At 71.4% G+C, this 114,023-nt stretch carries 100 protein-coding genes, 2 tRNA genes and 1 riboswitch (1 of these 103 only partly in view); of the genes, 43 read left to right on the top strand and 59 right to left on the bottom strand.

Features of this window, described 5'->3' with window-relative positions:
• On the bottom strand, window positions 1-779 hold the 5' portion of the coding sequence (locus KI385_RS29990; RefSeq protein ID WP_281066921.1) for a LysR family transcriptional regulator. Its footprint begins 181 nt before the window's first position; 779 of the gene's 960 nt are visible here — the first part of the coding sequence; it begins with the start codon at window positions 777-779; its stop codon lies off the left edge, out of view.
• Window positions 780-998: 219 nt separating this feature from the next.
• Here KI385_RS29990 and snpA point away from each other — a divergent pair, with 219 nt between their 5' ends.
• The 3 genes from snpA to KI385_RS29975 all read left to right on the top strand — a co-directional run bounded on the left by snpA (window position 999) and on the right by KI385_RS29975 (window position 4,015).
• The gene (gene snpA / locus KI385_RS29985) at window positions 999-1,667 is read left to right on the top strand and encodes a snapalysin (protein WP_238575232.1); all 669 of its coding nucleotides are present in this window, start codon (window positions 999-1,001) and stop codon (window positions 1,665-1,667) included.
• A gap of 331 nt (window positions 1,668-1,998) precedes the next feature.
• Window positions 1,999-2,745, top strand: coding sequence for a FadR/GntR family transcriptional regulator (locus KI385_RS29980; RefSeq protein WP_238575231.1), 747 nt, complete (start codon window positions 1,999-2,001; stop codon window positions 2,743-2,745).
• Window positions 2,738-4,015, top strand: coding sequence for a CynX/NimT family MFS transporter (locus KI385_RS29975; protein WP_238575230.1), 1,278 nt, complete (start codon window positions 2,738-2,740; stop codon window positions 4,013-4,015). Before KI385_RS29980 ends, KI385_RS29975 begins: the two co-directional genes overlap by 8 nt.
• Before the next feature lie 9 nt (window positions 4,016-4,024).
• On the opposite strand, the gene KI385_RS29970 is transcribed toward KI385_RS29975, so the two are convergent.
• Window positions 4,025-5,050 (bottom strand): helix-turn-helix transcriptional regulator, encoded by a 1,026-nt coding sequence (locus KI385_RS29970; protein ID WP_238575229.1) that lies wholly within the window; start codon window positions 5,048-5,050, stop codon window positions 4,025-4,027.
• A gap of 64 nt (window positions 5,051-5,114) precedes the next feature.
• Between KI385_RS29970 and KI385_RS29965 the strand changes: the two genes are divergently transcribed.
• Entirely contained in the window at window positions 5,115-5,603 is a 489-nt protein-coding gene (locus KI385_RS29965; RefSeq protein WP_238575228.1) for a hypothetical protein, read from the top strand.
• 51 nt (window positions 5,604-5,654) lie between these two features.
• Here the strand turns inward: KI385_RS29965 and KI385_RS29960 are convergent, their stop codons facing one another.
• Both KI385_RS29960 and KI385_RS29955 read right to left on the bottom strand, forming a co-directional pair.
• Window positions 5,655-6,740: a magnesium and cobalt transport protein CorA gene (locus KI385_RS29960; protein WP_238577915.1), complete on the bottom strand. Its 1,086-nt coding sequence runs from the start codon at window positions 6,738-6,740 to the stop codon at window positions 5,655-5,657.
• Between the two features lie 267 nt (window positions 6,741-7,007).
• Window positions 7,008-8,549 (bottom strand): MFS transporter, encoded by a 1,542-nt coding sequence (locus KI385_RS29955; RefSeq protein WP_238575227.1) that lies wholly within the window; start codon window positions 8,547-8,549, stop codon window positions 7,008-7,010.
• 93 nt (window positions 8,550-8,642) lie between these two features.
• Between KI385_RS29955 and KI385_RS29950 the strand changes: the two genes are divergently transcribed.
• The 4 genes from KI385_RS29950 to KI385_RS29935 all read left to right on the top strand — a co-directional run bounded on the left by KI385_RS29950 (window position 8,643) and on the right by KI385_RS29935 (window position 13,701).
• Window positions 8,643-9,656, top strand: a complete 1,014-nt coding sequence (locus KI385_RS29950; RefSeq protein WP_238575226.1) for a helix-turn-helix transcriptional regulator — start codon at window positions 8,643-8,645, stop codon at window positions 9,654-9,656.
• A gap of 66 nt (window positions 9,657-9,722) precedes the next feature.
• The gene (locus tag KI385_RS29945) at window positions 9,723-12,005 is read left to right on the top strand and encodes a heavy metal translocating P-type ATPase (RefSeq protein WP_238575225.1); all 2,283 of its coding nucleotides are present in this window, start codon (window positions 9,723-9,725) and stop codon (window positions 12,003-12,005) included.
• A gap of 266 nt (window positions 12,006-12,271) precedes the next feature.
• A complete protein-coding gene (locus KI385_RS29940; RefSeq protein ID WP_238575224.1) occupies window positions 12,272-13,210 on the top strand; it encodes a beta-ketoacyl-ACP synthase III in 939 nt (312 codons plus the stop codon).
• A 62-nt stretch (window positions 13,211-13,272) separates the two neighbouring features.
• Entirely contained in the window at window positions 13,273-13,701 is a 429-nt protein-coding gene (locus KI385_RS29935) for a VOC family protein (RefSeq protein ID WP_238575223.1), read from the top strand.
• A gap of 85 nt (window positions 13,702-13,786) precedes the next feature.
• Here the strand turns inward: KI385_RS29935 and KI385_RS29930 are convergent, their stop codons facing one another.
• The 3 genes from KI385_RS29930 to KI385_RS29920 all read right to left on the bottom strand — a co-directional run bounded on the left by KI385_RS29930 (window position 13,787) and on the right by KI385_RS29920 (window position 15,806).
• The gene (locus KI385_RS29930) at window positions 13,787-14,014 is read right to left on the bottom strand and encodes a hypothetical protein (RefSeq protein ID WP_238575222.1); all 228 of its coding nucleotides are present in this window, start codon (window positions 14,012-14,014) and stop codon (window positions 13,787-13,789) included.
• Between the two features lie 78 nt (window positions 14,015-14,092).
• The gene (locus KI385_RS29925) at window positions 14,093-15,019 is read right to left on the bottom strand and encodes a glutaminase (RefSeq protein WP_238575221.1); all 927 of its coding nucleotides are present in this window, start codon (window positions 15,017-15,019) and stop codon (window positions 14,093-14,095) included.
• A 10-nt stretch (window positions 15,020-15,029) separates the two neighbouring features.
• The gene (locus KI385_RS29920) at window positions 15,030-15,806 is read right to left on the bottom strand and encodes a helix-turn-helix transcriptional regulator (RefSeq protein ID WP_425356975.1); all 777 of its coding nucleotides are present in this window, start codon (window positions 15,804-15,806) and stop codon (window positions 15,030-15,032) included.
• Window positions 15,807-15,885: 79 nt separating this feature from the next.
• Between KI385_RS29920 and KI385_RS29915 the strand changes: the two genes are divergently transcribed.
• The 3 genes from KI385_RS29915 (at window position 15,886) to KI385_RS29905 (ending at window position 17,922) form a co-directional block, all read left to right on the top strand.
• Window positions 15,886-16,119: a hypothetical protein gene (locus KI385_RS29915; RefSeq protein ID WP_238575220.1), complete on the top strand. Its 234-nt coding sequence runs from the start codon at window positions 15,886-15,888 to the stop codon at window positions 16,117-16,119.
• Between the two features lie 191 nt (window positions 16,120-16,310).
• Entirely contained in the window at window positions 16,311-16,901 is a 591-nt protein-coding gene (locus KI385_RS29910) for an N-acetylmuramoyl-L-alanine amidase (protein WP_238577913.1), read from the top strand.
• Window positions 16,902-16,977: 76 nt separating this feature from the next.
• Complete coding sequence (locus tag KI385_RS29905) at window positions 16,978-17,922, top strand: 1-aminocyclopropane-1-carboxylate deaminase/D-cysteine desulfhydrase (protein WP_238575219.1); 945 nt, start codon at window positions 16,978-16,980, stop codon at window positions 17,920-17,922.
• Window positions 17,923-17,944: 22 nt separating this feature from the next.
• Here the strand turns inward: KI385_RS29905 and KI385_RS29900 are convergent, their stop codons facing one another.
• Entirely contained in the window at window positions 17,945-19,546 is a 1,602-nt protein-coding gene (locus tag KI385_RS29900) for a Na+/H+ antiporter (RefSeq protein WP_238575218.1), read from the bottom strand.
• 58 nt (window positions 19,547-19,604) lie between these two features.
• Between KI385_RS29900 and KI385_RS29895 the strand changes: the two genes are divergently transcribed.
• The 4 genes from KI385_RS29895 to KI385_RS29880 all read left to right on the top strand — a co-directional run bounded on the left by KI385_RS29895 (window position 19,605) and on the right by KI385_RS29880 (window position 22,096).
• Window positions 19,605-19,865, top strand: coding sequence for a UBP-type zinc finger domain-containing protein (locus KI385_RS29895; RefSeq protein ID WP_238575217.1), 261 nt, complete (start codon window positions 19,605-19,607; stop codon window positions 19,863-19,865).
• 32 nt (window positions 19,866-19,897) lie between these two features.
• Window positions 19,898-20,386 (top strand): GNAT family N-acetyltransferase, encoded by a 489-nt coding sequence (locus tag KI385_RS29890; RefSeq protein WP_238575216.1) that lies wholly within the window; start codon window positions 19,898-19,900, stop codon window positions 20,384-20,386.
• A gap of 293 nt (window positions 20,387-20,679) precedes the next feature.
• Window positions 20,680-21,093: an ATP-binding protein gene (locus KI385_RS29885; protein ID WP_003985353.1), complete on the top strand. Its 414-nt coding sequence runs from the start codon at window positions 20,680-20,682 to the stop codon at window positions 21,091-21,093.
• A gap of 43 nt (window positions 21,094-21,136) precedes the next feature.
• Entirely contained in the window at window positions 21,137-22,096 is a 960-nt protein-coding gene (locus KI385_RS29880; protein ID WP_238577912.1) for an RNA polymerase sigma factor SigF, read from the top strand.
• Window positions 22,097-22,308: 212 nt separating this feature from the next.
• Here KI385_RS29880 and KI385_RS29875 read toward each other — a convergent pair whose 3' ends face one another.
• Window positions 22,309-22,770 (bottom strand): hypothetical protein, encoded by a 462-nt coding sequence (locus KI385_RS29875; RefSeq protein ID WP_238575215.1) that lies wholly within the window; start codon window positions 22,768-22,770, stop codon window positions 22,309-22,311.
• A 96-nt stretch (window positions 22,771-22,866) separates the two neighbouring features.
• Here KI385_RS29875 and KI385_RS29870 point away from each other — a divergent pair, with 96 nt between their 5' ends.
• Window positions 22,867-23,850 carry a diacylglycerol/lipid kinase family protein gene (locus KI385_RS29870; protein ID WP_238575214.1) on the top strand — a complete coding sequence of 328 codons (984 nt, stop codon included), beginning with the start codon at window positions 22,867-22,869 and terminating at the stop codon, window positions 23,848-23,850.
• Window positions 23,851-24,170: 320 nt separating this feature from the next.
• Entirely contained in the window at window positions 24,171-24,428 is a 258-nt protein-coding gene (locus KI385_RS29865) for a WhiB family transcriptional regulator (protein WP_003983230.1), read from the top strand.
• A gap of 264 nt (window positions 24,429-24,692) precedes the next feature.
• Here KI385_RS29865 and KI385_RS29860 read toward each other — a convergent pair whose 3' ends face one another.
• Together KI385_RS29860 and KI385_RS29855 are read right to left on the bottom strand one after the other, a co-directional pair.
• Window positions 24,693-26,165 (bottom strand): sensor histidine kinase, encoded by a 1,473-nt coding sequence (locus KI385_RS29860; protein ID WP_128511510.1) that lies wholly within the window; start codon window positions 26,163-26,165, stop codon window positions 24,693-24,695.
• Window positions 26,166-26,495: 330 nt separating this feature from the next.
• Window positions 26,496-27,149: a TetR/AcrR family transcriptional regulator gene (locus KI385_RS29855; protein WP_238575213.1), complete on the bottom strand. Its 654-nt coding sequence runs from the start codon at window positions 27,147-27,149 to the stop codon at window positions 26,496-26,498.
• A gap of 118 nt (window positions 27,150-27,267) precedes the next feature.
• On the opposite strand from KI385_RS29855, the gene KI385_RS29850 reads away from it, so the two are divergent.
• Together KI385_RS29850 and nagB are read left to right on the top strand one after the other, a co-directional pair.
• Entirely contained in the window at window positions 27,268-28,041 is a 774-nt protein-coding gene (locus tag KI385_RS29850; protein ID WP_238575212.1) for an SDR family oxidoreductase, read from the top strand.
• 156 nt (window positions 28,042-28,197) lie between these two features.
• Window positions 28,198-28,980: a glucosamine-6-phosphate deaminase gene (nagB, locus tag KI385_RS29845; RefSeq protein ID WP_128511500.1), complete on the top strand. Its 783-nt coding sequence runs from the start codon at window positions 28,198-28,200 to the stop codon at window positions 28,978-28,980.
• A gap of 174 nt (window positions 28,981-29,154) precedes the next feature.
• On the opposite strand, the gene KI385_RS29840 is transcribed toward nagB, so the two are convergent.
• From KI385_RS29840 to KI385_RS29825, 4 genes are all read right to left on the bottom strand, one after another.
• Complete coding sequence (locus KI385_RS29840; RefSeq protein WP_238575211.1) at window positions 29,155-30,717, bottom strand: glycoside hydrolase family 3 protein; 1,563 nt, start codon at window positions 30,715-30,717, stop codon at window positions 29,155-29,157.
• Window positions 30,718-30,725: 8 nt separating this feature from the next.
• The gene (locus KI385_RS29835; RefSeq protein WP_238575210.1) at window positions 30,726-31,556 is read right to left on the bottom strand and encodes a carbohydrate ABC transporter permease; all 831 of its coding nucleotides are present in this window, start codon (window positions 31,554-31,556) and stop codon (window positions 30,726-30,728) included.
• Window positions 31,553-32,611, bottom strand: a complete 1,059-nt coding sequence (locus KI385_RS29830) for a carbohydrate ABC transporter permease (RefSeq protein WP_238575209.1) — start codon at window positions 32,609-32,611, stop codon at window positions 31,553-31,555. The genes KI385_RS29835 and KI385_RS29830 overlap by 4 nt, the downstream gene beginning before the upstream one ends.
• Before the next feature lie 125 nt (window positions 32,612-32,736).
• Window positions 32,737-34,005, bottom strand: a complete 1,269-nt coding sequence (locus KI385_RS29825; RefSeq protein ID WP_238575208.1) for an extracellular solute-binding protein — start codon at window positions 34,003-34,005, stop codon at window positions 32,737-32,739.
• A 241-nt stretch (window positions 34,006-34,246) separates the two neighbouring features.
• On the opposite strand from KI385_RS29825, the gene KI385_RS29820 reads away from it, so the two are divergent.
• From KI385_RS29820 to KI385_RS29795, 6 genes are all read left to right on the top strand, one after another.
• Complete coding sequence (locus KI385_RS29820; protein WP_238577911.1) at window positions 34,247-35,005, top strand: GntR family transcriptional regulator; 759 nt, start codon at window positions 34,247-34,249, stop codon at window positions 35,003-35,005.
• Window positions 35,006-35,161: 156 nt separating this feature from the next.
• Window positions 35,162-35,422, top strand: coding sequence for a DUF3311 domain-containing protein (locus KI385_RS29815; protein ID WP_128507753.1), 261 nt, complete (start codon window positions 35,162-35,164; stop codon window positions 35,420-35,422).
• A 35-nt stretch (window positions 35,423-35,457) separates the two neighbouring features.
• Window positions 35,458-37,107: a monocarboxylate uptake permease MctP gene (gene mctP / locus KI385_RS29810; RefSeq protein WP_425357105.1), complete on the top strand. Its 1,650-nt coding sequence runs from the start codon at window positions 35,458-35,460 to the stop codon at window positions 37,105-37,107.
• A 295-nt stretch (window positions 37,108-37,402) separates the two neighbouring features.
• Window positions 37,403-37,551, top strand: a riboswitch (cobalamin riboswitch).
• A 162-nt stretch (window positions 37,552-37,713) separates the two neighbouring features.
• On the top strand, window positions 37,714-40,146 hold the full coding sequence (locus KI385_RS29805; protein ID WP_238575207.1) for a ribonucleoside-diphosphate reductase subunit alpha: 2,433 nt from the start codon (window positions 37,714-37,716) through the stop codon (window positions 40,144-40,146).
• Complete coding sequence (locus tag KI385_RS29800) at window positions 40,146-41,201, top strand: ribonucleotide-diphosphate reductase subunit beta (protein WP_238575206.1); 1,056 nt, start codon at window positions 40,146-40,148, stop codon at window positions 41,199-41,201. Before KI385_RS29805 ends, KI385_RS29800 begins: the two co-directional genes overlap by 1 nt.
• Window positions 41,202-41,304: 103 nt before the next feature.
• Entirely contained in the window at window positions 41,305-43,293 is a 1,989-nt protein-coding gene (locus KI385_RS29795; RefSeq protein ID WP_238575205.1) for a transglycosylase domain-containing protein, read from the top strand.
• A 45-nt stretch (window positions 43,294-43,338) separates the two neighbouring features.
• Here KI385_RS29795 and def read toward each other — a convergent pair whose 3' ends face one another.
• The 6 genes from def to KI385_RS29765 all read right to left on the bottom strand — a co-directional run bounded on the left by def (window position 43,339) and on the right by KI385_RS29765 (window position 49,595).
• Window positions 43,339-43,983 (bottom strand): peptide deformylase, encoded by a 645-nt coding sequence (def, locus tag KI385_RS29790; protein ID WP_128507757.1) that lies wholly within the window; start codon window positions 43,981-43,983, stop codon window positions 43,339-43,341.
• Window positions 43,984-44,051: 68 nt separating this feature from the next.
• Complete coding sequence (locus KI385_RS29785) at window positions 44,052-45,038, bottom strand: tetratricopeptide repeat protein (RefSeq protein ID WP_128507759.1); 987 nt, start codon at window positions 45,036-45,038, stop codon at window positions 44,052-44,054.
• 419 nt (window positions 45,039-45,457) lie between these two features.
• Window positions 45,458-46,687, bottom strand: a complete 1,230-nt coding sequence (locus tag KI385_RS29780) for an HD-GYP domain-containing protein (RefSeq protein ID WP_425357104.1) — start codon at window positions 46,685-46,687, stop codon at window positions 45,458-45,460.
• A gap of 113 nt (window positions 46,688-46,800) precedes the next feature.
• On the bottom strand, window positions 46,801-48,270 hold the full coding sequence (locus KI385_RS29775) for an HD-GYP domain-containing protein (RefSeq protein ID WP_238575204.1): 1,470 nt from the start codon (window positions 48,268-48,270) through the stop codon (window positions 46,801-46,803).
• A 189-nt stretch (window positions 48,271-48,459) separates the two neighbouring features.
• A complete protein-coding gene (gene rsrA, locus KI385_RS29770) occupies window positions 48,460-48,894 on the bottom strand; it encodes a mycothiol system anti-sigma-R factor (RefSeq protein ID WP_238575203.1) in 435 nt (144 codons plus the stop codon).
• Window positions 48,891-49,595, bottom strand: a complete 705-nt coding sequence (locus tag KI385_RS29765; RefSeq protein WP_238577908.1) for a sigma-70 family RNA polymerase sigma factor — start codon at window positions 49,593-49,595, stop codon at window positions 48,891-48,893. The genes rsrA and KI385_RS29765 overlap by 4 nt, the downstream gene beginning before the upstream one ends.
• Window positions 49,596-49,919: 324 nt before the next feature.
• Between KI385_RS29765 and KI385_RS29760 the strand changes: the two genes are divergently transcribed.
• A complete protein-coding gene (locus KI385_RS29760) occupies window positions 49,920-50,507 on the top strand; it encodes a helix-turn-helix domain-containing protein (protein WP_238575202.1) in 588 nt (195 codons plus the stop codon).
• 33 nt (window positions 50,508-50,540) lie between these two features.
• On the opposite strand, the gene KI385_RS29755 is transcribed toward KI385_RS29760, so the two are convergent.
• The gene (locus KI385_RS29755; RefSeq protein ID WP_238577907.1) at window positions 50,541-51,173 is read right to left on the bottom strand and encodes an alpha/beta hydrolase family protein; all 633 of its coding nucleotides are present in this window, start codon (window positions 51,171-51,173) and stop codon (window positions 50,541-50,543) included.
• 263 nt (window positions 51,174-51,436) lie between these two features.
• A complete protein-coding gene (locus KI385_RS29750) occupies window positions 51,437-52,267 on the bottom strand; it encodes an SOS response-associated peptidase (protein ID WP_238575201.1) in 831 nt (276 codons plus the stop codon).
• Between the two features lie 35 nt (window positions 52,268-52,302).
• Here KI385_RS29750 and KI385_RS29745 point away from each other — a divergent pair, with 35 nt between their 5' ends.
• From KI385_RS29745 to KI385_RS29730, 4 genes are all read left to right on the top strand, one after another.
• Window positions 52,303-53,016: a M50 family metallopeptidase gene (locus KI385_RS29745; RefSeq protein ID WP_238575200.1), complete on the top strand. Its 714-nt coding sequence runs from the start codon at window positions 52,303-52,305 to the stop codon at window positions 53,014-53,016.
• A 154-nt stretch (window positions 53,017-53,170) separates the two neighbouring features.
• Window positions 53,171-54,544, top strand: a complete 1,374-nt coding sequence (gene aroA, locus KI385_RS29740; protein ID WP_238575199.1) for a 3-phosphoshikimate 1-carboxyvinyltransferase — start codon at window positions 53,171-53,173, stop codon at window positions 54,542-54,544.
• 14 nt (window positions 54,545-54,558) lie between these two features.
• On the top strand, window positions 54,559-55,566 hold the full coding sequence (gene rsgA, locus KI385_RS29735; protein WP_238575198.1) for a ribosome small subunit-dependent GTPase A: 1,008 nt from the start codon (window positions 54,559-54,561) through the stop codon (window positions 55,564-55,566).
• Window positions 55,567-55,718: 152 nt separating this feature from the next.
• A complete protein-coding gene (locus tag KI385_RS29730) occupies window positions 55,719-56,042 on the top strand; it encodes a DMT family transporter (RefSeq protein ID WP_238575197.1) in 324 nt (107 codons plus the stop codon).
• Window positions 56,043-56,097: 55 nt separating this feature from the next.
• Here the strand turns inward: KI385_RS29730 and KI385_RS29725 are convergent, their stop codons facing one another.
• Entirely contained in the window at window positions 56,098-56,832 is a 735-nt protein-coding gene (locus KI385_RS29725) for a TetR/AcrR family transcriptional regulator (RefSeq protein WP_238575196.1), read from the bottom strand.
• Between the two features lie 174 nt (window positions 56,833-57,006).
• Between KI385_RS29725 and hisN the strand changes: the two genes are divergently transcribed.
• Both hisN and KI385_RS29715 read left to right on the top strand, forming a co-directional pair.
• Window positions 57,007-57,810, top strand: coding sequence for a histidinol-phosphatase (gene hisN, locus KI385_RS29720; RefSeq protein ID WP_128511527.1), 804 nt, complete (start codon window positions 57,007-57,009; stop codon window positions 57,808-57,810).
• Between the two features lie 151 nt (window positions 57,811-57,961).
• Window positions 57,962-58,363 (top strand): CBS domain-containing protein, encoded by a 402-nt coding sequence (locus KI385_RS29715; protein ID WP_238577906.1) that lies wholly within the window; start codon window positions 57,962-57,964, stop codon window positions 58,361-58,363.
• A 181-nt stretch (window positions 58,364-58,544) separates the two neighbouring features.
• Here the strand turns inward: KI385_RS29715 and KI385_RS29710 are convergent, their stop codons facing one another.
• Window positions 58,545-60,008 (bottom strand): catalase, encoded by a 1,464-nt coding sequence (locus KI385_RS29710; RefSeq protein ID WP_238575195.1) that lies wholly within the window; start codon window positions 60,006-60,008, stop codon window positions 58,545-58,547.
• A 160-nt stretch (window positions 60,009-60,168) separates the two neighbouring features.
• On the opposite strand from KI385_RS29710, the gene KI385_RS29705 reads away from it, so the two are divergent.
• The 4 genes from KI385_RS29705 (at window position 60,169) to KI385_RS29690 (ending at window position 63,958) form a co-directional block, all read left to right on the top strand.
• The gene (locus KI385_RS29705) at window positions 60,169-60,588 is read left to right on the top strand and encodes a Fur family transcriptional regulator (protein WP_128511525.1); all 420 of its coding nucleotides are present in this window, start codon (window positions 60,169-60,171) and stop codon (window positions 60,586-60,588) included.
• A 505-nt stretch (window positions 60,589-61,093) separates the two neighbouring features.
• Window positions 61,094-61,888, top strand: a complete 795-nt coding sequence (locus tag KI385_RS29700) for an ABC transporter ATP-binding protein (protein WP_238577905.1) — start codon at window positions 61,094-61,096, stop codon at window positions 61,886-61,888.
• Window positions 61,885-62,781, top strand: coding sequence for an ABC transporter permease (locus KI385_RS29695; protein ID WP_238575194.1), 897 nt, complete (start codon window positions 61,885-61,887; stop codon window positions 62,779-62,781). The genes KI385_RS29700 and KI385_RS29695 overlap by 4 nt, the downstream gene beginning before the upstream one ends.
• A gap of 49 nt (window positions 62,782-62,830) precedes the next feature.
• Window positions 62,831-63,958, top strand: a complete 1,128-nt coding sequence (locus tag KI385_RS29690; RefSeq protein WP_238575193.1) for an ABC transporter substrate-binding protein — start codon at window positions 62,831-62,833, stop codon at window positions 63,956-63,958.
• Window positions 63,959-64,016: 58 nt separating this feature from the next.
• On the opposite strand, the gene KI385_RS29685 is transcribed toward KI385_RS29690, so the two are convergent.
• The 4 genes from KI385_RS29685 to KI385_RS29670 form a co-directional block, all read right to left on the bottom strand.
• Window positions 64,017-64,090: transfer RNA gene (locus KI385_RS29685), tRNA-Met, on the bottom strand.
• A gap of 115 nt (window positions 64,091-64,205) precedes the next feature.
• Window positions 64,206-66,050 carry a tetratricopeptide repeat protein gene (locus KI385_RS29680; protein ID WP_238575192.1) on the bottom strand — a complete coding sequence of 615 codons (1,845 nt, stop codon included), beginning with the start codon at window positions 66,048-66,050 and terminating at the stop codon, window positions 64,206-64,208.
• A 208-nt stretch (window positions 66,051-66,258) separates the two neighbouring features.
• Window positions 66,259-66,332, bottom strand: a tRNA-Met gene (locus tag KI385_RS29675).
• Between the two features lie 111 nt (window positions 66,333-66,443).
• A complete protein-coding gene (locus tag KI385_RS29670) occupies window positions 66,444-69,332 on the bottom strand; it encodes a UPF0182 family membrane protein (protein WP_238577904.1) in 2,889 nt (962 codons plus the stop codon).
• A 136-nt stretch (window positions 69,333-69,468) separates the two neighbouring features.
• Here KI385_RS29670 and KI385_RS29665 point away from each other — a divergent pair, with 136 nt between their 5' ends.
• Complete coding sequence (locus KI385_RS29665; protein WP_238575191.1) at window positions 69,469-70,023, top strand: PPA1309 family protein; 555 nt, start codon at window positions 69,469-69,471, stop codon at window positions 70,021-70,023.
• Between the two features lie 89 nt (window positions 70,024-70,112).
• Here the strand turns inward: KI385_RS29665 and KI385_RS29660 are convergent, their stop codons facing one another.
• The 4 genes from KI385_RS29660 to KI385_RS29645 form a co-directional block, all read right to left on the bottom strand.
• The gene (locus KI385_RS29660) at window positions 70,113-71,210 is read right to left on the bottom strand and encodes a YlbL family protein (RefSeq protein WP_238575190.1); all 1,098 of its coding nucleotides are present in this window, start codon (window positions 71,208-71,210) and stop codon (window positions 70,113-70,115) included.
• Window positions 71,211-71,336: 126 nt separating this feature from the next.
• Window positions 71,337-71,519, bottom strand: coding sequence for a hypothetical protein (locus KI385_RS29655; protein ID WP_128507010.1), 183 nt, complete (start codon window positions 71,517-71,519; stop codon window positions 71,337-71,339).
• Between the two features lie 170 nt (window positions 71,520-71,689).
• On the bottom strand, window positions 71,690-72,172 hold the full coding sequence (locus tag KI385_RS29650; protein ID WP_238575189.1) for a molybdenum cofactor biosynthesis protein MoaE: 483 nt from the start codon (window positions 72,170-72,172) through the stop codon (window positions 71,690-71,692).
• 103 nt (window positions 72,173-72,275) lie between these two features.
• Window positions 72,276-73,427, bottom strand: coding sequence for an SDR family oxidoreductase (locus tag KI385_RS29645; RefSeq protein ID WP_238575188.1), 1,152 nt, complete (start codon window positions 73,425-73,427; stop codon window positions 72,276-72,278).
• Window positions 73,428-73,619: 192 nt separating this feature from the next.
• On the opposite strand from KI385_RS29645, the gene KI385_RS29640 reads away from it, so the two are divergent.
• Together KI385_RS29640 and KI385_RS29635 are read left to right on the top strand one after the other, a co-directional pair.
• A complete protein-coding gene (locus KI385_RS29640; protein WP_238575187.1) occupies window positions 73,620-75,083 on the top strand; it encodes a zinc-dependent metalloprotease in 1,464 nt (487 codons plus the stop codon).
• Window positions 75,080-75,610, top strand: coding sequence for an NUDIX hydrolase (locus KI385_RS29635; protein ID WP_238575186.1), 531 nt, complete (start codon window positions 75,080-75,082; stop codon window positions 75,608-75,610). Before KI385_RS29640 ends, KI385_RS29635 begins: the two co-directional genes overlap by 4 nt.
• A gap of 77 nt (window positions 75,611-75,687) precedes the next feature.
• On the opposite strand, the gene KI385_RS29630 is transcribed toward KI385_RS29635, so the two are convergent.
• The 4 genes from KI385_RS29630 to KI385_RS29615 form a co-directional block, all read right to left on the bottom strand.
• Entirely contained in the window at window positions 75,688-76,446 is a 759-nt protein-coding gene (locus KI385_RS29630) for an AIM24 family protein (RefSeq protein ID WP_238575185.1), read from the bottom strand.
• Window positions 76,447-76,466: 20 nt separating this feature from the next.
• Window positions 76,467-77,150, bottom strand: coding sequence for an AIM24 family protein (locus KI385_RS29625; RefSeq protein ID WP_238575184.1), 684 nt, complete (start codon window positions 77,148-77,150; stop codon window positions 76,467-76,469).
• A gap of 15 nt (window positions 77,151-77,165) precedes the next feature.
• Window positions 77,166-78,911 carry a TerD family protein gene (locus KI385_RS29620; protein WP_238575183.1) on the bottom strand — a complete coding sequence of 582 codons (1,746 nt, stop codon included), beginning with the start codon at window positions 78,909-78,911 and terminating at the stop codon, window positions 77,166-77,168.
• A gap of 111 nt (window positions 78,912-79,022) precedes the next feature.
• Window positions 79,023-79,649, bottom strand: a complete 627-nt coding sequence (locus KI385_RS29615; protein ID WP_238575182.1) for a M48 metallopeptidase family protein — start codon at window positions 79,647-79,649, stop codon at window positions 79,023-79,025.
• A 191-nt stretch (window positions 79,650-79,840) separates the two neighbouring features.
• Between KI385_RS29615 and KI385_RS29610 the strand changes: the two genes are divergently transcribed.
• Together KI385_RS29610 and KI385_RS29605 are read left to right on the top strand one after the other, a co-directional pair.
• Window positions 79,841-80,956, top strand: a complete 1,116-nt coding sequence (locus KI385_RS29610) for a ThiF family adenylyltransferase (RefSeq protein WP_238577903.1) — start codon at window positions 79,841-79,843, stop codon at window positions 80,954-80,956.
• 56 nt (window positions 80,957-81,012) lie between these two features.
• Window positions 81,013-82,452, top strand: coding sequence for an ABC1 kinase family protein (locus tag KI385_RS29605; RefSeq protein WP_238575181.1), 1,440 nt, complete (start codon window positions 81,013-81,015; stop codon window positions 82,450-82,452).
• A gap of 38 nt (window positions 82,453-82,490) precedes the next feature.
• Here KI385_RS29605 and KI385_RS29600 read toward each other — a convergent pair whose 3' ends face one another.
• The 5 genes from KI385_RS29600 to KI385_RS29580 form a co-directional block, all read right to left on the bottom strand.
• A complete protein-coding gene (locus KI385_RS29600; RefSeq protein WP_238575180.1) occupies window positions 82,491-82,691 on the bottom strand; it encodes a hypothetical protein in 201 nt (66 codons plus the stop codon).
• Window positions 82,692-82,785: 94 nt separating this feature from the next.
• Window positions 82,786-83,103, bottom strand: coding sequence for a hypothetical protein (locus KI385_RS29595; RefSeq protein ID WP_238575179.1), 318 nt, complete (start codon window positions 83,101-83,103; stop codon window positions 82,786-82,788).
• Complete coding sequence (locus KI385_RS29590; protein WP_128511195.1) at window positions 83,100-83,453, bottom strand: WhiB family transcriptional regulator; 354 nt, start codon at window positions 83,451-83,453, stop codon at window positions 83,100-83,102. The genes KI385_RS29595 and KI385_RS29590 overlap by 4 nt, the downstream gene beginning before the upstream one ends.
• A gap of 119 nt (window positions 83,454-83,572) precedes the next feature.
• Entirely contained in the window at window positions 83,573-83,899 is a 327-nt protein-coding gene (locus tag KI385_RS29585) for a hypothetical protein (RefSeq protein WP_238575178.1), read from the bottom strand.
• Window positions 83,900-84,043: 144 nt separating this feature from the next.
• Window positions 84,044-86,272, bottom strand: coding sequence for an ATP-dependent DNA helicase UvrD2 (locus KI385_RS29580; RefSeq protein WP_238575177.1), 2,229 nt, complete (start codon window positions 86,270-86,272; stop codon window positions 84,044-84,046).
• 318 nt (window positions 86,273-86,590) lie between these two features.
• Between KI385_RS29580 and KI385_RS29575 the strand changes: the two genes are divergently transcribed.
• A complete protein-coding gene (locus tag KI385_RS29575; RefSeq protein WP_238575176.1) occupies window positions 86,591-86,833 on the top strand; it encodes a mycoredoxin in 243 nt (80 codons plus the stop codon).
• Window positions 86,834-86,991: 158 nt separating this feature from the next.
• Here the strand turns inward: KI385_RS29575 and nudC are convergent, their stop codons facing one another.
• The 5 genes from nudC to KI385_RS29550 all read right to left on the bottom strand — a co-directional run bounded on the left by nudC (window position 86,992) and on the right by KI385_RS29550 (window position 97,231).
• A complete protein-coding gene (gene nudC / locus KI385_RS29570; protein WP_238575175.1) occupies window positions 86,992-87,927 on the bottom strand; it encodes an NAD(+) diphosphatase in 936 nt (311 codons plus the stop codon).
• 135 nt (window positions 87,928-88,062) lie between these two features.
• A complete protein-coding gene (locus tag KI385_RS29565; protein WP_238575174.1) occupies window positions 88,063-89,463 on the bottom strand; it encodes a dipeptidase in 1,401 nt (466 codons plus the stop codon).
• Window positions 89,464-89,473: 10 nt separating this feature from the next.
• Window positions 89,474-93,127, bottom strand: coding sequence for an ATP-dependent DNA helicase (locus KI385_RS29560; protein ID WP_238575173.1), 3,654 nt, complete (start codon window positions 93,125-93,127; stop codon window positions 89,474-89,476).
• A 133-nt stretch (window positions 93,128-93,260) separates the two neighbouring features.
• A complete protein-coding gene (locus tag KI385_RS29555; RefSeq protein ID WP_425356974.1) occupies window positions 93,261-96,608 on the bottom strand; it encodes an ATP-dependent helicase in 3,348 nt (1,115 codons plus the stop codon).
• A gap of 212 nt (window positions 96,609-96,820) precedes the next feature.
• Window positions 96,821-97,231: an MGMT family protein gene (locus KI385_RS29550; protein ID WP_238575172.1), complete on the bottom strand. Its 411-nt coding sequence runs from the start codon at window positions 97,229-97,231 to the stop codon at window positions 96,821-96,823.
• Window positions 97,232-97,420: 189 nt separating this feature from the next.
• Between KI385_RS29550 and KI385_RS29545 the strand changes: the two genes are divergently transcribed.
• The gene (locus tag KI385_RS29545; protein ID WP_238575171.1) at window positions 97,421-100,444 is read left to right on the top strand and encodes a lysylphosphatidylglycerol synthase transmembrane domain-containing protein; all 3,024 of its coding nucleotides are present in this window, start codon (window positions 97,421-97,423) and stop codon (window positions 100,442-100,444) included.
• A 100-nt stretch (window positions 100,445-100,544) separates the two neighbouring features.
• Here KI385_RS29545 and moeZ read toward each other — a convergent pair whose 3' ends face one another.
• The 12 genes from moeZ to KI385_RS29490 form a co-directional block, all read right to left on the bottom strand.
• Window positions 100,545-101,723 carry an adenylyltransferase/sulfurtransferase MoeZ gene (gene moeZ, locus KI385_RS29540; RefSeq protein WP_238575170.1) on the bottom strand — a complete coding sequence of 393 codons (1,179 nt, stop codon included), beginning with the start codon at window positions 101,721-101,723 and terminating at the stop codon, window positions 100,545-100,547.
• A gap of 73 nt (window positions 101,724-101,796) precedes the next feature.
• Window positions 101,797-102,054 carry a hypothetical protein gene (locus KI385_RS29535; RefSeq protein ID WP_425356973.1) on the bottom strand — a complete coding sequence of 86 codons (258 nt, stop codon included), beginning with the start codon at window positions 102,052-102,054 and terminating at the stop codon, window positions 101,797-101,799.
• The gene (locus KI385_RS29530) at window positions 102,042-102,998 is read right to left on the bottom strand and encodes an NAD-dependent epimerase/dehydratase family protein (protein ID WP_128511796.1); all 957 of its coding nucleotides are present in this window, start codon (window positions 102,996-102,998) and stop codon (window positions 102,042-102,044) included. Before KI385_RS29530 ends, KI385_RS29535 begins: the two co-directional genes overlap by 13 nt.
• Before the next feature lie 253 nt (window positions 102,999-103,251).
• Window positions 103,252-104,463, bottom strand: coding sequence for a hypothetical protein (locus KI385_RS29525; protein ID WP_238575169.1), 1,212 nt, complete (start codon window positions 104,461-104,463; stop codon window positions 103,252-103,254).
• The gene (locus KI385_RS29520) at window positions 104,460-104,723 is read right to left on the bottom strand and encodes a hypothetical protein (RefSeq protein ID WP_238575168.1); all 264 of its coding nucleotides are present in this window, start codon (window positions 104,721-104,723) and stop codon (window positions 104,460-104,462) included. Before KI385_RS29520 ends, KI385_RS29525 begins: the two co-directional genes overlap by 4 nt.
• A gap of 11 nt (window positions 104,724-104,734) precedes the next feature.
• Window positions 104,735-106,630, bottom strand: a complete 1,896-nt coding sequence (locus tag KI385_RS29515; protein ID WP_238575167.1) for a DUF3492 domain-containing protein — start codon at window positions 106,628-106,630, stop codon at window positions 104,735-104,737.
• Between the two features lie 182 nt (window positions 106,631-106,812).
• On the bottom strand, window positions 106,813-108,504 hold the full coding sequence (locus KI385_RS29510) for a dipeptide ABC transporter ATP-binding protein (protein ID WP_238575166.1): 1,692 nt from the start codon (window positions 108,502-108,504) through the stop codon (window positions 106,813-106,815).
• The gene (locus tag KI385_RS29505; RefSeq protein ID WP_238575165.1) at window positions 108,501-109,490 is read right to left on the bottom strand and encodes an ABC transporter permease; all 990 of its coding nucleotides are present in this window, start codon (window positions 109,488-109,490) and stop codon (window positions 108,501-108,503) included. The genes KI385_RS29510 and KI385_RS29505 overlap by 4 nt, the downstream gene beginning before the upstream one ends.
• A complete protein-coding gene (locus KI385_RS29500) occupies window positions 109,487-110,455 on the bottom strand; it encodes an ABC transporter permease (RefSeq protein WP_238575164.1) in 969 nt (322 codons plus the stop codon). The genes KI385_RS29505 and KI385_RS29500 overlap by 4 nt, the downstream gene beginning before the upstream one ends.
• A 15-nt stretch (window positions 110,456-110,470) precedes the next feature.
• Window positions 110,471-112,210 carry an ABC transporter substrate-binding protein gene (locus KI385_RS29495; RefSeq protein ID WP_238575163.1) on the bottom strand — a complete coding sequence of 580 codons (1,740 nt, stop codon included), beginning with the start codon at window positions 112,208-112,210 and terminating at the stop codon, window positions 110,471-110,473.
• Window positions 112,211-112,411: 201 nt separating this feature from the next.
• The gene (locus KI385_RS44255; protein WP_342354255.1) at window positions 112,412-112,504 is read right to left on the bottom strand and encodes an Ms4533A family Cys-rich leader peptide; all 93 of its coding nucleotides are present in this window, start codon (window positions 112,502-112,504) and stop codon (window positions 112,412-112,414) included.
• A gap of 121 nt (window positions 112,505-112,625) precedes the next feature.
• Entirely contained in the window at window positions 112,626-113,915 is a 1,290-nt protein-coding gene (locus KI385_RS29490; RefSeq protein ID WP_425356972.1) for a DUF3152 domain-containing protein, read from the bottom strand.
• Window positions 113,916-114,023: the final 108 nt, after the last annotated feature.

Raw genomic sequence — 114,023 nt, 5'->3', positions numbered from 1 at the left:
AGCGGGCGGATGGCCATGCCGTGCCGGGAGCGGGCGGTCGGCTGGCAGGGGGTGACCACCTCACCGGCCGTGACGAGGTCCACGGTGGTGAGGTAATCACCGTGGACGACGCGGGGTTTGATGCCGGCCGCGGCCCAGATACGGCGCAGGCCCGCCCACTCGCCGTCCACGGTCGGATCGACCATCCACTGGTCGTCGGCGAGGTCCGCCACCCGGACGATCTCCTGGGCGGCCGCGGGGTGGGTATCCGCCAGGGCGATGAACTGCGGTTCCCTGGCGATGAGTTCATGCGCGACCAGGCCGTCGGGGATCCGTAGCGGCGCGCCCTCGACCTCATGGACGAAGGCGGCGTCGAGCTGCCCCATCGCGACCATGTGCAGCAGCGCATTGGCGGACACATCGGTCCTTATCGTGGTGTCCGTCTCCGGCAGCCGCACCCGCAGCCGACGCAGCCAGCCGGCGACCGCGGGGCTGTTGGTGCTGCCGATGTTCAACCGGGCGCCCTGCTCGCGGAGCGAGGCCGAGGCGACCTCATCGACAAGCGCCCGCATTTCGGCCACTATCGGCCGGGCCCGGCACAGCACGGAATGCCCCAGGGGGGTGGGCCGGCTGCCGGTCGGTTCACGGAAGAAGAGCTGGCCACCGAGGGCCTTTTCGATGCGGTGCAACTGAGTCGTCAAGGAAGGCTGGCTCATGCCGAGTTGCCGCGCCGCCTTGCGTACGCTGCCTGAGTCGGCGATGGCGCACAATGCGCGAAGATGCCTTACCTCGAGCTCCACGTCGGGAGCATAACGACGTCGGCATCCGTCACACCAGACTCTTAAACCTGTCCGAACTTGTTCTTTTTCCCGGGGTATTGGCTGAAGCTATCGCCACCTGGCATCTCCGTCTCACGGGTGAACTCCGTCCAGACTCAACGGCACCAAGAAATCCGCAGGGCCCCGGTCGCCGCCCCACACGGCGACCGTACGGCCTTCGGAGACTAAGGAGCCCCCCACATGAGAACTCCCAAGACGGCGCTGTCGGCAGCGCTCGGCCTGGGCCTCGCCGCCGCGCTCGCAGTCGCGGCGCCGGTTTCGGCAGCTTCCCCCTCCTCCCACGCCAACTCCTCCCACAGCACCCGCGCCTCGATCGCGGCGTACAACGGATCGGCGGCCGAGAAGGCAGACACCAAGGCGTTCTTCGAGGCCGTGATGAAGTCGGCCAAGGCCAAGATGAAGGCCCACCCGAACGCGGCCTCGGTCACCGTCACCTATGACGCCAGCGCGGCCCCGACGTTCGCGAACCAGATATCCGAGAGCGCCTCGATCTGGAACAGCGCCGTTTCGAACGTGAAGCTGCAGGAAGGCAGCGGCGGCGACTTCCAGTACCGCGAGGGCAACGACGCGCGTGGTTCGTACGCCAGCACCGACGGTCACGGCAAGGGCTTCGTCTTCCTGGACTACCAGCAGAACCAGGAGTACAACTCCACCCGCGTGACCGCGCACGAGACCGGCCATGTGCTGGGTCTGCCGGACCACTACGAGGGTCCGTGCAGCGAGCTGATGTCCGGCGGCGGCCCCGGCACGTCCTGCCAGAACACCAAGCCGGACGCGAACGAGAGCGCCCAGGTGGACCAGCTCTGGGCGAACGGTCTGGCCGGCGTCCACTTCGGCAAGGCCTCCTGACGTCGGGCGAAGGTCCCTGACGCACGAAGCAGGCCCGATGAAGTAACGAAGTTCGGCGGTGGCCCGCGGTCCTGACCGTGCTGACGGCGGTCGGGCCCGCGAACGGCCTGGGACTGACGAGTGCCGGAACCTGGCGGCCGGCCCTCGTATCCCCACCGGTCCTCGCATCTCTTGCGCCGTCCACGCGGTGGGGCTCCTCTCCGAGCCCCACCGCTTTCGTTTGACACCACTAAACATGGGATGTTCCCATCACCGGTGGAATAAGACGGCAGGGCAGGGCTTCAGCGCTCCGCGCTTCCGCGAAGAAGCGCGAAGAAGGAGGACGGCGCCGATGCCGCTGCGCAGCACCGCCCGCACCAGCCTGGTCGACCTGGTCATCGAGCAGATGGAGCGGCTGATCACCGAGGGCGAATGGGAGGTCGGGGCGAAGATCCCGGCCGAGCCCGTACTGGTCGAGCAGCTCGACGTCGGGCGGAACACCGTCCGCGAGGCGGTCCGCGCGCTGGTGCACACCGGAATGCTGGAGCCGCGGCAGGGCGACGGGACCTACGTCCGCGCCAGCAGCGACTTCGGCGCGGCCGTGCAGCGGCGGCTGCGGCGGGCCGAGCACCTGGAGGCGTACGAGGTGCGCGCCAGCCTGGAGCGCGATGCCGCGCGCTATGCCGCCGAGCGCCGCACCGACGAGGATCTCGCCGCGCTGCGCGGCGCGCTGGCCGAGCGCGGCCGGGCCTGGGACCGCGGCGATGTGGCCGCCTTCATCGACGCGGACATGCGCTTTCACCGCGCGGTCGCGGCCGCCGCCCACAACAGCGTGCTGGCCGAGCTGTACGAGCACCTCAGCGACGCCTTGCGCGCAACGCTGCAGGCGGTGGTCGGCACGCCGCTGCCCGACGCGGTACGCCACCAGCTCGATGCGCACACCGCCATCGTCGACGCCATCGAGGCGGGGGACGCCGAGGCCGCCGAGCGGGCCGCGCTGGCGCACCTCACGGAGGCGATGAACGCCCTGCGCGAGCCGCCGGCGGAGCACCGGGCCGGCACCCACCACACCCACCCCGAAGGCGACGCGCATGCCTGAGGCAGGAGGACCGGCGGTCACGGCGGAACGGCCCGCCACCGCCACACCAGAGGGGCCGGTCGCCGCACCGGCCGAGGCGCCGCCCGGCGTCACCGGGCGCCGCGCCCTGTACCTCGGTATCGGCGTCGTCCTGCTGGCGCTGAATCTGCGCCCCGCGCTGGTCGCCGTCTCCCCGCTCGCCGGCACCATCCGCGACGACAGCGGGATGTCGGCCGCCGCCACAAGTCTGCTCACCGCGCTGCCGCTGCTCTGCTTCGGTCTGCTGGCGCCGCTCGCACCGCGGCTGGGGCGGCGGTGGGGCATGGAGCGCTCGCTGCTCGGCACGATGGCGCTGATCTGTGCGGGCACCGCGCTGCGGATGCTGGACCCGGTCGTGGCGCTGTTCGCCGGGACGGTGGTGATCGGCGCCGGGATAGCCGTCGCCAACGTCCTGCTGCCCGGCCTGATCAAGCGGGACTTCCCGGCCAGGGCCGGGCTGATGACCGGTCTGTACTCCATGTCGCTGTTCGGCGGCGCCGCGCTCGCGGCCGGCATCACGGTGCCCGTCCAGCAGGCCGCCGGCCTGAGCTGGCAGACCACGCTGGCCTGCTGGGGATCACTGGCGGTCCTGGCACTGCTGGTCTGGCTGCCGCGGATCCGCAGCCGTAAGCGGATGCCTGCGGCCGCGGCCCGGCAGGCGGCGCACCCGGTGCGCGGCCTGTGGCGCGATCCGCTGGCCTGGCAGGTCACCGGCTACATGGGCCTGCAGTCGCTGAGCTACTACGCGGCCGCCGCCTGGCTGCCGACGATGCTCACGGACGCCGGAATGAGCCCGGGCGACGCCGGCTGGATGCTCTCCTTCTCCTCGCTGCTGGGCATCACGGGGTCGTTCCTCGCACCGGTCGTCGTCGGCCGCCGGATACGGGCCGGAGTGCCGGCCACCGTCGGCGCGCTGCTGTGCGCGGTGGGCTTCGTGGGCCTGCTGCTCGCGCCGGCCGATGGCGCCTACCTCTGGATGGTGCTGCTGGGCCTCGGCCAGGGCGCGGCGATCAGCCTGGCGCTGCTCTTCATCGTCCAGCGCGCGCCGGACGCCCGGCACACCGCCCAACTCTCCAGCATGGCCCAGTGCTTCGGCTACATCCTCGCCGCCACCGGCCCGGCCGTCCTGGGCGCGGTGCACGACGCCTCCGGCAGCTGGACGGTTCCGCTGGCGGTCCTTCTGGCACTGCTGCTCCCGCAGATCGCCATGGGCCGACTGGCCGCGCGGCCACGGCACGTCGCGGGGCGGTAGCGGCTCAGGTCAAGGGTGGGGCTGCTCAGGCCGGTAGCGACGCGCCATCGCCGTCAGCGTCCGGGCCAGTTGGGCGCGGAGTCCGGCCGGGGCGAGGACCTCGGCGTCGGCGCCCAGCTTGAGGAGTTCGGGCAGTGCCTGCGCCACGGACTCGATCGGGACCGTCACCCGTATCCAGCCCTCGGCGTCCGGGCGCGCGGCGGTGCGCCGGGCGGCCTCGGTCATCGCGGGGTTCCACAGGTGGGGCAGCCGGTCGAGGGTGCCCGGGGCGAGCCGCACGGTCGCCTCGTCCTGATGACGACGCGTCTCGAACGACTCCAGATAGCGCTTCCAGTGACCGGCGAGATCGAACCCGTCCGGCCGCTCGAACCGCTCGTCGAGGACGTGCAGCTCCATGATCCGCGCGATGCGGTACGTACGGGGGCCGGCGGGGTCGTCCGTACCGCCCGCGCGGACCCGCTCGCCGGCGCCGGCCGCCACCAGGTACCAATGACCCGCCTTGAGCACCAGCCCGTACGGCCACACCGTGCGGCTGACCTCGTGCGGCTCGGCCCAGCGCAGATAGCGCATCCGCACGGCGCGCTGGTGCCAGACCGCGTCCGCCACCGCGGTCAGATGCGGGGTGCGCTCGCCGTCGCGGTACCACCCCGGGGCATCGAGGTGGAACCGCTCGGTGATCCGGCCGGCCCGGTCGCGCAACTCGGCGGGGAGCGCGGCCATCAGCTTGAGCTGTGCGGCGGTCACCACCGCGCCCAGCCCGAGGTCGGCGGCGGCCGCGGGCAGCCCGGTCAGGAACAGCGCATCGGCCTCGTCCCCGGTGAGCCCGGTCAGCCGGGTGCGGAACCCGCCCAGCAGCCGGTACCCGCCGTCGTGCCCCGGCTCGCCGTACAGCGGCACACCGGCCGCGCCCAGGGATTCCATATCGCGGTAGACCGTACGCACGGACACCTCCAGGGCATCCGCCAGCTCCTGCGCGGTCATGCGCTCCCGGGTCTGCAGCAGCAACAGGATGGACAGCAATCGGCTCGCGCGCATACGGGAAAGTCTCCGGCACACCACTGACAGAAGGTGTCAGTGGACCGTCGTTACCGTCCGCGCCATGAACACCGACGTGAACACCAACGTGAACAGCCACGTGAACTCCAACACGCACTCCAACACGCACACCAACGCGATCGGCGCCGGGGACATCGGCAGAGAAATCGCCGTCGATGTCGATCAGTTCGTGGACCGCTACATCGCCGTCTGGAACGAGACCGACCCCGTGGCCCGCCGCCGCCGTATCGCCGAAGTGTGGGCCGCCGACGCCGTCGAACTCACCCCGGAGGCGCGCTACCAGGGCCTGGAAGCGCTGGAGGAGCGGGTCACCTCGGCCCACAACCAGTTGGTGCGGGACGGCGGTTACCTCTTCCACTCCGCGGGGGACGCGACCGCCCACCACGGCGCCGTCAGCTTCACCACCCACATGATTCCCTCGGCCGGCGGCGATATCGCCTGGACCGGCCGCACCTTCGCCGCTCTCGACGAGGACCGCCGCATCCGGTACGAGTACCAGTTCACCGTGGACCTCACGAAGGCCCCGGCCTAGGGCCGTACCGCCCAGAGCCGCCCAGAGCCGGCCAGAGCCGGCCAGAGCCGCCTAGAGCCAGCCGTTCCGCTTGAAGCCGCGGTGGATCACCCAGCAGACGACCACGATCAGCACCATCACCAGCGGATAGCCGAACGTCCAGTGCCTTTCCGGCATATGGTCGAAATTCATGCCGTACACGCCGCAGACCATGGTCGGTACGGCCAGGATCGCGACCCAGGCACTGATCCGGCGCATGTCCTCGTTCTGGGCGACGGTGACCTGGGCCAGATGCGCCTGGAGTATGGAGTTGAGCAGTTCGTCGAACGCGGTGATCTGCTCGGTGACCCGGTCGAGGTGGTCGGCGACGTCCCGGAAGTACGTCTTGATCCGGGGGTCGAGCTGCGCCATCGGCTGGGTCGCCAGCTGCTGCATCGGCCGGTCCAAGGGGGCCACCGCGCGCCTGAGTTCCAGCAGCTCGCGCTTGAGCTGGTAGATCTGGCCGGCCCCGCCGCTGCCGCGTACGGAGAAGACCTCGCTCTCGACGTCGTCGATGTCGTCCTGGACGGCGGCGGTGACATCGAGGTAGTCGTCCACGACGAGGTCGGCGACGGCGTGGAGCACGGCGGACGGGCCGAGCGCCAACTGCTCGGGCGCACGCTCCAGTTGCTCGCGGAGCGGGCCCAGCGAGCCGTGCCCTCCGTGCCGGACCGTGATCACGAAGTCGGCGCCGGTGAAGACCATGATCTCGCCGGTCTCCACCACTTCACTGGTGTCGGTGAGCCGGTCGTGCTCGACATAGCAGACCGTCTTGAAGACGGTGAACAGCGAGTCGTCGTAGCGCTCCAGCTTGGGCCGCTGGTGGCCGTAGACCGCGTCCTCGACGGCGAGCGGATGCAGCCCGAACAGCTCGACAATTCCGGCGAATTCCGCCTCGGACGGCTCATGCAGACCAATCCACACAAATCCGCTTTTCGATTGACGAACCCGCCGTATCGCCACATCTGCCGGTTGGTTGCCGTCCTGCCGCACCCCGTCCACGTACACCGCGCAGTTCACCACGGCGGTGCCGAGCGGCGAGCGTGCCGGGTGGCTGAGGTCGACCCCCCGGGTGCGCGGCTGCGGCAGCCGGACGGCCTTGCGGAGGTTGCTGATCATCGACACCGGGCCAGTATGGCCCGCGAGAGGCCGCGAACGGTACGGCAAAGGGGCTGTTTTTACCCGGCGGAGCGGGGCGGCGACGCTCGGTCGAACGGCTCCGCCCGGGCCGTTCCCCGCCGTGCCGGCCCGACGTGCGGCCCCGCCGCGACCGTGCCGATCATCAACTCCGCGGTGCCATCGAGGGTTTCGCCGGCCCGCTGGTGGCGGGCACGGCCATGACTCCTTGGCCCGTGGAGCGCCGGGCGGGCTGCGGGCGGCGGTCGCTCAGGAGACCAGGACGGGCTGCTGTCGTTCCGTCCCCGCGCCGGTCTCGGGTGCCTCGTGCTCCACCGGGTGCTGCGTACGGACCCGCCGCGGCAGCAGGAACAGCAGGCCGAAGACGAGGACCAGACCGCCCGAGACCCACCACAGGGCGTGGGTGGTGGCGTCGATGAACGAGGCACCGAGCGCGGCGCCGCCCGCCTCGCCCGTATCGCCGACGACTCCGAAGAAGGCCACCGACGACAGGGCCAGGCCCAGCGCCATGCCCAGCTGGCCGGTGGTGTTGAAGATGCCTGACGCCGAACCGGAGTGCTCGGCCGGTACCTCGGAGATCGCCGAGTCGGTGATCGGGGCGACGATCAGGCCCATACCGGCGCCCATCAGGAGCATCGCCGGCGCCATCTGCCAGGACTGCATGGCGGTGCCGTAGTGCCCGGCCTCCCAGATGTAGAGCAGCGCACCCGAGAGCATGATCAGCGCGCCGGCTTGCAGGACCTTACGGCCGAAGCGCGGCACCAGCTTCTGGACGGAGATCCCGGCCGCGGCCGAGCAGGCGAGCGAGAACGGCACTCCGGTCAGTCCGGCGTGCAGCGCGCCCCAGCCCAGACCCAGCTGCATATAGAGCGTCCAGATCAGGAAGAAGAGGCCGCTGACGGCGCCGAAGGTCAGCTGGACGCCGACGCCCGCCGCGAAGGTCTTGACCTTGAAGAGGGAGAGTTCGACGAGCGGTGAGCCGTCCTTGCGGGCCTTGGCGCGCTCGTACCGTACGAAGACCGCCAGCACGAGCGGGCTCGCGGCCATCGAGACAAAGCCCCACAGCGGCCAGCCGGACTCCCGTCCCTGGGTGAGCGGGTAGAGCAGCATCAGCAGGCCCACGGTGGCCAGTGCGGTGCCGACGAGGTCGAGGCGCAGTGCGCGCGGGGCCTTGGACTCGGTGATGAAGCGGCGGCCGAGCAGGATGCCGGCGATCCCGACCGGCAGGTTGATCAGGAAGATCGGGCGCCATTGCAGGCCGAGGAGATCGCCCTCGGTGAGCAGCGCGCCGATCAGCGGACCACAGACCGCGCCGAGGCCGATCACCGCGCCGAACATCCCGAAGACCTTGCCGCGCTCATGGGCGGGAAAGCTGACGTGGATGATCGCCAGCACCTGCGGCACCATCAGCGCGGCCATCGCGCCCTGCAGCACCCGCGCGCCGACCAACATCCCCGGCGTCGCGGCGAGGCCGCACAGCGCGGAGGCGAGGGTGAAGCCCGCCATGCCGAGCAGGAACAGCTTCTTGCGGCCGTAGATGTCACCGAGCCGGCCGCCGGTGATCAGGCCGATGGCGAAGGCGAGGGCGTAGCCGGCGGTGACCCACTGCAGGGCGCTGAAGGTCGCGCCGGTGTCCCGCTGGATGCTCGGGATGGCGATGTTGACGATGGTCGCGTCGACCAGGTCCATGAAGCTGGCGGTCAGGACGACGGCGAGCGCGGTCCAGCGTCTGCGGTCGGCCGCCGGGGCCGGTTCGGCCGCCTCGTGGGCCGCGGGCACGGTCGTGGTCATGGGGTTCTCCAGGGATCGGCGCTTTCGACGTCTTCGACACTAGAAGCCATATAGGACAGCCCCGGTCCTACTGGGACGGGCATCATCGACCCCATGAGCGAGACATCGGCACGACTGCTGAATCTGCTGTCCCTGCTGCAGACCCCGCGCGAATGGCCCGGCAGCGAGCTGGCCGGGCGGCTGGGGGTCACCTCCCGGACGATCCGCCGCGATATCGAGCGGCTGCGCGATCTGGGCTATCCCGTGCACGCCACGATGGGCGCGGAGGGCGGCTACCGGCTGGCCGCGGGTACCGCGATGCCACCGCTGCTGCTGGACGACGAGGAGGCGGTGGCCATCGCGGTGGGCCTGCGCTCGGCCGCCGGCCACACGATCGAGGGCATCGAGGAGGCGTCCGTACGGGCGCTCGCCAAGCTCGAACAGGTGCTGCCGGCCCGGCTGCGGCGCCGGGTGGGCACGCTCGGCACGGCCACCGTCCCGATGCCGTCCGGTGACGGCCCGACCGTCGACCCGGAGCATCTGACGGTGCTGGCCGCGGCCATCACCAACCATGAGCGGCTGCGCTTCGGCTACCGGGCGGGCGCCGGCGCCCGCAGCAAGCGCCTGGTGGAGCCGCACCGGCTGGTCGCGTCGGGCCGGCGCTGGTATCTCGTGGCGTACGACAACGACCGCGAGGACTGGCGGATCTTCCGGGTGGACCGGCTGAGCGAGCCGTTCCCCACCGGCGTACGGACCCCACCGCGCGAGCTGCCCGCCGCCGACGCGGGCGCCTATGTCCGGGAGCGGATGCAGGGGACGGCTCCCACCCACCGGGCGGTGGCGACGGTGTACGCACCGGCCGCGGAGGTGGCCGCCCGGCTGGGCGGGCCGGCGGCGGGCGAGGTCGAACCGCTCGACGAGGCGTCCTGCCGCTGGCGCAGCGCGCCCGATTCGCTGGAGTGGCTGGCGATGCGGCTGGCCATGCTGGGGCGCGAGTTCACGGTGCACGAGCCGCCGGAGCTGGCCGGGTATCTGCGGGCGATGGGCGGCCGGGTGACCCGCGCGGCGGGGGCGGAGGGGACGGCAACGGATGCGGCGGCGGAGGACGCCGCGGAGACACCCTCGTGACGGAATACCCCTAGGGGGTATATGGTTCCGGAGGAACACGCACTCGCCGCACACCGAGGAGCAGTCATGACCACCGCGATCGGAGAGCACCGGGTCGAGCTGGAGATCGGCGGGATGACCTGCGCCTCGTGCGCCGCCCGTATCGAGAAGAAGCTCAACCGGATGGAGGGGGTCACCGCCACCGTCAACTACGCCACCGAGAAGGCACAGGTGGCGGTCGCGGACGGCAGCGGGGTCGAGACCGCCGACCTGATCGCCACCGTGGAGAAGACCGGCTACACCGCCGCGCTCCCCGAGCCGCCGGTCAGCGCGCCGGCCACCGCCGAGACGCCCGGCGGCGAGGGCCTGGACGGACCGGACGACCGGGCCCCCGACGCACTGGCCCCGCTCCGGCAGCGCCTGCTGATCGCCCTGGTCCTCACCGTCCCGGTGGTCCTGATGGCGATGGTCCCGCCGCTGCAGTTCACCAACTGGCAGTGGCTGTCGCTGACCCTGGCCGCCCCGGTGGTGGCGTGGGGCGCCTGGCCGTTCCACAAGGCCGCCTGGACCAATCTGCGGCACGGCGCCGCCACGATGGACACCCTCATCTCGATGGGCACCCTCGCGGCGCTCGGCTGGTCGCTGTGGGCGCTGTTCTTCGGCACCGCCGGCATGCCCGGTATGACGCACCCCTTCGAGCTGACCATCGCCCGCACCGACGGCAGCGGGTCCATCTATCTGGAGGCCGCGGCCGGCGTCACCACCTTCATCCTGGCCGGCCGCTACTTCGAGGCCCGCTCGAAGCGGAAGGCGGGCGCGGCGCTGCGGGCACTGTTCGAACTGGGCGCCAAGGATGTCGCCGTGCTCCGCGAAGGACGCGAAGTCCGCATCCCCACCGCCGAACTCGGCGTCGGCGACCGTTTCGTCGTACGGCCCGGGGAGAAGATCGCCACCGACGGGAAGGTGGTGGAGGGCGCCTCCGCCGTGGATGCGTCGATGCTCACCGGCGAGTCCGTCCCGGTCGAGGTCTCCCCCGGCGACACCGTCACCGGCGCCACCGTCAACGCGGGCGGCCGGCTGATCGTCGAGGCCACCCGGATCGGCGCGGACACCCAGCTCGCCCGGATGGCGCGACTGGTCGAGGACGCCCAGAACGGGAAGGCCGCGGCGCAGCGGCTGGCCGACCGGATCTCCGCGGTGTTCGTCCCGGTCGTGATCGCGCTCGCCCTCGCCACCCTCGGCTACTGGCTCGGCACCGGCGAGGGCGCGGTGGCCGCCTTCACCGCCGCCGTCGCCGTCCTGATCATCGCCTGCCCGTGCGCCCTGGGGCTGGCCACCCCGACCGCGCTGATGGTCGGCACCGGCCGCGGCGCCCAGCTCGGCATCCTGCTCAAGGGGCCCGAGGTGCTGGAGTCGACCCGCCGGGTGGACACCATCGTCCTGGACAAGACCGGTACGGTCACCACCGGCGTGATGACGCTGACCGAGGTCCATCTCGCCGAGGGCGTCGAGGAGGCGCAGGTGCTGCGGCTGGCCGGCGCGCTGGAGCACGCCTCCGAGCACCCCATCGCCCGCGCCATCGCGGCCGGCGCCGAGTCCCGTACCGGGAACCTGCCCACCCCCGAGGACTTCGTGAACGTCCCGGGCCTGGGCGTCCAGGGAGTCGTCGAGGGGCACGCCGTCCTGGTGGGCCGCGAGCAGCTGCTGAACGAGTGGACCCAGTTCCTGTCGCCCGAGCTGGCCGCCGCAAAGGCAGCGGCCGAGGCCGAGGGCCGTACCGCGGTCACCGTCGGCTGGGACGGCGCGGCGCGTGCGGTGCTTGTCGTGTCGGACGCGGTCAAGCCCACCAGCGCCGAGGCCGTGCGCCGGCTGCGCGCACTCGGACTCACGCCCGTGCTGCTGACCGGCGACAACAAGGCCGTCGCCGAGGCGGTCGCGGCCGAGGTCGGCATCGACGAGGTGATCGCCGAGGTCCTCCCCGAGGACAAGGTCACCGTCGTCGCACGACTCCAGTCCGAAGGACGCACGGTCGCCATGGTCGGCGACGGCGTCAACGACGCCGCCGCACTGGCCACCGCCGACCTGGGGCTCGCGATGGGCACCGGCACCGACGCCGCCATCGAAGCCGGCGACCTCACCCTCGTACGGGGCGATCTGCGCGCCGCGGCCGACGCCATCCGGCTGGCCCGCGCCACCCTCGGCACCATCCGCACCAATCTGTTCTGGGCGTTCGGCTACAACGTCGCCGCCCTGCCGCTGGCCGCCGCCGGCCTCCTCAACCCGATGATCGCCGGCGCCGCGATGGCCTTCTCGTCGGTCTTCGTCGTCGGCAACAGCCTGCGGCTGCGGCGCTTCCGGGCGCTGGCCTAGGTACCGGGGGCGCGTACGGGACGCGCCCGTGACCGGAGCAATACCGCAGGGAAGCCGTACATCTGCCGTTGGATCGGGCGGGCTGCTGCCTCTGCGCGCGCCCGCCCCGCCGCCCTCGCGCGGCGGGGCGGGCCCGTCACGCCCGTCCCCGGTTCTGACGACTGTCTCCAGTTCTGACGACGGAACATTGGCGGATCGCTCACCCGTCCTCCGGAGCCGACGGGTGAGACTGGAGGGGTCTCGCCCATCCACGTACAGGGGAACTCATGACCGGGTCACGCGTCCTGGCTCTCGGCCATTACCAGCCCTCCGGCGTGCTCACCAACGACGACCTGGCCAAGCTCGTCGACACCGACGACGCCTGGATCCGCAGCCGGGTCGGCATCCGCACCCGCCATGTCGCGGCAGCGGACGAGACCGTGGACGCGATGGCGTCCGCCGCCGCGGCCAAGGCCCTGGCCACCAGCGGCCTCGCCCCGCACGACATCGATCTGGTGCTGGTCGCCACGTGCACCGCGAGCGACCGCAGCCCCAACACCGCGGCCCGGGTCGCCGCCCAGCTCGGCCTGGACGCACCCGCCACCATGGACATCAACGTCGTCTGCTCCGGCTTCACCCATGCGCTGGCCACCGCCGACCACGCCATCCGGGCCGGTTCCGCGACGAATGCGCTGGTCATCGGCGCGGAGAAGTTCACCGACGTGGTCGACTGGACGGACCGTTCGACCTGCGTCCTGGTCGGCGACGGGGCGGGCGCCGCGGTGGTCACCGTCTCGCCGGAGCCGCAGATCGGTCCGGTGCTGTGGGGTTCGGTGCCGCAGATGGGCGGCGCGGTACGGATCGAGGGCGAGCCGGCCCGGTTCTCCCAGGAGGGCCAGACCGTCTACCGCTGGGCCACCACACAGCTGCCGGCCATCGCCCGCAAGGTGTGCGAACGCTCCGGTATCGCGCCCGCGGATCTCGCGGGTGTGGTGCTGCACCAGGCCAATCTGCGGATCATCGAGCCGGTCGCGGAGCGGATCGGCGCGGTCAACGCGGTGGTCGCCAAGGACGTCGTCGACTCCGGGAACACCTCCGCCGCCTCGGTGCCGCTGGCCCTGTCCAAGCTGGTCGAGCGCCGCGAGATCGCCTCCGGCGACCCGGTGCTGCTGTTCGCCTTCGGCGGCAATCTCTCCTACGCGGGGCAGGTCATCCGCTGCCCGTAAGGGCCCGGACCACGTCCGATTCGTTCAAGACCGCGATGGGGCGGGCTGCCTACGCTCGCCCCATGACGACCTCTCCTTCCCCGGCCACACCCTCCACCGCCACCCCGCGCTTCGCGGCCATCGGCATGGTGGTCGCCGACATGGCCGCCGCGCTCGCCTTCTACCGCCGCCTCGGCCTGGACATCCCCGCCGACGCGGACACCGCCCCGCACGCCGAGGCACAGCTGCCCGGCGGCCTGCGGCTGATGTGGGACTCGTACGCGACCGCCCGCGCCATCGACCCTGACTGGACGCCGCCGCAGGCCGGTGCCCCGACGGGGCTGGCGTTCGAATGCGACGGTCCCACCGGCGTCGACAAGGTCTACGCGGAGCTCACGGGCGACGGCTATACAGGCGAGAAGGCTCCGTGGGACGCCTTCTGGGGGCAGCGCTACGCCGTCGTACAGGACCCGGACGGCCATGGGGTGGACCTGTTCGCACCGCTTCCCTAGGGGCGGGCCCCAGGGCACGTCTCCCTAGGGCCTGTCCGGCGGATCAGGGCTGCCGCGGACCCGGCCATGATCCGCCGGACAGGCCCTAGCTCGCGGGATGCTCACCCATGTACATCACGCCACATTGGCGGCAGAACGGCTTGGCGCTGGCTTCACCCCAGGCGTCGGCCGACTGGGTGGCGGCGGCCGGGGCCAGGTCCCGCCCGCACATCGCCGTGGTGGTGCCCACCCGCGTCATGTGCCAGATCTTGACCGGCGTGTCCTCGTGCGGCAGGACGCCTTCCTCGTACTCAGCGCGAATCTCGTGCTCCATGGCGGTGCACCTCCTACCCATACGATGCGCCTGCCGGTCAGGGGCCACAACGTCAGCTCGTCCCGGCCGGCCAGGGGCTCAGAACACCGACCATCCCGTCAGCGTCGTGAACTGGTCCAGGGCCGCGGCGCCCGCGACGGAGTTGCCGCGGGCGTCGAGCCCGGGGCTCCATACGCACAGCGTGCAGCGGCCGGGGATGACGGCGATGATGCCGCCGCCGACGCCGCTCTTCGCGGGCAGCCCGACGCGGTAGGCGAACTCCCCGGCCGCGTCGTACGTCCCGCAGGTCAGCATCACCGCGTTGATCCGCTTGGCCTCGCGGGCCTCCAGCAGCCGGCTGCCGTCGGCGCGCAGCCCGTGGCGGGCCAGGAAGCCGCCCGCGACGGCCAGATCGCGGCAGCTCATCTCGATCGAGCACTGCCAGAAGTAGTGCTCGATGACGCTGGGAACGGGGTTCTCCAGATTGCCGAAGGACGCCATGAAGTGCGCCAGCGCGGCATTGCGGTCGCCGTGCTCGGCCTCGGAGTCGGCCACCGCCTGGTCGAAGGCGAGGTCCGGGTTGCCGCTCTCCTCGCGCAGGAAGTGCAGCATCGAGGTGCTGGCGTCGCCGGTGAGGGTCTGCAACCGGTCGGTGACCACCAGCGCGCCCGCGTTGATGAACGGGTTGCGCGGAATGCCGTTCTCCGCCTCCAGCTGGACCAGCGAGTTGAACGGCGTACCGGACGGCTCGCGGCCGACCCGCTTCCAGATGTCGCCGTCGCCCTGATTGCCGGGGCTCTGGGCCATCACCAGCGCCAGCGAGAAGGTTTTGGAGATGGACTGGACGGAGAACGGCACCTCCCAGTCGCCGACCCCGTACACCGCGCCGTGGATGTCGGCCACCGCGATCCCGAAACGGTCCGCGGACACCCGCTCCAGCGCCGGTATGTAGTCGGCGACCTGTCCCTGTCGCACGAACGGCCTGGCGTAGGCCGCTACCTCTTCGAGAACGGCCTGGTAGTCCATGACGGACACGCTAACCCGGGCCGAGCAGCACCCCCATAGGAGCCCCCGCCAGTGACTTCACCTCGCGGGCGAGATGGGCCTGATCCGCGTATCCGGCGCGCAGGGCGACCTGTGCGTACGGCATACCGGAACGGGCCAGATCGAGCGCCCGCACGAGCCGGAGCACCCGGGCCAGGATCTTGGGGCCGTAGCCGAACGCGTCCAGGCTGAGCCGGTGCAGCTGGCGTTCGCTCAGCGCGACGGCGCGGGCGACCTCGGCGACGGGGCGGCCGCGGGCGAGCGCCGCGGCGACGGTGGCGGTCCGGCCGGTGCCCGTGCCGGCTTCCCGGAGGCGGGCCGCGGCGGTCTCCTCCAGGAGCCGGCCCACTGCGGCAGCGCCGTCCGGCGCCCCGGCCGCCGCCATCCGCTCGGTCAGCTCCCGTACCCGGTGCGCGGGCCACAGGTCCGCCAACGGGACCCGCCGGTCGCGCAGTTCATGGGCCGGTACGCCGAAGACGCACGGGCCCTGGCCCGGCGCGAAGCGCAGCCCGACGATGGGGGCGCCTCCCCTGCCGTCAGGGCTGGTGCCGGGCGGCAGAGCGCCGGGGAAGTGCGGCCCGGTGTCCGGGCCCGCCACCAGCAGCCGGCCCTGGCTCCAGATCAGATCCGTACAGCCGTCGGGCAGCACAGGCCGCGTCGAGGGCGGCGTGCGGCGGGTCCACACCATCGCGCCGGCCAGCGAGGACGCCCGCTCCCGGTACCCGCCGGATACGCCGAATGGCTCACTTGTGTCGCGCACTTCGCCCACATCCCCCACCCTGGCACGGGAACCCCACGGCCGTCCGCGCCGTTGATCCCTTACGACACGGAGCTCACGGAGGTGGCACATGTCAGGGTTTCTCGACCGCGCGAAGGAGCAGGCGCAGAGTGCGCTCAACCAAGGCAAGCAGAAGGTCGACGAGGTGCAGCAGCACCGGGCCGGCAATGAACTGCTGAAGAAGCTGGGCGCCGCGTACTTCGCCGAACGGCGGGGCAGCGGTTCGGCCGCGGCGACGCAGGACGCGCTCAACGCACTGGAGGCACACGTCAACGCGCACGGCGACGCCTTCCTGCACGGGTGACGCCGACGGACCGCGGGTAGCACGGACGGACACCGGGCCGGGCTCCGGGGGCGGCCGAAAGCACTCGTACAGCCCCCGAACGGCCGATCCGTTTAATGGCATTCCCGTCTCCCGGTGCGGGCCCGTCCCGTACAAGCGTGAGCGGAGGCGGTGCGCGGTCGGCGGCCGCCGCGTACGCATCGGAGTGGGCCATGTCCGTACCGCTGTCCGCCACCCGGTTCCTCGACGCGCTCACGTCCGAAGGGCTGCGCGTCGTGCAGGTCGACGGCTGGAAGACGCACAACCGCGACGCCCAGGGGCTGTGGGGGCCGGTGCACGGCGTGATGGTGCACCACACCGGCACCTCCGGCGCCGCGCGCACCGTCCGGCTCTGCTACGACGGCCGCCCCGACCTGCCCGGTCCGCTGTGCCATGGCGTGATCACCAAGGACGGCACGGTGCATCTGGTGGGCTGCGGCCGCGCCAATCACGCGGGCCGCGGTGACGGCGACGTGCTGCGCGCGGTGATCGCCGAAAAGCGGCTGCCGCCGGACAACGAGGCCGACACCGACGGCAACCGCGTCTTCTACGGCTTCGAGTGCGAGAACCTCGGCGACGGGCACGACCCGTGGCCCGAGGCTCAGCTGGAGGCGCTGGAGAAGGCCACGGCGGCGCTGTGCCGGGCGCACGGCTGGACCGAACGCTCGGTGATCGGGCATCTGGAGTGGCAGCCGGGCAAGGTCGATCCGCGCGGCTTCACGATGGACCAGCTGCGCCGGCGGATCGGCGAGCGGCTGAAATGAGCGGCCGGTGGTGAGCACGGCGGCACGGCACCCGGCGGGACGAGCCGGTCCGCCGCCGCTCCGGGCGCGCGGGACAATGGACCGCGTGACCCGCACCGCCCCCGAGCCGCTCCCCGACCCCCGCGCCCTGCGCCCCCGCCTGCCCTCCCCCCTCCAGGAGATCGACGACGAGCCGTTCGCGCGCCGCGGCATACGGCTGCTGCTCAAGCGGGACGATCTGATCCACCCGGATCTGCCCGGCAACAAGTGGCGCAAGCTGGAGCCGAATCTGCGGGCCGCGGCCACGGCGGGCGAGCGGGCGCTGCTGACCTTCGGCGGCGCGTACTCCAACCATCTGCGGGCCACGGCCGCGGCCGGGCGGCTGCTCGGCTTCGCCACCATCGGCGTGGTCCGCGGCGACGAACTGGCCGGCGCACCGCTCAATCCGTCGCTGGCCCGCTGCGCCGCCGACGGGATGCGGCTGCACTTCATCGACCGGTCCCGCTACCGCCGCAAGTCCGACCCGGACGTGCTCGCCGCTCTGCACGACCGCTTCGGCGCGTTCCGCGTCATACCGGAGGGCGGCAGCAACTCCCTTGCCGCACAAGGCTGTACGGAGCTGGGCCGGGAGCTCCGCGAGACCCCGGACACGCTCGTGGACACGGTCGCGGTGGCCTGTGGCACCGGCGGCACCCTGGCCGGTCTCGCCGCGGGGCTGGGGCCGCGGCAGCGCGCGCTGGGCCTGCCCGTCCTGAAGGGCGGCCGCCCGCACTTCCTCCAGGAGACGGTCGAAGAGCTGCAGCGCGCGGCGTTCGGCGGACCGCGCGGCGACTGGCGGCTGGACGACCGCTTCCACTGCGGCGGCTATGCCCGCCGCACCCCGGAACTGGACGCGTTCGCGGACACCTTCGAGGACCGGCACGGTCTGCCGCTGGAGCGGATCTACGTGGCCAAGCTGCTCTACGGGCTGACGACGCTGGCCGAGGAGGGCGCCTTCGCCCCCGGCAGCACCGTCGCCGCCGTGATCACCGGCACGCCCTGAGCCGCGGCCCCGCGCCGCCGGTCTACGAGGCGCCCTCCCGGTAGGCCGCCGCCTCCTCCAGGTCCAGCCGGCGCAGCAGCGTCCGCAGCATCTCGTCGTCGATCTGCCGGGCGTCCCGCAGCTGGACGAACACCCGCCGCTCGGCGTCGATCATCTCCCTCGCCAGCCGCCGGTAGGTCTCGTCGGCGGACTCCCCGGTCACCTCGTTGACCGCGCCGAGCCGCTCCCACACGGCATTGCGGCGCCGCTCCATGACGGTGCGCAGCCGGTCGGAGAGGGGCCCCGGCAGCGCGTTCCGCTCGTCCTGGAGCAACTCGTCCAGATACTCCTCGGCGGCCCGCGAGGCCTCGTTCTGTGCCTGCGCCTCGGCGAGCGTCTCGGCCTGGGCGTCCCGGCCGGGGAGCCGCAGGACGCGGATCAGCACCGGCAGCGTCAGGCCCTGGATGACGAGGGTGGCGATGACGGTGGTGAAGGTCAGGAAGAGCACGAGGTTGCGGGCCGGGAAGGGTCCGCCGTCGGGCACGGTGGCCGGGATGGAGAACGCGATGGCCAGCGACACCACCCCGCGCATCCCGGCCCAGCCGACGATGACCGGCGCGGTCCAGTTCGTACCGGGCTCGCGGGTGCGGATCCGGGCCGACAGGAAGCGCGGCAGATACGTCGCGGGAAAGACCCATACGAAGCGCGCCAGCACCACCACGGCGAACACCACGGCGGCGTACCCCAGGGCCTGCGGTCCGCTGAACTCCCCCAGGCCGCGCAGCACGACCGGCAGCTGCAGTCCGATCAGCGCGAAGACCGCCGACTCCAGGAGGAAGGAGATCACCTTCCAGACGGCGTCCTCCTGGAGCCGGGTCTCGAAGTCGACCTGCCAGGAGCGGTGCCCCAGGTAGAGGCCGACCACGACGACGGCGAGCACCCCGGAGGCCCCGACCTGCTCGGCCGCCGCGTACGCGACGAACGGGATGAGCAGCGAGAGGGTGTTCTCCAGCAGCGCCGACTCCCGCAGCCGCACCCGCAGCCAGTGCAGCGGCACCATCAGGACGACACCGATGCCGATGCCGCCGATGGACGCGAGGGCGAACTCCTTGAGCCCGTCGCCCCAGGTGGCGGCGGTGCCGACGGCCGCGGCCAGCGCCACCTTGTAGGCGGTGATCGCGGTGGCGTCGTTGACCAGCGATTCGCCCTGCAGGATCGTCGTGATCCGGTGCGGCAGGCCGAGCCTGCGGGCGATGGCGGTGGCCGCGACGGCGTCCGGCGGGGCAACCACGGCGCCCAGGACGAGCGCGGCGGTCAGCGGCAGGTCCGGGATGACGAGGTAGGCCGCGTAGCCGACCACGAGCGTCGCGAACAGGACATAGCCCACCGACAGCAGCGCCACCGGCCGCAGATTGGCCCGCAGGTCCAGATACGAGCTGTCCAGGGCCGCGGTGTGCAGCAGAGGGGGCAGCACCAGCGGCAGCACGATGTGCGGATCGAGGGTGTAGTCCGGGACGCCGGGGACGGCGGACGCCGCGAGCCCGGCGGCGACCAGCAGCAGCGGCGCGGGAACGGGCGTACGGCGCGCCATACCGGCGACCGCCGCGCTCCCGGCGACCAGCAAAAACAGCGGCATCACAGCCATCGGCCCGTCCCGTCCCCGTACTCTTCGCCGGCCGTCCCGGCGATCTAACCTGGCCATCATGAGCGAGTGCACACACGTTGCCGAACTGCCGCGCGCCGAACCGGCCCCGCTGAGCGCCACCTGCCCGGAGTGCCTGGCCGTCGGCAGCCATCCCGTACAGCTGCGGCTGTGCCTGGTCTGCGGCCATGTCGGCTGCTGTGACTCCTCGCCGTTCCGGCATGCGACCGGGCACTTCGAGGAGACCGGCCACGCCGTGATGCGGACGTTCGAACCGGGCGACTCCTGGCGCTGGTGCTTCGTCCATCAAATACTGGTGTGAATCGATCACAGGTGTCCGTTTAGCCTTCAGGAATGATCCGCGAAGCGACCCCCGACGATGTCCCCGTCATCCTGGCCATGATCGGCGAGCTGGCCGCGTACGAACGGGCCCCCGAGGCCGCGCAGGCCACCGAGCCGCAGCTGAAGGAGGCCCTCTTCGGCCCGCAGCCGGCCGCCTTCGCGCTGATCGCCGAGGCGGACGGCGACCCGGTGGGCTTTGCCCTGTGGTTCCGGAACTTCTCGACATGGACGGGCACGCACGGTGTCTACCTGGAAGACCTGTACGTCCGCCCCGAGGCGCGCGGCGGCGGCCACGGCAAGGCGCTGCTCGCGGCCCTCGCGGAGATCTGCGTGGCCCGCGGCTACGAGCGTTTCGAGTGGTCGGTCCTGGATTGGAATGAACCGTCCATCGGTTTTTACCGGTCCATCGGCGCCCACCCCATGGACGAATGGACGGTCTTCCGGCTCACTGGAAAGGCGCTGCACAACCTTGCGGGCACCACGCGCGTCAACGGAGCGTAATCAGCCTCGATTTGGCGGTGCATACCCCTAGCCACTGTCCGTACCCGTGGCTTTACAATCAGTGACAGCGATGACGCCCGGGTGCCCCGGGCCGGATCGTCGTCCGGACGACGGTCGTGCTCCTTCCGGGCGACATCGGCCCGCAGATCGCGATAGCGTCACAGCCGAACCATGTGTCGCGCCGAATCGTTCTCCTTTCATCCGAGGGGAGAAAGGACCGGCGCGAATATCCCGTACCACGCGAATATCGCGCATTTCCAGCTCAACCAGCTTGTGCCACCTTGGAGGTGAGGGTGTCCCAGATCGCAGGCGAGCCCGGGACTCAGGACTTCGTGGAAGTCCGTCTGCCCGCTGCGGGTGCCTACCTGTCCGTGCTGCGTACGGCCACGGCCGGGCTCGCAGCCCGCTTGGACTTCACCCTCGACGAGATCGAGGATCTGCGCATCGCGGTCGACGAGGCCTGCGCGATCCTGTTGCAACAGGCCGTCCCCGGCAGTGTGCTGAGCTGCGTCTTCCGCCTGATCGACGACGCACTGCAGGTCACCGTGTCGGCCCCGACGACCGACGGCCGCGCCCCGGAGCGCGACACCTTCGCCTGGACGGTGCTCTCCGCACTTGCCGGCAAGGTCGACTCCACCGTTGCCGAGGACCGTACGGTCACCATCAGTCTGTACAAGGAGCGCGGCGCCGGTCCCGGACCGTCATGACCGAACAGGGGGCCCCGTGAAGGATCTCGAACGCGGCGGGCGGATGGCGTCCAGTGCGACCATCCCCGAGCAGCAGGCCCGGCCGCATCCGGTGGGCGTAGATGACCACGGCGGCCGGTTGGATGCGGCGGAGCAGGTAGAGCGGGCGGACCAGATGGACCAGAGCGAGCAGCAGGGGCAGCAGGCGCAGCAGCACGATGCGCCGGAGCCCGAGCACAAGCTGCAGGATCAACAGCATTCCCAGGAGCCGCAGGACCGCAGCGGCGCCCGGGCGATGTTCTATGAGCTGCGCAAGCTGCCCGACGGCTCCCCGGAGCGCGCGGAGCTGCGCAACACCCTCGTCCGCATGCACCTGCCGCTCGTCGAGCATCTGGCCCGCCGGTTCCGCAACCGCGGCGAGCCGTTGGACGACCTCACCCAGGTCGCCACCATCGGCCTGATCAAGTCGGTGGACCGCTTCGACCCGGAGCGCGGCGTGGAGTTCTCCACGTACGCCACCCCCACCGTCGTCGGCGAGATCAAGCGGCACTTCCGCGACAAGGGCTGGGCGGTCCGCGTCCCGCGTCGCCTCCAGGAGCTGCGGCTGTCGCTGACCACGGCGACCGCCGAGCTCTCCCAGCGGCACGGCCGCGCCCCCACCGTCCATGAGCTGGCCGAGCATCTGGCGATCTCCGAGGAGGAGGTCCTGGAGGGCCTGGAGTCCGCCAACGCCTACAGCACGCTCTCCCTGGACGTCCCCGACACGGACGACGAGTCGCCGGCCGTCGCCGACACCCTCGGCGCCGAGGACGAGGCCCTGGAGGGCGTGGAGTACCGCGAGTCCCTCAAGCCGCTGCTGGAGGATCTCCCGCCGCGCGAGAAGAAGATCCTGCTGCTGCGCTTCTTCGGCAACATGACCCAGTCGCAGATCGCCCAGGAGGTCGGCATCTCCCAGATGCATGTCTCGCGCCTGCTGGCCCGCACCCTCGCCCAGCTGCGCGACAAGCTGCTCGTCGAGGAGTGAGGAACGGCGGATGACCGAGGTGGGCGGTGCTCTTACGGGCGCCGCCCCCTACGCGTTCAGGGGCCGGTCCCCTACGCGTTCCGGGGTGCGTCCCCTACGCGCTCCAGGGCCGGTCACCACGCGCTCCAGGGCCGGTCCACCACGCATCCGGGGTCCGTCCGCCCGTGATCGTCCGCCTCCGACCCGCCGGAGCGCCCCGGACCGGGCAGCCCCTAAGAGGTCTCCCGCGGCCCGATCCCCAGCGCTTCGGTGGCCGTCGGATTGACCAGCAGGACGAGCACGACCAGCGCGGCCACGGCCAGCCCGACGCCGGCCGCGATCAGCGCACCGCCGCCGTTGACCAGCGTCCAGGCCACCGGCAACGCCACGATCTGCGTGATCAGCGAGGGGCCGCGGCTCCAGCGGCGGCGCAGCCACAGACCCCGCGCGGCCACCAGCGGCAGCACCGCGAGCGCGAGGACGGTCAGCCCGCCCATCTCCGCCTGCTGCGCGCTGTCCGGCGACCCGGCCAGCCCCATGATCAGCATGTACGTACCGAGGGCGGCCATCGCGAGCCCTTCAACCGCGGTGAGCGCCGCTGCGGCGCTCAGCCGGGCGGGCCGCGGGCCGGTCGGCTCGGGCACGGCGGGGGTGCCGGCGGCTCGGGTCGCGGACTGCTTCTGCTGGCTGCTCACCCCAGCAGGGTAGCGCCGGCGCTCCGGGACCTTGGGGATGCCCCGGAGCCGGACTGGGCGTGAGACCGGTACCCGCAGGTAGGTACGCTGCTGCATATGCGCGCACTTCTCGTGGTCAATCCCGCAGCAACCACCACCAGTGCCCGCACCCGTGAAGTACTGACCCACGCACTCGCCAGCGACCTCAAGCTGGAGGTCGCGGAGACGCAGTACCGCGGGCACGCCCGTGATCTGGCCCGGCAGGCCACCGAGGGCGGGGAGACCGAACTGGTCGTGGCGCTCGGCGGCGACGGCACCGTCAACGAGGTCGTCAACGGTCTGCTGGCCAACGGCCCCGATCCCGAGTCGCATCCCCGGCTGGCCGTCGTCCCCGGGGGCTCCACCAATGTCTTCGCCCGCGCGCTCGGGCTGCCCAATGACGTCGTGGAGGCGACCGGCGCCCTGCTGGACGCGCTGCGCGACGGCAGCGAGCGCACCATCGGCCTGGGCCTCGCCTCGGGCACACCGGGCAGCGAGGACGAGGGCGTACCGGGGCGCTGGTTCACCTTCTGTGCGGGCTTCGGCTTCGACGCCGGCGTCGTCGGCCGGGTCGAGCAGCAGCGCGAACGCGGCAAGCGTTCGACCCACGCCCTGTACGTGCGACAGGTCGTACGCCAGTTCCTGGGCGAGGCGAACCGCGGGCGGGGCGTCATCACCCTCGAACGCCCGGGCGGGACCGAGGGCACCACGGAGCGCGTCGAGAACCTCGCGCTGGCCATAATCTGCAACACCGCCCCGTGGTCCTACCTGGGCAATCGGCCGATCTACCCGTCACCGGACGCCTCGTTCGACACGGGCCTCGATCTGTTCGCACTGAGCAAGCTCTCGTCCGGCGCGGTGGCTCGGTACGCCACCCAGCTACTGGCGTCAACACCGCAGCGCGGGCCCCATGGCCGGCACGCACTCTCACTTCACGACCTCACGAACTTCACCTTGCATTCGCAGGTTCCACTGCCGTTCCAGATGGACGGCGACCACCTGGGACTGCGTACGAGTGTGACGTTCACAGGCGTACGCCGTGCACTGCGTGTGATTGTGTGAGCAGTAGGGCCCAAAGTCCTTTCACTCGAACGTTTAGACTGGTTTCCACCCCCTGGAATGACGGCTGTGAGCTAGGCGACACCAAGGAATCAAAAAAAAGTTTCCGGAAGGGGTTGTATCCGTCGCCGAGGTTTGCGAGTCTCTTCATGGCGATCGGGACGGCCGCTTTACCGGCCCCCTTGAGAGCCCGAATCCTCCTCCTCATTCCACAGGACCGCACCAGTTCACAGCTGGAGATCGGGCCTTCCCTTGTGGAGGGATTCGTGAAAGCGTTCACATTCACAAGCAACGATCCCGTCACACGAGGAGATGGAGCAGCCATGGACTGGCGTCACCGCGCCGTTTGCCGCGAAGAAGACCCCGAACTCTTCTTCCCTATCGGCAACACCGGTCCTGCGCTGCTGCAGATCGAGGAAGCCAAGGCCGTCTGCCGCCGCTGCCCCGTCATGGAGCAGTGCCTGCAGTGGGCGCTCGAGTCCGGCCAGGACTCCGGCGTCTGGGGTGGTCTGAGCGAGGACGAGCGCCGCGCGATGAAGCGCCGTGCAGCTCGCAACCGGGCGCGCAACGCCAGCGCCTGAGCCAGCAGCCCCGTGGCCCCCGAGCCGCAGCGCGCAGTACCCCCGATGCACCCTCGGCGCTGAAAAGCCCGGTTGTTATCGCATCGCAATAGCTTTGAGCCCCGGACCGATTCGGTCCGGGGCTTGCTGCTGTTTCCGGGACGTTCCGCTGTTCGGGTCGGGGCCGGACCGGCGGGTTTCCCTCCGGCGGCCCGGGACGCGGCGCCGTCCCAGCGCCGCCCCGGCCTGGTCTCGACCCTGTCTCGGCGCGGCCTCGATGCGGTTTCAGTGCTGTTTCTCGGGGCGCACGGGGACGTCGAGGATGACCTGCGTGCCGCGCCCGGGCGCGCGCACCATGTCGAACTTTCCGCCCAACTCCCCTTCCACCAGGGTCCGCACGATCTGCAGCCCCAGGTTTCCGGCGCGCTGCGGATCGAAGTCCTCCGGCAGGCCGCGGCCGTCGTCCTGGACGGTGACCAGCAGCCGCGGCTCCTTACGGCTGCCGCCGCGCACCGCGCCGACCTCGACCGTGCCCTGCTCCCCCTGGTCGAAGGCGTGCTCCAGGGCGTTCTGCAGCACCTCGGTGAGCACCATCGACAGCGGCGTGGCCACCTCGGCGTCCAGGATGCCGAAGCGCCCGGTGCGGCGGGTGGTCACCCGGCCCGGGGAGATCTCCGCGACCATGGCCAGCACCCGGTCCGCGATCTCGTCGAACTCGACCCGTTCGTCGAGGTTCTGGGACAGCGTCTCGTGCACGATCGCGATCGAACCGACCCTGCGTACGGCCTCGTTGAGCGCCTCGCGCCCCTGTTCGGAATCCATCCGGCGGGACTGTAGCCGCAGCAGCGCGGCGACCGTCTGCAAATTGTTCTTCACCCGGTGGTGGATTTCCCGGATGGTGGCGTCCTTGGTGATCAGTTCCCGCTCGCGACGTCGCAGTTCGGTCACATCGCGCAGCAGCACCAGCGAACCGATGTGTGTGCCCTTGGGCTTGAGCGGAATAGCGCGCAATTGGATCACGCCTTCATCGCCCTCGACCTCGAATTCCCTGGGGGCCCAGCCGCTGGCGAGCTTGACCAGGGCCTCGTCCACCGGACCACGGGCGGGCGCCAGTTCGGCGGTGGCCTGGCCCAGGTGGTGGCCCACCAGGTCGGCGGCGAGACCGAGCCGGTGGTAGGCGGAGAGCGCGTTGGGGCTGGCGTACTGGACGACACCGTCCGCGTCGAGCCGGATCAGCCCGTCGCCGGCGCGCGGCGAGGCATCCATATCGACCTGCTGGCCGGGGAAGGGAAACGTTCCGGCAGCGATCATCTGGGCGAGGTCGGAGGCGCTCTGGAGGTAGGTGAGCTCCAGCCGGCTGGGGGTGCGTACGGTCAGCAGATTGGTGTTGCGGGCGATCACCCCGAGCACCCGGCCCTCGCGGCGCACCGGGATGGACTCGACGCGGACCGGAACTTCCTCTCGCCACTCAGGGTCGCCCTCGCGTACGATGCGGCCCTCGTCCAGGGCGGAGTCCAGCATCGGCCGGCGGCCGCGGGGAACGAGATGGCCGACCATGTCGTCCTGGTAGGAGGTGGGGCCCGTATTGGGCCGCATCTGGGCGACCGAGACATAGCGGGTGCCGTCGAGGGTAGGCACCCACAGCACAAGATCGGCGAAGGACAGGTCGGAGAGCAGCTGCCACTCCGAGACCAGCAGATGGAGCCACTCGAGGTCGGAGTCGCTCAGAGCGGTGTGCTGGCGTACGAGATCGTTCATGGAGGGCACGCTTTGGAGCCTACCGGCGTACGGTGTATGTGTTGTGCCTGCACGGGCATGGACAAGTGAGAATGGTCTAGTCCACAATTCCACACAAGCCTCCGTTCTCCCCGCACAGGAGAGCGGAACGAGGCCGAAGGCGCTCTCTGCCCTGACTGCGCCGAGGCCTCCGATCGACCGGTCCCAGGACGGGACCGTGCCCCTACCGCACACAGGGACACATCTCCCGCCCGCAAGGCGGGACCGGCCGATGTCAGCTCCGGGCTGCGGTGCCGGACAGGTTGAGGGTCCTGTCCCGGCGCCGCGGCCCGCGGGTGTTTTCCGGGGGTGTTACGAGGCGGGGCGTGCGGCCGTTCCGGCCTCCGGCTCCGTCGCCTGCCGCGGCCAGGCCCGCATCGCCAGCTCGGCGATCGCCTCCAGGGCCGTTCGCTCCGCACCGTCCCGCGCCTGCTGGGACATGCCCTGGACGACCGCCCCCACATAAGCGGCCAGCGCACCGGCGTCCGTATCGGCGGGGAGTTCGCCGGCCGCGATGTCCGCGCGGACGGCGCTCTCGATCTCCCGGACGTTCGACAGGCGCATCTCCCGCAGGGAGTCCGCGACTTCGGCGGACGCGGGCGAGATGTTCAGGGCGGCGCTGATGACCAGGCAGCCGCGGGGGCGGCCGGGCAGGGTGTATTCGGCCGCGGCCTCGCGCAGCGCGCGTTCGACGCCGCGGCGGGCGGTCGGCTCCTCCGCCACGGCGCGGGAGAGGAACCCTCCGTAGAGCCGCCCGTACTCGGCCACGACCTCGTCGAACAGCGCCCGCTTGTCGCCGAAGGCGGCGTAGAGGCTGGGGGCGCTGATGCCCATGGCGCGGGTGAGGTCGGAGATGGACGTGGCCTCGTAGCCCTGCTCCCAGAAGGACCGAACCGCCTGCTCCAGGGCCGTCTCCCGGTCGAAGGACCGGGGCCGGCCGCGCTGTTTCGTCTCCTTGGTCGCCATGGCGGGAATTCTATAGCGGTCGGTACGGAACGCATGCTACGGTTTTTCTGTAGCGAGCGATACAGAAAGCGCTCGGTGCAACGACATGTCCATAGACGAATCGGGGAGGGGCACTGCCATGGGTGCGCTCAGCGGCAAGACGGCACTGGTGACAGGCGGCAGCAGGGGGATCGGGCGGGCGATCTCACAGCGGCTGGGGAGGGACGGCGCGCGGGTCGGCGTGCATTACGGGCGCGACGAGACGGCGGCCAAGGAGACGGTCTCGGAGATCGAGGCCGCGGGGGGCCAGGCCTTCGCGGTCCGGGCCGAGCTGGGGGTGCCGGGAGACGCCGAAGCACTGTGGTCCGCGTTCGACAAGCAGTCCGAGGGACTGGACATCCTCGTCAACAACGCCGGGATCAACAAGGCGGTCGACGGGACGCTCAAGTCGATCGGCGAGGTGACGGCGGAGGACTTCGACCACCTCTTCGCGGTCAACACCAAAGCGCCGTTCTTCATCGTCCAGCAGGGGCTCACCCGCCTGCGGGACGGCGGGCGGATCATCAACACCTCGACGGGGCTGACGCGTGGCGCGGCCAAGCCCGAGTTGATCACCTACGCCATGACCAAGGGCGCGATCGATGTCTTCACCTCGACGCTCGCCAAGGACCTGGGCCGGCGCGGGATCACGGTGAATGCGGTGGCGCCCGGGGCGGTGGACACGGATATGAACGCCAAGTGGCTGCGGGGCGAGACCAATACCGAGGCGCAGCAGCGGGTCAGGGCGATATCCCCGTTGGGCCGGATCGCGGACGCCACCGACATCGGCGACATCGTGGCCTTCCTGGCCTCGGACGACAGTCGCTGGGTGACGGGCCAGTGGATCGACGCGACGGGAGGCGCACTGCTCTGACGAGGCGTCGGCCGCCCGGCGAGCCGGCGGCCCCTTGGTCACCGAACCTCGGAAAAACATGCCCCGCCGTTCGGCAGCGCCACCGGGACCGTGGGCCCGCCCTCTGATAGATTGGTCTATACCACATGGATCATTCTCCAGAACGGCAGGCCAAGCGTGGAAGTTGTCATCGTTCCGGATGCCACGGCAGGCGGCGAGCTGATCGCGGAGGCCATCGCCACCCTGGTGCGCCGTAAGCCCGACGCGCTGCTCGGTGTGGCCACCGGGTCTACCCCGTTGCCCATTTACGAGGCGCTGGCGGCAAAGGTCCGGGCGGGTGCGGTGGATGCCTCGCGGGCGCGTATCTGCCAGCTCGACGAATATGTCGGCCTGCCGGCCGGGCACCCCGAGTCCTACCGTTCGGTGGTCCTGCGCGAGGTGGTCGAGCCGCTCGGTCTCAGCGAGGACTCCTTCATGGGGCCCGATGGTTCGGCCGAGGATGTCCAGGCCGCCTGCGAGGCGTACGACCGTGCGCTGAGCGAGGCCGGCGGGGTGGACCTCCAGCTGCTCGGTATCGGCACCGACGGGCACATCGGCTTCAATGAGCCCTGCTCATCGCTCGCCTCCCGTACCCGTATCAAGACGCTGACCCAGCAGACCCGGGAGGACAACGCCCGGTTCTTCGACAGTCCCGACGAGGTCCCGCACCACGTCATCACCCAGGGCATCGGCACGATCCTGGAGGCGCGCCACCTGGTGCTGCTCGCCACCGGCGAGGGCAAGGCCGACGCCGTGGCCCATGCCGTCGAGGGCCCGGTCGCCGCGCTGATCCCGGCCTCGGCGCTGCAGCTCCACCCGCACGCGACGGTCGTCGTCGACGAGGCCGCGGCCGCCAAGCTGAAGCTCGCCGACTACTTCCGCGCCACCTACGCCGCGAAGCCGGACTGGCAGGGCATCTAGTCAGCCTCCGGCGGGGCGTCCCGCCGGCTTAACGGCCGGGGTGGTCCTGCGGGATGCCCCGGCCGCGTCGTACCGGGGCGTCCCGTGTCGCGACCGGGCGGCTGGGCGTGCGACCGGGCGTGCGGGCCGTCCCGGCACGGGGCCGAGGGCGGCGGGCGGCGGGCGGCGGGCGGTCTATTCCGCGCTCGCCGGCCCCCGGCCCGTGAGGAGTTCGGCCGCGGCCCGGCCGCAGACGCGGGCGGCGCCGTGGGTGGCGATGTGCAGGGCGCCCTGGGGCGGGGACTGGGGGACGCCCATTTCGACGACCGCGGTGTCGGGGCGGGCGGCGAGGAGGGCGGCCAGTGCGTCGGCCATCCAGGGGTGGCGGTGCACATCCCGGACGACGGCGACGATACGGCGGTCGGCGGCCGCCCTGAGCAGCCCGTCGATCAGGGCGGGGGTGCCCTCGGCCGCGGCGGACTCGCCGGTGCAGGTGGCGGTTTCGGTGCCGGGGACGAGACGGGCCAGTTCGGCGGCGACGCCCCAGGGGGTGTCGTCACCCACGGCGATATTGGCGAGGGGGGTGAAGGCGGCGACGTACGCGGGGGTGGTCAGCGGCTCGTAGGGGCGGCCGCCGGCGGTGCTGCGCAGGGCGCGGCGGGCCGCGGTGAGTCCGATCCCGGGTGCGGGCACGGCCCCCTCCCCCGCGCCCGCACCCCGGGTCCAGCGCGCCAGGGCACGCACCCGTGCTGCGGCGTCGGCGAGCCGCTTCTCCGACAGCTCGCCGTCGCGCACCGCTCTCACCAGGGCGTCGCGCAGCCGCAGCACGGTGTCCTCGTCGGCCAGTCCGCCGCCGACACAGATGGCGTCGGCGCCGGCCGCGATGGCCAGCACGCTGCCGCGCTCGATGCCGTAGGTGGCGGAGATGGCCTGCATCTCCATCCCGTCGGTGACGATCAGTCCGTCGAAGCCGAGGCCGCCCTCGGCGACGGGGGCGCGCAGCAGGCCGCGCAGCGCGGCCGGGCTGAGCGTGGCGGGGTGCTCGGCGTCCAGGGCGGGCAGCAGGATGTGCGCGCTCATCACGGCCCGGGTGCCGGCGGCGACGGCGGCGCGGAAGGGCACCAGTTCGCGTTCCTGGAGGGTGGTCAGGTCGGCGGTGATACGCGGCAGGTCGTGGTGGGAGTCGACGGCGGTGTCGCCATGGCCGGGGAAGTGTTTGGTGCAGGCGGCGACGCCGGCGGACTGCAGACCGTCGACGTAGGCGGCGGTGTGCCGGGCGACCAGCTGCGGGTCGGCGCCGAAGGAGCGGACGCCGATGACGGGGTTGTCGGGGTTGGAGTTGACATCGGCGGAGGGCGCCCAGTTGAGGTTGATACCGCAGTCGGCCAGCCGGCGGCCGAGTTCACGGGCGACCTCGCGGGTCAGCGCGGTGTCGTCGACGGCGCCGAGCGCATGGTTGCCGGGGAAGGAGGAGCCGCCGCGCACTTCGAGGCGGGTGACATCGCCGCCCTCCTCGTCGATGGCGACGAGGATGTCCTCGCGCTCCCGGCGCAACCGTTCGGTGAGCGCGGCGAGTTGGGCGGGGTCCGCGACATTGCGGCCGAAGAGGCCGACCGATGCCAGGCCCTCGCCGACCCGGCGCAGCAGCCAGTCGGGGGCGGTGGTGCCGGTGAAGCCGGGCTGGAGGACGGCGAGTGCGTCGCGGGTGAGGGTGTCGGTGGAGCGTACGGAGTGTGCAGAGCCTGCGAAAGGAGTCATGGACTGCGTTATCCCTTCACTGCGCCGGAGGTGAGACCGCCGACGGCCTTGCGTTGCAGGAACAGGAAGAGGACCAGGATCGGGACGGCGAAGATCGAGGCGGCGGCCATGGTGGCGCCCCAGTCGTCCCCGAACTGGCTCTGGAACTGTGAGAGCCACAGCGGCAGGGTGCCCATGGCCGGCTCCTTGTTGAGGACCAGCACCAGCGGGAATTCGTTCCAGGCGGTGATGAAGCCGAAGAGCGAGGTGGCCATCAGGCCGGGTGCCAGCAGCGGGAAGACGACCTTGAGGAAGGCCTGCCGGCGGGAGCAGCCGTCGACCATCGCGGACTCCTCCAGTTCCTTGGGCACCGCGGCGACATAGCCGCGCAGCGTCAGGAGGGTGAAGGGCAGCACCATCAGCATGTAGAAGAAGGTGAGCGGCAGCAGGCTGTTCAGCAGGTCCGCGTCCCGGACGATCAGGTAGATCGAGATCACCATCACCTCCCAGGGCGCCATCTGGGCGACCATGAAGGTCAACAGGATGCCCTTGCGGCCCTTGAAGCGCATCCGGGTGAGGGCGAACGCCCCGCACAGCGCGATCACCAGCGACAGACCGACGGCGAGCACGGTCACCAGGACCGAGTTCCCGGCCAGGGTCCAGAAGTTCGGGGCGTTCACGGCCGTCGCGAAGTGCTCGAAGGTGCCGTGGAGCGGGAACCACACGGGGTCTTCGGTGACGATGTCCTGGGTCGGCTTGAAGGCCGTGTTGAACATCCAGTAGACCGGGAAGACAAAGCCCAGGGCGAGCACGACCGCCGTCGCGTTGGGCCAGATGCGGCCGGCGAGAGAGCGCTTCACAGCTCGTTCTCCTCTTGCTGTTCCTGCCTGATCGTCAGACGCAGGTAGTAGGCGGTCATGGCCAGCAGCACCACGATCGTCAGCAGCGAGATCGCGGCACCCATACCGAAGTGGAGATTGCCGACGCCCTCGGTGAAGGCGTAGATCGGCAGCGTCTCGGTGAGCCGGTCGGGGCCGCCTTCGTTGATCGCGAAGATCTGCGGGAACGCCTTGAAGACCCAGATGATTTCCAGGAACGTCGTGGCGAGGAAGAAGGGCTTGAGGAAGGGGAAGGTGACACAGGTGAAGACCTTCCAGGTGCCGGCGCCGTCCATCCGGGCCGCCTCGTAGAGCTCCTTGGGGATCGTCGTGGTGGCGGCGTAGAGGTTGAGCGCCACGAAGGGCAGCGACTGCCAGACGATCAGTACGGTGATGACGAAGAAGGTCGACAGCTGAGTGCCGACCCAGTCGTAGTGGGCCATCGCATGCCAGCCGAGCCTGTCCAGCAGCCAGTTGACGACGCCGTAGCGGGAGTCGAAGAGCCACTGGAAGACGGTGGTGGCGGCGATCACCGGCATCGCCCAGGCCAGCACCAGCGCCAGGGACAGCGTCAGCCGCATCTTCTTGCCGAGCCGGGCCAGCAGCAGTCCGATCAGCACACCGAGAACCATGATCAGGACCACATTGACCGTGGTGAAGACGATGGTGCGGAGGGTGACCCGCCAGAACTGCTCGCTGCCCAGGATCTCCTGGTAGTTGCCCGTCCCGCGCCAGTCGGTGAGGTGCTGGATCAGCTCCTTCATATTGAGGTTCTGGAAGGAGAGCAGGATGTTGCGGACCATGGGCCAGCCCAGGAGGACCGCGGTCGCGAGCAGCGCCGGCAGCAGCAGGAGATACGGGGCGCGGCGGGCGGGAGAACGAGGAGTGCGGCGGGCGGGAGAACGAGGAGTGCGGCGGGCGGGAGGATGAGGAGTTCGGCCGGCGGGACGATGAGGAGAGCGGCGGGCGGGCGGTGCGCCCCCCTTGCCGGTCCGCGGCGCGGTCTTGTCCACCGCGTCGTCGAGCTGCGCTGCCATGAGCCTCTGCTCCCCTTCTCGCCGTCACACCTCGGTGCCTCTGCCGGAGTGCGTACGGGCCGGGGACGGCCGGCCCGTACGCATCCGGTGGTGCGGCCTGATCGCTCAGGACCGCCGGATCCGCCCTACTGCTTGGCGAGCCGCGCGTTGATCTCGGATTCGATGTCCTTGGCGGCGTCGGCCGGGGACTTACCGCTCAGAACGGCCGTCATATAGCTCTTGATCGGGTTCGGTACGTTCTCCACCGCGGCCCACTGCGGAATCAGCGGAGTGGTGCCACCGGACTTCTCCGCCGCGGGTGCTGCGGCCGCCGCGGCCGGATTCTCCTTGGCGGCGCCGGCCAGGTCCGGGGACTTCGGGGTCCAGCCGACCTCCTTGACCATCTGTCCGTCGTTCTGCTTCGACAGGGCCACCTTCAGGAATTCCTTGGCGAGTTCCTGGTTCTTGCCCATGCCGGCGACGGCGAAGTTGGAGCCGCCGAGGAATACACCCTCGGGCTTGTCCGCGGTCTCACCGGGGATGGTGAAGAAGCCGATGTCGTTCTTGATTTTCGGATTGGCCTTGATGGCGGTGGCGGCCTCGTAGCCCATGGCGATGACAGCGCCGGTCTTCCCCTTGGCGAAGACCTCGGCCTGCTGCGGGGTGGCCTCGTCCTTGTTCTTCGGGGCGGTGCTGAAGGCCTGGTACGACTTGTAGATGTCCATGGCCTTGGCGACCTTGGGGTCACCGAGGTTGGAGACCCACTTGCCGCCCTGCTTCTTCACCAGGTCGGCACCGGTGCCGAGGGTCAGGCCGTCGAAGAAGTACCAGTTCTGGCCGGGGAGATACAGCGGTTCGGCGTCGGTCTTCTTCTTGATGGTGTCAAAGGCCTTGAAGAGCTCGTTGCGGGTCTTGGGGGTGCCCTTGAGACCTGCCTCGGCCCAGATCTTCTTGTTGTACATCACCACGCGGTTACCGGCGTACCAGGGCAGCGCGTACTGCTTCCCGTCCACCAGCGATGCCTTGTTGAAGGCGTCGTTCCAGTCGGCGCCGATCTCCTTCTTCAGATCGCCGAGGTCGGCCAGGGCGCCCGCATTGGCGTATGCGGCGGTCTGCGTGTTGCCGATTTCGACGACGTCCGGCGGGGTGTCCTCGGAAAGGGCGGTGCTCAGCTTCTGCTGAATGCCGTTCCACTGCTGGACCTTGAATTCGACGGTGGCGCCGGTCTTCTTCCTGAACTGCTCGGAGACCTGCCGGGTCCACTGCGCCGGATTCGAACCACTCATCACCCAAACGGTCAGCTTCTGGCCCTTGAAGCCATCCGCGCCCGCCTTGTCGCCGCCGCTGGACCCACAGGCAGCGACACCCACCAGCATTCCCGCGACCGCCGTCGCCGCTATGAGCCCACGCTTCATTGCGCTCTCCCCTAAAGGCCGGGTGTGGTCTTTAATGGTTTAGACCAGTGCCCGCAGCTTGGCCTAGACCTTTTGGGGTGTCAAGGGTGTATAAGAGTCGCTGTCAGGTCCGTTACCGGACCGACATCTGGCGGGCCGGGACCTGCAAGGGAGCGCGGACAACCCGCCCGTGCCACGATGTGAGCCGCTACGTACGGAGGAGCCGGTGACGGCAGCACGACAGGAGTCGGAGAGGCGGGGCATGGAGACCGACGGGGGCAGTGCCGAGAGCGGCGGCGGCGCGCGGACCGCGCGGGTGCCCAAGTACTACCGCCTCAAGCGGCACTTGCTGGAGATCACCGAGACCCTGCCGCCCGGCACCCCGGTCCCGCCCGAGCGCACCCTGGCCGCGGAGTTCGACACGTCCCGTACGACGGTGCGTCAGGCCCTGCAGGAGCTGGTCGTCGAGGGCCGGCTGGAGCGCATCCAGGGCAAGGGCACCTTTGTCGCCAAGCCCAAGGTCTCCCAGGCGCTGCAACTGACCTCCTACACGGAGGACATGCGGGCCCAGGGCCTGGAGCCGACCTCCCAGCTGCTGGACATCGGCTATGTCACCGCCGACGACCGGCTGGCCGGCCTGCTGGACATCGCCACCGGCGGCCGGGTGCTGCGCATCGAACGGCTGCGGCTGGCCAGCGGCGAGCCGATGGCCATCGAGATCACCCATCTGTCGGCGAAACGCTTCCCCGCGCTGCGCCGCAACCTCGTCAAGTACACCTCCCTGTACACCGCGCTGGCCGAGGTCTACGACGTCCGTCTCGCGGAGGCCGAGGAGACCATCGAGACCTCGCTCGCCACCCCGCGCGAGGCCGGCCTGCTGGGCACCGACGTCGGCCTGCCGATGCTGATGCTCTCCCGGCACTCCCTCGACGCCCAGGGCCAACCGGTGGAATGGGTGCGCTCGGTCTACCGCGGCGACCGCTACAAATTCGTCGCCCGACTGCGCCGCCCGACAGACTGATTCCGAGGCGCTGCGCCGCCGCTGACCGTGGACGACGCCTGCTCTCTGCCGCGGATTCTTCATACCGATATGCGGACAGCTAGTGACGCGCGCCACGGCCCTGCCATAGATTTCCAGCCGATTGCACAGGAGTTCGCCAGGGACGGAGCCACGCTCATGCCAGAGCCAGCCGCATCACCGACCAACAGACCGGTCATCACGCCGACACGTGTGGTGGCGGGGCTGTGCCTGCTCGCTCCGTTCGTGGCGATGCTGTGGGTGAGTTCGTACGCCAAGATCGAGCCGACGCTCATCGGGATCCCGTTCTTCTACTGGTACCAGATGCTGTGGGTGCTGATCTCGACCGTCCTGACGATGGTCGCGTACAAGCTCGTGCAGCGTGAGCAGCGCGCACGCAAGGGCGGTGCGGCCCAGTGACTCTCGCAACGACGGCGACGACGGCGACCACGCCACTGGCCGCCTCCTCGACCCAAGGCGTCAACGGCGTCGCGCTCGCCGTCTTCGTCTTCTTCTTCCTGGCCGTGACGGTCATGGGATTCCTGGCCGCCCGCTGGCGCAAGGCCGAGGAGTCCGCCAACCTGGACGAATGGGGCCTGGGCGGCCGCAGTTTCGGCACCTGGGTGACGTGGTTCCTGCTCGGCGGGGACCTCTACACCGCGTACACCTTCGTGGCCGTCCCGGCGGCGATCTACGCAGCGGGCGCGGCCGGCTTCTTCGCCGTGCCGTACACCATCCTCGTCTACCCCCTCATCTTCACCTTCCTCCCCCGGCTGTGGTCGGTCTCGCACAAGCACGGCTACGTCACCACCTCCGACTTCGTCCGCGGCCGCTTCGGCTCCAAGGGCCTGTCGCTGGCCGTGGCGCTCACCGGCATCCTCGCCACAATGCCGTACATCGCCCTCCAACTGGTCGGCATCCAGGCCGTCCTGGACGTGATGGGCATCGGCGGCGGCGAGAACACCAACTGGTTCGTCAAGGACCTGCCGCTGCTGATCGCCTTCGCCGTCCTCGCCGCGTACACCTACTCCTCGGGCCTGCGGGCGCCCGCCCTGATCGCCTTCGTCAAGGACGGCCTGATCTATCTCGTCATCGCGGTGGCGATCATCTACATCCCGATCAAGCTGGGCGGCTTCGACGCGATCTTCGACGCGGCCGGCAAGGCGTTCGCCGAGCCCGGCGCCGTACCCGGCAAGCCGCGCGGCGCGCTGACCACCGGCCCCAACGCCCAATGGGCGTATGCGACCTTGGCGCTCGGCTCCGCGCTGGCGCTCTTCATGTATCCGCACTCGATCACCGCCACGCTGTCCTCGCGCAGCCGCAATGTGATCCGCCGCAACACCACGATCCTGCCGCTGTACTCCCTCATGCTGGGCCTGCTCGCGCTGCTCGGCTTCATGGCGATCAAGGCCGGCACGGACATCCAGGGCAACCCGCAGCTGGCCATCCCGCAGCTGTTCGAGGACATGTTCCCCAGCTGGTTCTCCGGCGTCGCGTTCGCCGCGATCGGCATCGGCGCGCTGGTGCCCGCGGCCATCATGTCGATCGCCGCCGCCAACCTGTTCACCCGCAACGTCTACAAGGACTTCCTCAAGCAGGACGCCACACCGGAGCAGGAGCACAAGGTCGCCAAGCTCGTCTCGCTGCTGGTGAAGGTCGGCGCGCTGGTCTTTGTCCTCACCATGGACAAGACCGTCGCGATCAACTTCCAGCTGCTGGGCGGGATCTGGATCCTGCAGACCATGCCGTCGCTGGTCGGCGGTCTGTTCACCCGCTGGTTCCACCGCTGGGCGCTGCTCACCGGCTGGGCGGTCGGCATGCTCTACGGCACACTCGCGGCATACGGCGTGGCCAGCCCGACCCAGGCCCACTTCGGCGGCTCCAGCAAGGAGATCCCCGGCATCGGTGAGATCGGCTACATCGGCCTGACCGCCTTCGTCCTGAACGTCGTGGTGACCGTCGTCCTGACCTTCGCCCTGAAGGCCGCCAAGGTCCCTGACGGCGTCGACGAGACCAGCCCCGCCGACTACACCGCGGACGCCGGCGACGCGGGCGTCACGGCGGACCTGCCGCCCGCCACGGCGGGAGCTCCGGCCGGCCACTGAGCCACCGGCACCGCACCGGCGGATCACGGGCCGTCGCGTCCCTTCGGGGGCGCGGCGGCCCGTCGTCGTCCCGGCCGCCGAGCTCTGGAACGTGCGCGGGACCGGGAGCCGATACCGGGATTACGCTCCGGGCGTTCACCCGTGAGATGGCCTGAAGGACCCGCCCGGCCCGGCCCGCATGGCGTTTCCGGGCGCGTTGCCGACTCTGCCGGGCCCCATGGCCGTTCGCACACCAGTAGGAGTGGTATGAGGTGGCGACACAAGATGTGGGGGTGCATGCGGGGAGCAGCACAAGATGTATGCTCGTCCTCGCTGTCGCCGCAGGGGAATCCGGTGGGAATCCGGAACTGTCCCGCAACGGTGTGGGAGCGCGCTCAGTGGCCTGATGACGGCCCTGTCGCGCGTCCGTGAAGTCCGAAGACCTGCCGACGGTACGTCCTCACCGCCATCGGTGCGGACGTCGATACGTCCGGGCCCCGAGGGTTGGGCCGGTGGGCGCCGCGCGGTGTGCCCGCGCACCCCTGACCGTAACGGGGTGCCGCATGCGCGCGTGCGACCGTCGCGCCCCGCCCCTCCTGGCCCCCGCCGAGTGAGGGAGAGCATCACGTGACCATCGCGCCAACGGAGTCCGCGTCAGACGCCGAGGTAGTTCAGCCTGCGGTGGCCACGCCTCCTGCCCCCGCCGACGGGCCGGGCGTCGCGCTGCTGCGCACCCTGACCGAACTGACCGAGGATCTGGCCGCGACCGACCCCGGCAAGGTGGCCGCCGCCGCGCTGCGCGGCCGGCACGCGGGTTCCGACGAGGCCGAGCTGCGGTCGCTGGCCATCGACGCCGCGGCCGGTCTGATCGGCGACGAGCCGCAGTACTCCAAGCTCGCCGCGCGCCTGCTCACCCTCGCAATCTCGGAGGAGGCGGCCGAACAGGGGGCGGTCGCCTTCTCCGCCTCCGTCGAGGTCGGCCACCGCGAGGGCCTGATCGCCGACGAGACAGCCCGGTTCGTCCGCGCCCACGCGGCCCGGCTGGACGCGCTGGTCGACAAGGCACTCGCCGAAGGCGCCGACGACCGCTTCGGCTACTTCGGTCTGCGTACCCTGCACTCGCGCTATCTGCTGCGCCACCCCACCACCCGTCAGGTCATCGAGACGCCGCAGCACTTCCTGCTGCGGGTGGCCTGCGGCCTCGCGGAGAACGAGTCCGCGGCGGCGCTGGAGGACGTCGCCGAGCTGTACCGCCTCACCAGCTCGCTGTCCTACCTCCCCTCCTCCCCCACCCTCTTCAACTCCGGCACCCGCCACCCGCAGATGTCCTCGTGCTATCTGCTGGACTCCCCGCTGGACGAGCTCGACTCGATCTACGACCGGTACCACCAGGTCGCCCGGCTCTCCAAGCACGCCGGCGGTATCGGCCTCTCCTACTCCCGGATCCGCGCACGGGGGTCGCTGATCCGGGGCACCAACGGTCACTCCAACGGCATCGTGCCGTTCCTGCGCACCCTGGACGCCTCGGTCGCGGCCGTGAACCAGGGTGGCCGGCGCAAGGGCGCCGCCTGTGTCTACCTGGAGACCTGGCACGCCGACATCGAGGAGTTCCTGGAGCTGCGCGACAACACCGGTGAGGAGGCGCGCCGTACGCACAACCTGAACATCGCGCACTGGATCCCGGACGAGTTCATGCGCCGGGTGGAGGCGGACGGCGACTGGTCGCTGTTCTCGCCCTCCGACGTGCCGGAGCTGGTGGACCTGTGGGGCGACGAGTTCGACGCCGCCTACCGCAAGGCCGAGGCCGAGGGCCGGGCGCTCAAGCAGATCCCCGCCCGGGTGCTGTACTCCCGCATGATGCGCACCCTGGCGCAGACCGGCAACGGCTGGATGACGTTCAAGGACGCCGCCAACCGCACCGCCAACCAGACCGCGGAGCCCGGCCAGGTCGTGCACTCCTCCAACCTGTGCACGGAGATCCTGGAGGTGACGAACGACGGGGAGACCGCCGTCTGCAACCTCGGGTCGGTCAACCTCGCCGCGCACCTGGGCAACGAGGCCGCCGGCTGGGAGGAGGCGATGGACTGGGAGCGGCTGGACGCCACGGTCCGTACCGCCGTCACCTTCCTCGACCGCGTCGTGGACATCAACTTCTACCCGACCGAGCAGGCCGGGACCTCCAACTCCCGCTGGCGCCCGGTCGGTCTGGGCCTGATGGGCCTCCAGGACGTCTTCTTCCGGCTGCGGCTGCCGTTCGACTCGGCCGAGGCACAGGCGCTGTCGACCCGGATCTCCGAGCGCATCATGCTCGCGGCGTACGAGGCGTCCGCCGACCTCGCCGAGCGGCACGGCCCGCACCCGGCCTGGTCCGCGACCCGCACCGCCCGCGGTGTGCTGCACCCGGACCACTACCCGAACGCCGAGCCCCGCTGGGCGGACCGCTGGGCGGCGCTGCGCACCCGTATCGCGGCGACCGGAATGCGTAACTCCCTTCTGCTGGCGATCGCGCCGACCGCGACCATCGCCTCCATCGCGGGCGTGTACGAGTGCATCGAGCCGCAGGTCTCCAACCTCTTCAAGCGCGAGACGCTGTCCGGAGAGTTCCTCCAGGTCAACGCCTATCTGATCGAGGAGCTCAAGGCGCTGGGGATGTGGGACGCACGGACCCGTGACGCGCTGCGCGAGGCCAACGGCTCGGTGCAGGACGTCAGTTGGATCCCCGAGGAGATCCGGGCGCTGTACCGCACCGCCTGGGAGATCCCGCAGCGCGCCCTGATCGACATGGCCGCGGCCCGTACGCCCTACCTCGACCAGAGCCAGTCGCTGAACCTCTTCATGGCCTCGCCCACCATCGGCAAGCTCAGCTCGATGTACGCCTACGCCTGGAAGCGCGGCATCAAGACGACGTACTACCTGCGCTCCCGCCCGGCGACCCGGATCGCCCAGTCGGCCCGTGGCGGCGCCGCCGCCACCCCCGTCCCCGTACCGCAGCAGGCCACCGACCCCGAGGCCGTCGCCTGCTCCCTGGAAAACCCCGAGTCCTGCGAGGCCTGCCAGTAATGACCACCGCGCCTGAAACCAACGCCGCAACGGCGCACACCGCCACCTCCGGCACGAAGAACCTCCTCGACCCGGGCTTCGAGCTGACCCTGCGTCCGATGCGGTACCCGGACTTCTACGACCGCTACCGGGACGCCATCAAGAACACCTGGACCGTGGAGGAGGTCGACCTCCACTCCGACGTCGCCGACCTCGCCAAGCTCTCCCCGGGCGAGCAGCACATGATCGGCCGGCTGGTGGCGTTCTTCGCGACCGGCGACTCGATCGTCGCCAACAACCTCGTGCTGACGCTCTACAAGCACATCAACTCCCCCGAGGCGCGGCTGTACCTGAGCCGTCAGCTCTTCGAGGAGGCGGTGCACGTCCAGTTCTATCTGACGCTGCTGGACACCTACCTCCCCGACCCGGAAGACCGCTCCGCCGCCTTCGCGGCCGTGGAGAACATCCCGTCCATCCGGGAGAAGGCCGAGTTCTGCTTCAAGTGGATGGACTCGGTCGAGAAGATCGACCGGCTGGAGTCGAAGGCCGACCGCCGCCGGTTCCTGCTCAACCTGATCTGCTTCGCGGCCTGCATCGAGGGGCTGTTCTTCTACGGCGCCTTCGCCTACGTCTACTGGTTCCGCTCGCGCGGTCTGCTGCACGGGCTGGCCACCGGCACCAACTGGGTCTTCCGCGACGAGTCCATGCACATGGAGTTCGCGTTCTCCGTGGTGGACACCGTCCGCGAGGAGGAGCCCGAGCTCTTCGACGACAAGCTGGAGCAGCAGGTCACCGACATGCTCAGGGAGGCCGTCGAGGCGGAGCTGCAGTTCGGCCGCGACCTGTGCGGTGACGGCCTGCCGGGCATGAACACCGAGTCGATGCGCGAGTACCTCCAGTGCGTCGCCGACCAGCGGCTGCAGCGCCTGGGCTTTGCCCCGGTGTACGGCTCGGAGAACCCGTTCTCCTTCATGGAGCTGCAGAACGTCCAGGAGCTGACCAACTTCTTCGAGCGCCGGGCCTCCGCCTACCAGGTCGCGGTCGAGGGCTCGGTCTCCTTCGACGACGACTTCTAGACGGCTCCCGCACCCGCGACGCCCCTTCGGCCGGGCCACCCGCCCTTTATGAGCATTCGGTGACCTCGGCAACCGGAGCCATGGCCACCACATCTATCCGGATATGAAGGCCACGAAGGGGCGTCGCCGGTTCAAGGCCACGAACGGGCGTCGCCGGTTCATCGACTATCCACGTCAGGGACGGGAGGGTCCGCGCCGCTGGCTGCCGTCATGGCGGCAGTGGCTCGGCACCTTCTCGCTCGGCATCATCTGCCTGGCGGGACTGTTCGCCATTGTCTACGCAAACGTCGACGTCCCGAACGAGAACGAGCTCGCCGGCCAGGAAGCCACCGTCTATTACTGGGCGGACGGCAGTCAGATGGTGAGCGTGGGCGCCGTCAACCGACAGAACGTCACGCTCGACAAGGTGCCCGACTCCGTCGAGAACTCCGTGATCGCCGCGGAGAACGCCACCTTCTACAGCGACGCCGGGGTCTCCATCCAGGGCATCGGCCGTGCCGTGGTGAACATGATCTCCGGCGAGGACACCCAGGGCGGCTCCACCATCACCCAGCAGTATGTGAAGAACACCTATCTCTCGCAGGACCAGACGGTCACCCGCAAGCTGAAGGAATTCATCATCTCGCTGAAGGTGAGCAACCAGAAGTCCAAGCGGGAGATTCTGCGCGGATATCTCAACACGAGCTGGTTCGGCCGTGGTTCGTACGGCATCCAGGCGGCCGCCCATGCGTATTACGGAATCGACGCCGACAAGCTGAACCCCAGCCAGGGCGCCATGCTGGCCGCCGTGCTGAAGGGCTCGGAGCAGTACGACCCGGGGCTGAGCAAGGCCAATCACGAACGGGCCGTGGAGCGCTGGAGCTGGATTCTCGACCGGCAGGTCACCACCGGGAAGATGACCGAGCAGGAGCGGGCGAAGTACCGCGAATTCCCGGAGCCCCGCGCACTGTCGAAGCCCACCAGCCAGGCCGGCCAGATCGGCTATCTCATCGATATCGCCAATAAATTCATCAAGGCCGGCACCGGCCTGACCGACAAGGACCTGGCGCGCGGCGGCTACCGCATCCACACCACCTTCGACAAACAGCGCACCCGCCGCCTGGAAAAGGCCGTCAATGACGTCCGCCGGCAGAACCTCGACCCCAAGAAGCGCGCGGCCGACACCTTTGTGGAGGTCGGCGCGGCCTCCGTGCGCCCCAAGGACGGGGCGATCGTCGCGCTCTATGGCGGCACGGACGCCACCCGGCACTTCAGCAACAACGCGGACACCACGGCGGTTCCGGCCGGCTCCACGTTCAAGCCGTTCGTGCTCGCGGCCGCGCTCCAGCAGCAGGTCGACCGGCCCGAAGTCGACGACGAGGCGGGCCCGGTGGACTGGCAGAAGCGGTTCGGGGATCTGACCGGCGCCTTGATGAACGCCGAGAACCCGCCGTTCGTACAGGCCGGGCAGCGTATCGGGCTGGAGCGGATCCGGGATGTCGCGGTGGCGGCGGGCCTGCGCGAGGAGAGCATGGCGCGCCTGGAGCAGACCTTCCCGCTGGGCACCTCGGCGCCCAGCGCGATCCGGATGGCGAGCGCCTACACCACCTTCACCAACGGCGGGCTGCACGCCGACCCGTACGCGGTGACCAAAATGACGTACGACGGCAAGAAGCTCCCCGGCTTCGACCGGACCGGGCCCGAGCAGGTCCTCGACGCCGGGGTCGCCCAGCAGGTGTCCGGGACCCTGGAGGGGCTGGGCTGGCGCGCGCTGGGGATCCCGGGCGGCAAGCCGGCCCGGCAGCCGGTCGCGGCCGGCCTCACGGAGCCGGGCGACCGGATGAAGTCTGCGTGGTTCATCGGCAGCGCACCCGCTGCCGGCCTGCTCCCGGGCTCCGGCCCCGGTACCGGCTCGGGAAGCTGGGACGGCACCCGCCCCGGCCAGGCGCCCGGCGCCGGTGACGGCAGCGAGCCGACCACCGCCGTGACCATGTTCCGCAACAAGCCGGGAGCGCCCGAGCTGCTGCCGATGAACGGCGTCGGCGGCCCCAAGACCGGGCTGGGTACGACCCTCCCGCCGAAGATCTGGTCCGCCTACCAGGAGGCGTCGTAACGGACGCGGGCGCCCGGCCGCCGGCCGGGCGCCACGGCGCCGCGCTCAGTCGTTGGCGACGACGGGGTAGCGCGGCTCGCGCTCGGCCATCTGCTTGAGCGCGTCCTTGCGGTCCCGCTTGCTGAGCCGGTCGATGTAGAGGTAGCCGTAGAGGTGATCGGTCTCGTGCTGCAGGCAGCGCGAGAAGTAGCCGGTGCCCTCGATCGCGATCGGCTCGCCCTTGGCGTTCTGGCCACGGACGACGGCGTAGTCGGGGCGGGCCAGCGAGGCGTACGCGCCGGGCACGGACAGGCAGCCCTCGTTGGAGTCGTCCAGGATCCGGCGCTCGGCGGGCAGCTCGTCCAGCACGGGGTTGCAGACCGCCCCGACGTGCCGGACGCCCTCGTCGTCCAAGCAGTCGTAGACGAAGACCTTCAGGTCCACGCCGATCTGGTTGGCGGCCAGTCCCACGCCCTCGGCGGTGCGCTGGCTGGCGAACATGTCGTCGATGAGCTGGGCGAGCTCGTCGTCGAACTCCGTGACGTCCTTGCACTCCGTGTGGAGCACCGGATTGCCGACGACCGTGATCGGCCGCGAGGTACCGCGCTCACGGTGGGCGGCCTCCCGCTCCGCGGCGTCGGTGACGTCATCGACGAACGCCTCGTCCACGCGCTGGTCATCGTCTTGATCAAACACAGGCTGCTGGGCCATCTCCGCCGTACGCCTTCCTGAAAACCCTGATTAGTCGCCCTACAGCCTACGGGGGCGCGGACCGGCGCTCAGCAGACCTCTTCAAGATCGCGCCATTCCCGGGTGTCCGGGCTGTCCGCGACCCAGCCGTCCAGCAGCCCGCGCACCAGGGCGGACGGCGCCGCGATACCGCACTCGCGCTCGGGCACCCACAGGGAACCCGAGCCCGCGGTGCGGTGCCCGAGCGGCCCGGGGTGGCCCGGCTCACTGTGGTCGTGCGGGTCCAGATGCTCGCCCTCGCCCTCGTCGCTGGGCATCCGGCTCTCCGAGCACGTACGGCACAGCAGCCGTACGGAGGACGACCAGTCCTCGGCCGCGAAGCCGGCATCGGCCGCCAGCCGCTCCAGGGCGTCCCGGTCGGCCTCCGTGGCGGCCTCCAGCAGCACCACCCAGGTGGGGACCGGGGAGGGCGCCCACAGCTCGATCTCGTCGAAGACCGGGTAGGAGGGGCCCGCGGCGGTGGTCCGCTCGCCGTGCGGGACGCCGTCGTGCAGCACCACCTCGCCCCAGCGCCGCCCGGAGGACGGCAGCGGGATCGACAGCACCTCGATACGGGCCGGGTCCAACCGGCGGCCCCAGACCACCTCGGCCTCGCCCTCCGGGGAGAGCCGCACGGCGGCGCTGCCCAGGGCCATACCGAGCGGTTCGCCGGACGGTGAGCCCTCGCCGCGGACCTTGAGGCCGTACGCCTGCCAGGCTCGGCGGGCCAGCGGCCAGTCCTGCAGGGCGGTGGCGGCGATGCCCACGTTCCACCAGTCGGGCGCCCCGGTCTCGCGGTCCAGCAGCGCGACGGCGCGCAGGCCGGCGGCGCGGGCCTGTTCCCAGTCGTGCCGGAACTTGTGCAGCAGGGCGAGGTTGAACCAGGACTCCGACAGCCACGGCTCCATGTCCGCGGCGCGGGTCAGCAGCGCCCCCGCGTCCTCGTAACGGCCGTCGCCGATCAGCGTGAAAGCGCGGTCGGTCGCCTGCCGCCACGAGGCGGAGGGCCGGTGCCGTACCTTGCCGAAGATCCTCACGATTCCCGCCTGCTGGTTGCTCTTGATGCCGCTCCGGAGGTGACCCGAGCGGCGCCCGGGGCCTTCTGGGGGCCCACTCGACAACCTGCCACAGATTGCCGTCGGGCTCAGCCTGGTTTGCTGTGCCCCCTGCGGCTCCTTGCCCTTCGCCGACCCCCTGAACCCCCCGAGAGGGGCTTCCTTCGCATCCAACCATGCCCATCTCGAAGGGCGCTCATTACCCATGGGTTCCACGACATAGGGCACCCTGTGCAGGCTCAACCGCGGGGGGACACGTCCGGCGCCGGCAACGGCTGTTTCCGGCCTCACCGGCGCATACGCACCCGGGAAGGCGATCCGCAAGCCGGAAGACCGGGCATGGCCGGTTCCGCGCCCCCGGGACCCTCGGCCGTCTCACCCCGTGCGGTCACACCGCCCGCTCACACCGCCCGGCCGCCGCGCGCCAGGACCCGGGCGAGCGCCTCGACGACCCCGGGATCGTGGTCCTGCGCGGTGGCCAGCCGCAGCCGCTCCAGGGCCCGCAGCGCACCGCCGGGGCCGGCCGACTCCCCCGACAGATCGTCGTAGGCGTTGACCGTACGGACGATACGGGCCGTGACCGGCTGGTCCCGGTACGGATCCGCCTGCCGCTCGACGATCACCGCGACCTCCGCCGGGACCCCGGTCTGGCGGACAACGGCGCCGCCCAGCAGGGCGATCCGGCGCTGCTCGGCGGGCGGCAGCGGGGCGGTCGCGCCGTCCGGCACCGGGTCCAGGAGCGAGAGCTGGCCGATGTCGTGCATCAGGGCGGCGTGTTCGAGAACGTCCAGATCCGGTGCGTTCAGGCCGAGTTCGCGGCCCACCGCGCGGCTGAGCGCGGCGACCCGGCGGGCGTGGCCGTGCGGGGTGTAGCCGGCGATCTCGGTGGAGCGGGCCAGCGAGGCGATGGTCTGGCGGTAGGTGGCCCGTACGGCCGCGAACCGGCGGAAGGCGAACTGGGTCAGCAGCAGCGGCAGACAGAACACCGGCAGCGCCCACAGCCCGGCGACCGCGGTGGCGAGCGAGATCACCACTCCGGTGGCACAGATGGCCGAGCCGATGCCGGGCAGCGCCCGCAATGCGTCGCGCAGCAGCGGCCCGTACGGCCAGCCCGTGCGGGCGCGGGCGAGGGCGGCGGCCAGCACCGCGTCGCACAGCGCGGTCAGCGCCAGCAGGCCGATCAGAAAGAGCGGGTAGACCGGCCCCGAGGCCACCCAGGTGCCCAACGTCCCCGTGTTGTAGAGGGGTTGGAAGCAGGTGGCGGCGAAGCCGACGGTCAGCACCCGGCGCGCGAGCGGGTCGAGCGCCGGCCCCCGGCCGCGCGCGACATGCGGGACGATTCCGACCAGACCGGCCGCCAGGACGACCGCCACGGTCTGCGGGACACCGTGTGTGGTCGGCCGTCCGCCGGCCTCACCGAGCAGGGCGTACGCGAGTGCGCCGGCCACACCGAGCGGTGCGGCCTCCCGTCCCGCGCCGGTCGCCGGGTCGGGGCCCCGGCCCACCAGCTCGCCGACGGCTATCAGCACCCAGAAGGCCAGCGCGATCCCCGGCTCGGCCAGGCCGTTCCACAGCGTCCACCCGAGCGCCCAGCAGGCCAGCGCGCCGGCCGTGGCGTAGACCGCGGCGATGACGGCGCTTCCGGACGCGGTCGGTACCCGGGCGCGCGGGGCGCCGGCGGCCAGGTCGTCCACCGTCCGGCTCCCGGGCGGCCGGGTGTACGGGGGCCGCTCCGCGGCGCCGCTCACCGCGCACCGTCCCGCCCGGCGCCTTCGGACCGCGGCACCGGCTCCACTACCGGGCGCTCCGCGCCGCTGCCGGGCGCTTCCGCCCTCTGAGGCGTGACGTTTCCTCTACGGCCCCGCACCACCCCCGGCTCCGCATCCGCGGCCGTCACCAGCTCCGGTTGCCAGCCGTACCGGTCGAGCGACGCCGCCAGCGCCCGGACCATCCGCGGATCGAACTGCGCGCCGGCGCACTTGCGCAGCTCCGCGACCGCCACCGGCACCGGCCGGGCCCGGCTGTAGGAGCGCGTCGAGGTCATCGCGTCGAAGGCATCGGCGACCGCCACCACCCGGGCGAACTCCGGGATGTGGTGTCCCGCAAGCCCGTAGGGGTAGCCGCGGCCGTCCAGCCGCTCGTGGTGGTGCAGGATCGCCGCCCGTGCCTCCCCCAGGAAGCCGATGCCGCGCACGATCTCGTGGCCGTACTCGGGGTGCAGCTCGATGACCCGGCGCTCCTCCGGCGTCAGCGGCCCGTCCTTGCGCAACAGCCGGGTGGGCACGCCGAGTTTGCCGACGTCGTGCAGGATGCCGGCGAACCGCAGCACCTCCATCCGGTCCTCCGCCATGCCCAACTCCCGGGCGATCATCACCGAGGCCCGCCCGACCCGTTCACTGTGCCCGCGGGTGTAGCGGTCCTTGATGTCCACGGCCTGGACGAGGGCGCGGATGGTGGCCTGATGGGCGGCGCGTTCGCGGTGGTACCGGTCGAAGACCCAGCAGGAGAGGTACATCGGCAGCAGCACCAGCAGCGCGGCCGGCGGCCCGTACGAGCTGCGCCACAGGACCGCCATCATCAGCCCGGCGAGTCCGTGCACGAGGTGTGGTGCCAGCGAGCGGGTCAGCAGCCCGCGCCAGGCGGTGCGTACGGGGTGCCGCTCGGCGGCGACCAGCACCCCGCCCTCCAGCGCCGCGAGCAGCGCGCAGAAGGTGCCGGCGGCGGCCGCGGCCGGCAGCAGCAGAACGGGGAACTGCGGCGCGGACAGCGGGTGGTGGCCGAGGGCCCGGAAGATCTCGGCGGCGGCCCGGCAGGCCAGCGCCAGTTCGGCGGCGTGCCAGAGCCTGCGGGCGCCGGCCGAGCGCGCCCGGGCCGGTGCGATCAGCGCCCCGGGAACGGCGGCCAGCGCGGCCAGCGGCGGCGGGAGCAGAAAGGCCCCGGCCAGCAGCACGGGGCTGGCCCATCCGGCGGGGAATCCGGGCGCTCCGTCGGCGCCCGTAGCGGCCGTAGCGGCCGTACCGCCGGTGTACGGTGCCCGGCTGCCCGGCGGCGGGCAGCGGCGGACCTGTTCGCACAGTCCGTAGAGGGTGGCCAGGGCCAGGGTGCCGGTCCACGGGGCGCCGGCGCCGAGCCGTAAGGCGGGGGCGGCACACAGCGCCGCGGCCAAGGCGGCGCAGCCGATATACCCTCGCGCGGCCGCCGGAAGTCCCCGCATCGCGCCCTCCTCACCATGCCCACTGCGCTCCCCCGGGCCCTGAAGGAGCAGGGGGAAGCCCAGGGCGCCGCATCCGCAATGCGCCTGGGTTCGGTGAGAATAGAGGGGCCGCGGCGCCGGGGTGGGCGCATCAGCGGATCGGGCGGGACGAACCGCCCCGCCCCTCACCCCTTAGGGTGATCTGCCGCCTTATTCGGTCCGCGCGGCCTCGGCACGTGCATCGGCGGAGCCGGTCGTCTCGGACGGGCCGGCCGCCGCCTCGGACGGGCCGGTCGCCTCCTGGGAGCCGGCCGCGGCGGCGTCCGACTGCTCCCGCTGTGCCTGTTCCTGCTTGGCCTGTTCGAGCACGCTCACCTCGGGCACGGTCTCCCCCGCCCGGATGAGGTCGATCCGGCCCATGACCTTGGACCGCAGATCGGTGGGGACGTCGTCATGGCCGCAGCAGCGCTTGACGAGCTTCTTCACGGCCTGCTCCAGGCCGTACTTCTCCAGGCACGGCGAGCATTCGTCGAGATGTACCTGGAAGTCTGCGCACTCCCCGGCGGGCATCTCCCGGTCGAGATACTCATAGAGGTGATCAAGGACCTCTGAGCAGTCCTTCTCGTGCGGCTCTCCGCAGCTCATGATCCTGAGCCTTTCCGGTCGTGCGACTCCGACGTGCGCGCGGCCTGCGGGTCCGCGGCCGCTGCCCCCGCCGGGACCAGCCCGCGCTCACGGGCGTAATCCTCCAGCATGCCGCGCAGTTGGCGACGGCCGCGGTGCAGACGGGACATCACCGTGCCGATGGGTGTCCCCATGATGTCCGCGATCTCCTTGTACGCAAAGCCCTCGACATCCGCCAGGTAGACCGCAATACGGAATTCCTCGGGGATCGCCTGGAGCGCGGCCTTCACGTCCGAGTCGGGAAGGTGGTCGAGCGCCTGCGACTCGGCGGAACGCAGCCCCGTCGACATGTGCGACTCGGCGCGCGCCAGCTGCCAGTCCTCGATCTCCTCTGCGGCACTGCGCTGGGGTTCGCGCTGCTTCTTGCGGTAGGAGTTGATGAAGGTGTTCGTGAGGATGCGGTACAGCCACGCCTTGAGGTTGGTGCCTTCCCGGAACTGATGGAAGGACGCATACGCCTTCGCATACATCTCCTGCACCAGGTCCTCCGCGTCGGCCGGGTTGCGCGTCATGCGCAGCGCGGCGGAGTACATCTGGTCCAGGAAGGTGAGCGCGTCCCGCTCGAAGCGCGCATTGCGCTCGGTCGCACTCTCCTGCCGGCCCTCGGACATCTCCTCAGCCGTGCCGTCGGTCCCTGCGTCGGTACCGGTGACCGGACCCACCTCCTCCAACAGCGTCACGGATCCGGAAACGGACCCACTCGAATCGGAGAATAGACGACGATCCGGTGCCGCCGCCGCTCCAGCCAGGGCGGGCTGCGTCACCTGCATCTGCGACCACGGCAGGTCAGCGGCCGGGCGGGCCATGCAAGCGATTCCCATGCGGCGGACTCCCATTCCTCATGCTTCGCTGGACGTACTCGACTACCTACGACAGCCTCAACAGCCGCACCCGCCGCGTCATTCCCGGCCCGACCCCCGAATCTCTCCGGCGCACTATCCGGCGTACCGCTTGACAAACCCGCTTGCCGCTTCGGCAATGGAGGGGTGAACGACAACGCGTACGCACGGGTGCTCGCGGAGGTGGGCCCGCGGCTGCGGCGGCTGCGCCAGGAGCGCGGGGTGACGCTCACCACGCTGTCCGGGGCGACCGGTATCTCGGTGAGCACGCTGTCACGGCTGGAGTCCGGCGGCCGCAAGGCCACCCTCGAACTGCTGCTGCCGCTGGCGCATGCGCATCAGGTGCCGCTGGACGAGCTGGTGGGGGCGCCGGAGGTCGGCGATCCACGGGTGCGCACGGTGCCGGTGCGCAACGGGCCCATGACCGTGCTGCCGCTGACCCGCCAGCCGGCCGCGCTCCAGGCGTTCAAGCTGGTCCTGGACCCGGTCGGCGGCCCGCCGGAGCAGCGTACGCACGAGGGCTACGAGTGGCTGTACGTCCTGTCCGGGCGGCTGCGGCTGCTGCTCGCCGACCGCGATGTGGAGCTGCGGGCCGGTGAGGCGGCGGAGTTCGACACCCGGCTGCCGCACTGGTTCGGGCCCGCGGGCGACGAGCCGGTGGAGGTGCTGAGCCTCTTCGGCCGGCAGGGCGAGCGGATGCATGTGCGCGCCCGTCCGCGCGGGCAGGCCGGCTGACCGTGCCGGCCGCTGCCGCGCCCCGGTCGGTGCTCAGCCGAACATCTCGTCCAGCCAGGCCACCACCGCGTCCGTGATCACGGCCATCGACTCCGGCTCGCCGACGCCCGCCTTCTTCGGCACCGCGAAGCCGTGGTCACCGTGTGCCACCTCGGTGATCCGGGTCCCCGGCGGGAACTCCCCGGGCCGCCCGAACGGGTCCCGGCCGCCCTGGACGACCAGCGTCGGCACCCCGGCGCCGGTCAGCTCGTCCACCCGGGACTTCTCCGGCCTGCCCGGCGGGTGCAGCGGGAAGCTGAGCGCGAGTACGGCATGTGCGCCCAGTTCGCGCGCCGTACGGCAGGCCACCCGGGCGCCCGCGCTGCGGCCGCCGGCGACCACCGGCAGCCCCGGCTTCTCCAGCGCCGGCCACAGCGCGGTCCATCCGGAATCCAGGGTTTTCGGCGCGGGCGCCAGCTTCTTGCCCGCCACCCGCCACGGCTGCTCGACCAGCGCCACGGTGTAACCGCGGGCCGGCAGCGCGGCCGCCAGGGCCCGCAGATCGCGCGCCTCGATCCCACCACCGGCGCCATGGCTCACGGCCACCACGGCCCGCGCCGGCTTCGCATCGCGGTACCAGGTGATCCGGGCGTCGCCCGCCGGCGTCCCGACCGTCTCGGTCTCCATCGCCCCTGTGCTCATGCCGAAACCTCGCTTCGCTCGGCCTCGCATTCGCAAGGCGCGCACCTTTGAATGACTCGCTCGCCGCGCTCGCTCATGCCGAAACCTCGCTCCACCCGGCCTCGCATCCGCAAGGCGCGCACCTTTGAATGACTCGCTCGCCGCGCTCGCTCATGCCGAAACCTCGCTTCATGCGCCCATCCTGCCCACGCCGGGCCGAGAAGGGCGTCGCAGCACGCCAGAGCCCGGGGTGGGCCGTGACCTCCAGGTCAGAACAGCGTGCCGACCTCGGGGCCGTCGAGCTCGGCGACCAGCTCGGGCCCGTTGTTGCGGACGTTGCTGACGTCGGTCGGAACGGGATAGGCGCGCATCAGCCCGGTCGGCGGCGGCGTCAGCAGCGCGGTCAGCTCGTCGGGGTCGTTGCGGGCCGGGTCGAGCCAGGCGTCCCAGCGGTCCGGCGTCAGCACCAGCGGCATCCGGGGGTGGATGTCGGCCAGCGACTGCGGGCCCTCGCCACCGGTGGCCCCGGCCAGCGGTGTGGTCTCGGCCTCGGTGGTCACGACCGTGCAGGTCACCCACCAGGCCAGGGGGTGGTCGCCGGGCAGCGTCCGGTCCCGCCAGAACTCGTACAGCCCGGCCATCGCCATCACCGAGCCGTCCGCGGGCGTCACGAAGTACGGCTGCTTGCGGGGCCGCTTCTTCCTGCCCTGCTCCTCCAGCTGCCGCTCCGCGGCGTCGGTGACCCACTCGAAGTAGCCGTCGCCGGGGAGCAGACAGCGGCGGGCCGCGAAGGCCTGCCGGAAGGACGGCTTCTCATGCACCGTCTCGGCCCGCGCATTGATCATCTTCGCCGCGGCCTCGGGTGATTTCGACCACGACGGGACCAGGCCCCACTTCAGCGTTCGCAGCTGGCGCACCGGGCCCGGCGGGAAACCGGCCGCCGCCTCGCCCTTGAGGGGACGTTCGAGCACCGCGTGCACGGTGTCCGTCGGAGCGACGTTCCAACTGGGCGCCAAGGTCTCCTTCGGCTCCCACTGCTCAACGCCGAACAGCCCCACCAGGTCCTCGGGGCGTCGGCTCGCTGCATACCTACCGCACATGCATGCCACACTGCCATGCCACACGAAGGGGAGACATGGACACCGACCACCTCACCGACATATGGGGCCGAGTCTTCGGGACCCAGCCCGCCCCGTCGATCTGGCTGGTGATCGTCACAGCGGTGCTCGCGCTGGGCGCCGTCGTCCCGCACACCGCCTGGCGGCTGTCGCGGAACGCCGTCACCATCGCGCACGAGGGCGGGCACGGGCTGATCGCACTGGTCACCGGCCGCCGCCTGGACGGCATCCGGCTGCACTCGGACACCTCGGGTCTGACCGTTTCGCGTGGCAAGCCGACCGGTCTCGGCATGGTGCTGACCGCCGCGGCCGGCTATATCGCGCCGTCCCTGCTGGGCCTGGCGGGCGCCGCGCTGCTCGCCGCGGGGCACATCACGGCGCTGCTGTGGGGCGCCACCGCGCTGCTCCTGGCGATGCTGATCATGATCCGTAACGCCTATGGCGTACTCACCGTCGTGCTGTCCGGCGCCGCGTTCCTGCTGGTCTCCTGGCTGACGACGGCGGATGTGCAGGCGGCGTTCGCGTATGCGGTGGTGTGGTTCCTGCTGCTGGGCGGGGTACGGCCGCCGTTCGAGGTGCAGGGCAAGCGGCGCCGGGGCGGAGCGGTGGATTCCGATCCGGACCAGCTGGCCCGCCTGACCCATGTCCCGGCGGCCGTGTGGCTCGGCCTCTTCCATGTGGTGACGCTGTGCTCCCTGATAGGCGGCGGGCGCTGGATGCTCGGCCTCTGACGCCGACCGCGTCCGGTTCCGGTACTCCGGTGCCCGGTATTTCCGCCGCATTTGCGCTACTAGCACGCGAGCGCGTTACCAGTGCCGTGTTTCGCATAGGTTGCGCCACTTTTGATCAAGATCGGCACCCTTGCCCAGCCATTAAAGTAAGGGCATGACCGAGAGCCCCGCACACCCCGCCCTGTGGCCCGCCCCCCTCGCCTCCGGGGCGGTCGATGCAACCGTCACCGTGCCCGGCTCCAAATCGGTCACCAACCGCGGCCTGGTACTGGCCGCCCTGTCCTCCGAGCCCGGCTGGCTGCGCCGCCCGCTGCGCTCCCGCGACACGCTCCTGATGGCCGAGGCCCTGCGCACCATGGGCGTCGGCATCGAGGAGACCGCCTCCTCCAGCTCCGCCGGCTCCGCGGACGCCGCCGATCAGCCCGGTGGCGGTGAGGCCTGGCGGATCATCCCGGCAGGGCTGCACGGCCCGGCCACCATCGACGTCGGCAATGCCGGAACGGTCATGCGCTTCCTGCCGCCGGTCGCCGCGCTCGCCGACGGCCCGATCCGCTTCGACGGCGACCCGCGCTCCTACGAGCGCCCGCTCGGCGGCGTCATCGACGCACTGCGCACCCTGGGCGCCCGGATCGACGACGACAACCGCGGTGCGCTGCCGATGACGGTCTTCGGCGGCGGTGCCCTGGACGGCGGCCCGGTCGAGATCGACGCGTCCTCGTCCTCCCAGTTCGTCAGCGCCCTGCTGCTGTCCGCCCCGCGCTTCAACCAGGGCGTCGAGGTACGGCACGTCGGCGCGGCACTGCCCTCCATGCCGCACATCCGGATGACCGTCGACATGCTGCGCAGCGTCGGCGCGCAGGTGGACACCCCGGAGGCGGGCGGTGAGCCGAATGTCTGGCGGGTCACGCCGGGCGCGCTGCTCGGCCGCGATCTGGTCGTCGAGCCGGATCTGTCCAACGCCCAGCCGTTCCTGGCCGCCGCGCTGGTCACCGGCGGCCGGGTCACCATCCCGGACTGGCCCGAGCACACCACCCAGCCCGGTGACGCGCTGCGCGAGATCTTCACGACCATGGGCGGCAGCTGCGAGCTGAACGACCACGGCCTGACCTTCACCGGCAGCGGCCGCATCCACGGCATCGACGTCGACCTGAGCGAGGTCGGCGAGCTGACCCCGGGCATCGCCGCGGTCGCCGCGCTGGCCGACTCCCCCTCCACCCTGCGCGGGGTGGCGCACCTGCGGCTGCACGAAACCGACCGGCTGGCCGCGCTCACCAAGGAGCTCAACGAGCTCGGCGGCGATGTCACCGAGACCGCGGACGGTCTGCACATCAGGCCGCGCCCGCTGCACGGCGGGATCTTCCACACCTACGAGGACCACCGGCTGGCCACCGCGGCCGCCGTCATCGGCCTGGCCGTCGAGGGCGTGGAGGTGGAGAACGTCGCCACCACCGCCAAGACCCTGCCCGACTTCCCCGCGATGTGGACGGACATGCTCGATCCGGCAGCCGTCCCCACCCGGAGAGCCTGAGGGGTATCGCCGCCATGCGCCGCTACGGCAAGAACCCCGATGAGGACGACATCCGTGTCCGCCCCAACCCCAAGGGCAACCGCCCCCGTACGAACATCCGCCCCAAGCACGAGGACGCCGGCGAGGGCCTGGTCCTGACCGTCGACCGCGGCCGGCTGACCTGCCTCATCGAGGGACGTACGGTCACCGCGATGAAGGCCCGCGAACTGGGCCGCAAGAGCGCGGTGGTCGGCGACCGGGTCGCCGTCGTCGGCGATCTGACCGGCACCAAGGACACCCTCGCCCGGATCGTCCGGGTCGAGCCGCGCAGCTCGACACTGCGCCGTACGGCCGATGACGACGACCCGTACGAGCGGGTCGTGGTCGCCAACGCCGACCAGCTCGCGATCGTCACCGCGCTCGCCGACCCCGAACCGCGCCCCCGGCTCATCGACCGCTGTCTGGTCGCCGCCTACGACGCGGGCCTCGACCCGCTGCTGGTGCTGACCAAGTCCGATCTGGCGTCCGCGGACGCCCTGTTGGAGTCCTACGGCGCGCTCGGTGTCCCCTACCTCGTCACCAACCGCGACGAACTCGCCGACGGCAGCGCCGCCGAGCGGGTCAGGGCGACGCTGACGGGCCGTATGACGGCGTTCGTCGGGCACTCCGGTGTGGGAAAGACGACGCTGGTCAACGCGCTGGTCCCGGAGCGCCGTCGGGCCACCGGACATGTCAATGCGGTCACCGGCCGCGGCCGTCACACCACCACCTCCGCGCTGGCGCTGCCGCTGCCCGGCGACTCGGGCTGGGTGATCGACACCCCGGGAGTCCGCTCCTTCGGGCTGCACCACGTCGACCCGTCCCGGGTCATCCTCGCCTTCCCCGACCTCGTCCCGGGCACCGCCGAATGCCCGCGCGCATGCAGCCACGACGAACCGGACTGTGCGCTGGACGCATGGGTCACCGACGGCCACGCCGATCCGGCCCGCCTCTATTCGCTGCGCCGTCTGCTGGCCACCCGCGAACGACGCGAGGGCGACTGATCGCCGACGTTTGCTGCCGCCCGTCCGAGGTAAATGCATAATCACACCAAGGCTGGCGAACTGGTCACCAGGCCCTGATCGCCCGGACGGGGCCCCAGATGAGTGACACGAAGTCCCGTCGTCACTCATCCAGCTGACGGAGGCAATGGGTCATGGCGTGGCTGCTGGTCGTGGTGGCGGGGATCCTGGAGACCGGCTTCGCGGTCTGCCTCAAGCTCTCGCACGGCTTCACCCGCCTCTTCCCGACCATCGCCTTCGCGGCCTTCGCCCTCGGCAGCTTCGGCCTGCTGACGCTGGCGCTGCGCAAGCTCGACGTCGGCCCGGCGTACGCGGTGTGGACCGGCATCGGCGCGGCCGGTACGGCGATCTACGGCATGATCTTCCTCGGTGACCTGGTCTCCACCCTGAAGATCGTCTCCATCACGATGGTCATCGTGGGCGTGATCGGGCTGCAGCTGTCCGGCTCGGCGCACTGAGGACCGACCCCGTCCTCCGCTGCCTCCGTACGGCCTTCGCCGCCATGACGGTCCGTCAGCCCCCGTCGCCCGGCTCCGTACCGCCCGGCAGCTGCGCGAAGGCACCCCGTACGAGCCGGGACACCGCCTCCGTCTCCGCCTCCGGGCGCGTGCGCTGTGCCGGTACGCGTCCCGGTTCCGGCGCCGCCGTGGCCACCGGGGCGACCACACAGGACAGCGTCAGCCGCGCCGCGGTCTCGCAGACGCTGCCCAGCGCGGGCAGCTCTTCCTTGGGCCAGCCGGGCTCCAGCGCGGCGACCGCCTGATCACAGAACCGGCCGACGAGCTCGGCGGGCCCCGGCAGCGGCCCCTCGCCCGACGACGCGGCACGCTGCGCGGGTACCCCGGACCGGGCGGCCCGTAGGGGCGCGCGGTCCGCCGACGCCCCCGACGGGGTCGGCAGCCGGTCGCCCCAGCAGCCGGTCAGCGCTGCCCTGACCAGGGGGTTGGCACGTGCGGTACGCAGTGTCCAGGCGGCCGCCGCCACCACCCGGGCCGCCGCATCACCCCGCGTCCCGGCGGCCGGAGCGCCGCCCCGGGCCAGCGCCCTGGCGACCCCGGCGAGGTAGTTGTCGGTCTCCCGGCGGACCAGGGCCCGGGCCAGCCCCTCCTTGCTGCCGAACTCGTTGTAGAGCGTCTGCCGGGAGACCCCGGCCGCGGCCGCGACATCGACCATCCGTACGGCCGCCCAGGCCCGGTTCGCGAGCGCCGTATAAGCGGCATCCAGCAAGGATTCACGCGCTGCGGGCATCCATCGCCTCCCCTGCCGCCGGCCCAGGTGGCCGGTGTGCGCACAGAATTGACGCGGTATCAGGCACTGTCAAGGGTCGTCGCAGCAAGGCTCACCCGCCGGACGGGGGTCGCCACACGCCGGGCCGGGCATGGCCATGTGGCTCCTGCGTATACCAATGGATACTGTTCGCACATGCCCGACTATCACGATGATCTTCGCCTCGGCCATGTTCTCGCGGACGCCGCGGACGCCGCCACCATGGAGCGGTTCAAGGCGCTCGACCTCAAGGTCGAGACCAAACCGGACATGACTCCGGTGAGCGAGGCGGACAAGGCCGCCGAGGAGCTGATCCGCGGCCAGCTCCAGCGGGCCCGGCCACGGGACGCGGTGCTCGGCGAGGAGTTCGGCAGCGAGGGGGCGGGGCCGCGCCGCTGGATCATCGACCCGATCGACGGCACGAAGAACTACGTCCGCGGGGTGCCGGTCTGGGCGACACTGATCGCGCTGATGGAGCGCGGCGAGGGCGGCGACCGCCCGGTGGTGGGCATCGTCTCCGCACCGGCGCTGAACCGCCGCTGGTGGGCCGCGGAGGGCCTGGGGGCCTTCACCGGCCGCAGTCTGACCTCCGCCAGCCGGCTGCAGGTCTCGAAGGTCGGCCGCATCCAGGACGCCTCGTTCGCGTACTCCTCGCTGACCGGCTGGGAGGAGCGCGGCAAGCTGCCCGGCTTCCTCGATCTGTCCCGGGACTGCTGGCGCACCCGGGCCTACGGCGACTTCTGGCCGTACATGTTGGTCGCCGAGGGTGCGGTGGACATCTGCGCGGAGCCGGAGCTCTCGCTGTGGGACATGGCGGCCTGTGCGGTGGTCGTGAAGGAGGCGGGCGGGCAGTTCTCCGGTCTGGACGGCAAGCCGGGCCCGCACAGCGGCAACGCGGCGGCCTCCAACGGTCTGCTGCACGAGGATCTGCTGAGCTATCTCGGCGACGCCAAGCACTGACCTGCGACGGGGCGAGCATTCGGACAACCGTCCAACACTTGCCCCTTGTTGCATCCACCGAGGCATGTGAACATGAGAACCCCCCACTTTGTGAACTTGTGAATTCCTTCGCAAGGCACATTCACCAAGGAGGTGGCTCCACTCCATGCCCATGCACGTCAAAGACGCCATGAGCACGGTGGTCCTCACCATCGGGCCCGCTCACACCCTCCGCCAGGCGGCACAGCTGATGGCGGCCCGCCGCATCGGCGCGGCCGTGGTCCTCGACAACGACAACAGCGGCATCGGCATCCTCACCGAGCGCGACATCCTCAATTCGCTCGGCGCGGGCGAGAACCCCGACCGGGAGACGGCCCAGACCCACACCACCTCGGACGTGGTTTTCGCCGCTCCGGACTGGACCCTGGACGATGCCGCGGACGCCATGGTGCGCGGCGGTTTCCGCCATCTGATCGTGCTGAACGACCACGAACCGGTCGGCGTCGTGTCCGTACGCGACATCATCCGCTGCTGGTCGACCGCCGCGGAGCGGGCCCGCGCCGTACCCGCCTGAGCCGCGAACGCCCCAGAGGCCGGACGCACGAAGAGGCCGGAGCCCCTTGGCATCCGGCCTCTTCGGTTGTTACGGCAAGCGACAATTGAGCAACCCCCACGGCACGCAACCACTTCCGCGAGAGCGGATGGGGGCACCTCCCAGCGTTAGCTGGGGGAGGTTTAGCCGCAAAGGGGGCGCGTCAGCCGCGCAGGGCCTGGACCGCGGCTTCCAGCCGCTTGCCGTAGTCCGCATCCGCCTTGCGGAAGTTCTCGATCGCCCGCTGGGCGATGTCGTCGCGGGAGACCTGGGAGATGAAGCCCGCCAGGTTGTTGATCAGGCGCTCCTTCTCCTCCTCCGACATCAGGCGGTAGAGGTTGCCGGCCTGCACGAAGTCGTCGTCCTCGGCGTGCGAGGGCGCCACGTGATCGCCGGTCGCGCCGGTCACGGGAGCCGCCTGCCACAGCGGCCGGCCGGTCTCGACAGGGCCGCCGAAGCTGTTGGGCTCGTAGTTCTTCTGCCCGCCGTGGCGGCCGTCGTAGAGCGCGCCGTCGCGGCCGTGGCTGCGCGCCTCGGTGGCGTGCGGGCGGTTGACCGGCAGGTGGTCGGCGTTGATGCCGACGCGGTAGCGGTGCGCGTCGCCGTAGGCGAAGAGGCGGCCCTGGAGCATCTTGTCGGGGGACGGCCCGATACCCGGCACGAAGTGGTGCGGGGAGAAGATCGACTGCTCGACCTCCGCGAAGATGTTCTGGGGGTTGCGGTTGAGCTCCAGCTTGCCGATCTCGATCGGCGGGTAGTCCTCGTGCGGCCAGACCTTGGTCAGGTCGAACGGGTTGAAGCGGTAGTTCGCCGCCTCCTCGGCAGGCATGATCTGCACCTGCACGGTCCAGGTCGGGAAGTCGCCCCGCTCGATGGCCGTGCGCAGGTCACGCTGGTGGCTGTCCGGGTCCTGGCCGGCCAGCACCGCGGCCTCTTCCGAGGTCAGGTTCTTGATGCCCTGGTCGGTCTTGAAGTGGTACTTGACCCAGAAGACCTCGCCGGCGTCGTTGTTCCACTGGAAGGTGTGCGAGCCGTAGCCATTGAGGTGGCGGTACGAGGCGGGGATGCCACGGTCGCCGAACAGCCAGGTGACCTGGTGGGTGGACTCGGGCGAGAGGCCCCAGAAGTCCCAGACGTTGTCCGCCTCCTGCGAGCCGGTGTACGGGTCGCGCTTCTGGGTGTGGATGAAGTCGGGGAACTTGATGGCGTCCTTGATGAAGAACACCGGGGTGTTGTTGCCGACGAGGTCGTAATTGCCCTCTTCGGTGTAGAACTTCAGCGCGAAGCCGCGGGGGTCACGCACCGCGTCGGCCGCACCGAGGTTGCCCGCGACGGTGGAGAAGCGCAGGAAGGTCTCGGTCTGCTTGCCGACCTCGGAGAGGAACTTGGCGCGGGTGTACTTGGTCACGTCCGCGGTCACCGTGAACGTGCCGTACGCGCCGGCGCCGCGGGCGTGCACGATGCGCTCCGGGATGCGCTCACGGTTGAAGTGCGCGAGCTTCTCTATCAGGAGCTGGTCCTGGATGAGGCCGGGGCCGCCGATGCCCGCCGTCTCGCTGTTCTGGTTGTCCCCGACCGGAGCCCCGGACTCCGTGGTCAGCGGTCCGGTGGTGCTCTCTACCGACACGTGCGCCTCCTGAAAGTCTTCTACACCTGCCCTTGGCCTGCGCCGATCACGATCCTACATTGGACAATGTCTAAGTCAAGAAGCACCCGAAACTCGTACACGATCCGGTGATGGACCGGCCACTGCTACCCTGGCTCTATCTGACTGATAGGTGATTGGCATGAGTGACCTGCTGGAACGGCTCCGTGGACGCGGCTGGCGGCTGACCGCGCAGCGACGCGTTGTCGCGGAGGTCCTCGACGGGGACCACGTCCACTACACCGCCGATGAAGTGCACGCGCTGGCGTCCGACCGGCTTCCCGAGATCTCCCGCGCCACGGTCTACAACACCCTGGGCGAGCTGGTCTCGCTCGGCGAGGTGATCGAGGTGAGCACGGACGGCCGGGCCAAGCGCTACGACCCCAACGCCCACCACGACCACCAGCACCTCGTCTGCTCGCAGTGCGGCACGATCCGCGATGTGCACGTCCAGGGCGACCCGCTCTCCGCCCTGCCCGAGCCGGAGCGCTACGGCTTCCAGGTCTCCGAGGTCACCGTGACCTACCGGGGCATCTGCCCCCACTGCAACTCCACCTCCTGACGCACCCGGGCACCGGCCCCCGTCCGGGCCACCCCCCACAGCGCCACCCGCCCGGCCCCGCACTCCGCACACCAGCCCGCGTCCACCCGGCCGCGGGCTCCTCCGTGTGCCCTGAGAGCACCGGCCGACGCCCTCCCGGCGACCGGCTCCCTCTCGCGCCCGTACGGCCGCCCGCATCTCCCGCCCGTACGGCCGCCCGCCCGGAACCCCGCCCCCGCGAAGCGACCCACACCCCCGGGACCCCCGCCCCACACCAGTCACCCACACCCGCACACCCCCTTGCCCGTATCTGACGACCCGTCATATCGTCTTGCGCGCCGCGCTTTTCGGCCATGGGTTCCGACCGGGCCCGGGCCCGCACCCCGGCGGCACCCTGTCCGCACTCCGCAAGGAGCACCCCGTGGGAGAGCCGCACCCTTCCCCCGCAGCGCCCAGCCCGCCCGACGACCCACCCGCCGATGCGTCCGCCGACCCGTCCGCCGAACCGTCCACCCGCCCACCGGCTGTGCGCGCCCGCGCCCTGGCCCGGTCGTTCGGCCGCGGCAGCAAGGCGCTGGCCGCGCTCGGCCCCGTCGACGTCGATATCGCGCCCGGCGAATTCGTCTGCGTCGTCGGCCCGTCCGGCTGCGGCAAGTCGACCCTGCTGCGCATCGCCGCCGGCCTGCTGCGCCCCAGTGCGGGCGAGCTGGAACTGCGGGCGAGCGCCGACCGCCCGGCCGCGATGATCTTCCAGGACTACGGCATCTACGACTGGAAGACCGTGCTGGCCAACGTCCGCTTCGGCCTCGACATCCAGCGCGTGCCCCGCAAGGAGGCCGACGAACGGGCCCGCTCCTGGCTCGCCCGGATGGGGCTGGCCGATTTCGCCGGCGCCTATCCGGCCGCCCTCTCGGGCGGGATGCGCCAGCGCGTCGCCATCGCCCGCGCGCTCGCCGTGGAGCCCGAGATCCTGCTGATGGACGAGCCGTTCGCGGCGCTGGACGCCCAGCTGCGCACCATCCTCCAGGACGAGCTGCTCGACCTCACCCAAACCACCCGCACCACCACCCTCTTCATCACCCACAGCCTCGAAGAGGCCCTGGTGCTCGGCGACCGGGTCCTGGTGATGTCCGCCCGGCCCGGCCGGATCATCGCCGAACGCCGCCCGCCCTTCGGCCGCCCCCGCACCGGCGAGGTCCGCGCCACCCCCGAATTCACCGCCCTGAAGGCCGAGTTGTGGCAGCTGCTGCGCGGCGAGGTCGACGGCCGCGCCGACACCGGCCCGTCGCACCCGACCACCAAGGGGGCCGTACCCGCATGACCACCACCCTTCACCGGCCCGGACCCGGCCACGAGGACGGCCGGCCCACCGCGGCCGACCGCCTCCTGGTCCGCCGCCCCGGCCCCCAGGAGCTCCGCCCCGAACGCACCCACCGCCGCCGGCGCACCCTGGAGATCTCGCTCGCCGTCGCCGTCCCGCTCCTGCTCGTCCTGCTGTGGCAGCTCGCCGCCGACCGGTCCTGGATCGACGACCGCATCTACCCCGCCCCGTCCACGATCCTGGCCGACGGCTGGGACCGCGCACTGGCCGGCGAGCTGTGGCCGGATGTGTGGGCCACCCTCCAGCGGGTGCTGGCCGGCTATGCCATCGGGACCGTCACCGGCTATCTCCTGGGCCTGCTGATGGGCTCCCTGCACCTCGTACGGGCCGCCCTCGAACCGCTCCTGGACGCCCTGTACGTCGTCCCCAAGCTGGCCCTCCTACCGGTCTTCCTCAACATGTTCGGGCTCGGCGAGGGCCCGCAGGTCGCACTCGTCGCCGCCACCGTGTTCTTCTTCGTCTGGATCTCGACCATGGCGGCCGTACTGGCGATCCCCTCGGGGCACCGCGACGCCGGCCAGGTCTTCGGCGCGAGCCCCTGGCAGATGTTCCGGCACGTTCTGCTGCCCGCCTCGCTGCCCGCCGTCCTGGTGGGCGCCCGGATCGCCGCGGGCGTGGCCGTCCTGGTGATCGTCGCCTCGGAGCAGATCGCCGCCACCGACGGCCTGGGCCATCTGATCTTCGACTCCCGTGCCCTGTTCCAGAACGACGTGATGTTCGTCGGCATCGTCTGTGTCGCCGTCCTCGGCGTGCTCTTCTCCGAGCTGGTGCGGCTGGCCGGGCGCTACCTCACCCCCTGGGCACCCCGCGACCGCGGCCGCGCCCAGAGCTGACCCACCGCCCCCTGCGTCCCGTCAGGACGCCGCCTTGCACGGAGGTCCCATGCGCCCCCGCACCACCACCGTCGCCGTGATCGTCGCAGCGCTCGCCCTCAGTGCGGGCTGCGCCGCCGAACAGGACCGCGCCGCCTCCGCCGCGCCGCGCACCATCAAGCCCGTAGCGGGCTGCGGCAAGGCCTCCTGGACCGACCCCGCCGACCTCGCCCCGGGCCGCACACCGGCCCGCTGCGACAAGGACGCCCCGGCCCCCCGCCCCCTCACGAAGCACCGCACGCTCACCGTCGCCACCGGCACCCTCAACGCCGAGTACGTGGCCCCGCTGCGCCTGGCCATCGCCAAGGGCGAGTTCAAGAAGGAGGGCCTGGACGTCCAGCTGAAGGTCCTGCCCACCCCGGAGGCGCTGCCGCTGCTGGCCAAGGGCGATCTGGACGCCCTGTGGGCGGCCCCCGAGGCCGCCGTCGTCAACGGCATCAACGGCGGCTTCGACATCCGCTGGGTGGCCGGCAACTTCTCCCCCGACCCGAAGTCCAAGAGCGGCCTGTGGGTGCGCCTGAAGAACGGGGAGAGCGCCACATCGGCGTCCCTCAAGGGATCGAGGATGGGCACCATGATCGGCAAGGGCTCCGTGATCATGTATCCGATGGACAGGACCTTCGCCGCGCACCACTCCGATATGGACTCCGTCACCTTCCAGCAGCTCGGCTCGTCCGACGTGCTGACCGCCCTGACCGGCGGCGGGGTCGACTCCGCCTGGCTGCTCGACCCGGTCTGGCGGCGGGTCGACGGCGACAGGAAGTACGCGTTCCTCGGCGGCCAGCCCCAGGGCGAACCGCTCGGCGGGGCGCTGTACGGCCCGAATCTGCTCCAGCGGGACCCGGACGCCGGCGTCGCCTTCCTGCGCGCCTATATCCGCACCGTCAACACGTACTTCGCCGGCGACTACAAGGCCGACCCGGCGTTCGTCGCGGAGCTGGCGAAGCTGCTGAAGATCGATGCGAAGATCCTGACCTCGGTGCCGTCGCTCCGGATGGACTGGGAGATCAGAAAGGGCACCGCGGCCCGGCTCCAGAGGGCCTACCGCGACGCCGGCGTCACCAAGGGGGACCCGCTGCCGGAGAACAGGCTCGTCGATCGCGCCCTGTACGCGGAGGCGGTCGGCCACCGGCCGTAAGGTGGGCACGGCACGACGAAGGCCCGGATTCCTGAGAATCCGGGCCTTCGTCTTTGAGTAGCGGGGACAGGATTTGAACCTGCGACCTCTGGGTTATGAGCCCAGCGAGCTACCGAGCTGCTCCACCCCGCGTCGTTGTGCCCTTACTCTAACCCTGGGCCGACGACCAGCGCAAATCCCTTCCCCACAGGGCCCAGGGCCGGGGCCGGCAGACCCGCCCCCCGGGCCCGGGTGTGCCTGCCGCGCCCTAGGCACTGAGCTCCTCCTGGAGCGCCGTACGCAGCCGTGCCGCGCGCTCCGCCACCTCCGGCGGGCCCATCTCGACGGCGCGCGCACACCAGGTCTGCGCCTCGGCGAGCGCGCCGCGCCGGGCGGCGAGCAGCGCCAGCCGCAGAGCCGCCCGGCCGTGACCGCCCTCGGCGGCCCGCTGCCACCACAGGGCCGCCTCGGGGAGGCTGCCCTCGCGGGCCAGCAGCAGCCCGAGGTTGAAGGCGCCGTTGCGGCTGCCGGCCTCGGCCGCCGCGCGGTACCACTCGGAGGCCTCCACGGCATCCCCGCGAGCCGCCGCGAACATGCCGACCCGGACCTGGGCGCGGCGGTGGCCCTGCCGCGCGGCCCGCTCGTACCACTGTGTGCTCTCGTCGTCCGCAGTCCGCTCGCTGTCCGGCACACCCTCGCCCGCCGCCGCGGCCCTGCGGTCCAGGAGGTCCGCGAGCCGGAACGCCGCCTCGGCGCTGCCGCCGCCGGCCGCACAGCGCAGATTGCGCTCCGCGTCCTGCAGCTCACCGTCCCGCAGCTGCACGATGGCGACCTGCAGCGCCGCCTCGGTGTGCCCGGCCGCGGCCGCTCGCTCGTACCAGGCGTGCGCCGTACGCTCCGCACCGCGCCCGGCGAAGAGAATCCCGAGGTTGAACGCGGCATCCACACTGCCCGCCTCGGCCGCCTTGGAGAACCACGGCTCGGCCCCCGAGGCGTCGCCGCGCTGGAGCAGCAGGATGGCCAGCGCGTTGGCGGCCTCGCGGTGCCCGGCGTAGGCGGCCCGGCGGTACCACTGCTCACCGCGCCCGGGCCGGCCCTGCTCGGCGCACAACAGCCCGATGTTGTAGGCGCCGTTGACGTCCCCGGCGTCCAGCGCGGCGCGGTACCAGCGCTCGGCGGTCTGCAGTTCACCGCGGTCGGCGTGCAGCGCGCCCAGCGCATTGGCAGCGTTGCCATCGCCGTCCTGGGCGGCGCGCCGCCACCATTCCGCGGCGCTCTCCTCGTCGCCGGCGTCCCGCAGCAGGTAGCCCAGCGCACAGGCGGCGCGCGCCTCGCCGTCCTTGGCGGCGGACAGGTACCAGCGGCCCGCCTCCTGGATGTCACCACGCTCCTCCAGGAGGGCGCCCAGCTGCAGCGCGGCCCGCCGGTGGCCACGCGCGGCGGCCTGGCGGTACCACTGCTCGGCCTCCGCCTGCTGGGTCAGCTCGCCGTACGCGGCCTTGCGGTCCGCGTCGCGGCCGTCCTCGATGAGCCGGGCGAGGCGGTACGCGGCCTCGCGGTGGCCGCGCTCGGCGGCGGCCCGGAACCAGCGCTCGGCGCCGATGTCGCCGCGGTGCTCCAGCAGGTCGGCGAGGGCGTAGGCGCCCAGGCAGTGGCCGGACTCGGCGGACTGGCGCAGCCAGTACTCGGCGGCCGGCTCGTCGCCGCGCTCGCGGTAGTGCCGGCCGAGGGCGTGCGCTGCGGCGGCGGAACCGGCGACGGCGGCGATGCGCCACCAGCCGCCCGCCTCGTCCGCGTAGCCACGCTGGTGGAGCAGGACGCCGAGGTTGTTGGCCGCGGCACGGTCACCGGCGGCGGCCGCGGAGCGCAGATGCGGCTCGGCACCGTCGAGGTCGCCGCGGCGCAGCAGCATCGCGCCGAGCGCGCTCATGGCGGCGGTGTCGCCCGCCTCGGCGGCACGGCGGTGGCCGCACTCGCTCACGGCATCGGACGCTTCGGCGGCCTCCGCGGCCTCCATCGCGTCCATCTGCAGCTCGGGTTCGCGCCCGTCGTCGGGCGCATGCACAAACCGGTCCGTCTCCAACAACCTTGCCTTGTCCCCCATAAGCCCCATCGTCGCATCACCTGTAACCCGCGTACACCTGGTATACCGCAGCCAGTGAGGTCACTTCAGCGGTTTGTCGACTTCCCGACACGACGACTTGTCAAACTCAAGCACACAGGTTCCCTACATCCCCCCGCACGACCCGGCTTCGGCCAGGATCGACCCGAACGCATGACGAAGGCCCGGATCCTTGAGGATCCAGGCCTTCGGCTTTCCGTAGCGGGGACAGGATTTGAACCTGCGACCTCTGGGTTATGAGCCCAGCGAGCTACCGAGCTGCTCCACCCCGCGTCGTTGTGTCCTCAACCTATCACGGCACCGGGCCGGCCCCGCACCGACGCAGCCCTGCGGCCGCCGGTTCGCACCGACGGCCGCGGGGTTGTGGACATCCTCCGGATCGGCTCAGCCGCCCGGCTTACCGCCCTTCTCGGACGCCTTGGCGGCCCGGTCCAGCGCCGCCTTGAGCTTCTTCTGGGCCTCGCCGTAGGCGCCCCAGTCACCCGAAACGCGCGCCTTCTCGCCGTCCTCGTACGCCTTCTGGGCGTCGGACAGCGCCTGCTGCACCGTCTGGTTGGTCGGCGGCTGCTGACCGGTGTCACCGCCGCCCGGTGGCTTCTCCGTGCCCGTACTGGGCGCCTTCTTGCCGAAGACCACATCCAGCGCGTCCTTGAGGGAGTCCTCCAGGACGGGCTTGTTGTCGCCGTAGCTGACCAACACCTTCTTCAGCAAGGGGTAGTTGGTGTTGGCACCGCGCAGATACACCGGTTCGACGTAGAGCAGTCCGCCGTCCAGTGGCACGGTCAGCAGATTGCCGTACTCGATCTCCGAGTCGCCAAGCTTCTTGAGGATGTTGAGCTCATTGGCGATGTTCGGATCGGAGTTGAACTTCGACTGCACCAGCTGTGGGCCGGGCACCGGTGTCTGCGACGGCAGTTTCAGCAGTCTGATCTTGCCGTAGTCGCTGCTGGTCGCATTGGCGTCGACCGCCATGAACGCGCCGAGGTTGTCGCGCTTGTTGGGCGTGAAGGTGGTCGTCAGCGAGAAGGACTGATCCTTCTGGTCCGGCATCTTCATGCTCAGGTAGTACGGCGGTACGGCGTTGCCCGACTTGGTCGTCGGGTCGTTCGGGATCTGCCAGCGCTCGGAGCCGGTGTAGAAGGTCCCCGGGTCCGTGACGTGGTACGTGGTCAGCAGCTGGCGCTGCACCTTGAAGAGGTCCTGCGGGTAGCGCAGGTGCTCCCGCAGCGACGGGCTGATGGCGCTCTTCTTCTCGACCGTGCCCGGGAACGACTTCATCCAGGTCTTGAGGACCGGGTCCTTCTCGTCCCACTGGTAGAGCTTGACCGAGCCGTCGTAGGCGTCGACGGTCGCCTTGACGGAGTTGCGGATGTAGTTGACCTGGTTCTGCTGGGCCACCACCGCCCGCTGCCCGTCGGTGAGCGAATCGGCCGTGGTGTCCCCGAGCGTGGTGCGCGAGGCGTACGGGTAGCCGTTGCTCGTCGTGTAGGCGTCCACGATCCACTTGATGTGGCCGTCGATGACCGCCGGGTAGGCGTCGCCGTCGATGGTCAGCCAGGGGGCGACGGCTTCGACCCGCTCCTTGGGCGTGCGGTTGTACAGGATCCGCGAGCCCTTGCCGATCGCGCCGGAGTAGAGGATCTGCGGCTCCCCGAACGCCACCGCGTACGCGGCACGGTTGACGGGGTTGGAGAGGTTGACGCCGCTGTTGCCCTTGTAGCTGTAGCTCTTCTCGCCGCTGTCGTCGGAGTAGTCCAGCTCCTTCTGCGGACCGCCGACGATGGAGTACTGCGAGGTCTTCTCTCCGTAGTACACCCGCTGCTGGTACCCGGGGAACTGCCCCTTGGCGGGCAGGTCCGACTCGGTGTACTTCGGACCGCCGCCGTCGGAGGCCTCGGTGCCCTTCGCGGCGACCGCGCCGTAGCCGTGGGTGTACTTGAAGTGGTCGTTGATCCAGTTGCGCTCGGGGATACCGGCGATGTTCAGCTCGCGCAGACCGATGACGGTGTCCTGCTCGGCACCGTCCTTGTCCTTGTACCGGTCGACGTCGAGGGTGGAGGGGAACTGGTAGTAACCCTTCACCTGCTGCTGTTGCTGGAAGGCCGGCGAGACCACGTTCGGGTCGAGCAGCCGCACGCTGGCCGTGGTGTCGGCGTCGTCGCGCAGCCGCTGGCTGTCGTCCTTGTCGGTGGGCTTGTAATCGCCCTTGTACGGCGTGACCTCGGAGTCCTGGATGTCGTACGCGTCCCGGGTCGCCTTGATGTTCTGCTTGATGTACGGCGCTTCCTTGGCCTGCTCGTTCGGCTGGACCTGGAACTTCTGCACGATCGCCGGATACAGCCCGCCGATGAGGATCGCGGAGAGCACCATCAGGCCGAAGCCGATCACCGGCAGCTGCCAGGTGCGCCGCCAGAGGGTGGCGAAGAACAGCACCGCGCAGATCGCCGCGATGAAGAACAGGATGGTCTTCGCCGGCAGATAGGCGTTGGCGTCGACATAGCGCAGGCCGGTCCAGTTGTCGGCCGACTTCAGGCCGCTGGACTTGACCGCGAGTCCGTACCGGTCGAGCCAGTACGCGATCGCCTTGAGCGAGACGAAGATGCCCAGCAGCACCGACAGATGGCCGGTCGCCGCGGCGGTCGCCCGCGAGCCGGGGCTGGTCAGCCGCAGACCGCCGTAGAGGTAGTGCGTCAGCGCCGCGGCGACCAGACACAGCACCGCGGCGGCGAAGCCGAAGCTCAGCAGAAAGCGGTACCAGGGCAGATCGAACGCGTAGAAGGCGACGTCCTTGCCGAACTGCGGGTCCGTCTTGCCGAACTGCACGCCGTTGACCCACTGGAGCCACGTCTGCCACTCACCGGACGCGGAGGCACCGGCGATCAGGCCGATCACCGCGGTGATCGCGATCAACGCCCACTTCTTGAACGGGGCGATGCCCATCCGGTAGCGGTCCAGGCTCTGCTGCTCCATGGACATCGCGCTCAGCGGCGGCCGCAGCCGGTGCGCCAGCCAGATGTTGACGCCGACGGCCACGGCCATCAGGACGCCGAAGAAGAAGAACAGACCGATCTTGGTCCACAGGGTGGTGGTGAAGACCGAGGAGTACTTGACCGAGCGATACCAGAGCCAATCGGTCCAAAATCCCGCAAACATGACGAAGAGCATGGCCAATACGGCCAGCACGCCCAATGTCATGAGCAGGGTCCGGATCCGCCGCGATGGTCGGCCGGCTCTGATCCGTGGCCCTGTCGGGCCTCCGCCGCGGTCCGGCATCTGGAAAGCCAAGGTGCGCACCTCGAAGTTCGCTGTCGTGTGGAGCAGGCCCGGCGATAGTAGGACCCAGTGATGCAACTTACGAAGGCTTTACTCGGTTCCCGATTTCCGGGGTACACAAGGCACGATGTTGAGCATGACCAACCTCCCCGTTGACGGCACCCCCCTGGCCGCCGACCCGCTGACCCGCGCGGTACTCGAAATCGACGAGTACAGCGCCGGGCTCGGCTGGGATCAGCCCGCCCGACTGTTCGCCCTCGTCGACACCGCCAAGCTGCGTGCGCAGGAGCCCTCGCTCGCCGCCCAGCTCGGTATCGACGACTCCACCACCGCTTCCCTGACCCCCGTCGAACAGGACGAGATCCCGGCGGATGTGCCGCTGGACGAGTTCCTCGCCACCATTGCCTGGCCGGACGCCGTCTCCGGCTGCGCGCTGACCGTGGAGCGGCTGATGCTGCCGCCGTCCGCCGAGGACTCCGAGCCCGCGGGCATGGACGAGGCGCAGCTCGCCAAGTGGGTCGCCAAGCACCCGGACCGCCAGGAGGTCCGGATGACGGTGGCCGTGCTGCGGGACGGCTCCCGCGAATCGGCGCTGCGGCTGCGCGAGAAGGACTCCACGTCCGAGGTCCTCACCGGCTCGGCGCTGGTGCCGGGCCTCGCGGAGGCGCTCGCCGCGACCTTCGAGGGCTGACGCCGGGGGTCGGGCGTCGGCGTCCGGCCCCGTGGATCCGGCCTGGGGCTTATCCGCCTCTGATCCGCCCCTGATCCGCCGGACAGCCCCTACGACCGGCCTGCCGGGCTGCAGCTCGGCAGGCCGGCGGTGTCTCCCTTACGGATCTTCTCCAGCGCCTTGACCGCGTCGCCTATGGTCCCGACCTTGACCAGGGTGAGCCCGTGCGGGGTGTCCTTGGCGGCGGTGGCGCAGTTGTCCTTGGGCGTCAGGAAGAACTCCGCGCCCTTGTCGCGGGCACCGACCGTCTTCATCGAAATGCCGCCGATCGGGCCGACGTTGCCCTTGTCGTCGATCGTGCCCGTGCCTGCCACGAACTTGCCGCCCGTCATGTTCCCGGGCGTGAGCTTGTCGACGATGCCCAGCGAGAACATCAGCCCGGCGCTCGGGCCGCCGACATCGGCCAGCTTGACGTCGATGGGGAACGGGAAGATGTGGTCCACCTCGGCCTGGATGCCCACGATGGCGCGGCCGTCGTCCGCCTTCTGCGTGGTGATCGAGACCTGCTTGGCGCCGGCCGTGGGCCGCTTGCCCTGCTTCTCCGCCGCGGCCGCGTCCTTGGCGGGGATGATCGTGAAGACCACCGGCTGACCCGGCTTGTGGCGGGTGACGAGCTTGGCGACGTCACCGGTCCGCTTGACCTCCGTGCCGTCCACCGCCTTGATCACATCGCCGGCGTGCAGCCGCCCGTCGGCCGGCTTGTCCTTGACGACGGAACCGACGACGGTCTGGGTGGCGACCGGGATGTGCAGCTGCTGGAGCGCGGCGACCTTGGCGCTCTCCTGGGACTGGCTGAACTCCTCGGCGTTCTCCTGGTCGGCCTGCTCGGCCGTCTGCCCCTCGGGGTAGAGCGTCTTGTGCGGCACCACGGCGTTGTCGTGGTCGAGCCAGCCGTAGACCGCCTCGAAGAGGTTCATGGTGTAGTCGGGGCCCGTGACGCGGACGGTGGTCATGTTGAGGTGACCGGTCGTCGGATAGGTCTTGTGCCCGGAGATCTGCAGCACCGGCTCGCCGTCGTGCTCACCGAGGGTGTTGACCGTCGGCCCCGGAGACATCTCGGAGTACGGCACGGGGATCAGTACCCCCGCGCAGAGCAGCGCGATCAGCATCAGGGTCGAGGCGAGCAGCGTCGCGGTGCGGCGTGGCATGGAACGACAGTACGGGACGGGTATGACAACCGGCCCGCGGGGCCGTCCGTCCGGGTCCGAACACCCATCCGTGCGTGGTCGCCGCCTCAGGGTGCGGCGGTTGCGGATGCGTACGGACGGCGAACGTCAGGCCGGGTCCGAGGCGGGGTCGGAAACGGAATGCTCTTTTTCCATCGCCTCACGGAACCGGGCGTAGCCCGCGAGCTCCGCGACGTCCCCGGTCTTGCGGTGTCGCAGGGCCCAACTGCTCCACACCGCGGCAATCAGCCCGGCGCCAACCGGAATCAGCAACCAGAGGAGCGCACCCACAGCGACCTCCCAACCCCTTGTTACGACCGCAATCGACCAATAAGCAGATTAACCATCTGACAGGTCAACGCTTACGCCAGGGGGCGGGTTACGCAACCGGAACTCACCGCACCGGTTCGGCTCCTTGTTCGGAAACCGCCACCGCCGGGTGACGAAACCCGCGCCCCACGCTAAGAGGTCCCTACCCACTCCTCGGTTCCGTCAGAGAACGTCTGATGCTTCCAGATGGGTACCTCGTGCTTGAGGTCGTCGATCAGTTTGCGGCAGGCCTCGAACGCCTCGCCCCGGTGCGGGCAGGACACCGCGACGACCACGGCCAGATCTCCGATGCGCAGATCGCCGACCCGGTGGACGGCGGCCAGCGCCCGCACGGGGAAGTCGGCGACGACCTTGTCGGCGATCCGGCGCATCTCCGCCTCGGCGGACGGGTGCGCGGAGTAGCCCAGCCCGTCGACGTCGGCGCCGTTGTCGTGCGAGCGGACCGTGCCGACGAACAGGGCTGTGCCGCCGGCCGCCGCGTCGCCGACGGCGGCGAACACCTCGTCCACGGACAGCGCGGTATCGCGGATCTCCAGGAGCCGGATCGGGTCCGCCGCGGCCTGCTCACCGGGGTGGTCGCGGCCGGGGGTCGGTGGGGTGGGCGTGCCAGACATACCCCCATCGTGCCGTACGGGAGGGGCGCCGGGGAATGGCCGTTTCCGCCGGGCGTCCCTGCCGCCGTATGGAGACTCCTCCAGACGGGCCGGCCCGCGCCGCTCAGATGCGGCGGCGGGCCTTACGGGCGCGCCGCACCAGCGCGGCGGTACCCAGGAGGGCGACGGTCGCACCGGCGGCCCCCGCGGCGGTGGCGTCCTTGCGGCCCAGCCTGCGGCCGGCGACGGTGTGCCGTCCGGCGACCTCCTCCAGGAGCTCGGCGAGCACCTCCTCGTTGGTCCGTTGAGGCCGCCAGCCCGCCTCGTGCAGCCGGCTGCCGCTGACCACCCAGGGGTGCATGGTGTACGCGAGGTCCCCGGCGGGCGACGGCGTCAGGCCGATGCGGTGCAGCCGGGCGGCGGCACCCAGGGCCACCGAGGACGGCAGCTCCATGCGCCGGATGCCGGACAGCTCCTCGACCTCCTCCTGCTCCAGCCAGCCGTCGCAGCCCACCGCCAGCTCACCGTCGACCTTCTCCAGGGCGGCGTACTCCAGGGCGCTGACCAGGTCCTCGACGTGGCAGAACTGCCAGGCGGGGCGGGATCCGGCGACGACCAGGAGGCGGGGCGACTCGAAGTAGCGGGTCAGTGCGGTGTCGGTGCCGCCCACCAGGACGGCGGGGCGCAGCACGGTGACGTTCAGACCGGGGTGTGCACGGGGCGCGCGGTGCGCCAGGTGCTCGATCTCCAGGAGGTCGCCGACACCGGTGGCGTCGGCGGTGGCCCGCAGCTCGGCGTCCTCGGCCAGCGGAACATCGTTGTCGGGCAGCGCCCCGTAGACCATGGCGGAGGTGCACAGCACCACCCGGTGGACGCCGGCGGCCGCGGCGGCGGTGAGCACGGTCTGGGTGCCGCGCACGTTGTAGGCGGTGCGGGCCGCGGCGTCGGTCTCCAGGTCGAGGTCGAGCGCGAGGTGGACGACGACGTCCGCGCCGCGCAGTTTGTCGGCGATGGCCGGGTCGCGTACATCCAGGACGTGCCAGTGTGCCTCGGCGACGTCGCCGCGCCGCTCGTCGATGGCCACCACCTCTTTGACCTCGTCGGATGCGACCAGGGCACGGGTGAGCAGCGCACCGACCCCGGACGCGGCTCCGGTGACGGCGACGACGGGCCGGCGCAGCGGCCGGTCCGTGGCACCGCCTGCGATATTGCCTGCCTTCTCAGGCGGGGCCGCAGCGTTTCGCGCTGCGCGAACGGTCGGATCTGGGGAACTCACCGGGCGTCTCCAGCGGTTGTCTTCAGTACGGACGCGTGCTGACGCGTTCGCACCAGGTGACGTCCATCCTGCCGCAGCGACGGGGACAGCGAAGCACCGAGCCCCGAAGCGGCCCGGGTGTCTACGCTGGAGGTGATGTCGGGCAGCCGCCGTCGGCCACCGGGCCGGCGGCCCTACGAGCCGAGGAAACCCGTGAGTGACACCCCATTTGGATTCGGCCTTCCGCCGGAGGAGCCGGAGGACGGCGACAACGGCAAGAAGAAGGGCGGCCAGGGAGGTAGCCAGGGCCCCGCGGACCCGTTCGGGTTCGGCGGCGGGAGCGGCGGCGCGGACAATCCGTTCGCGGCGCTCTTCGGCGGCATGGGCGGCCCTGGCGGCGAAATGAACCCTGGCGACCTGGGAGCCGCCTTCCAGAAGCTCGGCCAGATGCTCTCGTACGAGGGCGGCCCGGTGAACTGGGAGATGGCCAAGGACATCGCGCGGCAGACCGTCGCGCAGGGCGCCGAGGACGGCAGCAAGGACGCGAGCCTGTCGCCGGGTGAGCGCAGTGCGGTCGAGGAGGCCGTGCGGCTGGCGGACCTGTGGCTGGACGGTGTGACGTCGCTGCCGTCGGGCTCCGGCTCGGTGGTGGCCTGGAGCCGTGCCGAGTGGGTCGAGGAGACCCTCCCGGTGTGGAAGGACCTGGTCAATCCGCTCGCCGAGCGTGTCGGAGCGGCGATGGGCGATGTGCTGCCCGGGGAGATGCAGGCCATGGCGGGTCCGCTGCTGGGGATGATGCGCTCCATGGGCGGCGCGATGTTCGGCACCCAGATCGGGCAGGCGCTGGGCGTGCTGGCCAGTGAGGTCGTCGGTTCGACGGACATCGGACTGCCGCTGGGGCCGGCCGGCAAGGCCGCGCTGCTGCCCGGGAACATCGCGACGTTCGGCGCGGGCCTGGGCGTGCCGGAGGACGAGGTGCGGCTGTATCTGGCCCTGCGCGAGGCCGCCCACCAGCGGCTCTTCGCGCATGTGCCGTGGCTGCGCTCGCATCTTTTCGGTGCCGTGGAGGGCTATGCCCGCGGTATCAAGGTCGACACGACCAAGCTGGAGGATGTGGTCGGCCAGATCGATCCGCAGCATCCCGAGGAGCTGCAGAACGCCCTCCAGCAGGGCATGTTCCAGCCCGAGGACACCCCGGAGCAGAAGGCCGCGCTGGCCCGTCTGGAGACCGCGCTCGCGCTCGTCGAGGGCTGGGTGGACGCGGTGGTGCACGCCGCGGCCAAGCCGCATCTGCCGTCGTCGGACAAGCTCCGTGAGACGCTGCGGCGGCGCCGGGCGAGCGGCGGCCCCGCCGAGCAGACGTTCTCGACGCTGATCGGTCTGCAGCTGCGGCCGCGGCGGCTGCGGGACGCCTCGCGGCTGTGGGCGTCGTTGACGGACGCCCGGGGCCTGGAGGGCCGCGACGGTCTGTGGGAGCACCCGGACATGCTGCCGACGGCAGCGGATCTGGACGACCCGGACGGCTTTGTGCACCACGAGCAGATGGACTTCTCCGAGCTCGACAAGATGCTCGGCGAGGCCGCCAGCGGCGGCAAGCCGGATCTGGGCAAGCCCGCCCGGGAGGACGAGGGCCCGGACGAGGCGCCCGGCGACGGCAAGGGTGACAACGACAAGTGAGTCTGCACGCGGATGCGGCGCGGGTGCTCGACGGGTGGCCCGCGCCGTCGCCCGATCAGGAGCAGCTGCGGCTGACGTATCTGGATCATCTCGCCGCCCATCAGGACGGCATGTGGAAGCCCTGCAAGGACGGGCATCTCACGGCGAGCGCGCTGGTGATCGATCCGGTCGGCGGCCGGGTGCTGCTCACGCTGCACCGCAAGCTGGAGATGTGGCTGCAGATGGGCGGCCACTGCGAGCCGGAGGACGCCTCGCTGGCGGACGCGGCGCTGCGTGAGGCGCGTGAGGAGTCGGGGATCGCGCAGGGGCTGACGCTGCTGCCCGGCGGGCCGGTGCGGCTGGACCGTCATCACACGCCCTGCGCGGTCCATCTGGACGTCCAGTATGCGGCGCTGGCGCCCGAGGGCGCGGTCGCGGAGATCAGCGACGAGTCGTTGGACCTGCGGTGGTTCGCGTACGACGAGGTGCCGGGCGTCGCCGATGTGTCGGTGGCGCGCCTGGTGGACCGCGCCCGCGCACTGCTCTAGCCGGCCACCGCCCCTGCTTTGCGCTTCCGGCGCCCGCCCCTTCCCGGGACGGGCGCCGGATGTGCGTCGGCGGTGCGTCAGTTGGTGAAGATGTTGCCCTGGTTCTGTCCCCGGGCGCCCTGCTGGCCCATGCCGAACTGGGCGGCCATTCCGGCGCCGATGTCGGCGTTCTGCGGCGGCAGCAGCTCGCTGGGCTGGACGAGTGCGTAGCCCTGGCCGAGGAAGCTGAGCTCCCAGCCCTCGCCCGTGCCGCCGCGCCGCCGCCACACCCCGGAGGAGTGCGTCTGTGCCTGCATCTGCACCCGCAGCGACGCGGACCAGGCGACCACCGCGTCGGCGTCGGCGTTGACGTACTTGTCGGGCGTGACCTGCATCATCAGCGGCTGGCCGGAGGTCATCAGGACGACCTTGCCCCGCCCGGAGATGTTGAGCTGGTACTTGCCGGTGCCGGAGATGCCGTACTGGCTGTCGACGGAGACGACCTCCCAGTGGAGGCCGGAGTCCAGCGCCAGGACATAGCTGCTGTCGACGGTCAGGCCGTCGTGGTCGACGTCGACGACGTGCACGTACTGGGCGAGGTTGGCCAGATAGACCGTGCCCTGCCCGGAGACGCGCATCAGATCGAGGCCCTCACCGGAGTGCGCGCGGGCACGGTGCTGGCCCGGCGTCTGGTAGTTGCCGTCGAATTCGAGCAGTCCCTGATAGGCGACCATCGAGCCCTTGCGGGCGAGGAGGTCCTCGTGGCCCTGGAGGGCGACGCGCAGCAGCTGGCTGTTCTGCAGGGCGTAGCGGTCCTGGGTCTGTGCCTCGGTGAAGGCGAAAAGCGGACTCTGCATGGCGTGTTCGGTCCTCCCCCTCAGCCCCGGGCCCGGAGCCGGTCGGTGCTGTCTTCGCTGGGCTGGACGACGACGAACCCCTGGCCGGAGAAGCCCAGTTGGTACGCCTCGCCGCTGCCGCGTCCGATCATCGAGGACGCCTTGAAGCTGCGCTTGCCCTTCATCTTCAGGTTCGTCGACCAGGCGACCAGGGCGTCCGGGTCCACGTAGGTCTCGTCCTCGCCGCGGCCGCAGTCGACGACGATGGGCGTGCCGCGGGAGGTCAGCGCGACCCAGCCGGTGCCGGAGATCCCGACGTTGAAGAGTCCCTGGCCGGCGAACTTGGCCATGCCCTTGACGCGCTGCACGCCCCACTGGAGGTGGGCGTCGAAGGCGAGGAGGTTGGTGCCGTTGACGGAGAGCGAGTCGCCGTTGAGGTTGATGCAGACCACGTCGGCGCCGTAGTCGGCGAGGTAGAGCAGGCCGTCGCCGGTGCACTTCATCAGCGGCGCGCCCTCACCGGTGAGCCACTGGGAGGCCATCTGGCGGACGGCGGGCGGGTTGGGCTCGTACTGGACGAAGCCTTCGTAGGCGACCATGGAGCCGGTGCGTGCGAAGACGTCCTGGCCGCTCTGCATGGCGATCTTCACCATGGCGCTGCCGTGGTTCTCCATACGGGCGGCGGGCGGGGTCGGGACATAGCCCGAAAGTTGCTGCTGGTTCATGATTTACGGGCTCCCTCAGACCTCGTAGGGCTGGACGACGATGAAGTTGCCGGGCGCACCGCGGAACTGGAGGTTCACGGTCTCGCCGGAGTGGCCCGGATAGGCGTGCCGGCGCAGGCTCACCTGGCTGGAGATGATCACCTGTGAGGCGGCGGACCAGGCCACGATGGCGTTGGCGTCGGCGAAGGTGGTCGGGGTGACCGGCAGCACGACCGGGGTGCCCTGGGTCTTGACGACGAGGGTGCCGCTCCCCTGGAACTGCATGGTGAACAGGGCGCCACCGGGGATGCCGTGGCCCTCGATCCGGCGGACCTCGTGCTGGAGCGATTCGTCGAAGGCGAGGACGGACTCGGCCGACACACAGATGGCGTCGCCCTGCAGCTCGATGGGGTGGACATGGGCGCTGTTCTCCGCGAAGAAGACCTGGCCCTGGCCGGTGCAGCGCATCAGCTGCATTTCCTGGCCGGTGGCGTTGCCGACGATCCGGCCGCGGAATCCGGCGCCCTTGTAGCTGAAGTCGACCTTACCCTGGTAGAGCACCATGCTGCCCTGGCGGGCGAGCACCGGCTGGCCGTCGACGCCGAGGTCGACACGGATCAGCTTGCTGTTCTGCGGGGTCCAGCGCTGGCCGGTGGGGGCTTCCTTGTACTTCTCCAGTACGACGCCGAGACCGGGGCCGCCGCCCTGGGGCACAGCCGGGGCCTGGCCACCCGGATACGGGGCGCCCGGGGGCTGCTGGCCGTACGGGGCGGGCTGGCCCGGGAACTGGCCGGGCTGGCCGGGCTGGCTCTGGGGGGCGCCGTATCCGCCGGGCGGCGGGACGGGCTGGCCGTACGGGGGCGCCTGGGGGGCCTGCTGGCCGGGGAAGCCGCCGGACGCGGCCTGCGGCTGGCCGTACGGGTCCTGACCGGGCGTCGGCTGGCCGTAGGGGGCGGGTGGTTGTTGTCCGGGCGCGGGTACGCCGGGTGGCGGTACCGGACCGCCGGGCGGGACCAGCGGCGCGGCGATGGTGGGCGCGCTGTGGACCTGCGGGGCGGTGGGCTGCGGGGCGGGGGCCGGCTGCGGTGCGGCCGGGGGCGCTCCCTGGGGCGGTCCGAAATCGGGCGCGGGCTGCTGCGGTACGGGCGTGGCGGGCGCGCCGAAGGACGGCGCGGGGGCGGCGGGCCCGGGCGGCGGCGCGAAACCGGGCGCGCCCTGTGCGGCGACGGGCGGCGCGGGCGGCGCCTCCGCCTCTTCGGCGACCTCGCCGCCGAAGTTCTTCAGCAGCGCCTCCAGGCCACCGTCGAACCCCTGGCCGACCGCGGCGAACCGCCAGACGTCCTTGAGGTAGAAGTCGCCGAGCATGACGGCGCGCTCGGTGCTGAACTCGCTGCCGGTGAAGGAGTAGCGGGCGACCTCTTCGCCGCCGGCCACGATCCGGATGTAGCCGGGGCCGATCTGCGAGACCTGGCCGGCGCCGTCGAGGGCGGCGGTGAAGGAGAGCTTGTGGATGTGCGGCGGAATCTTGTCGAGGGTGACCCGGAAGGACTCGCTGTCGCCGGCCTGCTCGCCGAGCAGCTGGATCGACTCCTCGGGCGACTTGGGCTGGTTGAAGAAGATGAAGTACCGGTCGTCGGACAGCCGCTCGTCGGCGTCCAGACCGAAGCAGCTGATGTCGAAGGTCAGGCCGGGTCCGGCGATCTGCACGCCGACGTACAGATCCGTTCCCGCCGTCAGATCACCGATCTTGGTCTTGTGGCCCCGCTGGAATTCCCTGGCCATACGTAACGCCCGTCCCCCGCTCCCGCTGTGAGTTCCTCTGCGCGCCAGGCTAACGGCTGGCGCCGACAGCGGGCGATGCCGGGGCACGGCGGATGTCGTGCCGGCCCGTTCTCATTCGCCGCGGGCGGCGGGCAGATGGGGCAGCCGGTCGGCCGCGACCACCCCTTCGAGATAGCCGCGGGCCCGTTCCGTACGGGGATAGGACTCCAACAGGCGCCAGAACCGGGGGCCGTGGCCGGGGACGAGCAGATGGGCGAGCTCGTGCAGCAGGACGTAGTCGATGACGTACTCCGGCATGCCCTGCAGGCGGTGCGAGAGACGGATGCTGCCCTCGGCCGGGGTGCACGATCCCCAGCGGGTGTTCTGGTTGGTGACCCAGCGCACCGAAGCGGGGCGGGCCCGGCCGTCGAGGAACTGGCCGGACAGCCGCTCGGCGCGCTCGGCCAGCTCGGCGTCGCCCAGCATCCGCTTGCTCTCCTGGGCGGCGAGCTTGTCGAGCATGACGGTGACCCAGCGTTCCTCCTCGGCCTCGGACATACGGGCCGGAATCAGGACAACCGTGCGGTCGCCCTCGCGGTACGCGGAGACCGTTCTGCGCCGCCGTGAGCTGCGGCGCACCTCGACCGCGCTGGTCCCTGAGCTACGGGCCGTCGGGCTCGGTGCAGCCCTGCGCGATGTGTCAGCGGCGCGGCGCAGGGGTGTCTCCCCTGAGCCGTGGGCGGAAGGGTCGGCGGGCACGCGCCCGACGTTACCCGCTGGCACTGCGGGAAGTCCCGCCCCGCGGTCGGTTCGCCACCGAACCACTCCATGGCGTGCACCGCTTGTATGACTAATGCCGGGGTCTGTGGATAACTTTGCGCACCGATCCGCCGCACGGAGCATGCTGGGAGCCGGACGACGAAGGACGGGGGGCGGATGTCATGCATCCGATGCTCAAGCCCGCGCTGCGGCGCGGCTGGCGGGACAGGAATACGGTGCGGTTCGGCGTGACGCCGGCCCATGCGATGGTGGTCGGCCCGGTCGACCCCGCGACCGACAGCTTCATCTCACTGATCGACGGCACCCGCACGATGCAGCAGCTGCTCGCGGAGGCCGCGTTACTGGACCTCCCGCCCGAGCATGCGCGGGGTGTGGTGGACCGGCTCGGCGCGGCCGGACTGCTCGAAGCCCCCACCGCGGGCGGTCCGGCGGCCGACGCCGTACGGGCGGACGCCCCCGCCTTCGAACGACTGCGGCCCGATCTGGCCTCGCTGTCGGTGCAACACCGGGAACCCGCCGGCGCCCTGGGCAGGATGGGCGCGCGCCGGGCGGTCCGGGCCCGGGTCAAGGGGGCCGGGCGGGTGGGCGCGGCGATCGCGGCGCTGCTCTCATCGGCCGGGATCGGCCAGGTGGAGGTGCTGGACGGCGGAGTGGTCGAACCATGGGACGTGGTGCCCGGCGGGCTGGGGGCCGAGCGGATCGGCGAGCGGCGCAACGCCGCCGCGCAGCAACTGGCCCATCGGTCCTCCCCCTGGAGCAGCACACCGCGGCCGAGGGTCCCGGTCAGCGAGTCCGGCGAGCCCGGACTGTCCCTCGTGGTGCTCGCCCCGCGCGACGGGCTCGCCGCGTACGCCCCGGACCCGGTGCTGTCCGAGCCGCTGCTCACCGCCGGAATCCCGCATCTTTACGCGGGGGTGATCGAGGGCACGGGTGTGGTGGGTCCGCTGGTGCTGCCCGGCGGTTCGGCCTGTACGCGCTGCGACGAGCTGCGCCGTATGGACGCGGAGCCCGCCTGGCCGCGACTGCTGGCGCAGTGGCGGTCGGGGCGCGGTTCACCCGCGGTGCCGGCCTGCGACGCGGCGCTGGCGACCACGGTCGCGGGGCTCGCCACCGTCCAGGCGCTGGCGTTCCTCGACGGTGAACTCCCGCCGTGCACAGGGGCGCGGATGGAGCTCACGCTGCCATGTGCGAGCGTACGGACGACGCGGATCGAACCACATCCGGAGTGCGGCTGCGGCGCTGCTGCTTCGCTGTGTACGACAGGCACCTCGGATCCTCGGCCGTGACACGCCACAATGACGGAGTAACCCCGGTAGGGGGACAGTGTGAGTTGGAGGGGCGCATGTCTGATCTTCCCCGCAAGGCGGTCACCCGCACCGCCAAGCTGGCCGCTCTGCCACTGGGGTTCGCCGGCCGCGCCACCTGGGGCCTGGGCAAGCGGATCGGCGGCAGATCGGCCGAAATCGTCGGCCGTGAGCTCCAACAGCGCACCGCGGAACAGCTCTTCAAAGTACTCGGTGAGCTGAAGGGCGGGGCGATGAAGTTCGGGCAGGCGCTGTCCGTCTTCGAGTCCGCACTGCCCGAGGAGGTCGCCGGTCCCTACCGCGCCGCCCTGACGAAGCTTCAGGAGGCGGCGCCGCCGATGCCGACCAGCACGGTGCACTCGGTGCTGGCGGAGCGGCTCGGCGAGGACTGGCGGGAGCTGTTCGAGGAGTTCGAGGACAAGCCCGCCGCGGCGGCCTCGATCGGGCAGGTGCACCGGGCGGTCTGGCACGACGGCCGCGAGGTGGCCGTCAAGGTGCAGTATCCGGGGGCCGGGCAGGCGCTGCTGTCGGATCTGTCGCAGCTGAGCCGCTTCGCCCGGCTGTTGGGACCGCTGATCCCGGGCATGGACATCAAGCCGCTGATCACCGAGCTGCGCGACCGGGTCTCGGAGGAGCTGGACTACGCCCTGGAGGCACAGGCCCAGCAGGCACATGCCGAGGAGTTCGCCGGCGACCCGGACGTGGTGGTGCCGGCGGTGGTGCACCAGTGCGATCAGGTGCTGGTGACGGAGTGGATGGAGGGGGTGCCGCTGTCCGAGGTGATCGCGAACGGCACCGACGAGCAGCGCGACCGGGCCGGTCAACTCCTCGCCCGCTTCCTCTTCTCCGGCCCCGCCCGCACCGGCCTGCTGCACGCCGATCCGCACCCGGGCAACTTCCGGCTGCTGGCCGGGGACTCCCCCGACGGGCCGGCGGAGGAGTGGCGGCTGGGCGTACTTGACTTCGGCACCGTCGACCGGCTGCCCGAGGGGCTGCCGCCGACGATCGGCACCTCACTGCGGATGACGCTGGACGGCGAGGCGGACACGGTCTATCAGCTGCTGTGCGAGGAGGGCTTCGTCAAGGAGTCCATCGAGCTGGATCCGGACGCGGTGCTGGAGTATCTGCTGCCGATCATCGAACCCGCGCAGGTGGACGAGTTCACCTTCACCCGGAGCTGGATGCGCCATCAGGCGGCCCGGGTCGGCGATCCGCGCTCCCCCGCGTACCAGTTGGGCAAACGGCTCAATCTGCCGCCCGCGTATCTGCTGATCCACCGTGTGACCTTGAGCACGATCGGGGTGCTGTGCCAGCTGGGGGCGACGGTGCGGCTGCGCGACGAGCTCGAGGCGTGGATGCCCGGCTTCGTCACCGAAGAAGAGCCCGCGGCCCCGGACGTCACCGACATCAGCACCGTGAGCGGCACGGACATCGCCGCGGACATCGGTGCGGAGACCGTCGAAGAGACCACGGCCTGACCCTGCCGGCCGGGCCGCATCTCCTTGGCCGCCCGGCCTCACCACCAGCTCGAATCCAGGCGCCCCTCGATGGCCCGGATGTTCTCCCGCGCGCAGTTGTCGCAGAAGTAACGGCGCTCGCCGTTCTCGACGGAGCAGGTCCAGGTCGGCGGAGTGCCCGCGGCGACCGCGCCGCAGCCGGCGCACACCGTATTCCCGTCGGCCAACTCCGCCTGTTCATGCGTCTTCTGGTCCACCATCCGACGATATCCCCGTCAACCGCATGAAGCCGGATACAACGCACCACGGGGCCCGCCCTGTCGGACGGACCCCGTGGGTGGCGGCGTCACCGCCTTACTGCATCACGGCCATGGCCAGCGCACGGCGAGCGCGGAGCGACGCGCGCTCGGCGCGCCGCTGCATACGCCGCGCGGCGGCGAGCCGATGAGCCCTGCGTTCGGATTCAGCCTCCCGGAGGCGTTCATGCATATGCGCACGCGCCAGGGCTTCTGGGATGAGTTGCATGGCGAGGTTCCTGTTCTGACGCGACTCGATCGCGTCGGCGTTCGCGGGGACGGGCGTGTCGGTGAAAGTCGGGTTCATCGTGGGGTCCTGCTTCTTGGGATCCCGTGTGACGGGACGGTCGATCGTTCCTGTGCCGATGGTGTTCATGCCGCAACCGGGTTCTTGCGCGGACGGCCACGCGGACGCTTCCGCGGCACGACAACGCCCTGGACGAAGAGCTCGCCACCCCAGACGCCCCACGGCTCACGGCGGTCCTTGGCGCCGGCGAGACAGGCCTCACGCACCGGGCAGGACTGGCACAGCGTCTTGGCGTACTCGACGTCGGCCGGGGACTCGGCGAAGAAGACCTCCGGGTCGTAGGTACGGCACGGAACGGCGGTGCCGAGGCGGTCGATCTCGTCGTCGAGCTCGGTGAGGGGCAGCAAGGAGTTCTCCTGAGGGTCGGGCGGAGGGATCAGGTCGGTGGCTACGGACGGGGTGTGCGTCTGGAGTTGCACGGTGGTGTGTTCCTCGTCTGTTCGGCCCGGCTGGTGGCGGGCGCGTGGGGCAAACAAAAGGGCCGCGGATCCCGGTGTGGGTTCCGCGGCCCTGGAAGGTGCCGACCTGATCGTGCCGATCAGGCTGGATCTCTCCAGGGTTCGAGGCCGCGGTAGGCCCACATTTCATGCTGCGTCTGGTACTGCTTCTTCCGGGATTCGGCACCATTGGCCGCCGCGAAGGCAAAGGCATTCGCCGGTGCCGCTGCTGCTACCGCAGGTGCCTCGGTCGGTCGCGCGGTGCGCTCGCTGAACGTCGGAACAGCGAGGGACTCGGGGCGCGCGACCTCGGTACCGGACAGGCGGCCGAAGCCGGACAGACCGGTGCCAAGGAGCGAAGAGCCGAGGGTGCAGGTGGCGACGACCGAGAGATCGGTCATTTTGTTGGTCTCGATAATGCTGATCACTGGGCTCGCCTCCTCTCGGCGTCTCGGTGGACCGGGAATCCCGTTCCAGGGTGTTCAAGTACAGCACGGATCCATCGGATCTCGGAAGATTCCGTTGTCTCCGTTGCTTCCGAAGGCTATGGGGATGCGCTCCGCGCGCGCAAACTATTTTTCCGACGAGTTTTTCGCGGCGCCTTCGGACCCGTCTCCCAAGGCTCCCCCGAGCTCCTCGCCGGCACAGATTGCCAGCACGTCGCTGCCGTAGCGGTCGAACTTCCGCCGCCCCACACCTGAGATGACCGCAAGCTCCGATTCGGTTCCCGGAACGGCCTCGGCAATCGCCATCAACGTCTTGTCGGTGAAGACGCAGTAGGCGGGCTGCCGCGAACGCGCGGCCTCCCCCGCCCGCCACTCCCACAGCCGCTCGTACAGCGCCTCGTCGAGCTCCGCCGGGCAGTCCTCACACCGCATCAGCTTCATCTCGCCGGCATCCGTCAGCGTCCGGTTGCAGACCCGGCAGCGGGCCGGGCTGCGGTGCTTGGGGCGCCGTGCCACCGCCGCCGCCCCGTCACCGCGCTCAACGCCCCCCGAGACCACCCCCGGCGTACGGCGGCCTGTCCCGGCCCCGGAACCGGGCCGCAGGCCCGTGAGGAACCGGCTGGCGCTGCGGGAGGCCCGCCCGCCGGGAGACCGCGACAGCGACCAGGACAGCCCCAGATGCAACCGGGCGCGGGTGACGCCGACATACAGCAGCCGGCGCTCCTCCTCTATCTGCTCATCGGTCTTGGCGTAGGTGATCGGCATCATGCCCTCGGTGAGGCCCACCAGGAAGACGGCCTCCCACTCCAGGCCCTTGGCGGCGTGCAGAGAGGCGAGCGTCACCCCCTCGACCGTCGGGGCGTGCTGGGCGTTGGCCCGCTCGTCCAGCTCGGCGACAAGGTCGGCGAGGGTGGCCTGGGGCCGGGCCCTGGCGAAGTCCTCGGCGAGCCGCACCAGGGCCGCCAGGGATTCCCAGCGGTCCCGCACCGCCCCCGAGCCGGTGGGCGGCTGCCCGGTCCACCCCATGTCGCTGAGCACCGCCCGCACCTCGGACGGCAGGTCCACGGCGTCATCGAGCAGCGCGTCGTTACCGCCGAAGCGGGCGGCGCCCCGCAGCTTGATGCCGGCCTCGCGCACCTCCGGCCGCTCGAAGAACCGCTCGGCGCCCCGCAGCTGATACGGCACACCGACATCGGCCAGCGCCTGCTCATAGACCTCGGACTGGGCGTTGATACGGAAGAGCACGGCGATCTCGCTGGCAGGCACACCGGACGCGATCAGGTCACGGATCCGGCGGGCGGTGCCCTCGGCCTCGGCGGGCTCGTCGGCGTACTCCGTGTACACCGGCTCGGGACCCGCCTCACGCTGCGAGATCAGCTCCAGGCGGTGCTCGGCGGCGCGCCCCTTGGCCTGGGAGAGCAGGCCGTTGGCGAGGTGCACGACCTGCGGGCTGGAGCGGTAGTCACGGACGAGCTTGACGACCGTCGCGTTCGGATGGCGGGTACGGAAGTTGAGGAGGTGGTCGGGGGTGGCGCCGGTGAAGCTGTAGATCGTCTGGCTGGCGTCACCGACCACACAGAGGTTGTCACGGTCCCCCATCCACAGCTCCAGCAGCCGCTGCTGGAGCGGGCTGACGTCCTGGTACTCGTCGACGACGAAGTGCTGATACTGCGCACGGACCTGCTCGGCGATGTCGTGCCGGTCCTGCAGCACACCGACCGTGAGCAGCAGCACATCCTCGAAGTCGATGGTGCCCCGGTCACGCTTGAGCTGTTCGTACGTGCCGTAGAGCTGTCCGATCTCGGCCGGGTCGCGCGGGGCCTCGCGGCCCGCCTTGGCGACCGCCGCCGGATAGTCGGCCGGCACGGTCTGGGTGACCTTGGACCATTCGATCTCGGCCGTGACATCGCGCAGCTCATTGCGGTCGAGCCGGATGCCGCAGCGGGCGGCGGCCTCGGAGACGACCTGGATCTTGCGCTCCAGCAGCCGCGGGACCTCACCGCCGACGGCCTTCGGCCAGAAGAACTGGAGCTGCCGCAGGGCCGCGGAGTGGAACGTCCTGGCCTGCACCCCGCCCGCACCGAGCTGACGCAGCCGGCCGCGCATCTCGCCGGCCGCGCGGGCCGTGAACGTGACAGCGAGCACACTCGCGGGCTGCAGGATCCCGGCCCGAACCCCGTACGCGATCCGGTGGGTGATCGCGCGCGTCTTGCCCGTACCGGCACCGGCCAGCACACACACCGGACCGTGCAGAGCCGTCGCGACCTCGCGCTGCTCCGGGTCGAGCCCGTCGAGCACCCCGTCGGCCGAGTCAGGGACCTGCGGGAAGAGAGAGGAGTCCGTTGCTGCTGTCACCCCGCCATGCTGCCAGGTCCACGGGGCCGCCCGGGAAAGCTGTCCACAGCCGCCGGACCCCGGTCGTACGCATCACGGCCACTGTGGACAACCCATGACGCGCGGACGCGGCGAGTGCTTTGCTGTGTCCCGGTGGGCGAACGAGCGGTGGGGCGGCCGGGCGGGGGCGCGGGCGGGAGCGGGCTCCCAGCAGGCCCGCGGTAGCCGTTCCGGAGGGCCGGGAATGGTCGGGGCCCGGTGTGCGTTGTGGTGCTTGGTCGCACCGAGTAGGGCGGCGGGCGGTATTTGATCAAGACTTATCGAAGGAGCGCGGGACGCATGGCGGGCACTGTGACGATGTACAGCACGACCTGGTGCGGCTACTGCCGTCGGCTGAAGGGCCAGATGGACCGCGAGGGCATCGCGTACACCGAGATCAACATCGAGCAGGACCCGGAGTCGGCGGCGTTCGTGGAGAAGGCGAACGGCGGCAACCAGACGGTGCCGACCGTGCTGTTCCCCGATGGTTCGACGCTGACCAACCCGTCCCTGGCGCAGGTCAAGCAGAAGGTCGGGGCCTGATTCCGAGGGCCCGGACGAGCTGACGGACGGACGGGCGGGTCCGTTCGCCGTGAGCGGTTTCACAGGGCCGTCGGCCGGTCCATGGGATGGATCCGGTCGGCGGCCCTGTGTGTGCGTGCGGCGTCAGGCGTGCGCGGGGGCGGGCACCGCGGCGTCGCTCACGGCTTGGGCAGCGGCTTGCCGTACCAGAGCTCGATGAGGCGGGCGGCGATGGAGATCCCGTACGGCGGGAGGACCTCGCCGGATTCGAAGGCGGCTCGCAGGTCCTCGCGGGAGAACCAGCGGGCCTCTTCGATCTCCTCGCCGTCCACCTGGATCTCGGAGGACGTGGCGCGGGCCATGAAGCCCAGCATCAGGCTGGAGGGGAAGGGCCAGGGCTGGCTGGCGACGTACTCGACCTCGCCGACGACGACGCCCGCCTCCTCGAAGACCTCGCGCGCCACCGACTGCTCGATGGACTCGCCCGGCTCGACGAAGCCGGCGAGGGTGGAGAAGCGGCCTTCGGGCCAGTGGACCTGGCGGCCCAGGAGCGCGCGGTCCTCCTCGTCGGTGACGAGCATGATCACGGCCGGGTCGGTGCGCGGGTAGTGCTCGGCGCCGCAGGCCGGGCAGCGGCGGATGTGGCCCGCGGCGGCGATGACGGTGCGTTCGCCGCAGCGTGAGCAGAAGCGGTGCAGCCGCTGCCAGTTCTCCAGGGCGACGGCGTGGACGAGCAGGCCGGCGTCCCGGGGGGAGAGCAGCAGGCCCGCCTCGCGCAGCCCGGCCGGGCGCGCGGACTGGTCCATGCGGCCGGGCAGTGCGTCCTTCTGGAGGGCGAAGTAGCTGACGCCCTCGTCGTCGGTGCCGAGGTAGTAGCGGTGGGCCTCGGTCAGTGGCGCCTCGAAGGACGGCGTCATGATCAGTTCGGTGCGGCCGTCGGGGGTGTCGTCGATCAGGGCCTGGCCGCCGGACACCACGAAGACGCGCGTCGTCGGGTGGCTCCAGGCCGCCGCCAGCCAGGCCTCGTCGAGGCGGTGATGGGCGGAGCGGTCAATTCCGCTCGGCGCGCTGAAAGTGAGCGGCCGGTCGGCGGTGTGGTCGGTCCAGGTGGTCACTGCTGTTTCCAACTCCCCCTGTGGCGTGGGTGATTGCTGCGTACGGGCGCGGAACGGTACGGCGATGGGGCACTCCCCCGGCTACCGCTGGGGGCACCCCCACCCGCGCCTTTGAGGCTACGGGTGAGAGCGCGGTCAAGCCGTGCGCCAGGTTTCCGCCAGGTCGCCCCACAGGTGGGCGGCGGTCTCGACGCCCTTCATCAGCAGGTCGAGCTCGACCTTTTCGTTCGGTGCGTGCCAGCCGTCGGAGGGGACAGAGATGCCGAGGAAGAGGACCGGGACGCCGAGGACGTCCTGGAGGTCGGCCGCCGGCCCTGAGCCGCCCTCGCGGGTGAAGCGGATCTTCTGGCCGAAGGCACGTCCCATGGCGCGGACGACGGACTGGAGCGCGGGGTGGTCGAGCGGGGTGAGGCAGGGGCGGGTGGCGCCCCAGAAGGTGATCTTGTGGCGGATGCCGGCAGGGAGGCTCGCGGCGACCCAGTCGCGCACGGACTGCTGGACGGCGGCCGCGTCCTGGCCCGCGACCAGCCGGAAGGAGAGCTTCAGCTGGGCGGTGGACGGGACGATGGTCTTGCCGCCGGGGCCTTGGTAGCCGCCGCCGATGCCGTTGACCTCGGCGGTGGGGCGGGCCCAGATGCGCTCCAGGGTGGTGCTGCCGGCCTCGCCGAGGGGGGCGTGGGAGTGCGCGGTGCGCAGCCACTCGTCCTCGTCGAAAGGCAGCTCGGCGAAGAGCTCCCGCTCGCGGTCGGTGAGCTCGATCACGCCGTCGTAGAAGCCGGGGACGGCGACGCGGCGGTCGGTGTCGTGCAGCGCGGCGACCAGCCGGGCGGCCTCGGTAGCGGGGTTGGGTACGGCGCCGCCGAACGAGCCGGAGTGGATGTCCTGGTCGGGGCCGTACAGGTCGATCTGACAGTCCGTCAGGCCGCGCATGCCGGTGCAGACGGTGGGGGTGTCCTTGGACCACATGCCGGTGTCGGAGACGATCACGGCGTCGCAGGCGAGGCGGTCGGCGTGCTTCTCGATCAGTGCCGGGAAGTTCGGTGAGCCGGACTCCTCCTCGCCCTCGATGAGCAGCTTGAGGTTGACGGCGGGGGCGGTGCGGCCGGTCGCGGCGAGGTGCGCGCGTACGCCGAGGGTGTGGAAGAACACCTGGCCCTTGTCGTCGGCGGCACCGCGGGCGTAGAGCTTGCCGTCGACGGTCTGCGGCACGAAGGGGTCGGTGTGCCAGCCGTCCTCGCGGGCGGCGGGCTGTACGTCGTGGTGGCCGTAGACGAGCACGGTCGGCGCGGCCGGGTCCCCGGAGGGCCATTCGGCGAAGACGGCGGGCAGGCCGTCGGTCTCCCAGATCTCGGTGGTGGCAAAGCCGGTGTCGGTGAGCTTTGCGGCGAGCCATTCGGCGCTGCGGCGCACATCGGCGGCGCGTTCCGGGTCGGCGGACACGGAGGGGATGCGCAGCCAGTCGGCGAGGTCGTCGAGGAAGGCTTCGCGGTGGCCTGCGATGTACGCGCGGACGGCGCTGTCCGGGGTTGTGCTCATACGACCGAGCCTATCGGCCTTCCGGGGGAGGCCGGTCGGCGGTCTCGCCGAGGAGGATGCGTTCGAGTCCGGCCCGGCCGGGCAGTCGTGTGGGTCTGACGACTTCGCCGGTGCGGACGTAGAGGAAGGCGGCGTCGACGGCGGACGGCGGCAGGCCGTGGCGCTCGGCCCAGGCGAGGCGGTAGACGGCCAGCTGGAGGGGGTCGGCGGTGTGGGCCCGGCCGGTCTTCCAGTCGACGATCTCGAAGCGGTCGCCGTCGGGGCCGCGCTCCTTGTAGACGGCGTCGATGCGGCCGCGGATCACTCGTCCGGCGAGTGTCAGCTGGAAGGGGGCCTCGATGCGGTGGGGGGTGCGGTGGGCGTAGGGGGTGCGGGCGAAGGCTTCCTTGAGGGTTTCGAGGTCGTGTTCGTCGGCGATGCCGGTTTCGTCGCCCGGGTCGGCGCCGGGTAGTTCGTCGGGGCCGAGGAACGGCAGGGTCAGTTCTTCGAAGCGGGATTCGACCCAGGCGTGGAAGCGGGTGCCACGGCGGGCGCCGGGCTGGGGCGGGCGCGGCATGGGGCGGGCCAGTTCGCGGGCGAAGCCGTCGGGGTCGGCGGCGAGGCGGAGGAGCTGGGTGGCGCTGAGCGCGGCGGGGAGGGGGACGTCGCGGACGGTGGCGCGGGAGCGGCGCAGCTCGGCGGCGAGGGCGTCCAGATCGCGGTCCCAGGATCCGACGATGCGGCGCTCCTCGGGGAGGAGGGCGTGTGGGGTGGTGTCGCCGGGGTCGGTGGGGTGGGCGGTGTCGGGGCCGGGGAATCCGGTGAACTCGGGTCCGGTGAGGTCGGGCTCGGCCGAGCGTTGGGCGATGATGCGGGGCCGGGCGGCCGGGGTGGGCCCGGCGTCGGGGGTGGTGGCGTGCGGCGGAGCCTCGTCGAAGGGGTCGGCTTCGGCGAGGGCGTCGTAGGGCGGTGCGGCGTCCGGCGGGGTGTCGTCGAACGGGCCGGCTTCCGGGATGTCGTACGGATCGCCGTCCCACTCGTCGTACGGGTCGCCCGCCCACTCCTCGTCCGCCGGGGGCGGCGGCCATTCCGGGTCGTGCGCGAACAGCGGCGCGGGGGCCGTGGCGGGAGCGGGGTCGGCGGCGCCCTGTCGGCGCGCCAGATGGGCGCGGACGGTGGCCGCGGCGGCGCGGCGGCGGGCGGTGGCCGTGGGGTCGAGGGGCAGCGGCCAGGCCTGTTCGGTGGCGGCTTCGGCGAGGGCCGGGTTCTCGGCGCCGTCCTCGGGGGGCTCGGCCCAGGCTTCGATCTCGCCGTGTCCGGCTTCGCAGTGCTCGCGGAGTGCGTCGAGGAAGGCGGAGGGGCCGCGGGGTCGCTTCTGGTTGGGGCCCCACCAGTGGCCGGAGCCGAGGAGCAGGGAGCGCGGGCGGGTGAAGGTGACATAGCCGAGGCGGAGTTCCTCGGTTTCCTGGTGGTGCTTCATCGCCTCCTTGAAGGACTTGAGGCCGCGGGCGTCCCACTTCTCGATGTCGGGGAGGGTGGCGGCGTCGCCGCGCAGGGCGTGCGGCAGGACCTTGGGGCGGCTGATCCAGGACTCGCGGGCCTGTTCGCTGGGGAATTGCTTGCCGACCAGGCCGGGTACGGCGACGACGTCCCATTCCAGGCCCTTGGATTTATGGGCGGTGAGCACCTTGACGGTGTTGTCGCCGCCGGGAAGGGAGCTGTCGAGGCCCTTTTCGTACTGGACGGCGGTGCGCAGGAAGCCGAGGAAGGCGAGGAGGGTGGCTTCGCCGTCGAGGGATTCGCCGCCCTGTTTGGCGGCGAAGCCGGCGGCGATGTCGAGGAAGGTGCCGAGGGTCTCGCGGCGGCGGGCGGCGAGGGCGTGGGGTGAGGCGGACAGCTCGACCTCCAGGCCGGTGGCGGCGAGCACCCGGTGGAGGACGTCCATGAGGGGGTCGCCGAGGGAGCGCCGCAGGTCGCGCAGCTCGGTGGCGAGGTAGGCGAAGCGGATCCGTGCCTCGGCGGAGAACGGCAGGCCGTCGTCGGGTCCTTCGGCTTCCAGGAAGGTGTCGAGGGCGTCGGCGAGGGAGATGGTTTCGGCCGGGTCGACGCCTTCGACGGCTTCCGCGAGGCGTTGTCCGGGGTCGTCGGACGGGCTGCTGTGGTGGACGAGGGTGCGGGCGCGGCGGCCGAGGAGGGCCAGGTCGCGGGGGCCGATCCGCCAGCGCGGGCCGATCAGCAGGCGGACCAGGGAGGCGTTGGCGGTGGGGTCCTGGAGGACTTCGCAGACGGCGACGAGGTCGGCGATCTCGGGCAGATGCAGCAGGCCGGAGAGGCCGACGACCTCGACGGGGATGTCCCGGGCGACGAGTTCGCCCTGGATGCGGGCGAAGTCGCCGGCGGTGCGGCAGAGCACCGCGATCTCGCCGGGTGGGGTGCCGGTGCGGACGAGGTGGGCGAGGGAGTCGGCGAGCCAGGTGAGCTCTTCGGCGTGGGTGGGCAGCAGGGCGCAGCGGACCGTGCCGTCGCGCTCGGCGCCGGGGGCGGGGCGTAGGGCTTCGACGCCCTCGTGCATCCGGCGGAGGGGGGCGGCGAGGCCGTTGGCGAGGTCGAGGAGGCGGCCGCCGCTGCGGCGGTTCTCGCTGAGGGCGTAGCGGCGGGCGGGGGTGCCGTCGGCGAAGGGGAAGTGGGCGGGGAAGTCGTCGAGGTTGGCGACGGAGGCACCGCGCCAGCCGTAGATGGCCTGGCAGGGGTCGCCGACGGCGGTGACGGCATGCCCGGCGGCGGCTCCGGTGCCGGCGCCGAAGAGGCCGGACAGCAGCAGCCGTTGGGCGACGGAGGTGTCCTGGTATTCGTCGAGGAGGACGACGCGGAATTCGTCGCGCAGGATGCGGCCGACGTCGGGGCGGGTGGTGGCGAGGGTCGCGGAGTGGGCGATCTGGTCGCCGAAGTCGAGGAGGTCGCGGCGGCGTTTTTCGCTGCGGTAGGCGGTGACGAGGTCGAGCAGTTCGAGGCGGCCGCGGGCGGTTTCGGGGACCTTGCGCAGGTCGGCGTTGGTGAGTTTCACGCCGTCGAGGGCGGCGAGGAGTTCGTTGTCGTACGTGCGGAGCCGGGCGGGGTCCACGAGGTGTTCGGCGAGTTCGGCGTCGAGGGCGAGGAGGTCCTCCACGAGGGAGGGCAGGGAGGTGGTGAGCGCCGGGTAGGGGCCGGGGGCGGCGCGCAGGGTCCGGGCGGCGAGCTGGAAGCGGGTGGCGTCGGCGAGCAGCCGGGCGCTGGGTTCCAGGCCGATGCGCAGGCCGTGGTCCTTGAGGAGCTGCCCGGCGAAGGCGTGGTAGGTGGAGATCCGTGGCTCGCCGGGGGGCTGGTCGGTGTCGGGGCCGTGGCCGGCGGGTGGGAGCGCGTCGGGGTCGGTGACGCCGGCGGCGAGGAGGGCGGCTCTGACGCGTTCGGAGAGTTCGCCGGCTGCCTTGTTGGTGAAGGTCAGTCCGAGGACCTGTTCGGGGGCGACCTGGCCGGTGCCGACCAGCCACACGACGCGGGCGGCCATGACCGTGGTCTTGCCCGAGCCGGCTCCGGCCACGATGACCTGCGGGGCGGGCGGGGCGGTGATGCACTCCGTCTGCTCCGGTGTGAACGGGATACCGAGGAGCTCTTTGAGCTGCTCGGGGTCGGTGATGCGGGCTGACACAGCGAAAACCGTAACGGGCGCCACTGACAATCGCCGCCACCCGCGACGTCTTCGCTGGTCACAGCCTTGATCGCATCGCGCTCACCCCCGCGCGCACGATCCCTGCCGGGCTGCCGACGTGATCGTTTCGCGCTCACTCGACGATGTGCCGGCCCTCCGGCTGGGCGCTGCACGAGGCGCGGAAGGTGCAGTGGGTGCAGTGGGTCCCGGTGGTGGGGGTGAAGCGCTCCTCCAGGACGCGGCCGGCGGCGGTGGCGAGGAGTTCGCCGACCCACTCTCCCTCCAGCGGCTGCTGTGCCTGTACGGCGGGCAGCGCGTCGCCGCCCTCCTTCACGGGCGCGCCGAGTCGCAGATGGACCAGCTCGGCGCCGCCGGCGTCCGGTGTCCGGCCGTCGAAGGCGTCGTCGACGGCGCCTTCGCGTACGGCGAGCTGGTAGACGGCGAGCTGGGGGTGGCGGGCGACTTCGGGCCCGGTGGGCTTTTGCTTGCCGGTTTTGAAGTCGACGACGTAGGCGCGTCCCTGGGTGTCCTGGGAGACGTGGTCCATGCTGCCGCGGATGCGGACGTCGTAGGCGCCTGCCTGGAGGGTGACGTCGAAGCCGTGCTCGGTGGCGACGGTCTCGCGGCCGTGGGTTTCGCGCTCCATGACGTGCCAGCGCAGAAAGCGTTCCAGGGCGGCGCGCGCGTGGTCCTTTTCCTGGCGGGACTTCCAGGGGGCGTCGAAGGCGAGCGCGTCCCATACGGAGTCCAGGCGCTCCATCAGGACGGTCAGGTCGGCGGGGGTGCGGCCGGAGGCGACCTCGTCGGCGAGGACGTGGACGACGTTGCCGAAGCCCTGGGCGGCGGTGGCGGGGGTGTCCGCCTTGACCTCGCGGCCCAGGAACCACTGGAGGGAGCAGGTGTTGGCGAGCTGGTCGAGGGCGCTGCCGGAGAGGACCACGGGCCGGTCGCGGTCGCGCAGCGGGACGCTGGAGTGGGTGGGTTCGAGGAGGCCCCACCAGTTGTCGGGGTGTGCGGCCGGCACCAGGGGGTGGTGGTCGTCGTCGTGCAGCGCGGCGAGTGTGGCGAGGCGCTGGGCGGCGGCCTCGCGCAGTGCGGGGGTGGCCGCGGGGTCGACGGTGGTGGCGCGCAGCTCGGCGACGAGCGCGGCCATCGCGAGGGGGCGGCGGGGGCGGCCGGTGATGTCCTGGGGGGTGGTGCCGAGTTCGGTGAGGAAGCGGGAGGGCTGGTCGCCGTCGTCGGCGGCGGCCTTCACGGCGGTGACGACGAGGCGTTCGCGGGCGCGGGTCGCGGCGACGTAGAACAGCCGGCGTTCCTCGGCGAGGAGTGCGCCGGGGGTGAGCGGTGCGGCGAGGCCGTCGCGGCCGATCCGGTCGGCTTCCAGGAGCGAGCCGCGTCGGCGCAGGTCGGGCCAGAGGCCTTCCTGGACGCCGGCGATGACGACCAGCCGCCATTCCAGGCCCTTGGAGCGGTGCGCGGTCATCAGCCGTACGGCGTCGGGGCGCACGGTGCGGCGGGTGAGGGTGTCGGCGGCGATGTCCTGGGCGTCGAGTTCTTCGAGGAAGTTGAGGGCGCCGCGGCCGCCGGTGCGTTCCTCGGCGCGGGCCGCGGTCTCGAACAGGGCGACCACCGCGTCCAGGTCCCGGTCGGCGTTGCGGCCGGCGGCGCCGCCGCGCCGGGCGGCGCGCTCCAGGCGCTGCGGCCAGGGGGTGCCGTCCCACAGCTGCCACAGGGCCTGTTCGGCGGTGCCGCCGCCGGCCAGCAGTTCGCGGGCCTTGCGCAGCAGCAGGCCGAGCCGCTGGGCGCCGCGGGCGTAGGCGGGGTCGTGTGCGACCAGGCGCTGGGGTTCGGCGAGCGCCCGGGCGATCAGTTCGTCGGACGGGCGGGGCAGTGGTTGGCCGGCGGCGCGTTCCTCCTCGCGCAGTGCGCGGCCCAGGCGGCGCAGGTCGGCGGAGTCCATGCCGCCCAGGGGGGAGGTCAGCAGGTCCAGGGCGGTTTCGGCGTCGAGCCACCGGGGGGTGGCTTCGTCGGGGGTGGCGGGCTCCGGTGCGAGGGCGGCGCGCGCGGCGGCCCGTAGTGCGGTCAGTAGGGGGGCGACCGCCGGTTCGTGTCGCAGGGGCAGGTCGTCGCCGTCGATGTCGAGCGGCACGCCGGCGGAGGTGAGCGCGCGGCGCACGGCGGGGATCGAGTGTCCGCCGGCGCGGACGAGGACGGCCATGTCGTGCCAGGGCACGCCGTCCTCCAGGTGGGCGCGGCGCAGGATGTCGGCGATGTTGTCGAGTTCGGCGCCGGGTGTCGGGTAGGTGTACACCTCGACGCGGCCGCCGTCCCGTACGGGCGTGGGTTCGCGGTGGGCGCGGACCTTACGGGCCGGGAGGCGGGTGAGCGGCATCCGGCGGGTCAGCAGCCGGGTGGCGGCGAGCAGGGTGGCGCCGGAGCGGCGGCTGGTGTCGAGGACGGCCACCGGGGCGGGGGTGCCGTCGCCGCGCCGGAAGGTCTCGGGGAAGTCGAGGATGCCGTTGATGTCGGCGCCGCGGAAGGCGTAGATCGACTGGTCGGGGTCGCCGAAGGCTACGAGGGTGCGTCCCGGGGAACCGGGTGCGCCGGGCGCTCCGTGGTTGCCGGCGAGTGCGCGCAGCAACCGTACCTGGGCGGCGTCGGTGTCCTGGTACTCGTCGACGTAGACCGCGTCGTAGCGGGCGGCCAGCTCCGCCGCGACGTCGGTGCGCTCGGCGAGCAGCACCGCGCGGTGCACCAGTTCGGCGTAGTCGAGTACGCCCTGGCCGTCGAGGACGTCGAGGTATTCGGCGAGGAAGGCGGCCGCGGCGCTCCAGTCGGGGCGTCCGGTGCGCTGGGCGAAGGCGCCGAGGGCGTCGGGGCCCAGGCCCAGTTCGCGGCTGCGGGCGAGCACGGCGCGGACTTCGTCGGCGAAGCCTCGGGTGGTCAGGCAGGCCCGCAGTTCGTCGGGCCAGTGGACCTGGGCGCGGCCGGCGTCGGCCAGCTCCGCCTGTCCTTCGAGGAGCTCACGGACGACGAGGTCCTGTTCGGGTCCGGACAGCAGCCGTAGGGGGTCGGCGAAGAGTTCGGCGTCCTGGTGGGCGCGGACCAGGGCGTAGCAGAAGGAGTGGAAGGTCGTCGCCTGCGGGACGAAGCTGGTGCGCAGGCGGGCCGCGAGCCGGTCCCGTAGTTCGACGGCGGCCTTGCGGCTGAAGGTGAGGACGAGGATCCGCTCGGGGTCGCCGCCGGCCCGCACCCGGCGTGCCACCGACTCCACGAGGGTGGTGGTTTTGCCGGTGCCCGGTCCGGCCAGCACCAGCAGCGGCCCGTGCCGGTGGTCAACCACAGCGCGCTGGGCTGCGTCCAAGGTAGGAGGATCCACCCGCCCCGGCGGGGTACGCACCAGTCGGTACGCGCCGGAGGCATCCCGTCGCGCGGCCCGTCGGGGCTGCGTCGGCGGGATGGCCGAGAAGGAGGAACTCACGTGGATCGCCGGTCCTGAGGAGGGTGCTGGTCGTGGTGCGTATGCGGTGCGGGCCGTGGTGCGGGGAGCCGGCCGGGCTGCCGGCCGGCGGTGCGCCGCGGGATGGGGCCGTCGTCGTGACGGCGGTGCCCGACGCTACGCCAGGCGGCGCCGTGGCCGCACCGCGTCCCACCGCCGCCGGAGGTGCGCTGCCCTCCGCGCTGCGCTCCGCACTAGGGTGCCCCGCCGGTGTCCTGGCGCCCGTCCCACCGGGCCCGCCGCATGTCCAGCCGCGGTATGTGGTCTTCGGCACCCGGCCGGGCCTCGCGCAGGGGCGTGCCCTCGTCGCGGTAGTGCGCCAGCGCGCGCAGTTCGCTGCCGGGCAGCAGCCGGCCGTCCGCGCGCACCACCCGCCACCAGGGCACGGCGCCGCCGTAGAGCGCCATCGCCCGCCCCACCTGCCGCGGGCCGCCGCCCGTCGCCGGAAGCCCTTCGGGCTGTTCCTCCCCTTCGAGCCACTCCGCGACATCGCCGTACGTCATCACCCGGCCCGCCGGGATCAGCTCGGCGACGGCGAGGACCCGCTCCGCGTACTCGGGGTACTCGGGCGGTTCACCTGCCGCCGTATCTCCGGTCCCACTCATTCGGTCCATCCTGCCGTACGGCACCGACAATGGGATCGGACACACGGTCCTGCACCACCAGGGAGGTCGGCGGCAAGGCGCCGTCAGCCGTGGTGCGGGGGCGGTCGTTCCGCTTCCCGTACCCCCGAAATGCACCCTGATGCCCCCCTCCACCGGTCGGCCGTGCCACCATCTTCCGGACGGTGACTGGTGATACGAGATCAAGAAGAGACGGCCGAGCAGCAGGGCGCAGCGCCTCCACGGGAGGCGGGCGCTCCTGACGCGCTGACCGTCGACGCCGCCGACGCCGCGCCTTACCCGGCCGCGCCGACCGAGCGACCGGAGCGGCAGCACGTGGCGCAACAGGGGAAGCACCAACGGGAGTCGGCCACGGCTTCCGCTACCGAAAAGGCGAGCACGATCGAGAAGGCCGAACGACCCGGGGCGTCCGAGAGGCCGAATGGGCCCGAGGAGCCCGAACCACCCAAGGGGCACGAGGAGGAGCGGGACGACACGCAGCAGACCGAGCAGCGGCAGGACGAGCGGGTCGAGCACGACAAGGGCGAGGAGCCGGCGTCCGGCGCGGCGCGGGGCAAGGCCCGGACGGGCTCGCACCGTGCCGACCTCAGCGCCGACGAGCACGGCGAGTTCCATGTCGACCGGGTCTCCGGCGACGAGCCGCTGCTGCCCGCCCGGGTGCACCGGCCCGCCGACCTGCTGCGGCTGCTGCTCGGCATGGCCGCGATCGCGCTCGTCCTCGGGCTCGCCACGTTCGCGCACGGCACCACCCAGGGTCTGGCGAGGGACATCGGCACCGGCGCGAAGGCGGCGCCCCCGCTGCTGATCAATCTGGCGGGGCTGGCCTCCAGCGTCCTGGTGCTGATCGTGCCGGTGGCGTTCGCCGTCGAGCGGCTGATCAAGCGGGACGGGCTGCGGATCGCGGACGGTGTGCTGGCCGCGGTGCTCGCCCACGGGGTGTCACTGGCGACCGACCTGTGGGTGGCCGAGGCCGCGCCCGCCTCCATCCGGGTCGCGCTGACCCAGCCGTTGGCGAACGGTTCCCTCTCCGCGCCGGTGCACAGCTATCTGGCGCCGGTGATCGCCTATATGACGGCGGTGGGGATGTCCCGGCGACCCCGCTGGCGGGTCGCGATGTGGTTCGTGGTGCTGCTGGACGTCGTCGCGGTGCTGGTCGGGCGGTACACCACACCGTTCGCGATCATCACGACGGTGCTGATCGGCTGGACCGTCGCCTACGGGACCCTCTACGCCGTCGGCTCCCCCAATGTCCGCCCCACCGGCCAGAACCTCCTCGCGGGGCTGCGCCGGGTCGGCTTCCACCCGGTCAGCGCGATGCGCGCGGAGGACGCCACCAACTCCGAGCAGGCCGACCGCGGCCGCCGCTACCTCGTCACGCTGGAGGACGGCCCGCCGATCGATGTCACCGTCGTCGACCGTGAGCAGCAGGCGCAGGGCTTCTTCTACCGGGTGTGGCGGCGGCTGTCGCTGCGCGGCATCAATCAGCGCCGCAGCCTGCTGTCGCTGCGCCAGGCGCTGGAGCAGGAGGCGCTGCTGGCGTATGCGGCCATCGCGGCCGGCGCCAACGCGCCCAAGCTGATCGCCACCTCCGAGCTCGGCCCGGACGCGGTGATGCTGGTCTACGAGCACATCGGCGGCCGCAGCTTCGACTCGCTGGCCGACGAGGAGATCACCGACGCGCTGATGCACAGCGCGTGGCGGCAGGTCGCGGCGCTGCAGTCGCGGCGGATCGCGCACCGGCGGCTGGTGGGTGAAGCACTGCTGGTGGATCGTTCCGGCAACATCGTCCTGACCGAGCTGCGCGGCGGTGAGATCGCGGCCGGCGATCTCGTTCTGCGGATGGACATCGCCCAGCTGCTGACCACCTGCGGGCTGCGGGTGGGCGCCGAGCGCGCGGTGGCCGCGGCCGTCGAGGTGCTCGGCCCGGACGCGGTCGCCGACAGCCTCCCGCTGCTGCAGCCGATCGCGCTCAGCCGCAGCACCCGTGCGACGCTGCGCCATCTGGCGCGCGAGCGTTCCAAGCGGGAGCGGGAGGCGGTGCTGGCCGCCTCACAGGCCGCCAAGGAGGCGCGCGAGGCGCGTGAAGCGGCGGGCCCGAAGGACCGCAAGACGATGCGGGCCGAGCGGCACGCGGAGAAGAACGCCGAGAAGCGGGCCCTGGACGAGGCGTCGGAGGAGGCCCGCGAGGAGGATCTGCTCGCCCAGATCCGCCGGCAGGTGCTGTTGATCCGGCCGACGGCGGTGATCGAACCGGCGAAGCTGGAGCGGCTCAGCCCGCGCATCCTGATCAGCTGGATCGCCGGAGCGTTCGCCGCGTATCTGCTGCTGTCGCAGCTGACGCACTTCAACCTCGACGATGTGTTCAGCAAGGCCCAGTGGGTGTGGGTGCTGGTGGCGATGTTCTTCTCGGCGCTGACGTACATCGCGGCGGCGATGAGCCTGCTGGGATTCGTCACCGAGAAGGTGGCCTTCGTCAAAACCGTCATCGCCCAGATCGCGGGCAACTTCGTGAAGCTGGTGGCGCCCGCGGCGATCGGCGGGGTGGCGCTCAACACCCGCTTCCTGCAGCGCGCCGGCGTCCGGCCCGGCCTTGCGGTGGCGAGTGTCGGCGCGTCCCAGCTGTTCAGTCTGGGCAGCCACATCCTGCTGTTGCTGACCTTCGGCTATCTGACCGGCATGCAGAGCAGACAGGACCAGTTGTCGCCGTCCCGTACGGTCATCGCCGGACTGCTGACGGTGGCGGTGCTGGTGCTGGTGGTGACGGCGGTGCCGGTGCTGCGGAAGTTCGTGGTGACGCGGCTGCGGTCGCTGTTTGCCGGTGTGGTGCCGCGGATGCTGGACATCCTGCAGCGGCCCCGGAAGCTGGTCACCGGGATCGGCGGGATGCTGCTGCTGACCGCGGCGAACGTGATGTGCCTGGACGCCTCGATCCGCGCGTTCGGCGGCGGTGAGCAGCTCAGTTACGCGAGCATCGCGGTGGCCTTCCTCGCCGGCAACGCGCTGGGGTCGGCGGCGCCGACGCCGGGCGGTGTGGGCGCGGTCGAGGGCGCGCTGCTCACCGCGCTGACGTTCGCCGGGCTCGCCGGCGACATCGCCTTCCCCGCGGTGCTGCTGTTCCGCCTGATGACGTTCTGGCTGCCGGTGCTGCCGGGCTGGCTGGCCTTCACGCACCTGACGCGCAAGGGCGAGATCTGAGCGGCGGCCCCGACCCGGCCGTCAGCAGCCGCAAATTTGGCGAGACGCAAAGGGCGCCGGTCCGCAGTGCGGACCGGCGCCCTACGCGTGGACGCTGCGATCAGTAGACCGGCTTCTCCGGCTCGACGGTGTTGACCCAGCCGATGACGCCGCCGCCGACATGCACGGCGTCGGCGAAGCCCGCGGACTTCAGTACGGCCAGTACCTCGGCCGAGCGGACGCCCGTCTTGCAGTGCAGGACGATCTTCCTGTCCTGCGGGAGGTCCTGGAGGGCAGCGCCCATCAGGAACTCGTTCTTGGGGATCAGCTTGGCGCCGGGGATCGAGACGATCTCGAACTCGTTGGGCTCGCGGACGTCGATGATCTCGATCTTCTCGTCGGCGTCGATCCACTCCTTGAGCTGCTTGGGAGTGATCGTCGAGCCGGCCGCCGCCTCCTGGGCCTCCTCGGACACGACGCCGCAGAAGGCCTCGTAGTCGATGAGCTCGGTGACGGTCGGGTTCTCGCCGCAGACCGCGCAGTTCGGGTCCTTGCGGACCTTGACCTGACGGTAGGTCATCTCCAGCGCGTCGTAGATCATCAGGCGGCCGACCAGCGGGTCACCGATGCCGGCGAGCAGCTTGATGGCCTCGTTGACCTGGATGGAGCCGATGGAGGCGCACAGCACACCGAGGACGCCGCCCTCGGCGCAGGAGGGCACCATGCCCGGCGGCGGGGGCTCCGGGTACAGGCAGCGGTAGCAGGGGCCGTGCTCGGACCAGAAGACGGAGGCCTGGCCGTCGAAGCGGTAGATCGAACCCCAGACGTACGGCTTGTTCAGCAGTACGCAGGCGTCGTTGACCAGGTAGCGGGTGGCGAAGTTGTCCGTGCCGTCCACGATCAGGTCGTACTGGGAGAAGAGCTCCATGACGTTCGTGGAGTCGAGGCGCTCTTCGTGCAGGTTGACCGTGACGTACGGGTTGATGCCCAGCACCGTGTCCTTGGCGGACGCGGCCTTGGAGCGACCGATGTCCGCCTGGCTGTGGATGATCTGGCGCTGCAGATTCGACTCGTCGACCTCGTCGAACTCCACGATGCCGAGCGTGCCGACGCCGGCCGCGGCCAGGTACATCAGCGCGGGCGAGCCCAGGCCGCCGGCGCCGACACACAGCACCTTGGCGTTCTTCAGCCGCTTCTGCCCGTCCATCCCGACATCGGGAATGATCAGGTGGCGGGAGTACCTGCGGACCTCGTCGACGGTGAGCTCCGAAGCGGGCTCGACCAGGGGTGGCAGCGACACGGATGACCTCAACAAGGGGGTTGGTCGGTATCTCAGGACTAATTGTCTTCCCGTAACACTGCCACGCCCTTCTTCATTCCGAGACACCTGGTCCGATGCGCGAGACGAAATCGTCCCAGTAGCCGGGCAGCGACTCCCAGGCGTCTCCGCCGGCACCTGCCGCCCCGGCGGCCCGGCGGTCGGTGAGGGAGCCGTCGGTCTTGTACCACTCCCGGTAGCGGTGCGCGTCGGGGATCAGCTCGTGGAAGGGGCCCGCGCCCTGGCCCATGTCCAGGTGTCCCAGCAATCGGACACCCGTCTCACGAGGCCGTGCGGTGGTCAGATACGACATGCGGCCTCCATCCAGATGTCGGCGAGGGATTCCTCCAGGACGATCCGGGGGCGCCAGCCGAGCCGGTCGCGGGCGGTGCGCACATCGGCCTGCTGCCAGGTGCCGCAGCCGTCCGGGTAGGGGTAGGTGGCGGGCGGCGAGCCGACCGGGTGCTCGGTGGACGGGCCGGGGATGACCAGGCGGGCCGGCGGGGAGTCGAGTTCGTGGAGCGCGCCGCCGAAGCCGGCGACCCGGGCGAGCACGGACGCGGCCTCGCGCAGCCGTACGGCGCGGCCCGTCCCGATGTTGACGACGCCCTGTGCGGCGGACAGCGAGGCCGCGTGCACGGCGCGCGCGACATCGCGGACATCGACGAAGTCGCGTTGCACCCCGAGCCCGCCGAGCTTGAGTTCGCTGTCGCCGGACTGCATGGCGCGGCGCATCGCCTCGGCGAGCCGGCCGAGCGGCGATCCGGCCGGGGTGCCGGGGCCGACCGGTGAGAAGATCCGCAGCACGACGGCGTCGAGCCCGGAGCCGAGGACGAGCTCGGTGGCGGCGAGTTTGCTCACGCCGTACGGGCCACCGGGGCGCGGCACCGCGTCCTCGGCGGTGGAGGAGCCGGGCTGGGAGGGCCCGTACTCGGAGGCGCAGCCGAGGTGGACGAGCCGGGCGCCGCAGCCGCTGCGCCGCAGCGATTCGCAGATGGTGGCGACCGCGACGGTGTTGTGCCGGGTCAGGTCGCGGGCGCCGCCGCGGGTGGCGCCGGCACAGTTGACGACCACGCCGGGGTGTACCGCGTCGAGGAAGCGGGTGAGCGCGCCGGGGCTGCCGGTGGCCAGGTCGAAGCGGACGTCGGCGTCATCGCCCCGCCCGAGGGCGGTGAGCTGGACGGCGGGGTCGGCGAGCAGGCGGTCGGCGACGTAGCGGCCGAGGTAGCCGTTGGCGCCGATGAGCAGCACCCTCATCGTGCGACCCCCCGGTCCGCGTGGCGTGTGGTCGGCTGGACGTTCATGTGTCGCGCTCCTAAGGCGGATGGTGGGAAGTACGTCGGCTTCGGCCGCGAGGCCGGGGGCGGGGGCCACGTGGGGGGTGTGGTCCGCGGCGACGTGGTCAACGGGGTCGAAGGGGCCGTTTCGGGGTGCCTCTTCGGGGGTGGTGCGTGGTGGGGGTGCCCGTGTGGGGGTGGGGGACGGTCCGGGCCGGGAAGTGTCCGGTGGGTCACGGCCGGTGCGCCTCCGCCGGTTCGCAGGGTGAGTGCGCGCAGGCGCCGGTGAGCGCCCGCAGGCCGTGGACGAGCAGGCCGAGGGCGGCGGCGCTGCAGGCCACGGCGGGTACGGCGGCCGGTCCCGCGGCGGTGGTCAGGGTCTCGACCGGCATGTCGAGCGGGGGCAGGCCGGGGAGCCGGGCGATCAGTACGAGGGACAGGGCCAGGGCTTCGAGGGCGGCGGCCGAGGCCAGTCCCGCGGCGGCGGCCTCGGGGAAGCCGTGTACGGCGAGCAGCCGGGCGAGGAAGAGCAGCACACCGAGCGCGGCCGCCGCCGCCACCGCCACCGCGCCGTCGCTCCCGAGGACGGCTCCCGCGCCGAGGAGGAGCGCCACCAGCGCGCCGAGGAAGAGCAGGGTGGCGGTGAGCAGCAACGGGCGGGTGCGGGCGGCGAGTTCCCCGAGGCCGCGGCTGGCGGCCAGGCCGCGCCGCCCGCGGACCGCGAACCAGCGGGCGCAGCCGGCCGCGGGGGCGAGGGCGCAGGCCAGCGCCACGGCGGTGGCGACGGCGGGCCGGGGGGCGGCGGCCGGCAGATCGGGGCCGCCGGTCAGCAGTTGCCCCAGCAGCCAGTCGCCGTACACCGCGTACCCGGCCGTCCAGCAGATCCACAGGGCCGCGGCCCGCGATCGGGGCTCGTGGTGGCGCAGTCGCAGCGGTCCGGAGCGTACGGCCAGCCGCACGGCGAGGGCGAGGAGGACGACGCCCGCGATGCCCACCGCCTTACGGGCCGGTGGGGTTGCCTCGCCGGACGAGGCGAGGGCGGCGACGGTCGCGAGGCAGACCGCGCCGGGCAGCAGTTGCAGCGCCCCGCGCACGCTCCGGGACCGGCCGGCGGGGGCGGGCGGGCGCCCGGGCGAGGGTGTGGAGGCGGACTCGGCCGTGGCCGCGGGTGCGGCGTCCGGCTCGGCGCGCGGCACCCGGGCGTAGAGCTCCTCGGCGAGCGAGAAGACATCGCGGTGCCGGAAGCGCGCGGCCGTGCGGTCGGTGACGCCGTATGCCTCCAGGCCGGCGGCGATCTCCAGCGCGTCGACGGCGTGTGCGCACAGGTTCTGGTGATGGTGCATCAGGGCGCGTACGGGGTCGGCGGGGCCGCGTCGTGCGGGGCGGGCGGTGGCGTCCTTGCGCTGCGCCGGGGCCTGGGCGGCGACGCCGTCGGGTGTGGTCATGATCCGTTCTCCCCCCGCCGGGCCGGTGTGCGGACGCCCTGGTCGGGGCGGGGGTGCGGGGTGTGCGCCCGGGACGGGTGGCCGGGGCGGCCGCGGCCTTCCGGCGTCGTGCGTTCGCCGGCGTATGACGGGGCCGCGGGGCGGGCGCCGCGCCGGCGGCCGTCCCGGATGCCGCCGTGCGCCACATCAGCCATGCCTGTGACCAGGGCCACGCCCACCACACCCATCGCACACATCACGTCCACCACAGCCGTCACCATTGCCATCTCCCTCACGCTGACCACGCCTGCCTCATCGCCGTCTCGTCCCGGTCCCGCCGGCCGTCCCGCCGCTCGGACACCGGCCGCTCCCCCGGTCCCCCGCGGGCACCGGCCGTGACCGGCACCGCGGCCGGCCGCTCCGCCTCCGGCATCGCCCAGCTCGGCGTACGGTCGGCCGGTGCGGCGGTGCGGGTGGCGGCGCCGGTCGTGGCCCAGTGGCCCGGGACATGGGATTCGGCGGGGTGGGCGAAGGGCTGCGGTACGCCGTGTGCGTCCCGCGCGCGGGAGTCGGCCGGGTGGGCCGGGGCGTGCGAGATCAGCTCCAGGTAGATGCCACGAAATGCCGTGACGTTCTGCTCGACGGTGAACAGTTCGAGCGCCCGTGCCCGGGCCGCCGCGCCGAGCCGGGCCCTGCGGTCCGGGTCGCCGAGCAGCGCGCAGCAGGCCGCGGCGAGGGCGCGGGGGTTGCGCGGCGGGACGACCAGGCCGGTGCCGCCGATGACTTCGCAGACCGCGCCGGCGTCGGTCGACACCGTGGCACGGCCGCAGAACATCGCCTCCACCAGGGAGCGCGGAAAGCCCTCGGTGACGCTGGAGAGCACGACCACGGCGCCGGAGGCGTAGGCGTCCTCCAGGGCCGGCACGTCGGGGCTGCCGATCTCCTCGAAGCTGACCGGGTTCTCGCCGATGGTGTGGGCGTCGGCCGCCTCGTCGGGGAAGAACTGGGCGGCCAGCGCCCGGCAGTGCGCGAGATATCCGGGCGCCTGCGGGTCGGGCCCGGGTCCGCCGATGATGCGCAGGGTGGCTTCCGGTTCGTGCCTGCGGATCTCGGCGAAGGCGTGCAGCAACGCGACGAGGTCCTTGGCGGGCTCGACGGTACCGACCCACACCAGGGTCTTGGAGTCGTCGGCCGGGGCGTCCGCGACGGTGGCGAAGGGGGCGGCGTCCATGCCCGGGTAGACCGTACGCAGTCGGGCGCGGTCGGCGCCGCAGCGCTCCTGCCAGCGCCGGACGTGGGTGTTGCCGGGGGTGATCAGGGCGGCCTGGGCGTAGGTCTCGGCGGCCAGTGCGCCCTGGAAGGCGGCGAGCAGTGCGCGCACGGGCGCGCTCAGCGGTGCCGCGGCGCGGGCGAGATAGTGCTCGCGCAGCCGCACGCCGCACTCGGTGACCAGGAGCGGGGTGCCGAAGAAGCGCTTGGCCAGCAGCCCGGGGAGGGCGGCCGCCCCGCCGGAGGTGGCGTGGCAGAGGTCCACACCGCCGAGTCCGGGGGTGTACCGGTCGCCGAACCAGTCCAGCGAGAGGGGGCGCAGCGCGAGTTCGAGCTGCGCGGCGACCGCGAGCAGGTCGTTGAGCTGTGCGCCGTGGGCGGCGGGCAGCGCGCGGGGGCCGTGGCAGGCGCCTTCGAGGATGCGTACGGCCGCTTCGGAGTGCAGCAGTGCGGGCAGTCCGCCGCGCTCGCGGGCGAGTTCGGCGAGCCCGTAGAGACCGGTGGCGAAACGGTCCGCCTTCCTGGTCGCAGAGTTTCCGGGGGCGTCGTCCGGGCCGTCCGGCAGATCCCCGGCCGGCGCCTGCGCCGCTCCGGGAGGCGCCGTGGTGAAGGCTGTCACGAGGTCGGCGAAGTGTGTGGCGAAGCGGCGGCGTTCGCGCCGTCCGGGGGCGCGGCCCCTGCGGTCGCCGGCGGTCCGGTGGTGTTCGGCGGGGAAGTCGCCCCACAGGGGTGCGCTGCGCACCAGCCGTACATGATCCGGAAGTTCGAGCCAGCGGCCGGCTTCCTGTTGGGCGTCGGTGGTCAGGGCGTAGAGCTCGAAGTCATGGCCGGTGAGCCCGCGCACAAGCCGGTCGCACCACACATGCGACTCACCGGACGCATACGGATAGCCACCCTCGGTGAGTAGTCCAATGCGCATGAGTGCACCCCCGTCCTCCCATATCGGCGTCCCTGGTGCGACGGCGGCACGGCCGTCACTTGCAGGAAGAAGCTATGCAAAAGGGCCGGTGGCGCGATGGACGGTTGTCCATCGCGCCACCGGAAGGGGTGAAAGCACGTAACTTTCCGCCCCTAAGGGCGTTTCGACGCGCTATGTGTTCGCTACGCCACAGTCCGTAGTGCCCTGCGGTCGGCGGCGACCTGCGGATCGAGCACCGGGACGGCCGCCAGGAGCCCCTGGGTGTAGGGGTGTTGCGGATGGTCGTAGACGGTGTCGACCGGCCCCTCCTCCACGATCCGGCCGGCGCGCATCACCGCGACCCGGTCACTGACCGCCCGTACGACCGCCAGATCGTGGGCGATGAAGACCAGCGAGAGGCCCAGCTCCCGGCGGAGTTCGCCGAGCAGTTCCATCACCTGGGCCTGGGTGGTGACGTCCAGCGCGGAGACCGGTTCGTCGCAGACCAGCAGCCGGGGCGAGGGGGCGAGCGCCCGGGCGATGCCGACGCGCTGGCGCTGACCGCCGCTGAACTCGTGCGGATAGCGGTGGTACCACGCCGGGTCGAGCCCGACCCGCTCCAGCAGCTCACGTACGCGCCGGACGATCGCGGCGTCGCCCAGTTCGCCGGCGGCGCGCAGCGGGTCGGCGACCGACTCACCGATGGTGCGGCGCGGGTTGAGAGAGGACGCCGGGTCCTGGAAGACCATCTGCAACTCGCTTCGCAGCGGGCGCAGTTGGCGTTCGCCCAGGGAGCCGATCTCGCGGCCCCGGTAGCGCAGCGTCCCGGCGGTGGGGTCCAGGAGGCGGACCAGCATCCGGCCGAGGGTGGTCTTGCCGCTGCCGGACTCGCCTACCAGGCCGAGGGTTTCGCCGGCCCGTACGGTCAGCGAGACCTCCTCCACGGCGGTGGTACGGGCCGCGCGCCGGCCGAACTCGCGGCGCAGGCCGGTCGCTTCGACGAGCGGCTCGCCGGGCGCGGGGGCCGCAAAAGGCGCCGGGCGGACGGCCTTGCGGGGTGCCGGTATCGCGGGCCGCTCCCGTACCGCGTCCACCCGGGGCACCACCGCCAGCAGCTCCTTGGTGTACGGCGCGGCCGGCGCGCTCAGCACCTCGCCGACGGGGCCGTGTTCGACGGCCCGGCCGGCGCGCATCACCAGCACCTCGTCCACGCTGCCCGCGACGACCCCGAGGTCGTGGGTGACCAGGACCAGGCCCATTCCGGTCTCGGTCCGCAGCTCGTGCAGCAGATCGAGGATCTGGGCCTGGACCGTGACGTCCAGGGCGGTGGTCGGCTCATCGGCGATCATCAGCCGGGGTTCGCAGGCCAGCGCCATCGCGATCAGGGCGCGCTGCCGCATCCCACCGCTGAATTCATGCGGCCGGGAGCGGGCGCGGCGGGCCGCGTCCGCGATCCCGACCCGGTCCAGCGCTTCGACGGCGCGGGCGCGGGCGGTGCGCCACGAGGCGTCCGGCCGGTGCACCCGGTGGACCTCGGCGATCTGGTCGCCGATGGCGTAGTAGGGGTCCAACGAGGACAGCGGGTCCTGGAAGATCATCGCGGCGGTTCCGCCGCGCAGCCGGCGCAGCTCCGCTTCCGGGGCGGCGAGCACGTCCAGTCCGTCGACCCGGACCGTGCCCCCGACCCGTGCGCCGGTGCCCCGGTGCAGGTCGAGCAGCGCGGCGGCGACGGTGGACTTGCCCGAGCCGGACTCCCCCACGATGCCCAGCGCGCGGCCGGGCGCGAGGGTGAAGGAGAGTCCGTCGACGGCGCGTACGGCGTCCTCGGGGCGGGCGCCTTCTCCGGCCGGGAAGGTGATCGCGAGGTCGGTGACCTCGACCAGTGGCGCGGTCATGTGAGGGTCACCCTTCGGTCGGCGAGCGCGTAGAGGACATCGGCGACGGCGCCTGCGAGGACCACGGCCGCGCCGATGCCCAGCACCGCGCCGACGACCACCGGCAGGTCCACGCTCCGTACGGAGTGGACCAGCAGCTGGCCGATGCCGGGCAGGCCGAACAGCGTCTCGGTGAGCATCGCGCCGCCGAACATCGTGCCGAGATCGATGGCGTTGAGCGCGATGACCGGCGGCAGCGCGCCGCGCAGGGCGTGCCGGCCGATGACCGCCCGCTCGCGTACGCCGTACGCCCGGAAGGTGCGGATATGGTCCTCGGCCAGCGTCTCCAGGGTGGCCGAGCGGGTCAGCCGGGCATATTTGGCGGACTCCAGCAGGGCCAGCGCCGTCCAGGGCAGCAGCAGATTCCAGGCCCACTGCTCGGGGTCCTCGGTCAGCGGCACATAGGTGGGGAACGGCAGCCACTGGAGGTATGCGCAGAAGATCATCAGCAGCAGCAGGCCGGTGATGAAGACCGGGGTGGCGGTGCCGGTGAGGGTGAGCACGGTCAGCACGCGTTCGGTCGTCCCGCCGCGGCGCAGCGCGGACAGCAGCCCGGTGCCGACGCCCAGCAGCAGCCACAGCACCATGGCGCCGAGCGCGAGCGAGGCGGTGACCGGCAGCCGGGCGGAGAGCAGCTCGGTGACCGGCTGGTCGTTCTGGTAGGAGAGGCCGAAGCAGGGTGCGTGGCAGTGCAGTACGCCGGTTCCGGTGGAGTAGTCGCGACCGCTGACGATGCCTTGGAGGAAGTGCAGATACTGCGTCAACAGGGGCTCGTTCAGACCGAGTTGGTCCTGTACCTGGCGGATCTGTTCGGCGTTGCAGCGCGGTCCGCAGGCGAGCCTTGCGGGGTCGCCGGGTGCGACGTAGAAGAGCAGATGGACCAGGACGGACAGCAGGAAGAGGACGATCAGCGCGCCGCCCAGTCTGCGCAGGGCATAGCCGGTCATGCGGCGGCACCTTTCGTCGTCGCCCGCTCGGCGTCCCGTGAGCCGCCTCGGGTGCCGACCCGCAGACGGGAGCGCTCGCGCGGATCGAGTGCGGTGCGCAGGGCGTCGCCCAGCACGGTGAAGGCCAGCACGGTCACGAACAGGCAGGCCGCGGGCAGCAGGACGTAGGTCGGGTCGGCGCGGAACCAGGTGGTGGCCGTGGACAGCATCTGGCCCCATGACGAGGTGGGCGGCCGGACGCCGATGCCCAGGAAGGACAGCGAGGCCTCGACCACCATGTTCATCGGGACCAGGATCGCCGCGTAGGTGATCACCGGCGCGGCCAGCGCGGGCAGCAGCTCACGCCGTGCCACCCGCCAGGGCCGCGAGCCGCCGAGCCGGGCCGCCGCCACGTAGTCGAGCTTCTTGAGCGACAGCGTCTGGGCCCGCACGATGCGTGCGGTGCCGCCCCAGTTGAGCAGGCCGACGACGATGATCAGCAGCAACGGGCGGGGGAAGTCGGCCGGTACGACGGCGGTCAGCGCGACGCCGAAGACCAGCATCGGCAGCGCCACCATCACATCGGTGAAGCGGGACAGCACGGTGTCGACGAACCGGCTGCCGAAGCCGGCCGCCAGGCCGATCGTGACGCCGATCAGTACCTGGACGACGGTGGCGCCGAGGGCGACCAGCAGCGAGATCCGGGCGCCGTACAGCAGCCGGGCGAACAGGTCCCGGCCGGTGCCCGGTTCGACGCCGAGCCAGTGCTCGGCGCCGATCCCGCCGTACGGGCCGAGGGGCACCCCGCCGCGGGCCGAGTCGATGAGACTGTCGTGGTAGGTGGTGGGGTCCTGGCCCTCCAGTGCCGACAGCAGCGGCGCGCCGAGGGCGAAGAGGGCGAGGACCGCGAGTACGGCGGCGGCCACGACGGCCGACGGACGGGCGCGCAGCCGCCGCCATACTCCGGTTTCCTGAAGGTCACTCATGTGGTGCTGCCGGCTCTACTTGACCGCGACCTGCGAGGGGTCGAGCACGCCGTCCCAGTCGCTGATCACGATGTTCTTGACGTCCTTGCCGAAGAGCCGCTTGTAGACGGGGTGGAACAGCGGTACGGACAGCGCCTTTTCGCCGATCTTCTTGTCCAGGGCACCCCATCGCCCGGCGGCCGCGGTCAGGTCGGTCAGCTTGTTGATCTCGTCGATCTCGTGGTTGACCGCCGGGTCGTCCAGCTGTGCGTGGTTGAAGTTGTAGGCGTCCTTGACGATCTGCCGGCCGTCGAAGATCGGCGCGAGGAACGGGCCGCCGGAGGGCCAGTCCGCGCCCCAGCCGCCGATGAACAGACCCGGCTCGTCCTTGATGCTGTGGACCTTGTCCTTGTAGTCGTTGTCCTCCAGGCCGGCCAGTTTGACGGTGATACCGGCCTTCTTCAGCGCTTCCTGAACGGCGGTGGCGACATCCGGGCTGGTCGCGAAGTTCTTGGCGGTGGAGTGGGTGAGGGTGATGCTCAGCCCGTTCTTGTAGCCGGCCTGCTTCAGCAGTTCCTTGGCCTTACCGGGATTTCCGGTCCTTCCGGCCGGGAAGGGGTCGGCGGGCGTGTAGCCGAAGGATTTCTGGTTCGGCAGGAAGGTGGTGGCGGGCTCGGCGAGCGAGGAGCCGCCGGCCGCGTTCACCACGCTCTGCCGGTTGACGGCGTAGGCGATGGCCTGGCGCACCTTCGGATTGTCGAAGGGCTTCACCTTCGGGTTGAAGGCGAGGTAATTGGTGTAGCCGAAGTGGCCGGTGCCGACCCGCTTCTGCAGTTCCTTGTCGTTGCCGATCTGGGCGAGTTCGGCGGGGCCGAGGTTGGTGTCGGTGGTGATCGCGGCGGCGTCGGCGCCCGAGCCGGTGGACAGCCGCTGGTTGATGACGGCGGAGTCCAGCCCCGACTTCACCTCGATGGTGTCGGGGTAGGCGTGCCGCTCCTTGTCGGTCTGCTCCGACCAGTTCTCATTGCGCGTGAGCACCACGTGCTCTCCGTCGCCGGTGTTCTTGACAACCTTGTACGGGCCCGAGGAGACCGGGTGTTCCTCGTACTTCGTTCCGTTGTCCTTCTTCCGCGGTACCGGCGCGAACTGGGTCTGCGTCGCCAGCAGCGGGAATTCCCCTTCGGGCTTCTTCAGATGGAAGACGAGGGTCTTGTCGTCCGGCGTCTCGATCGACTTCAGACCGTCCTTGGACTTGTCCTTGTACGGGCCTTCGTACGTGTCACCGCCGACCAGCCAGTCCCGCAGATAGGGCGCACCGCCCGAGAGTTCCGCGGCGAAGGACCGCTCGATGCCGTATTTGATATCGGCGCTGGTGATCGGTGAGCCGTCCTCGAACTTCAGGCCGTCCTTGAGGGTGTAGGTCCACACGGTGGCGTTCTTGCCGGGGCGCCCGGTGTCGGTGGCGAGGTCCGGTACGACCTTGGTGCCGGCCGCGCCGTTCTCGCGGTTGCGGGTGGTCAGCGTGCGGAAGACGAGTGTGGGCACCTTGCCGCCGCCGGAGGTGTACAGCCGCGCGGGGTCGAAGTCGGTCTGCGGGTCGGAGTTCAGGATCGTCAGCGTGCCGCCCTTCTTCGGCGCGTCCTCCGCGCCGCCGGCGGCGCTGCCGTCCTTGGGCCCGCAGGCGACGGCACCGCCGGCGAGTGCGACGCTCACCGCGGCGGCGGCCACCCGGCGTGCGATGACGGAGAGTTGACGGGAAGGGGCCGGCTCGGCCATGACGAGGGTGCCTTTCGCAGCAGGGTGTACCCGCAAAAGGCGGCAGGGGGGCGCGATGAGGCGCGAGGCCGCCCCTGCGGACACGTAAAAGAGGTGAATTACGCGGATACGCGGGGGGATGGCCCGGTTCGGAGCCCGGCTCGGCGCCGCGCGGGGAAATCCGCACGGGCGAGGCGGGCCTCTACGAAGCCGGGGAGGGCCTCAGCGACAGTCGATGTCGGCCACGGACTGCACGGACACGCCGAGCAGCGCCAGCTCTATGGCGGCGTGATCGGTGGCGTGGCGGTGCGGCATGCGCAGATCATGGAACGAACATTCGCCTTCTGGCAAGGTGTCTCGCGATAAGAGACGCCTTGTCTCACGCCTAGCTCTTACGCCTAGTTCTTACGCCGCCGTGCGCCCGGCGCCGGTCAGCTCACCGCTGGGTGGGAAACGGCCAGGAGTTGGGCCGGCAGGTCACACCGTCCGTGGTCAGGAACTTGGTCTGCTGCATCATGACCGGGGCGAGCGCGCCCTGCCGGGAGCAGGCCTCGTGGTTGTGCCCGAGCCGGTGGCCGACCTCGTGATTGATCAGCATCTGGCGGTAGGCGAGCATCTTGTCGGGGCCGTAGGTCTTCGCGCCCTGCGCCCACCGGTACGCATTGATCATGACGCGCTCGGTCGCCGCCGAGTCACAGGAGACATTGTCCTCGGTGATGTCCAGACTGGATTTGGCACACCACTTCGCGGTGGTCCCCGGGCTCGCCAGTGTGATCACGAAATCGGCGTCACCGGATCCCACACGCTGGAAGGTCCGCTGCCCGCCGTGCGCCCAACTCCGGTCGTCGTTGAGGGTCTTGTGCACCGCCTCGGCGAACAGCTTGCCGTCCAGCGACAGCCCGTCCTCGATGTCGACGCGGTAGCGCAGCACCTTGCCGTGCCCGGGCGCCTTGGCATCGCCGCCCACCGGCCGGAAGCGGCCGCTGGCCGTCAGATGCGGGTCCAGCGGGAAGACCTGTGTCATCTGCTCGTCGTAACTGGCGGGCTTGGCGTCCTGGGTGGGCCTGGCCTGCGACCTGGAGGCCGCGTCGCCGACCCCGTCGGTACGGTCGCTTCCGCTGCGCGGCTGCGGGTCGCCGCCGTCCTTGTGCTGGTCGGCGACCTGGCCCGCGATGACCACGGCGAGCACGGTGGTCACCGCGGCGGCCGCGGCGCCGGTGAACGTCCGGCCCTTGCCGCCCTTGGTGTCGCCGTGCCGCGACTGCTCCGCATCGGATCCGTCCGCCGGGTCGGCCGACTCCACGCCGTCCGCGCCGAGTTCGTCCCGCCGGTCCTGCGCGTCGAACTCGTCCCGGTCGAAGACCACCGACCGTCCGGTGAACCGGCCGCCGGGCGGCACGCCGTCGGCGGGAGGCCCGTACGGAGTGGCCGTCGGGCCCGCCGTACGGGGCGCACCGGCCCGGAACACATCGTCGTCCGGGTCGGCCGGGTCCTCGGAGGCGTTCCGGCCGCCCGGGAACAGCCCCGCGTCAAAGGCCTCCACATAGTCGCGCCGCGGCCCCGGTCCGCTGCCCGGTGTGGCGAGCGAGGACGTACCGAACATCTCCGCGCGCGGCCGGGGGATCCTCGACGCGCCCTGCCCGGGCGCCCTCGGGGACGCCGGCGCGCCGGGGAACGCGCCCCAACCGCCGCCCGGCTCATGCTGTTCGGGGTGACCGCCGCGCACCGCGGCGCCCTCGACCGGTTCGCGTCTGCGGCGACCCGGTCCCGGCTCGGGGGCCGGGCCGCCGGGCGGACCGGCCGTCCTTGAGGTGTCAGCTGTATCTGCTGCGAC

The organism is Streptomyces inhibens (genome assembly GCF_022221585.1).
Lineage (GTDB): Bacteria > Actinomycetota > Actinomycetes > Streptomycetales > Streptomycetaceae > Streptomyces > Streptomyces inhibens.
The sequence above is the reverse complement of the archived record's forward strand: the minus strand, read 5'-3'. Positions and strand labels throughout refer to the sequence as shown.

Excerpts from the sequence above, each read along its gene's own strand:
- snpA (WP_238575232.1), top strand. The coding sequence starts at position 999 with ATGAGAACTCCCAAGACGGCGCTGTCGGCAGCGCTCGGCCTGGGCCTC.
- KI385_RS29980 (WP_238575231.1), top strand. The coding sequence starts at position 1,999 with ATGCCGCTGCGCAGCACCGCCCGCACCAGCCTGGTCGACCTGGTCATC.
- KI385_RS29975 (WP_238575230.1), top strand. The coding sequence starts at position 2,738 with ATGCCTGAGGCAGGAGGACCGGCGGTCACGGCGGAACGGCCCGCCACC.
- KI385_RS29970 (WP_238575229.1), bottom strand. The coding sequence starts at position 5,050 with ATGCGCGCGAGCCGATTGCTGTCCATCCTGTTGCTGCTGCAGACCCGG.
- KI385_RS29965 (WP_238575228.1), top strand. The coding sequence starts at position 5,115 with ATGAACACCGACGTGAACACCAACGTGAACAGCCACGTGAACTCCAAC.
- KI385_RS29960 (WP_238577915.1), bottom strand. The coding sequence starts at position 6,740 with ATGATCAGCAACCTCCGCAAGGCCGTCCGGCTGCCGCAGCCGCGCACC.
- KI385_RS29955 (WP_238575227.1), bottom strand. The coding sequence starts at position 8,549 with ATGACCACGACCGTGCCCGCGGCCCACGAGGCGGCCGAACCGGCCCCG.
- KI385_RS29950 (WP_238575226.1), top strand. The coding sequence starts at position 8,643 with ATGAGCGAGACATCGGCACGACTGCTGAATCTGCTGTCCCTGCTGCAG.
- KI385_RS29945 (WP_238575225.1), top strand. The coding sequence starts at position 9,723 with ATGACCACCGCGATCGGAGAGCACCGGGTCGAGCTGGAGATCGGCGGG.
- KI385_RS29940 (WP_238575224.1), top strand. The coding sequence starts at position 12,272 with ATGACCGGGTCACGCGTCCTGGCTCTCGGCCATTACCAGCCCTCCGGC.
- KI385_RS29935 (WP_238575223.1), top strand. The coding sequence starts at position 13,273 with ATGACGACCTCTCCTTCCCCGGCCACACCCTCCACCGCCACCCCGCGC.
- KI385_RS29930 (WP_238575222.1), bottom strand. The coding sequence starts at position 14,014 with ATGGAGCACGAGATTCGCGCTGAGTACGAGGAAGGCGTCCTGCCGCAC.
- KI385_RS29925 (WP_238575221.1), bottom strand. The coding sequence starts at position 15,019 with ATGGACTACCAGGCCGTTCTCGAAGAGGTAGCGGCCTACGCCAGGCCG.
- KI385_RS29915 (WP_238575220.1), top strand. The coding sequence starts at position 15,886 with ATGTCAGGGTTTCTCGACCGCGCGAAGGAGCAGGCGCAGAGTGCGCTC.
- KI385_RS29910 (WP_238577913.1), top strand. The coding sequence starts at position 16,311 with ATGTCCGTACCGCTGTCCGCCACCCGGTTCCTCGACGCGCTCACGTCC.
- KI385_RS29905 (WP_238575219.1), top strand. The coding sequence starts at position 16,978 with ATGGACCGCGTGACCCGCACCGCCCCCGAGCCGCTCCCCGACCCCCGC.
- KI385_RS29900 (WP_238575218.1), bottom strand. The coding sequence starts at position 19,546 with ATGGCTGTGATGCCGCTGTTTTTGCTGGTCGCCGGGAGCGCGGCGGTC.
- KI385_RS29895 (WP_238575217.1), top strand. The coding sequence starts at position 19,605 with ATGAGCGAGTGCACACACGTTGCCGAACTGCCGCGCGCCGAACCGGCC.
- KI385_RS29890 (WP_238575216.1), top strand. The coding sequence starts at position 19,898 with ATGATCCGCGAAGCGACCCCCGACGATGTCCCCGTCATCCTGGCCATG.
- KI385_RS29880 (WP_238577912.1), top strand. The coding sequence starts at position 21,137 with ATGGCGTCCAGTGCGACCATCCCCGAGCAGCAGGCCCGGCCGCATCCG.
- KI385_RS29870 (WP_238575214.1), top strand. The coding sequence starts at position 22,867 with ATGCGCGCACTTCTCGTGGTCAATCCCGCAGCAACCACCACCAGTGCC.
- KI385_RS29865 (WP_003983230.1), top strand. The coding sequence starts at position 24,171 with ATGGACTGGCGTCACCGCGCCGTTTGCCGCGAAGAAGACCCCGAACTC.
- KI385_RS29860 (WP_128511510.1), bottom strand. The coding sequence starts at position 26,165 with ATGAACGATCTCGTACGCCAGCACACCGCTCTGAGCGACTCCGACCTC.
- KI385_RS29855 (WP_238575213.1), bottom strand. The coding sequence starts at position 27,149 with ATGGCGACCAAGGAGACGAAACAGCGCGGCCGGCCCCGGTCCTTCGAC.
- KI385_RS29850 (WP_238575212.1), top strand. The coding sequence starts at position 27,268 with ATGGGTGCGCTCAGCGGCAAGACGGCACTGGTGACAGGCGGCAGCAGG.
- KI385_RS29840 (WP_238575211.1), bottom strand. The coding sequence starts at position 30,717 with ATGACTCCTTTCGCAGGCTCTGCACACTCCGTACGCTCCACCGACACC.
- KI385_RS29830 (WP_238575209.1), bottom strand. The coding sequence starts at position 32,611 with ATGGCAGCGCAGCTCGACGACGCGGTGGACAAGACCGCGCCGCGGACC.
- KI385_RS29825 (WP_238575208.1), bottom strand. The coding sequence starts at position 34,005 with ATGAAGCGTGGGCTCATAGCGGCGACGGCGGTCGCGGGAATGCTGGTG.
- KI385_RS29820 (WP_238577911.1), top strand. The coding sequence starts at position 34,247 with ATGGAGACCGACGGGGGCAGTGCCGAGAGCGGCGGCGGCGCGCGGACC.
- KI385_RS29815 (WP_128507753.1), top strand. The coding sequence starts at position 35,162 with ATGCCAGAGCCAGCCGCATCACCGACCAACAGACCGGTCATCACGCCG.
- KI385_RS29800 (WP_238575206.1), top strand. The coding sequence starts at position 40,146 with ATGACCACCGCGCCTGAAACCAACGCCGCAACGGCGCACACCGCCACC.
- KI385_RS29795 (WP_238575205.1), top strand. The coding sequence starts at position 41,305 with ATGAAGGCCACGAAGGGGCGTCGCCGGTTCAAGGCCACGAACGGGCGT.
- def (WP_128507757.1), bottom strand. The coding sequence starts at position 43,983 with ATGGCCCAGCAGCCTGTGTTTGATCAAGACGATGACCAGCGCGTGGAC.
- KI385_RS29775 (WP_238575204.1), bottom strand. The coding sequence starts at position 48,270 with ATGCGGGGACTTCCGGCGGCCGCGCGAGGGTATATCGGCTGCGCCGCC.
- rsrA (WP_238575203.1), bottom strand. The coding sequence starts at position 48,894 with ATGAGCTGCGGAGAGCCGCACGAGAAGGACTGCTCAGAGGTCCTTGAT.
- KI385_RS29755 (WP_238577907.1), bottom strand. The coding sequence starts at position 51,173 with ATGGAGACCGAGACGGTCGGGACGCCGGCGGGCGACGCCCGGATCACC.
- KI385_RS29750 (WP_238575201.1), bottom strand. The coding sequence starts at position 52,267 with ATGTGCGGTAGGTATGCAGCGAGCCGACGCCCCGAGGACCTGGTGGGG.
- KI385_RS29745 (WP_238575200.1), top strand. The coding sequence starts at position 52,303 with ATGGACACCGACCACCTCACCGACATATGGGGCCGAGTCTTCGGGACC.
- aroA (WP_238575199.1), top strand. The coding sequence starts at position 53,171 with ATGACCGAGAGCCCCGCACACCCCGCCCTGTGGCCCGCCCCCCTCGCC.
- rsgA (WP_238575198.1), top strand. The coding sequence starts at position 54,559 with ATGCGCCGCTACGGCAAGAACCCCGATGAGGACGACATCCGTGTCCGC.
- KI385_RS29730 (WP_238575197.1), top strand. The coding sequence starts at position 55,719 with ATGGCGTGGCTGCTGGTCGTGGTGGCGGGGATCCTGGAGACCGGCTTC.
- KI385_RS29725 (WP_238575196.1), bottom strand. The coding sequence starts at position 56,832 with ATGCCCGCAGCGCGTGAATCCTTGCTGGATGCCGCTTATACGGCGCTC.
- hisN (WP_128511527.1), top strand. The coding sequence starts at position 57,007 with ATGCCCGACTATCACGATGATCTTCGCCTCGGCCATGTTCTCGCGGAC.
- KI385_RS29715 (WP_238577906.1), top strand. The coding sequence starts at position 57,962 with ATGCACGTCAAAGACGCCATGAGCACGGTGGTCCTCACCATCGGGCCC.
- KI385_RS29705 (WP_128511525.1), top strand. The coding sequence starts at position 60,169 with ATGAGTGACCTGCTGGAACGGCTCCGTGGACGCGGCTGGCGGCTGACC.
- KI385_RS29695 (WP_238575194.1), top strand. The coding sequence starts at position 61,885 with ATGACCACCACCCTTCACCGGCCCGGACCCGGCCACGAGGACGGCCGG.
- KI385_RS29690 (WP_238575193.1), top strand. The coding sequence starts at position 62,831 with ATGCGCCCCCGCACCACCACCGTCGCCGTGATCGTCGCAGCGCTCGCC.
- KI385_RS29680 (WP_238575192.1), bottom strand. The coding sequence starts at position 66,050 with ATGGGGCTTATGGGGGACAAGGCAAGGTTGTTGGAGACGGACCGGTTT.
- KI385_RS29670 (WP_238577904.1), bottom strand. The coding sequence starts at position 69,332 with ATGCCGGACCGCGGCGGAGGCCCGACAGGGCCACGGATCAGAGCCGGC.
- KI385_RS29665 (WP_238575191.1), top strand. The coding sequence starts at position 69,469 with ATGACCAACCTCCCCGTTGACGGCACCCCCCTGGCCGCCGACCCGCTG.
- KI385_RS29660 (WP_238575190.1), bottom strand. The coding sequence starts at position 71,210 with ATGCCACGCCGCACCGCGACGCTGCTCGCCTCGACCCTGATGCTGATC.
- KI385_RS29650 (WP_238575189.1), bottom strand. The coding sequence starts at position 72,172 with ATGTCTGGCACGCCCACCCCACCGACCCCCGGCCGCGACCACCCCGGT.
- KI385_RS29630 (WP_238575185.1), bottom strand. The coding sequence starts at position 76,446 with ATGCAGAGTCCGCTTTTCGCCTTCACCGAGGCACAGACCCAGGACCGC.
- KI385_RS29625 (WP_238575184.1), bottom strand. The coding sequence starts at position 77,150 with ATGAACCAGCAGCAACTTTCGGGCTATGTCCCGACCCCGCCCGCCGCC.
- KI385_RS29620 (WP_238575183.1), bottom strand. The coding sequence starts at position 78,911 with ATGGCCAGGGAATTCCAGCGGGGCCACAAGACCAAGATCGGTGATCTG.
- KI385_RS29610 (WP_238577903.1), top strand. The coding sequence starts at position 79,841 with ATGCTCAAGCCCGCGCTGCGGCGCGGCTGGCGGGACAGGAATACGGTG.
- KI385_RS29605 (WP_238575181.1), top strand. The coding sequence starts at position 81,013 with ATGTCTGATCTTCCCCGCAAGGCGGTCACCCGCACCGCCAAGCTGGCC.
- KI385_RS29600 (WP_238575180.1), bottom strand. The coding sequence starts at position 82,691 with ATGGTGGACCAGAAGACGCATGAACAGGCGGAGTTGGCCGACGGGAAT.
- KI385_RS29595 (WP_238575179.1), bottom strand. The coding sequence starts at position 83,103 with ATGAACACCATCGGCACAGGAACGATCGACCGTCCCGTCACACGGGAT.
- KI385_RS29575 (WP_238575176.1), top strand. The coding sequence starts at position 86,591 with ATGGCGGGCACTGTGACGATGTACAGCACGACCTGGTGCGGCTACTGC.
- KI385_RS29565 (WP_238575174.1), bottom strand. The coding sequence starts at position 89,463 with ATGAGCACAACCCCGGACAGCGCCGTCCGCGCGTACATCGCAGGCCAC.
- KI385_RS29550 (WP_238575172.1), bottom strand. The coding sequence starts at position 97,231 with ATGAGTGGGACCGGAGATACGGCGGCAGGTGAACCGCCCGAGTACCCC.
- KI385_RS29535 (WP_425356973.1), bottom strand. The coding sequence starts at position 102,054 with ATGTCGTATCTGACCACCGCACGGCCTCGTGAGACGGGTGTCCGATTG.
- KI385_RS29530 (WP_128511796.1), bottom strand. The coding sequence starts at position 102,998 with ATGAGGGTGCTGCTCATCGGCGCCAACGGCTACCTCGGCCGCTACGTC.
- KI385_RS29525 (WP_238575169.1), bottom strand. The coding sequence starts at position 104,463 with ATGACCACACCCGACGGCGTCGCCGCCCAGGCCCCGGCGCAGCGCAAG.
- KI385_RS29520 (WP_238575168.1), bottom strand. The coding sequence starts at position 104,723 with ATGGTGACGGCTGTGGTGGACGTGATGTGTGCGATGGGTGTGGTGGGC.
- KI385_RS29515 (WP_238575167.1), bottom strand. The coding sequence starts at position 106,630 with ATGCGCATTGGACTACTCACCGAGGGTGGCTATCCGTATGCGTCCGGT.
- KI385_RS29510 (WP_238575166.1), bottom strand. The coding sequence starts at position 108,504 with ATGACCGCGCCACTGGTCGAGGTCACCGACCTCGCGATCACCTTCCCG.
- KI385_RS29505 (WP_238575165.1), bottom strand. The coding sequence starts at position 109,490 with ATGACCGGCTATGCCCTGCGCAGACTGGGCGGCGCGCTGATCGTCCTC.
- KI385_RS29500 (WP_238575164.1), bottom strand. The coding sequence starts at position 110,455 with ATGAGTGACCTTCAGGAAACCGGAGTATGGCGGCGGCTGCGCGCCCGT.
- KI385_RS29495 (WP_238575163.1), bottom strand. The coding sequence starts at position 112,210 with ATGGCCGAGCCGGCCCCTTCCCGTCAACTCTCCGTCATCGCACGCCGG.
- KI385_RS44255 (WP_342354255.1), bottom strand. The coding sequence starts at position 112,504 with ATGCCGCACCGCCACGCCACCGATCACGCCGCCATAGAGCTGGCGCTG.